This is a genomic window from Streptomyces polygonati, from assembly GCF_042650325.1.
In the GTDB taxonomy this organism is placed as follows: domain Bacteria; phylum Actinomycetota; class Actinomycetes; order Streptomycetales; family Streptomycetaceae; genus Actinacidiphila; species Actinacidiphila polygonati.
This window is the reverse complement of record NZ_JBHSBB010000026.1, coordinates 1-85,252: the sequence shown is the minus strand read 5'-3', so window position 1 is coordinate 85,252 and position 85,252 is coordinate 1. Positions and strand designations below refer to the sequence as shown.

The window sequence follows — 85,252 nt, the reverse complement described above, 5'->3', positions numbered from 1 at the left end:
GCCGTACCTTCAGCACGACCTGTTCGACCTCGATATGGGCCGGCGGGTTCGGGGCCGGGCCGCCCGCCGGTTCGTTCAGCTTCGTGTGGTGAAGCCGTCGAGGGTGCTGTACTGGCCGGAGAGCTTGGTCACCGTGATGGTGTGCGCGCCGGAGGAGAGCTGGCCGGAGGTGTAGACCGCGACGTTCGCGTGCCGGGCGCCGTCGCTCGGCAGGGTGCTGACGGTCTGCTGGGATCCGCCGTCGATGCTGATGCCGATGTTCCCCTGGTCGGTGTACTGCTCGCCGTAGACCTGGATCCCGGTCCCGGTGAAGCCGAGGGTCGCCGTCGACCCGTTGGCCGTCGCGTAGTGGACGTCGTTCTGGTAGTCGCCGTAGGTGCGGCCGCTCGCGTACGTGAAGCCGCTGTAGGTGATTCTGCTGTCGTCGTCGTTGAGCCGGGTCGCGCCGGGGGCCTGCGGGGTGACGGAGATCTGCGCCGCGGTGGTGCCGGCCGGAATCGGTACGACCATGAATCCGCTGGACAGATGGGTCACGTTGCTCACCTGGGTGGTGCCGATGTAGACCGGCGTCGCCGGGCCGAACCCCTCACCGGCGAGCAGGACCTGGGTCGCGTTCGCGGTGGGCGAGACGTAGAAGATGCTCGGAGTGACGTTGAGGACCGGCGAGAAGGAGCCGGACCCCGCGCCCGCGGCGCTCAGCAGGGCGCTGGGGAGGTCCGCCGGCTTGGGCGCCGCGGGGATGGAGGTGTTTCCGCTCGCGTGCGTGTCGACCGGCTGGGCGCAGGGGTAGGACTGGGTGCCCGCGGAGAAGTAGTTGCCCGTGATCCAGAAGTGGCCGGTCGGGCTGCAGCCGCCCTGTGAGCTGGCGCCGGCGCTGAAGGCGACATTCCCCTGCCAGTTGACCCATTCCGAGCCGGCGTCGTCGTAGTAGGTGAAGTTGGTGGTCGGACCGGCATAGGCGACATTGCCCGTGACCTGAAGGCCCTTGGCCAGTGTCTGCGCCGCGTCGATCGTGGTTCCGTCCGACTGGTAGACGTATTGCGCCTGGTGTCCCTCGACGTACACGGCGCCGCCGTCGCTGCGGACCGACAGGTAGTTGTGGAAGATGTTGTCGCTGATGGCGTTCGAGCTGTTGATGTTCGTGCTGTTCTGCGGGCTGCTCGCCTGGTCGACGTGGCCCTGGACGACGCCGGCGGTGATACCGGTGTAGGGCAGGTCGTAGAGGTTGTTGCGGGTGATGTTCGTGTGCTGCGAGAACAGCAGCGTGATGCCGCTGGCCGACGAGTAGTCGGTGCCGATGTGATGGATGACGTTGTCCGCCACGGTGGTACCGGTCAGGATCTCGTTGGTCCCGATCGTGTCGCCGCTGACCGCCGAGGCGTCGGGGGTGCAGTTCTGCTTGATTCCGGCGGCTTCGGACTGGTCGGTCGGCAGCGGGTCGTAGGTGCAGCCGAGCAGGATCGCGGTGGAGGCGGTGTCGGTGAACTCATTGCCCTGGACGAGGGTGTTGGCCGATCCGTACATCACGCTCAGGCCCGCGCCGCCGAGTTCGGCGAACCGGTTGCCGGTGAGGGTGACGTTCCTGGCGGCGGTGAACGCGACGTTCGCCAGCGGCTGGGTCAGCGAGCCCCAGGGGCAGCTGCCCGCGGGGGTGGAGAAGGTGCACATGCTCTGGTTGTTCGCGCCGGTCATCCGCAGATTGCTCTGCACGTCGGCGAACCCGGAGCTGGTGGACGGGGCGTTCCAGGTCGCGTACGAGAACTGAAGGCCGCTGAAGGTGATGTCGTGCAGCGGCGCGGCGAGCGTACCGGCGCCCCGGACCAGCGACTCCAGGCGCGGCAGTTCCACGTCCAGGCCGGTCATCTGCTGGCCCGGCGAAGGCTTGTAGTAGAGCGTGCCGCCGGCGCCGTCCAGGAACCACTGCCCTGATCCGAGCAGTGGCTGCGCGTTCTCGACGAGCGCGGGCATCGTGCTGTTCGCCATGGACGGCAGGCCGCCGCTGCCGTGGGCGAAGGACGCCCGGGCGGTCACGTCGGTCCAGCAGGGCTGGCTCATCTTCAGCGTCCCGGCCGAGGCCGAGAAGCTCGCGACGCGGCATCTCGACTCGGTCCACGGCCCGTTGCCGCCCGGGTAGTCGAACTCGACTCCCGCCACCTGGCTCGCGGTCAGCGACCCGAACCACGCCATCGCCGCCTGGTCGGCGGAGATCGTGTAGCCCGTCGACGATCCGGTCCACGAGCCCCGGAAACCCAGGCTCGCCGGGGACGCCTGCGCGACCGGCGCCTCGTGACCGCCGACGTACAGCTGGCGGCTGGCGCTCGTGACGGGTACCGGCGCCGACCACACTCCGCTCGATCCGAGCTGCGTCCATCCGGTGATCTGCGCGGCCCCGGAGATCACCGGATGCGCCCCGGGCGCGGACTTCCACACCACGGGATGACCCGGGGTGCCGGAGTCCGCCGCGCCCAGGCTCCAGGTGCTCGACAGCCGGTACGTACCGTCGGCCAGCAGCACGCTGACGTCCGCGGAGCCGTTCGCGGCGAGCTGCGCCCGTACCGCGCTCTGGGCCCCCGGCAGAGAACACGGGGACGAGGACGAGCAGGCCGAACCCGTACCGGACGGCGAGGCGTAGAGCGTCACGGACGAAACGGCGGTGGCGGACTGGACGCCGGGCGCCACCAGCGCCAGACCGAGTATCGCCCCGACGGGGCCGAAGCGGCGCAGCGCCCTCGGCATGATCGAGCCACGTGATGACACGGGTGGTTCCTTCCCTGGCACGGATGAGCGGCCCGTGGACGGCCGAAGGCTGGTCCGGCCGGCGCACCCACGCGGGTGCCGGGGCCGGCGCGCATGTTCATCGAGGCGGTGCATGTCGGGGGACCCGGGGCCGGAGGACGACCGGGCGTCGGCGAGCGGGGCAGGGGCCTGCACCAGCAGGCCCCTGCCCTCACTTACATCCGATGTTTGGTGAATATTCGGCCCGCGCGTATCCCCTGTCAAGGACTTGCGCACAGCGGCCACGCGGCCGTCCGAGTCTCCTGCCGGGACTCCGAGCCGGCCGCACACCAGCGGCCAACTTCCCGGCCGGTATGGACAGTCGCCCAGGCCGGCAGCTTCCTCGGATGACCCGCCCAGGTCTGGGCCTGCGGCGATGCCTGATGTATCGGCGTCCTCGTCCGGTCCGGGCGGCCCGCCGATCTCGCCGCCGCGCCCGATCGGGAATGTCGGCGAAGCGGGACGGACCGCGCCGACACCCGGCAGGCACCGCCGATTTACCTGCTGGTCTTCGGCGACCGGGATGGCCCTAACATCGGATATCACCGCGTCCGCCTCGACGTCATCCCGTGAGGCAGCGCTTTTCGAATATTCGCTGCTGGGTCCCTGGTCCATCAACTAGGCTGATTCGAACTGCACGGGGGCGGGGAAATGAGACATGAGCATCTCCATGTCGGCCATCGGGAACTGGCGGAGGAATCGGAGCCGAGTCCTTCCGGTCGCCGGACGAAGAGTGAGCGGTCGACCGTCACCGCTGATCCGGCGGCGGTGCGGCTCGGGGAGACGGATCCGGACAGTGCCGAAGCGGTGATCGCCAGCGCCGTCAAGCGGGCCTGTCTGCGGACCGTCCAGGTTCAGTCGATGTACGAGACGCCCTTCCAGGAGCGCGGCGCGGTGCTGTTACGGCGACTGCACCTGAAGCTGCTGGACCGGGGCGGGCGGGTCCGGATGATCTTTCCCTGCGGGCTGCTCACCGACGCTTCGGCGGTCGCCCAGCTGGTCGAGTTGTCCCGGAGCGGTGCCGAGATCCGGCTGCTGCCGTACCCGCTTCCGGCCGCCGCCGTCGTCGACGCCGAACTGGCCGTCATGGGCGGCGCGGGAGCCGGGGACGCCGAGCTGGTGGCGAGCCGGCACCGGGACGTGGCGCGGGCACTCTCCGAGATGCACCGCGCGGTGTGGGACGGCGCCGTCGACCTGGCGACGGCGCGGCAGACCTGGCTCTACGACCAGGACGCCTTCCATGTGCTGCGGATGCTGTGCGACGGCTACACCGATGAACACGCGGCCCGTTCGCTGGGACTCTCGCTGCGCACCTACCGGCGGCGGGTCGCCGCGCTCATGTGCCGGATGGGTGCGAACTCGCGCTTCGCCGCCGGGGTGCGCGCCGCGCATCTGGGGATGGTGGCTCCGGGCACGCCCCCCGGAGCGGTATCCGATCCACCGCCGTAGCCGCGTCGGCCGGGCCGGCCGGGTGCGGGCGTCAGTCCGTCAGCACCCGGTCGATCCGGGCCATCGCCCAGCGCAGGCTCAGCAGGCCGAGGGCGGCCAGATACACGGTCGGCAGCAGCAGCCCGGCGCCGAACTGGCCGAGTGACGGCTGACGGACCAGCTCGATGCTCTGGTACAGCGGCAGGCATTCGACGACGATCTGCAGCCAGCGCGGATAGACCCCGAGCGGGTAGAAGGTCGTGGCGAAAAGGAACATCGGCAGCATCGCCAGCTGGATGAACTGGAAGTCCTGCCAGCTGCGGAGGTGGGTGACCACGACCAGGCCGACGCAGGCGAAGGCGAAGCCGATCAGCGCCGCCCCGGGCAGCACCAGGAGTATCCCCGGCGAGTGCGCCATGCCCAGCACGGACACCACCACCAGGAAACCGGTGGTGATCAGGGTGCCGCGCAGCACCGCCCATAGCGCTTCCCCGAGGGCGATGTCCCGGGCGGTCATCGGTGTGGCCCGGATCGACTGGTAGGTGCGGTTCAGCTTGAGCTTGGCGAACATATTGAAGGTGGTCTCGTTCATCGCGCCGTTCATCGCCGCGGTGGCCAGCAGCGCGGGCGCGACAAAGGCGGAGTAGCCGACCGTGGAATCCCCCAGCCCCGGAACTCGGCCGACGAGTTCGCCGATACCGACGCCGATGGACAGCAGATAGAGGACCGGCTCGAAGACCTCGGCCAGCAGCAGATACCAGGTGTGGCGGTAGATCAGGAGATTGCGTTCCACCATGGTCCCCGCCCCGCTGAAGCGGCGGACGGGCACGGTGTCGTGGGGGAGGCGGAGTTCGGTCACGGGCGTACGGGCCTGCCTTCCGGATCGCGGGCGGACGGTGGAGCGGGCACCTGAAGGTCGGGTGCGGTCAGCTGTGCAGATAGCGGGTGTACGTGCGCCGTCCCAGCAGGAAGCCGGCCGTGGTCATCGCGACGAGGTAGCCGATGTGCACGCCGGTGGCGGCCGGCGTCGCGGTGCCGAGCGCGAGTTCCCGGCACAGCTGTATGCCGTGGTAGAGGGGCGTGCACTCGATGACGGAGCGCAGCCATCCGGGCAGCTGCTCGGTCGAGTAGAAGGTGCCGGAGAACATGTAGAGCGGCATCAGCACGAAGCGGAAGACACCGTTGATCCGGGCGAACTGCGTGACGGTGATGGCCCAGGCGGCGATCGGTGCCGCGAACGCCAGACCGGTCAGCAGCGCCGCCGGGAGCAGCAGCGGCGAGTGCCGCCAGGGGACGGCGCCGGTGGCGACGATCACGATCACGAAGGCCAGCGCGCTGATCGCGATCCGGAACGCCATGAAGAGCAGATGACCGGCGAAGACATCGGCGGGACGCATCGGCGTCGCGGCGGCGGCCCGGTAGTTGCCGCGTTTGCGGGCCGACTGGAAGGCCGGGCCCGCCGAGTCCACGAAGGCGTTCTGCATGGCGGCGGCGGCCAGCAGCCCGGGGGCGAAGAACGTCAGGTAGGAGGCCCCGTGCAGATAGCCGCTGCCACCGTGGTCCACCAGCTTTCCCAGGCCGACCCCCATCGCGGCGAGGAACAGCAGCGGGTTGACGACACTGACGACCACGGTGCCGCGCCAGACCCTGCGGTAGCGGTGCATCCAGTAGCCGAACTCCCGCAGCGCGGGAGGCGGTGCCGAGGGGAAGGTCAGGGCCATTGCGGGCCTTTCGGGGAATCGATGGTCGGCGTGGGTCGGTCAGTCGACAAGGGTGCGGCCGGTCAGGGTCAGGAACACGTCCTCCAGGCCGGCCCGGCGGACGAGGGCCGTGACAGGGGTGATCTGCGCCGCGTGCACCGCGGCCAGGGTCGCCTCGCCGTCCTCGCAGTACAGCAGCACCCGGTCCGGCAGGACCTCGACGCGCTTGGCCAGCGGCTCCAGCTTCTCCGCCCCGGCCTGCTGCTCGTTCGGAGGGAAGCGCAGCTCCAGGACCTCACGGGTGGCATGGGTCCCGATCAGTTCGCGCGGCGTCCCGTGGGCGACGATGCGGCCGGCGTCCATGACCACCAGCCGGTCGCACAACTGCTCCGCCTCGTCCATGTAGTGGGTGGTGAGGATCAGGGTCACCCCCTCCGACTTGAGCTGGTAGAGGCGTTCCCAGAGCAGGTGCCGGGCCTGCGGGTCCAAGCCGGTGGTCGGTTCGTCCAGCAGCAGGATCTCCGGGTCGTTGATCAGCGCGCGGGCGATGGTGAGCCGCCGCCGCATTCCTCCCGACAGCGCTTCGACCTGGTCGTCCGCCTTGTCGGTCAGCCGGGCGAACTCCAGCAGCCGGCCGGCCCGCTCCCGGATCACCGGCTTGGCCAGCCCGAAGTAGCGGCCGTAGATCAACAGGTTCTCGCGCACGGTGAGTTCGGTGTCCAGGGTGTCGTCCTGCGGCACCACGCCGATCCGGGCGCGGATCGCGGAGCCCTGCTCCGCCGCGTCGAGGCCGAGGATGCGCAGGCTGCCGCCGCTCAGCGGCGACACACAGCCGAGCATCCGCATGGTCGAGGACTTGCCCGCGCCGTTGGGCCCGAGGAATCCGAAGGCCTCACCCTTGCGGAGCTGGAAGTCGATCCCGTCCACGGCGGTGAATCCCGAGCCGTACACCTTGCGCAGGCCCTCTGCCTGGACCAGGAGTTCGTCCGCGGCCTGTGTCACGTGATGTCCTCTTCCTTGTCGTGCCCTGTCGTCGCCGACAGTGCGGGGCTGATCGACCGGCGCACCTCGGCGACCGACGCGTCGGGATCGATGGCGGACCGCACCAGCAGCCGTTCGAGGTCGGCCAGCAGGTCGACACCGCGGTAGGAGCCGAGGAACGCCGGGTCCAGGCACAAGGTGATCCGGCAGGTCCGCTGGAGTTCCTGCAGGTAGACGAAGAGCTTGGCGCCCTTCTGCCGCTCGTCCTTGTGCAGCCGCTCCAGCCGGGTCCGCCCCAGGGCCGCGGTGACGGCCTCCGGCGCGGGGCCCGTCCGGTCGCCCTGCGCGCGGGCGGACCGGTCGGCGCCGGTGAAGCGGACGTCGTTGAAGAAGCAGTAGCCGTCCGGGGTGAAGCCCCGCTCCCGCGCGATGTCGGCGACGAGCTGCTCGACCTTGCGCGGATCGGCCTCGCAGCGACGGTAGGCGGCGAACGCCGAGGCCGCCGCTCTGCGCAGATACTGCTGCGCCGACTCCTCGCGCAACCGCAGGTGCAGCAGCGCGTTCTGATTGAAGGCACCGACGAAGTCCCGGTCCTCGGCGGTGAAACGGGTGGTGACGATCAGTCGCATCGCCGCCTCGGGCTCGTCCACCCGGAAGGCCAGCAGCAGCGCCAGCATCGCCATCAGGACGGTCCCCGGATTCGTACCGGCCCGGGTGGCGAGTGCCTCGGCCGCCAGCGCCGTCGCGGGGGAGTCGATCCTGGCCCAGTCGCCCGAGACGGCCTCCGGTCCGGCCGGCTTCTCCAGCATCGTCGGCGACATCGACCGCAGCCTGCTCGACCAGTGCTCCAGCGTGGCCGCCTCCAGGCGTTCGCCGCCGGCCGACAGTTCGAAGGCGGCCCGCTCGACGGGCTGCCGGGCTCGCGGCGGCAGGGCGTCCACCGTCGGAACGGGCGCACCGAGCAGCGTGCGCAGATCCCGGGTGACCACCTGGAAACTCCAGCCGTCCACCGCCATATGACTGATGACCAGCACGATCGCCGCGGGGGATCCGTCCCGGAGCAGCACGGCCGCACGGATCGGAAGGTCATGGGCGTTGTCGAAGGCGCCCCGCCGGAGCCGGTCGCCGAGCGCCCGGGCCGCCTCGCCGAGGTCCGCGGCGGTCGCCGCGCTCAGCTCCAGCGCGAGTTCCCCCGCGGCCAGCACCCGCTGGACCGGCCGGCCGTCCTCCTCGGCGTAGGTGGTGCGCAGTGACTGGTGGCGTTCGACGACGATCCGGAGCGCGGCGGTCACCTGGTCGAGCCGGGTGCCGTCCGGGACGGGCAGCCAGTCGAGCTGGTTGAGCGAGTCGTCGTCCGCGGGCAGCCAGCGCAGGACGTCCCAGATGGCCAGCTGGCCCCAGGTCATCGGCGCCGGCGCCGGGGCGTCCGCCCCGAAGCGGACCGGGACGGCCGAGGGGGAGCTCATACGTGGTCTCCTTCCAGGCGCTGCCCGACGTAGCTGTGCGCGAATTCGGCCGTGGCCAGGGGCGATGACACCAGCTGGTCCAGGGCGGCGAGCTGCAGCCGGGTGTCGAAGGGGGACTGGTCCGGGGCCAGGTGCATGGTCCGGGTCATGAACCAGGAGAAGTGCTCGGCCTGCCAGGCCCGGCGCAGACTGCTGTCGGAGTACGCGTCGAGCAGGGCGGGCCGGCCGTGTCGCAGCAGGTCGATCAGCGCGCGGCTGAGGACCAGCACGTCGGCCACCGCCAGATTCAGCCCCTTGGCCCCGGTCGGCGGCATCACATGGGCGGCGTCCCCGGCCAGGAACAGCCGGCCGGAGCGCATCGGTTCGACGACCTCGCTGCGCATGGGGATCACCGACTTCGCGGTGATCGGCCCGCGCCGCAGTTTCCAGTCCCCGTCCACCTCGAACCTGGCGTAGAGCGCGTCCCAGATCTGCTCGTCCGCCAGGTCCTCGGCCCGGGTGCCGTTGGGGACCTGGAGGTACAGCCGGCTGACGGTGGGCGAGCGCATGCTGTGCAGGGCGAAGCCGCTGGGGGAGTGGGCGTAGAGCAGGGTGTCGCAGGAGGGCGCGACATCGGCCAGGACGCCGAACCACGAATAGGGGTAGCCGCGGCCGAACAGCCGGCCGCCGTGGTCGAGGACCGTCTGACGGCCCACTCCCATGGAGCCGTCGCAGGCCGCCACGTAGTCGCAGCGCACGGTGCGCTCCTCGCCCTGGTACGTGTAGTGGATCACCGGGCGGTCCGCGTCGGTCCCGGTCACCCGGTGCACCCGGGCTTCGAACAGCAGCGGCGGCCCGTCGGCCAGCTGGAGGCCGACCAGGTCCTGGACCACCTTGGTCTGCGGGTACACCGCCACGCCGCGCCCCCCGGCGAGGGACGCGAAGTCGATGGAGTGCGCACGGCCGCCGAAGCGCAGTTCGATGCCGTCCAGGAACAGCCCCTCGCGGTCCAGCCGCTCACCGGCGCCGCAGTCGCGCAGCGCGTCGACGGTGGTCTGCTCCAGGGTCCCCGCGCGCTGCCGGCGTTCCACGTAGTCGCGGTCCCGGTGCTCCAGCACCACGCAGTCGACGCCGGCCCGGTGCAGCAGCCGGGCGAGCAGCAGTCCGGCCGGCCCCGCGCCGATGATCCCCACCGTGGTCCGCGGCGTGGCCGCGGTCATGCGGGGCCCTCCTTCGCGGACAGGGGGACCAGCTGGGGACTGAAGGTCTCGTGCACGTAGATCATGGCTCCGTCCGCACAGTGGATCAGGTACTCCTTGAAGGCGCAGGGCCGGCCGTCGGCCGGCCAGGTGGACAGCCCGCGGCTCAGCGAATCGCGTCGCTGGAGCGATCCCCGGTCCTGCAGCTGGTGCCCCAGCGGGGTCCGTCCGACCGATACGGCGAGCCAGGGGGCGCCGTCGGCCCGGAAAGCCACCCGGTTGACGCTGACCGTCTCGCCGGCGGCGGTGCGCAGCTCCGATTCGCGCAGCACCACCTCGTCGGCCGCGCCGACGCCCAGCGCGCCGCGGATCCGGGGCGGCAGTCCGGCTCCGGTCATGGGGCGGTTCGCCTGCACATGGACGCTGACGACGACCCCGGCCAGCGACTCCAGCAGGACCGTGGTCGAACCCTCCGAGCCCAGCAGCATCCGGGTGGGCGCCGGCAGCCGTGCGAGGTCCGCCGGCAGCAGGGTCGCCGAACGCCCCGGGACAGGCCGGCCGGTCATGTCGCCAGCCCCTTGATCCGCTTACCGGTCGCCGAGCGGGGCAGCTCGTCCAGGAAGTCGATGCGGCGCGGGAGCTGGTGCGGGGCCAGGTGCTGACGGCACCAGCGCAGCACGTCCTCCTCGGCGAGCGCGCCGGAGGCGACCACCCGGGCGACCGGGATCTGTCCGCGGGTGGCGTCGGGGGAGGCGAACACCTGGGCCTCGCGGACCAGCGGGTGTTCGAGCAGGACGCGTTCGATCTCGATCGGACGTACTTTCTCCCCGGCCACGTTGATGACGTCGCTGACCCGGCCGAGCAGGCGCAGCTGTCCGTCCCGGACGTCGGCGAGGTCCCCGGTGCGGTACCACTCGCCCTCGACCGCCAGCGGGAGCAGTCCGTTGGGTCCCAGATAGCCCGAGGCCAGCGAGTCCGTGCTGAGCAGCAGTTCGCCGCCGCCGGCGTCCCGCTCGGGGTCCGCGGCGACCGCGGTGATCGCGGTGTCGAGGCGCACACCGATGCGCGGGAGCGGACGCCCCACGTCGCCGTGCCGGGGTTCGCCGTGGATACGGGCCAGCGAGACGGCACCGGTCTCCGAGGAGCCGTAGGCGTTGTGCAGCGCGAACGCGTGCGAGGCGGCCACAGCCGCGGCGACGTCCGGGGGGAGCGGGGCGCCGGAGGAGACCGCCTGCCGAAGGCCGGGGAAGTCGTCCCGGTCGGCCTTGGCGATCAGCTGGAAGGTGAAGGGCAGCCCGATCAGCGTCCTGGGCGCCAGCTGCGCCGCGGTGCGGGCGAGTTGGGAGGGCAGCGAGCGGGGGGACCGGTGCACCGAGGCGGCGCCGCGCAGCATGGCGGCCAGCAGTCCGTAGGTGAACCCGTAGGAGTGGAAGGCCGGAGTGCTGACCAGGACCGGTCGCCCGTCCTCGTAGCCGAGGAAGTCCGCGATCCGGTGGCAGTCCACCAGCACCTTGGCGGCGGGCCGGACCACGCCGAGCGGCGTGCCGGAGGAGCCGGAGGTCAGGAAGATCTGCGAGCGGGGCGCCACGCTGGCCAGGCTGACCGGCGCGCCCTGCAGGTGCGTCCACAGCGCGGGGCTGCGGTCGCTCCCCCAGCGGGCGGCTTGGTCCTCGGGCTGGTGGGTGTGCGCGTCGCGCACGATCAGGCCGTCCATGACGACCGGGGCGGCCGGGTCGCTGTGCACCACCGGCACCTCGGCGAGGTCGCAGGCCAGCGCGACGATCGCGGTGGCCGCCGCGTCCGACACCTGGGCGACGACCAGCAGGCCGGAGGTGCGCTGGCGGGCGATGTGGTCGGCGAACCGCTCGGCGGCCGCGAGGATCTCGGCGAAGCTCCACTGGCCGCTGGCGGTCGCCAGGATCATCGCGTCGACGCGGGGGGCGGCCTTCGACACGGCGTCGAAGAGGCTGTCCTGGCTCCCCGTCCCTTCCCTGGCCGGCGTCATGCGGGCAGCCGACCGGGCCGGACGGAACTCTCCAGTACATAGTCGACGATCTTGCCGATGGAGCTGAAGTTCTCCAGCAGCAGTTCCTCGTCGGGTATGGCGATTCCCTGCACGGTCTCCAGCCAGACGAGCAGTTCCATGAAGGCGAGGGAGTCGAAGGAGGCGAGATCGCGAAGATCGCCGTCCTCGTGTATCGCGTGTTCGGATTCGTTCGGGACGATCACCCGGACCTGGCTGGTGACGGATTCGAGGAGCTGCCCTCTCTCGTTCATTTCCGACTTCCTTTCATGGGCGCGGCACACGGGACGCGTCATCGGTGTCGACGTGATGGCCGGAATCAGAGGCATTCAGTTCACGGCGTTCGGGCGCGCCGGTGAGCGTGGAGAGCACGCGGTGGTAGAGGTTCAGGCCGACCTCGCTGAGCAGGGCGCCGTGGATGAGGTAGGCCCGGTCCGGTCCGACCGCCTCGACGTAGTCGGCGACTTCGGCGAGCTTCACCCAGGGCGCCGCCACCGGCACCAGCAGCTCGGTCACCGGCGCGTCGGGGACGGTCAGCGCGTCGCCGGGATGGAACAGGTGCCCCTCGAAGAGGAAGCCGATGTTGTCGACCTGTCCGAGGGAGGGGTGCACCCGTGCGTGCGTGTCGCCGAACACGGCGACCGCCACGCCGGCCGCGCTGAACTCCTGCCCGTGGGTGACGGCATGGACGCGCTTGCCCAGGTCGCCGAGCTTGTCCGCGGTGTCGTGCGTGGTCCAGACCTCCAGGTGGGGACGGTCGGCCGCGAAGGCGCGCAGCCGCGTCTCGTCCAGGTGGTCGTCGTGCTGATGGGTGATCAGGACCGCGTCCGCGCCGTCCAGCGCGGCAGGGTCGCTGAAGCACCCGGGATCGACGACGAGTGTGGCCCCCGCGTGCTCGACGCGAACACAGGAGTGGCCCAACAAGGTCATGCGCATGGCTTCCGCAACCCTTTCTCCGCCCTCGCACACCGCCGCGGTCCGATCCACGACCAGCTCTGGCGTCACTATTTGCAATATTGTGCAAGTAATTTGCAGCGGTCCGGAGTTTATCGACGGGTGCCCGTCGCAGCAAGGCCTGGCCGTCGGGAAACCCGGTGGAATGCGCCGACGCCCCTCGCGCATAAGGGATCGGCCATCAAAAAGAGCGATCGGAAACGCAACTTGGCCGGTTGCTGCCACCTGGCCGCCATTGCAGGAAATCTCCGGCAAACCGGGCACTGCTGGCCGATGTGCGCAATTGAGAGTGCTCTCTCCGGTCAATCGGCGAAAGAATATCTGCTTTCTGTCAATTACTTGCGCGACGCCTGCCGTCCACCTACAGTTTCTGCCCACAGCACCTCATGGCTGCCTGACGACGCGGCAGCAGGGTCCGATGCCGGTCCGTTTCCCCGTCTGAGTGCGCTCCACCGCCAGGCAGTACAGACACTGATCTGCCCTTAGAAGGAGTCGTCCGTGTCCTCACCCCGATATGCGTGCTTCCGGTCCGTCCTGAAGGCCGGCGGCCCCGTCCGAGTCGCCGGCGCGCACAACGCACTGGGTGCTGTTCTCGCTCAGCAGGCCGGCTTCCAGGCGGTGTGGTCATCGAGCCTGGAGGTCTCCGCCGCACGCTGCCTCCCCGACGCCAGCATCCTCACCATGACCGAATACCTCGAGTGCGCCGCCCACATGCAGAAGGCCCTCGGCATCCCGGTCGTCGCCGACTGCGACACCGGATACGGCGGCAACATGAACGTCGCCCACATGGTCCGCGAGTTCGAGGACGCCGGCATCACCGCGGTCTGCATGGAGGACAAGCTCTTCCCCAAGATGAACAGCTTCGTCGGTGACCGGCAGCAGCTGCTCAGCACCGAGGACTTCGCCGCGAAGATCGAGACGGCCAAGTCCGTACAGAGCAGCGAGGACTTCTTCGTCATCGCCCGCACCGAGGCCCTGATCAGCGGCATGAGCGTCGAGGAGGCGCTGCGGCGCTGCCACGCCTACTGCGCGGCCGGGGCCGACGCGGTACTGATCCACTCCAAGAGCCGCACCAACGCCCAGGTCCTGGAGTTCCTGGCGCAGTGGGACGGCCGGCGCCCCGTCGTCATCGTGCCCACCACATACCCGGACTGGCACATCGACGAGGTGGTGGCCGCGGGCGTGTCCGTGGTCATCTACGCCAACCAGGGGCTGCGGGCCGTGGTCGCCTCGCTGCGGCACACCTTCGAGGAGATCTACCGCTCCGGGGACACCACCTCGGTGGAGGACTCGATCGCCGACATCGGCGACGTCTTCGAATTGCAGCGGCTGTCCGAGTGGCAGAAGCTCGATGCCTGAGCGCGACGCGGACGCCCCGTCCGCCGCCCACCCGCCGTCCGCCGGGGGACTGCCCGGCTACGCCCGCCTGCTGCTGGCGCTGAGCCGGCTGCGGCTGACGCCGCAGCAGGTGACCGAGGTCCGCGAACTCGCCTCCCGGCAGGATCTGGACTGGGGCGCGTTCCTCGACGCCGCCGCCCGGCACAAGGTGCTGCCCCTGGTCGGCCGTCATGTCCACCGCTACCGGCTGGACCGGCGCGAGGAGTCGACGGACGGCTTCCCGTACCCCTGGCTGTTCGCCTCCGCCTATCTGGGGAACCGGCAGCGCAACCAGGCGCTGTCGGACGAGTTCGGCCGGCTCTTCGACGACCTGGCCGCGGCCGGCATCCGCTACGCCGTCCGCAAGGGCTTCGCGCTGGCGGAGCACCTCCACCACGATCCGGCCGCCCGGCGGATCAACGACCTCGACCTGCTGCTGGACCGCGCCGACGCCGCCCGGGCCGACGACCTGCTCAAGCGCCACGGCTACAGCCAGGGCCAACTGGCGGCTGACGGCGACCGGATAGAGCCGTTCTCGCAGGCCACCCACATGTTCTGGCGGATGAAGCTGAGCAATCAGCTCCCCTACCGCAAACCGGGCAACCGCCAGGACATCCCCGACTTCAACGTCGACCTCTGCCACAGCATCTTCCAGCGGAACGCCGACATCGACGCCCCCGTCGGCGACCTGCTCTCCCGGGCGGTGCCCGCCGTCATCTGCGGGGCCGACAGCTGGATGCTCGACCCGGAGGACTGCCTGCTGGACCTGTGCTCCCACCTGTACAAGGAGGCCACCAGCACGACGTTCATCCGCGAGGGCATGGACCTGCAACTGAGCAAGTTCCTCGACGTCGCGCTGCTGGCCGAATCCTTCGGGCCCGACACCTGGCAGGCGTTCGCGGCCCGGGTGGAGCGCAGCCGGGCGAGCGCCATCGCCTACTACACCCTGCACTTCACCGCGCTGCTCCACCCGGAAGCCGTGCCGGCCGGCATCCTCGCCCGGCTGCGGCCCGCCGACATCGGCTATCTGGAGCAGTTCGGCGCGCTGGAGGGCACGACGGCGGAATGGTCGCAGGACTTCATCGGCCGGCTGTTCGACACCGGCCGCAGCAGCAGTGGCGGCGCCGCCGGGCACACCGGCCCGGGCCAGGCTGTGCTGTCCGCCAGTTACCACGCCTGAGCGCCCGGCCGAACGCCCGCCCACCACTCGCAGGACGGAACGAATCGATGGCCATGTACCGCATTCCGGCGCCCCCGCGCGGTCCAGGGGGTGGACGGTGATCGTCTCCCTGGTAGGCACCGACGGGGCCGGCAAGTCCTCGGTCTCCCGCGAGGTGAGCGCGAGGCTGGCCGCGGCCGGCCTCACGGTCGAGCATGTCGACCGCTGGGACATCGTGGACAACCCCGCGTACCCGTCGGCCCGTTTCATGAGGCCGGATGTCCCCGACACCCGGCTGTGCGTGGCCGAGATGCCCAATCCGGTCCGCTTCCTCTTCCTGATGTGGTCGATCGCGGCCGCCCTGCTGGCGCGGATCCCGGCCGCGGCCGGTCCGGGGACGCTCACCCTGCTCGACGGCTACTGGATGAAGCACGCGGCCAGTGAGATCGTCTACGGCCTCGACCGCTCCTGGGCGGAGTCGGTGACCGCGGGACTGCCCCGCTCCGAGCTGGTCGTCCAGCTGCGCGTGGAGCCGGAGCAGGCCTGGGAGCGCAAGGTCGGACGCGATGTCGTGCCCTATGAGTGCGGTATGGATCCGAGCTGCTCCCGCGGCAGCTTCCTCGACCACCAGCGGCGGATCCTCGCCCTGATGGACGACTGGGCCCGGCAGCACGACTGGGTGGTGCTGGACGCGGGCGCCGACCTCGCCACCGTCGTCGACCAGGTGACGGAACTGGTCCGGTCGGCCGCACCGGCCGGACGCCGGGCGTCGGAGGCCATCGCGTGACCACCGCCGCGGTTTCGGCCCGTCCGCTCGCCGAGGGCCTGCGACCGGGGGAACCCGGGCTCCTCGTCCTCAAGATCGGCGGCAGCCTGGTCTCGGACAAGGGCCGGGACGGCGACCTGGACACCGCCGCGGTCGCCGACTTCGCCGCCCAGGTCGCCGACCTGGCGGCGGCCTTCCCCGGCCGGCTCGTCCTGGTGGCGGGCGGCGGATCCCTCGGCCACGGCGCCACCCGCGGCCTGGACGAGGACGATCCGCATGCCGTACTCGGCCTGACCCGGGCGACCTTCGCGGTCAAGTGGGCCTGGACGACGGCGCTGCGCGCCTGCGGGGTCCCGGCCCTGCCGGTACAGGTCGCCGCACTGTGCGCGGAGTACGAGCACGGTGTCGAGGCCGAGACGGCGACGGTGGGCCGGCTGCTGGAGAAGCGCGTCCTCCCGGTGCTGTCCGGCGACTGCCTGCTCACCCCCAGCGGCGGACTGCGGATCTTCGGCAGCGACCATGTCCCGGGGATCCTGGTCCGGGAGGCGTGGGCCCCGGTGCGCATCGTCACCTTGACCGATGTGCCCGGGGTGCTCGCGGACCGCCCCGGCGGCGCCGCCGTACTGGACCGGGTCGACCCGGACGACCCCGGCCCCGCCTACGCGCTGGTGTGGGAGACCGCACCCTGGGACACCAGCGACGCGATGCGCGGCAAACTCGACGCGCTGGTCGCCCACGCGCGCCGCGGCGCCGAATGCGTGATCGCCCGCGGCGACCGCGCGGCCCGGGATCTGCGCCACCTGTTCTCGCCCATGGACGAGTGGCCGCCGGACCTGCCGCGCACCCTGATCTCCCCACCCGCCGGCTCCCGCCCGGCGCAGCACTCCGGCTGACCCGCGCCGGCTTCCCCTTACCGCAGTCACTCCCGTGGAGGTGCCACCTTGTCCTCGGCAACCATGCCCCCGTCGCTCTCCTCGTCCGGCCGCCTGATCCTGCTCAACCCGGGTCCGGTCAACGTGCACGAGGACGTGCGGGCCGCGATGGCGTCCCCCGACCAGTGCCACCGCGAACCGGAGGCGGCGGCCCTGATGGACCGCGTCCGGGCGAAGGCGACCGCGGTCTGCGGCGGCGCCGACACCGACACGTCCGTCCTGCTGGCAGGCTCGGGTACCGCCGCGCTGGAGGCCGCGCTGTCCTCGGTGGTGCCCCAGGACGGCAGGATCCTGATCCTGGACAACGGGCACTACGGCGAACGGATGTTCCGGATCGTCTCGCTGCACGGCGTCCCGTACCAGCGCCTGGAGTTCGGCTGGACCCGCCCGATGGACCCGGCGGAGGTGGACCGGGCGCTCGAACTCGACCCGGGCATCACCCACGTCGGCATGGTCCACCACGAGACCAGCACCGGCATGCTCAACCCGCTGCGCGAGATCGGCGCGGTGGTCGCGGCCCGCGGGCGCTCGCTGATCGTCGACGCCATCAGCAGCCTCGGCTCCGAACAGCTGGACATGCGGGCCGACCACATCGACTGGTGCGTGGGCACCGCGAACAAGTGCCTGGAAGGGCTGCCGGGCGTCAGTTTCGTCTGCGCCTCGCACGAGAATCTGGAGCGGCTGTCGTCGGTGCCCCCGCGCACCTTCTACCTGGACCTGCACGGCCACTACATGTCCCAGGACCGCAAGCACGCCCCGATGTTCACCCCCGCGGTCCAGGTGATGACCGCCTTCGAGGTGGCCCTCGATCTGGCGATCGACGAGGGCGTCCCGGCCCGGGGCGCGCGCTACGCCGCCCACGCCGAGGCGATCCGGGCGGCCTTCACCGAGCGGGAAGCGCGCTTCCTGCTCCCCCCGGAGCACCGGGCCAACTCCGTGACCACGGTGGCGGTTCCGCCGCACCTGACGTACGACCAGCTGCACGACGGCCTCAAGGCGGAGGGCTATGTCGTCTACGCCACCCAGGACCAGCTGGCCGGCTGGTTCCGGGTGGCCAACATGGGCCAGCTCGGCGCCGCCGACGTGGCGGAGTTCTTCCCCGCCTACGACCGCGTCGTCGCCAAGTACGCCGACCAGGCCCGGTGAACCCGTCCCCCGCCCCGGCGACCGGAAAGGAAATCCCTGTGACAGGAATCGACACCAACGCCCCGACCTGTGTGGCCATCGTCGGCGGGGGTCCGAGCTGCACCTACGTACTGGACCGGCTGGCCGCCACCGTCGCCGCCCGTGAGAGGCCGCCGGCCCTGGAGGTGCACGTCTACGACCGCTCGGGGAACTTCGGGGCCGGGCAGGTGCACAGTCCCGGCCAGCCGGAGACAAGCTTCCTCAACCGTATCGTCGGCCAGGTGGCGTTCGCCGCGGACGAGAGCGTGCTGGGGGCCGGCCCGCTGCTGGACCCGGCGGACCGGCCGACACTGCTGGAGTGGTGCCGCGCCCGGTTCGAGCAGACCGGCGACCCGGTCTTCGACCTGAAGGCGGAGGACTGGCCCAAGCGCTATGTGCACGGACTGGCCCTGCGCGACCAGTTCGAGCGCTACGTCGGGCTGCTGCGGTCGGTCCCCGGTGTGAGCGTGCACCTGCACCCCGCCGAGGTGGTCGACCTGGCGGAGCGGGAGGCGGGACGCCTGGCCGTGATCACCTCGCGGGGCGGGGAACCGGTTGTCGCCGATCACGTCCTCATGCTGACCGGCCACTCCTCCAACGACCCCCGGCACTACCCGCTCCAGGCGGCCTGGTCGGACTTCGCCCGGCGCAACGGCGTCGGCTTCATCCCCAGCGCCTATCCGCTGGAGACCTCGATCGAGGAGTCCGCCGCGACCCCGGAGCAGGTGGTGGGCTGTGTGGGCATGGGGCTCACCGCCATCGACGTGATCCTCCACCTCACCGAGGGACGCGGTGGGGTGTTCGAGCGGCAGCCGGACGGGAGCACGGTCTACCGGCCCTCCGGCCGGGAGCCGGCCTCGATCGTGGTCTTCAGCCGGAGCGGGCTGTTCACCTTCGCGCGCCCGTTCAACGCCAAGGAGAAGAACCCCCAGGAGCTGGAGCACACCGGGGTGTTCCTGACCGAACCGGCGATCGACCGGCTGCGGGTCTCGGCCGGGCGCCCGGTCCGGATCGGCCAGCGGGAGCAGTACCAGCTGGACTTCCGGCGGCACGTCCTGCCGCTGATCGTCCTGGAGATGGCCCAGCTCTACTACACCACCCTGTTCGGGGCGGAGTTCGGCTCCCACCTGCGCGCCCGGGCGCTCCCCGGCTGGGAGGAGTTCCTGGCGGACGGCGGCGCGGAGCGGAGCGCCGAGGAGTCGACGGACCGGCTGCTCGCACCCGTCGAGGCCGCCGTCGACCAGGCGGTCGGCTACGTGGACGGCGTGCTGACGGGCGCGGTGCCGCCGCGTACCGAACTGCCGTGGGACAGGGAGCGGCTGCTGCGCCGGTATCTGGCCGTGGTGTTCGGCCGGGCCCGGGGAGCCGAACTGGCCGGGCTGCTGGACGACCCGCTGGCGCTCGCCTCGGCGCTGGCGTCGGAGGTCTCGCCCTGGCGCCACCCCACCCGGGCCGCCGACAACCGCTTCTCCTGGCAGCGCACGCTGGAACCGGTGCCGCGCGGCTCCTACGCCACCGGCGAGGAGTACCGGGACGCGGTACTGGACTTCCTCGACCTGGACCACCGCTGGGCCGCGCAGGACAACCTGTGGAACCCGGCGAAGGCGGCGGCCGACGGCGTGTGGCGCGATCTGCGCGACGTGCTCGCCCACGCCGTCGACTTCGGCGGCCTGCACGCCGCCTCGCACCGTGATTTCCTCGACGTCTTCATGCGCCACCACAACCGCCTGTGCAACGGGGCGGCGCTGGAGGTGATGGAGAAGGTCCGGGCCGCGATCCGGCACGGACTGGTCGACGTCTCGGTCGGACCGGACGCGACGCTGTCCGGCGACGAGGAGTCCGGACGGTTCCTCGTCACCGGGCCGGCCACCGGGGTGACCCGCCGGCTGGACCTGCTGGTCGACTCCCGCGTGCACCCGTTCAACGCCAGGAACGACGTGCTGCCGCTCTACCCCAGCATGCTGCGCAAGGGGCTGGTACGGATCTGGAGCAACCCCGGCCAGGGGGAGCCGGACTTCACACCGGGCGGTCTCGACCTCACCGAGGACTTCCACCCGGTGCGCGAGGACGGCACCGTCGACCGGCGGCTCACCCTGCTCGGACCGCCGAGCGAAGGGGTGATGTTCTTCCAGCTGGGGGCGCTCCGGCCGAATCAGAACCACCATGTGATGCAGGACATCCTCTGCTGGATCAACGAGTTCTGGCACAGCCAGGACCGCGGCCGGGACGACGACCCCGGCCGGGAGCCGTCCGTCCTGCTGACGGCGGGGCACGGGTGACCGGACGGCCGGCCCGGCCGGGCGAGCGCGGCGGATCCCCGTCTCCCGGCGACCGCGCGGCCGGGTGGATGATCTGACGGATGATCGGATTCATCCGGAGACCGCGCCGCGGCACCGGACCGGGGCCACCCCGTCCCGGCCGTGAGTCCGGGTCCCCGCACCGCCACCACCATGCTCAAGGAGAGACAGCGACATGCCCCACCCCACCAATACCCTCAGCGGGGACACCTCCCTGGTGCTCCCGGAGTTCGACACGCCCCCGGCGGACCCGATCGGCCTGCTGCGCAGCTGGCTGGACAGCGCCGTGGAACGGGCCGTGCGCGAGTCCCACGCGGTGGTGCTGGCCACGGCGGACGCGGAAGGACAGCCGTCCACCCGGGTGCTGCTGGTGAAGGAACTCGACGCGCGGGGACTGGTGTTCACCAGTTTCACCGGCAGCCGCAAGGGTCGTGACCTCGCGGTCAGGCCGAGCGCCTCGATGACCTTCTACTGGCGCGAGACACTCCAGCAGATCACCGTCGCCGGACCGGTCGAGACGCTCTCGGCGGCCGACTCGGACCGGCTGTTCGCCGAGCGCCCGCTGGCGGCCCGCGCCACCACCGCCGTCTCACGGCAGAGCAGGCCGCTGGAGTCCGAGGCCGACCTCAAGGACCGGGCCGGCGCGCTGGTCGCGGCCGGCGGACCGGTGGACCGCCCGGGGGAGTGGTCCGGATACCGGCTCGTCCCCGAGGTCGTCGAGTTCTGGTACGGCAGTCCCGACCGGCTGCACCGCCGGCTGCGCTACGAACTGTCCGCCGACGAGCCGGCCGGCTGGCGGTGGGCCAGGCTGCAACCCTGATCAAGGACGCCACCCGGAGCATCCGCTGAACCGAGCCGAGAAACGGAACCTCACCCATGCAGCGACGCGCGCACATCGTGGTGCTCGACCCCGTCCACGATGAGGCCCTGAACTCCCTTCGCCGCGACCACGACGTGTCGGTCCGGCTGAAGCTTGATCAACCTGCCGTGCCCGCTGCCGCCGCGGACGCCGATGTCCTCGTCGTCCGCAGCGGAGTGAAGATCACCGCCGAGGTGATCCGCGCCGCCCCCCGGCTGAAGCTCATCGCCCGCGCCGGGAGCGGCACGGACAACATCGACCTGGACGCCTGCCGGGAGGCCGGCGTCCGGGTCTTCACCCTCCCCGGGATGTCCGCCGGGGCGGTCGCGGAACTGGCGCTCGGCCTGATGCTCGCGGTCTGCCGGCACATCCCGCTGGCGGACCGCCAGATCCGCGCCGGGATCTGGGACAAACCGCGGCTGGCGGGCCCCGAACTGGAGGGACGGACGCTGGGCATGATCGGGCTCGGAGCCATCGGCAGCCGGATCGTACGACTGGCGCACGCCTTCGGCATGACCGTGACCGCCTCCGTGCAGCGCCCGACGCCCGAGCGGACCGACACCCTGGCCGAACGGGACATCGCGCTGGCCCCGCTGGACGAACTGCTCACCGGCGCCGACGTCGTCTGCCTCGCGGTGCCGCTGACCCCCGGGACCACCGGCCTGATCGGCGCCGCCGAACTCGGCCTGATGCGCCCCGACGCGTATCTGGTGAATGTCTCGCGCGGCGGGGTCGTCAACGAACACGCCCTCTTCCAGGCCCTGAGCGACCGCACCATCGCCGGCGCGGCCCTCGACGTGCACGCGGTCGAGAGCGGGGTCCCGGAGCTGGCGGCGCTGGACAACGTGGTGCTGACACCTCATATCGGGGCGACCACCAACGGCGCCCAGCAGCGGCTCGGCCGCGCCCTGGTGGACCGGCTCACGCTCGCGCTGGCCGGCATGCCCGTCCCCACGGAGGTGCGCTGAACCGATGACGGACCGACACATGCGGGCGGCCCGGCTGACCGGCGTCCGGCGGATACAGTGCACCGAGATACCGGTACCCGAGCCCGGGCCGGACGAAATGCTGGTCAGAGTGCTCGCGACCGGCGTCTGCGGTTCCGACCTGGCCGCCTACCGCGGCACCCACCCCTACAAGCGGGCCCCCGTCGTACTCGGCCACGAGCTGAGCGCGGTCGTCGAACGGCTCGGCTCCCGCGTCGCCGGCTTCGCCCCCGGCGACATGGTCTGCGCCGCCGCCTTCTCGCACTGCGGAAGCTGCGTCCACTGCCGGGCGGGCGCGGTGAACCTCTGCGGCGACAAGCGCAGCATCAGCCATCTGGACTGGTCGGGCTCCTTCGCCGAACGGGCCGTCCTGCACCAGAACATGGCCTATCGGCTGCCCGCCCGGCTCGATCCCTTTCTCGGGGCGCTGGTGGAACCGCTGTCCATCGGACTGCACGCCATGCGCCTGGCCGGCGCCGCACGGCGCCGCTCGGTGGCGGTCCTCGGCGGCGGCACCATCGGACTGGCCTGCGTCATCGCCGCCCGGGTGCTCGGCTTCGGACGGACGGTCTGCGTGGACCGCGGATCCGTCAAGGGCGAACTGGCGCTGAAGGCAGGGGCGGACGCCTTCGTCGACGCCGGGACGGCCGAACCCGCCGCCGCGGCGCTGCGCGAGCTGGGCGGCCCGGCCGAGCTGGTGGTGGTCGCGGCGGGCTACCCCGGTGTGGTCGAGCAGGCCCAGCGGCTCGTCGCCGCCGGGGGGAGCATCCTCGTGGTGAGCTACTTCGACACCCCCGTCCCCGTCGACCTCAACGCGCTGGTGGGCCGGGAGGTCGCGGTGCTGGGCTCTGCCCTGTCCACCGCCGGCGACTTCGCCGAGGTCATCGACTGGCTCGACCGCGGACTCGTCGCCCCCGGCTTCCTGATCAGCCACTCCTTCGCGCTGGACGAGGTCTCCGCGGCCATGGAGCTGATGGACACCCAGGGCACGCGCACCGGAAAGATCATGATCCGCGCCGACACCGTCGACACCGCTGACGCCGACACCACCGAGCGAACCGAGCACACCGACCTCACCGATCTCACCCACCTCACCGACCTGGAGGCCCGCCGATGACCCCGCCGATCCACGCCCTCGTCCTCGGCGCCGGCGGTCACACGGGCGGGGAGATATGCCGGCTGCTGCTCGGCCACCCCCAGCTGGGACGGATCACGCCGGCCACCCGGGCCGAGCAGGACTTCGAACGCACCCACCCGAACCTGCTCGGCAGCGGCCTCCGGTTCACCCCGGTGGAACAGGCCCGCGCCGACCTGTCGGCGTACGACGTGGCCTTCCTCTGCACCCCGACCGGCGAGGCCATGCGGCTGGCCCCCGACCTGCTCGCGGCGGGCGTCCGCGTGATCGACCTCAGCGCCGACTTCCGGTTCGCCGATCCCCGGCGCTTCGAGGCGGTCCACGGCGTCGGACACAGCGCGCCGGAACTCATCGGCCAAGCCGTCTACGGGGCCACCGAGCTGGACCGGGAGCGGATCCGCACGGCGCGCCTGATCGCGAACCCCGGCTGCTACGCGATCACCGCCCTGCTCGCCCTCGAACCGCTGCTGAGCGCGGGACTGGTGGACGACAGCTCGGTCCTGCACATCGCAGCCGTGAACGGCACCACCGGTTCCGGCTCCACCCCGCGGCGCGAGGTCTCCCACGCCGAGGCGGCCTCCTCGATGCTGCCCTACAGCCTGAGCGGGCACCGCCACGCCCCCGAGATCGAGGAGCGGCTGCACCACGCCTCCTCCCGTACCGTCACCGTGGACCTGAGCACCGCGCACGGCAATTTCGCCCGCGGCATCCACCTCCAGGCCGGCGTCCGCATCGGCGCCGAACACCGGGAGCACACCACCCGGGACACCCTGCTCGGCCTCTACACCGACCGCTACGGCCACGGCGCGGACGGCGAGTTCTTCGTACGGGTCAACAGCCATCCCCCGCAGGGCGGGCTGACGGACAAGGACTACGGCCGCTACCCGACCCTGGCCGGGGTCGTCGGATCGAACTTCTGCCACCTCGGGGTCGACTACGACGCCCGGATCGGCCTGGCCAGGTTGGTCGCGGTGACCGACAACCTCATCAAGGGAGCCGCCGGTTCGGCGATCCAGAACATGAATGTGATGTTCGGGCTCGACGAGACGGCGGGACTGCGCAGCTATGCGCTCTGACGACCCGCTGGCGGGAGTGCCCCTGCTCGACGAGGCGGCCGTCGCCCCGGACAGCCGCTGGATCTTCTCGGCCGGCTTCAACACCGGACCGGACCTCGGCGACACCGGACGGGTCGACGCGGAACTCGCCGACCTGCGCCGGCTGTCCGACGCCGGGGCGCGGGTGGCCCTGCTCTCCCATCAGGGCAGTTCCCGCGACGGAACCGCGATCGAGCTGGACCATGTGGCGCGCTATCTCTCCCGGCGGCTGGGCCGACCGGTCGGCTACCACCCCGGCGCCGTCGGCGGGAGCGCGCTGCGCGCCGCCGGGCTGATGCGCGCGGGGGACATCGTGCTGTTCGGCAACACCCGGCTGCTCCCCGGCGAGGAGGACGGCGACCTGGCTCTCGCCCGCCAGCTCGCCCGGCTCGGCGACCAGGTGGCCGTCGGCGGCTTCTCCAAGGCCCATCGCGCCCACGCGTCCAACTGCGGGCTGCTCCGGCACCTGCCGGGCCACGCCGCCGACAGCCTGGTCCGCGAGATCCGGTTCCTCGCGCCCTGGGCCGGCCGGCCGCCGGGCGGCTTCTCCGCCGCCGTGCTCGGCGGCAGCAAACCCGAGAAGACCCTGATCGGCCTGCGGCACTTCAGCCGCGCCTACGACCTGGTGATCCCGGGGGGAGTCGTCCTCAACACGGTGCTGCGTGCCCTGGGCCACGGCATCGGCCGTTCCGCCCTCGGCTCGCGCCCCGACGCCTGCGCCCGGGCCGCCGAAGCGGTGCTCGCCGCCGAGGGCGGCGCGACGCTCCATGTGCCCGGCACCGTGCTGGTCGTTCGTGCCGGGGAACGCCGTGCTTTCCCGGTGCGCGTCACCGACGGAGTACCGGCCGACTGCGCGATCGTCGACTTCGTCATCCGGCCCTGGGCGGTGGACCTCCTGCGCGGCGCCGCTCGCGCGGTCGTCGCCGGGCCGCCCTCGCTGTGCCGGGACGGCCACACCGAGGCGTCGTACACCGTCCTTTCCGCCCTGGAGGGCGGAAACGGGAGCGCGCTGCTGCTGGGCGGGGACACCGTGCGGGAATTGCCCTGGTCGGGGCTTTCCTCGACCGGCGGCGGATCAGCGCTGGAGTTCCTGTCCGAGAACACCTGCGCCGTCCTCGACGAGCTGCGCGCCAACCGCCTCACGACCGCCCACCGCACCGGCGGCGCCCGGCCCAGCCTGTACCCGCCCACAGACCGGAGTACGGAATGATCCTCGACCTGCCCGTCCCCACCCAGGTGCTGTTCGGCGACGGCTCACTCGACCGGCTCGGCACCTCGGTCCGGCCGCACGGCCGGTCGGCGCTGCTGGTCACCGGCAGGACGGCGGCCCGCAGGACCGGCGTCCTCCAGCGCGCCCGGGCGGCCCTGGAGTCGGCCGGGGTCTCGGTGACGCACTTCGACCAGGTGTCGGCCAACCCCCGCGCCCTAGAGGTGGACGGGGCCGCCGCCCTGGCCCGCGACCGCGGCTGCGATGTCGTGGTGGGACTGGGCGGAGGAAGCGCACTGGACGCGGCCAAGGCCGTCGCCGTCGCCGCCGGCCTGGCCGGCAGCGTCCGCGACGTGATCGGTACGACCCTGGAGCCGGACGTACGAGTGCTCCCGGTCATCGCCGTGCCGACCACCTCGGGCAGCGGCTCCGAGGTCACCAAGGGGGCGATCATCACCGACACCGAGCGGGGCTTCCGCTCGGGCATACGCGGGGAAGCCCTCTTCCCCAAGGTGGCGATCGTCGATCCCGGCCTGACGGCCTCATTGCCCGTCGAGGTGCTGCTCGACTCGGTCTTCGACGCCTTCGCGCACGCTGTGGAGGGCCATGTCGCGGTCGCGGCGACCGGGGACAGCCGGGAGCGCTCGCGCCGGGCGATCGCCCTCATCACCTCGCGGCTGCCCGAGGCGGTCCAGGGGACGAGCAGCCCGGAACTCCGCCGCGACCTCAGTCTGGCGGCGCTGCTCGGCGGTGTGAACGTCGCCACCGTCAGCACCTGCCTGCCGCACCGGCTGCAGCAGGCCATGGGCTCCGTGCCCGGCCTCGGCATCTCCCACGGGCGGGGACTGGCCCTGGTGTACCCGAGCTGGCTCCACCACACCGAAGCCGCGGCGCCGGCGCTCTTCGCGGAGATCGCCGAACTGCTCCACGCGCCCAGCGCGAAGCAGGGCGTGCGGAGCCTGCTGGCCGGGGCGGGACTCGGCACCAGGTTCCGCGACTGGGGGGTGGCCCGCAGCGAACTCCCCCGGCTGGTGAAGGGGGTGAGCGGCAACCTGGGGAACGACCCGGCCCCGCTCATCGACGCGGACTATCTGCACGCCATCTGCGCGGAGGCCTACTGAGGCGGGCGCGGGCGGCGCGTCAGCGGCTGTCCTCGGCGGCCGGCTCGCCGTATCCGGCAAGGGACGGCCAGCGCACGGTCAGGACCACCGACTCCTCCTCGGCCTGCCAGGAGTGGTCGACCCCCTGCCGCCAGACGACGTAGTCGCCCTGCTCCGCGAGCACCACGCTCTGTCCGGGCAGGTCCACCCGGAAGCGGCCGCTGATCAGCACCAGCAGCGCCGAGCGGCGTTCGCCGACCACCCAACGGTCCCGCGTCTCACCCTTGGGGTGCACACCCCACTTGATCTCGACGTCCTCGCTGTGCCGGGCGTCGCCCGCCGGCCTGAAGTGACCGAGCAGCCACCCCCGGTCCATCGTCGCGTCACGTCCGGCGTTGCCTGTGTACACGTCCTCCGTCACGCGTCGGGACGCTAGCACGGACCCGGCGGAGCGAGGGCCACGACTCTTGAGCGGCCGGACAACGCGACCTAGGCTCACCGGACATGGACTCCTGTCTGCCTCCTGTGACCCCCCGGCCCACCGCGACCGGAGGAGCCCACTACGAGGGCATCAGCTTCTCCCTGCCGACCGGATACCGGCCGCTGCAGCTGGATCTGCACGTCCCCGGGGGAGCGGGCGGTCCGGTACCGGTGGTCGTCTGGATCCACGGCGGGGCCTTCTGGTCCGGGGACCGGCGGTACCTCCCCGACACGATGGCCGCCGGCTCGGTCTTCGAGGCGCTGCTCGACGCCGGACTCGCGGTGGCGACCATCGACTACCGTCTCTCCGGGGAGATCCTGTTTCCCGGCCAACTCGACGACGTGCTCGCCGCGTTGCGATACCTCCGGACCTTCGCCGGAACACTGGGCCTCGACCCCGGGCGGATCGGCGTATGGGGCGAGTCGGCGGGCGGCACGCTGGCGGCCCTCGCGGCGCTCACCACCCAGGACATCTCGGCCGCCGTGCTCTGGTATCCGCTCACCGACCTGTCCACCGTCGATCCGGACAGCACCGACAGCCCCGAGGCGCGGCTGATCGGCGGCGCGCCCGCCCGGCTGCCCGAGCAGGCCGCTCGGGCGAGTCCCGTCAGCCATGTGTCGCCGTCGGCGCCCCCGTTCCTGCTGGTCCATGGCACCGCCGACACGCTGCTCCCGGCCGAACAGAGCGAGCGCCTGCACCATTCGCTGCTGCGGGCCGGAGCCCGCTCGGAGTTCGTGCCGGTCGAAGGAGCAGGACACTGCTTCGCCGACTGCGACGACATCACGGCCCTGATCACCCGGTCCGTCGACTTCCTCCGCGGCGAGCTGGCGCCGCGGGCGCGGACCGCCACCGACACATGACCAGTTGCCCGGGCCGCTAGCCGCCGGCCCGGGCCTCCCGAACCGGCTCCCCCCACGATCCGTCAAAGGACTCCCCCCATGCGCATACGGACCTTCCGCTTCGCCACGGCCGCCTTGGGCACCGCTCTCGGCGCCGTCGCCGCCTCGCTCTTCGCACTGCCGCAGCCCGCGGCGCTCGCCGCGATCCCCGGCGAGTCCAACGGCGGGGTGCGCGTCATGCCGCTCGGCGACTCCATCACCGACGGCTACACCCCCTACCCCGGGGGCTACCGGGTGAATCTTTGGCAGCGGCTGGCGGCCGGCGGCTACAAGGTCGACTTCGTCGGCTCGCAGACCAACGGCCCGGCCGCACTCGGCGACCACGACCACGAGGGCCACCCGGGCTGGCGCATCGACCAACTCGACGCGAACATCGTCAGCTGGCTGAACAGCACCGACCCGCGCACGATCCTGCTCCACATCGGCACCAACGACATCAACCAGGACTACGACGTCGCGAACGCCCCCGCGCGCCTGAGCAAGCTCATCGACGACATCCTGCGGACCAAGCCGAATGTGCAGCTGTTCGTGGCCCAGATCATCACCGAGCAGGGCGAGCCGCACGCGACGATGGTGAACACCTACAACGCCGCCATCCCCGGCATCGTCGCGGCCAAGGGGTCGCACGTCCACCTGGTGAACATGCACGCCGCCCTGACCGAGGCGGACCTCGCCGACGGGGTCCATCCCTTGCAGGAGGGATACGACAAGATGGCCCCGGTCTGGTACAACGCCCTCGCGTCGGTCCCCGCCAGCCTCCAGCCCCTGCCCGCCGGCGGAACCACCGTCGTCAGCCTGCGGGCGCACGCCGACAACCAGTACGTGACGGCGGAGAACGCCGGCGCCGCCGCGCTGATCGCCAACCGTGCCGCGATCGGCCTCTGGGAGACCTTCGACGAGATCGACCTCGGCGGCGGCCAGGTGGCGCTGCGCGCGCACGCCAACAACAAGTACGTGACCGCGCCGAACAACGGGACGGGATCCCTCGTGGCGAGCAGCACCGGCATCGGGCCGGCCGAGACCTTCGACCTGATCCACGACCCCGACGGCGCGGTCAGCCTGCGCGCGCACGCCGACAACCAGTACGTCACCGCCGAGAACGCCGGCGCCGCCGCCCTGATCGCCAACCGTGCCGCGATCGGCCCCTGGGAGGAGTTCGACCAGATCAACGACTGACCGCCGCCGCCGACGGGGTGGCGTCGAGGAGATCGTCGCCGGTGACATACGGTTCTGCGGCCGGCCGCGTGCGCTGTCCAACGAACGCGCGGCGGGCGCGACGCCTCAGGGCGGGATCGGAGCGAGTGATGAAGGCGGTCCGCTACAGCCGGTTCGGGGGTCCCGAGGTCCTTGAGATCGTGGACCTTCCCGATCCGAGTCCTGGCCACGGCCAGGTCCGGATCGCGGTGCGCGCGGCCGGGGTGAACGCGAGCGACTGGAAGAAGCGTGCCGGCCTGATGGATCAGGAGCTCCCGCAGACCCTGGGCTACGAGGCGGCGGGAGTCGTCGACGAACTCGGCGAGGGCGTGACGGATGTGAGCGTCGGTCAGCGTGTGTTCGGCTTCTCCACCGAGGGCGCGGCCCAGGCGGAGCTGGCGGTGCTGTCCTCCTACGCGCCGGTCCCGCCCTCGCTCGACTTCGCCGGCGCCGCCGCGCTGCCGGCCGCGATCGAGACGGCGACGCGTGCGCTCGACCGGCTCGGTGTCGGGGGCGGCGGCACGCTGCTCGTCAATGGCGCCTCCGGCAGCGTGGGCAGCGCCGCGGTCCAGCTCGCCGCGGTGCGCGGCGCGCGCGTGATCGGCACGGCCGGTCCGGCCAACCACGAGTACCTCCGCTCGCTGGGGGCCGAGCCCGTCGGCTACGGCGCGGGCCTGGTCGAGCGGGTCCGCGCGCTCGTGCCCGGCGGCGTCGACGTCGCGCTCGACGTCGCCGGGAGCGGCGTGCTTCCCGAGCTCGTCGAGCTGGCCGGCGGCGCCGAGCACGTCGTCACCGTCGCCGACTTCGGCGGAGCCCAGGAGCAGGGAGTGGTGTTCAGCCGCGGGGACGACGGCCGCGCGCTGCACGCGCTCGGCGGAATCGGCGAGCTGATCGAGTCCGGGCGCTTCACGGTCCGGGTGGCGCGGACCTTCCCGCTCGCCGAGGTCGCCGAGGCCCACCGGGTGGGTGAGCGGGGCGGTGTGCGCGGCAAGCTCGTGCTGCTCGTCGGCTGATACGGCCGCCCGTGGAATCGGCCGGCACCGACCCGGCGAATGTGACGGAGCCGCCCACTCCGGCAACAGCCTCGTCACAACTCCCCTCGTCCGCCCGCCCGCTGATGCGCTGGTGACGCGCGGCGGCGCACTCTTCCTTCATGGATCCGCGGATCTCGCGGATCTCACGGGCCGGCCCGGCCGCGGTGTCGAACACGGCGGCGCGCAGGGCTCGTTCAACAGGGGGAGAGGGCACCATGAGGGTCGGACGCAGGATCGCCATGACATTGGCGGCGGCCGGGGCGATCACGATGGCGGTGAGCGGGCTCGCCGTGGCCGAGCCGGTCGGCGGCGGGCCGTGGGTGGAGACATCGACGGGTCAGGTCTCGGTGATGAGCGTGGCGCAGGCGGGACCGTCCGTCACCTGGGCCGGCGGCGCCGAGGTCGCGGCCGGCGACGACGGCACCATCCGCTTCACGCCGACCATGTACCGGCGCGACCTCGCCGCGGGCGGGACCTGGCGGCCGGTACCGCTGCGCGGCGCCGACACGTGGAACAGCAGGATCAACGACATCGCCGTCAACGCCGACGGCTCGGCGTTCTTCGTCGGCGATCAGGGGTCGGACGGTCTCGGCGGCGTCCTGGTCGGGCGCTTCGCGGCCGGCGGCTGGCAACTGACGGACGACACGGGCCTGCCCGCCGGGACCGTCGAGGCCAGTCTGCTGTCGGTGAGTTCGCTGGCGCGGCAGGACGCCTGGGCGGTGGGCCAGGGCTACGTGGCGGACACCTTCGCCCCGATCCCTGTCGTACAGCACTGGAACGGCCGGCAGTGGCGGTCGGTCGAGATCCCCGGGTCGGCGGACTGGAGTCTGAACCAGGTCGACGAGGTCGCGCCGAACGACGTGTGGGTGGTCGGCGTGGACAACGACAGCGGCCAGTCCGTCGCGGTCCACTGGGACGGACATCACTGGCAGCGGACCGCGACTCCGGCGTTCGCCGACTCGGCGATCCTCTTCGATGTCGCCGCCCGCGGCCCGAGCGACGTGTGGGCCGTGGGCTGGTCCCGCGACACCGACAAGCAGATCCCGGCAGGGCTCGCCCTGCACTGGGACGGCAGGTCCTGGACCCAGGTCCCGCTGCCCAGAGGCACCTTCTCGCTGCAGGCCGTGGCCCTCCGGCCGCAGGGCGGCCTCGCCGTAGTGGGCGGCAACGACGACGGGGCGGTCGGCCTCAGCTGGACGCCCGCGGTCGGCTGGGGATCCCTCGGCCTGCCCGGCAGCGACCCTCAAAACGCCCTGGGCGTGAGCTCCGTGGCGTCGTCCGGTTCGCACCTGACGATCGGCGGCTGGCACCACACCACCAGCGACTCCGGCGATGTCTTCGTCGGCGGAACCCTCCTGACCAGGTAGGGCGGCTGCCGAACGCGGGATCCCGCATATCTCCCGGGTAGGCGGGATCCCGCGTTCGGCCGGAGAACCGCCGCCATCGTGGCCGGGGCCGCTCAGGACAGTTTCAGGCTTTTCATCTCGCGTGCGTCGAGGATGCCGGCGCGACGGCGGAAGGCCGACAGGGGCACGCGCCGGAGCTCGTGGGTCTCCAGGTAGCTCTGGCGGCCGGCCGCGTCGTCCACGGCTCCGGGCCGGAGGGCCACGACGCCGGGAAGTTCGAGGTGGTGCTGGGAGGTGATCTTGGCGACCCGCGCGTTGCGGCCCCGTACCGAAACGACCAGGCAGGGCCGGTCCTTGGAGCCGGGCCCGTCCTCGAAGGGGACATCCGCCCACCAGATCTCGCCCCGCCGAGGCGCGGCCGCTCCGGTGGCGGCCGGCCCGGCGGAGGTGCCGGACTCCGGCCGGCGAGGACGCCGCTGCCGGGCCCTGCCCTCGACCAGCGTCGCGATCAAGGCCAGCAGTGCGACCGCGGCGGCCACGATCCACATCTGTCCACTCATCGACTGCTCCACCTCACGCTACCGCGCCCGGCCGGACCGGGACGTCTGCTCTCTCGTGCCCCCGACGAGCCGATCCACCGTCTCGCACTCGACACCGCGACAGCCTCGCACAGGGCGGGGCGCAGCGAGTGCCGTGCCGAGCCGGTCCGCGGGCGGACAGGCGGCGGAAGGATCAGCGCCAGCCGAGTTCCGGCGCCACCTGGGTGAGGATGCTCTCCAGCACATGGGCGTTGTACTCGACCCCGAGCTGGTTCGGGATGGTCAGCAGCAAGGTGTCCGCGGCCTGGATGGCCTCGTCCTCCCGGAGCTGCTTCACCAGCACGTCCGGCTCGGCGGCGTACGAGCGTCCGAAGATCGCCCTGGTCGTCTCGTCGATCATGCCGACCTGGTCCTGCGAGTCGCGGTCGTGGCCGAAGTAGGCCCGGTCCAGGTCGCTGGTCAGGGCGAAGATGCTGCGGCTGACCGAAACCCGGGCCTCCCGGGTATGGCCGGCGTCCTTGTACGCCCGGCGGTAGGCCTCGATCTGCTTGCGCTGCTGGACGTGCAGCGGCTCGCCCGTCTCGTCGTCCTTCAGCGTGGAGCTCTGCAGGTTCATCCCCAGCTTCCCGGCCCAGACCGCGGTCGCGTTCGAGCCGGAGCCCCACCAGATCCGCTCGCGCAGCCCCTCGGAGTGCGGCTCGACGCGCAGCAGTCCCGGCGGGTTGGCGAACATCGGCCGCGGGTTCGGCTGCGCGAAGCCGTCGCCCTCGATCACCTTGAGGAAGGTCTCGGTGTGCCGGCGGGCCATGTCCGCGCCGGTCTCGCCCTCGGCGGGGGCGTAGCCGAAGTAGCGCCAGCCGTCGACCACCTGCTCCGGTGATCCTCGGCTGATGCCGAGCTGCAGCCGGCCGCCGGAGATGAGGTCGGCGGCGCCGGCGTCCTCGGCCATGTACAGCGGGTTCTCGTAGCGCATGTCGATCACGCCGGTGCCGATCTCGATCGTCGAGGTCCGGGCACCGATGGCCGAGAGCAGCGGAAACGGGCTGCCGGCCTGCCGCGCGAAGTGGTGCACGCGGAAGTACGCACCGTCCACGCCGATCTCCTCGGCGGCGACCGCCAGGTCGATGGACTGGTGCAGGAAGTCGGCGGCGGACCGCGTCCGGGAGTGCGTGTTCGCCGACCAGTGTCCGAACGAGAGGAATCCAATCTTCTTCACGCGAGCTGAGAGCGTCCGGCGGCCGCGTTTGATTCCCGTGCGTCCGGAAAGCCGCTGGCCGGGCGGCTGCGGCACACCAGCCCGCGCTGGCGCGGCACGTCCGTCGAGCCCGCGGCTCAGCGGGAGGCCGGCGCCCAGGGGCCGACGCCGCCGACGCGCTCGACGGCGTACCGCACGATGTACCCGGGGCCCTTGGGCGCCGGGAATTCGGTGTCGGGGGAGACGTAGACCTTCGTCAAGTCGTTGAGCAAGTCCCATACGCCGTCGCTCGGTTGAACGGTGGCCCGCGCCTTCAGCACGGCGTATTCGTTCATCAGGACGCCGGGCACCCGGGGCGCGTCGAAGGACAGCACGACGCGCGGGTCCCGCTCGATGTTGCGCAGTTTGGCATACCAGGACATATGGCCGCTGACCAGCTCATCGCCGTCCAGCCCGACCCAGACGACGGTGACCTGCGGGCTCCCGTCGGCGTTGATGGTGGTCAGATGCGCCATCGGGCCGGCCTCGATCAGGTCTCGCAATTCCTTCGGGAGACCGCTCATGTCAAGATCGTCTCTGTCACGATTTCATCGTAGCAATCAGCCGGGAATGATCAGGCGCACGAAGACGGCAGGACCAGCCTGCGGCACCGTGTTCCGGGGGACTTCCGACGACATTAGTCAGAAATATCCCCGCAGATCGTGGCTGAGGCCGATGCGGAGGGCCGTAGCGGTGATCGATGGCCACATTCAGTCATATTGAACCTCTCGCTCAGCTGCCCGGGCCGACCACGGCCAATGGGCGAATCTCCCAGTCAGGGCAGCGATCTGACGGTTCGTACGGGTCTGCCGGACGCCCGATGGAAGGAGTCTTGACTTTTGCTCATAGCAAGCTAAACAGTGGGTGAGCGAGCTTCATCAGTTCGATGGGCAGCCGCGGTGCGCGGTGCTTCGTACGCGAAGGAGACAACGTTGTCGCGTTCCAGTCGGCATGCCCTCGGCCAGTGCGCCGACGCGGTCCCCGGCCGCGATCGTGGACATCGGGCCGCCCTCCGCATCGCTCCCGGCTCCCCGCTGATCGTGCCTCCCCGCAGGCCGCCATTACCGGTGCCGGCGTGCTCCCCATGAATCTGTGCCCCAGCGGCGCATGACGTGAAGGAGACAACTTTGCACTCCCAGAGACTCAGATCATCAGTCGGGCAACTGCTGGCCGCCGCCCTGGCGGTGAGCGTGGTCGCCGGGTTGCCGGCGGTGGCGCAGGCGAGCCCCGCGGACGCGGCGCGGTCCGCCGCCGCCACATCGCCGGTCTATCTGAACACGCACTACTCCTTCGCTCAGCGGGCGGCCGATCTGGTGTCGCGGATGACACTGGCCGAGAAGGTGGCGCAGCTGCAGACCAACAACGCGCTGGCCATCCCGCGGCTCGGGGTCCAGCAGTACACGTACTGGAGTGAGGGCCAGCACGGCGTCAACCGGCTCGGCGCCGACACCGCGGCGGGGAGTCAGGGCGAGCTCGATGTCACGGCGACCAGCTTCCCGGTGAACTTCGCGTCCACGATGTCCTGGGACCCGGCGCTCACCTACCAGGAGACCACGGCGATCTCGGACGAGGCCCGCGGCTTCCTCGACAAGTCGCTCTGGGGGACGGGGCAGAACAACATCGGCCCGTCCGCCGCGGACTACGGCGATCTCACCTACTGGGCCCCGACCGTCAACATGGACCGCGATCCACGCTGGGGGCGGACCAACGAGTCGTTCGGCGAGGACACCTACCTGGCGTCCGCGATGGCCGACGCGTTCGTCGACGGATACCAGGGGGAGACGATCACCGGCCGGCCGACGAGCCCGTATCTGAAGGTCGCGGCGACCGCCAAGCACTACGCGCTGAACAACGACGAGAACAGCCGGCACACGCAGAGCGCGAACACCACCGACGCGAACGTCCGGGACTACTACACCAAGCAGTTCGCCAGCCTGGTGGAGAACGCGCATGTGTCCGGCGTGATGACGTCCTACAACGCGGTGAACGGTACGCCCGCGCCCGCGGACACCTACACGGTGAACGAACTGCTGCAGGCCACCTACGGGTTCGGCGGATACACCACCTCGGACTGCGGTGCGATCGGCGACATCTACTCCTCCGGCGGCCACAACTGGGCGCCACCGGGCTGGACGACCAACGGCACGACCTGGACGAACACCGCCACCGGCGAGCAGATAGCCGCCGCGGCGGGCGGGCAGGCGTTCGCGCTGCGGGCCGGCACCCAACTGAACTGCGCCGGCGGTGAGCTGACCACGCAGAACATCGACGCGGCCATCTCGCTTGGCCTGTTGACGCAGGGGGTGATCGACAGCGGTCTGACGAAGCTGTTCACGATCCGGATGCAGACCGGTGAGTTCGACCCCGCGAGCAAGGTGGCCTACACCAGGATCACCAAGGCGCAGATCGAGTCGCCCGCGCACCAGGCGCTGGCCGAGAAGGTCGCGGCGCAGGATCTGGTGCTGCTGCAGAACAACAAGGTGTCGGGCACGTCGACCCCGCTGCTGCCGGCCAACCCCGCCGAGCTGAACAACGTCGTCATCGTCGGCAACCTGGCGAACACGACGACGCTCGGCGGCTACTCGGGCAATCCGACGCTCAAGGTCAACGCCGTGCAGGGAATCACCACGGCGGTCAAGGCGGCCAACCCCGCGGCGACCGTCACCTTCGACGCCTGCGGCACCTCGACGACCGCCGCGACGCCCGCGACGTGCTCGGCCGCGACGCAGACCGCGGTCAAGGCGGCGGACCTGGTGATCGTGGTCGTCGGCTCCGACCTCGGCGTGGCCGACGAGGGCACCGACCGCTCGGCGCTGACCCTGCCGGGCAATTACGACTCGCTGATCAGCCAGATCGCGGCGCTCGGCAACCCGCGTACGGCGCTGGTCATGCAGGCCGACGGCCCGTACGACATCCAGCAGGCCCAGCAGGACTTCCCCGCGATCGTGTTCAGCGGCTACAACGGCGAAAGCCAGGGCGCGGCGCTCGCCCAGGTCCTCTTCGGCCGGCAGAACCCCTCCGGCCACTTGGACTTCACCTGGTTCGCCGACGACTCGCAGCTCCCGGCGATCGACAACTACGGGCTCACGCCGTCCCAGACCGGCGGGCTCGGCCGTACGTACATGTACTCCACCGGGAAGCCCACCTACCCGTTCGGCTACGGCCTGTCCTACTCCGACTTCAGGTACTCCCACATAAAGGTGGGACCTGGTTCCGTCTCCGCCGACGGCACGGTGCAGGTCGGCTTCGACATCACCAACACCGGCAGGGCGGCCGGCGCGACGGTCGCCCAGCTCTACGTGGCACCGGAGTTCACCGTGCCCGGCACGGAACTGCCGAAGGAGCAGCTGGCGGGCTTCAAGAAGACGGCGGTGCTCGCGCCGGGGCACACCCAGCACATCAGCCTGTCCGTCAAGGCCGCCGACCTCAGCCAGTGGGACGAGAGCGCCCTCAAGCAGGTCGTCCACCCGGGCGCCTACCAGTTCCGCCTCGGACCCGACTCCGCGACCGTGGCCGGCTCCGGCACGGTGCGGGTGCACGGCGCCATCACCCCGCGGGTGCGGTCGGTCACCGTCCAGCCGGGCCAGGTGGTCTTCCAGCCCGGCGAGACGCTGAACCTCACCCGTAGCAACCCGTGGATCGCGCCGGACACCGACTCCTCGCTCGAACAGGAGCACGCGCCCGCGGACCACATCATCGAAGCGGCCGACAACGACCAGTCGTTCGCCGACCTGTCCCACGCCCACGTCACCTACCGCAGCACCGACCCGCGCGTCGCCACGGTCAGCCGCGCGGGCGTGGTCACCATGCGGGCACCCGGCGCCGCGACGATCGAGGTGACGGTCGACGGCGTGACCGGCACGGCTCCGATCGTGGTGCGGAACCCGTTCAGCCTGAAGGCGGCCGGCATCGTCAAGCCGAACACCACCGTCACCGCGACCGCGGCGTTCACCAACACCAGCGCGGTCGCCGTCCGGGGTCTTTCGATGAGCCTGAAGGCGCCGGACGGCTGGACGGCGACGGCGACCTCACCGGTGTCGCTGTCCCGTGTCGCTCCGGGCCAGCAGGTCACGGCCACCTGGAGCGTCACCATCCCGGGCACCGCGAGTCCGGGCACCAAGGCGGAGCTGGACGCGACGGCGGCGTTCACCGGCGGGGCCGGTGCCTACACCGAAGCCGCGGTCAGCCCGCTCACCGTGACCTCCGGTGCCACCCCCGAACAGGTCACCCCGGTGGTGACCGGGATGAGCCCGCCGGCCGGTTCGCTCCAGGTGGTCGTGCACAACCCGTCGGACACCCCCACCACGGTGACGGGGGTCAACTGGCGGCTCGGCGCCCAGTCGGGCACCCAGCCGGTCAGCGCGACCATCGCTCCCCAGGCGTCGGCCACGGTGGACGTGCCGGTGACGGGCGTCGTCTTCGCCAAGCCCTACCCCTTCACGGTGACGAGTGTCATCTCCGGCGACCTGTCCTCGGAAGCCTTCTCCGGGCATGTCACCTTCCTGCCGGTGGTCAACAAGAGCCTGGGCACTTCGTGGACGCTCGCCCAGGTCCAGGACGGCCCGGCGGTGGATCTGGCCACCACCGCGGACGGGACCTGGGAATCGCTGGACGGCTCGCAGCCTTACGGCGGTCCGTCCGATCTGTCGGGCAAGGTGTGGCTCGACTGGGACGCCGCGAACCTCTACGTCACCGCCGACCTCACCGACGACGTCCAGTCCGAACCCGCGACCGGGGCCGACATCTGGCAGGGCGACTGCCTGCAACTGGCGGCCACCTCCGGTGTGCCGGGCGCGTCGGCCACGGAAAGCAGCGCCTCGGTCAACGGACACTACGAGTACGGAGCCGCGCTCACCTCGGTCGGCGCCCAGTTGTACCGATGGATCGCTCCGACCGAGGGCAGCGGACAGGTCACGGACGCGACCGTCAAGGTGACCAGGGACGAGGCGACCCACACCACCCTGTACCAGCTGGCGCTGCCGTGGAGCGACCTCACCTCGGTCCAGCCCGCGGCGAACACCGTGTTCTCCTTCGCGCTGGACGTCAACGACAAGGACAACGGCGTTCGCAAGGGGTACACGCAGTGGGGCGACGGCATCGGTTCCAGCAAGGACGTCGGCGGCTTCAACATGGCCCAGCTGATGCCCGCGAGCGCGTCGTAGCGTCGTAGCCTCGTCGTCGTGGCGTGAGCCGCGCAGGACGGCGCCGTGCCGGGATCACGGTCACGCCTGACACGCGGCGCGGCCACCGGGCGCTCTTCAGGATCTTCGAAGGTCCTGAAGAGCGCCCGGTGGCAGTACGCGACGGCTGCGCGGGGGTCGATTCAGCTCCGGTCCCGCGGCCGGAGGGCGAGGGTGCGGGCGAGCAGGAGGGCGATGTCGTCCTCGGGCTGCTCGTCGGCCAGCATGGTGTCGATGACCGAGGTGGAGAACTCCTCCAGCGTATTGGCCGGACGAGCGAGGGCCGCGCGCAGCCGGTCGAGTCCGTGGTCGATGTCGGCCCTGCGGGTCTCGACCAGGCCGTCGGTGTAGAGCGCGATCACGCTTCCCTCGTCGAGTCCCGTCTCGACCGACCGGAATTCTCCCAGGCCGACCCCGATCGGTGCCCCGGGCGGCAGGTCGACGAACGTGACGCCGCCGTCGGGGGAGACGACGGCCGGCGGGGGATGCCCGGCGCTGGCCATGGTGCAGCGCCGGGTGGCCGGGTCGTAGACGACGTAGACACAGGTGGCTCCCACGCTCGGCGAGGCGAGCTCCGACTCGGGCCGGTCCCGGGCCAGGCCGACCACGAGTTCGTCCAGACGGGTGAGCACCTGGTCGGGGGGCAGTTCCAGGTTGGTGAGGGTGTTCAGCACCATACGGAGGCGGCCCATGGTCGCCGCCGCGTTGATGCCGTGGCCGACGACGTCGCCGACCATCAGCGCGACCCGGTCGTGCCGCATCGGGATCACGTCGAACCAGTCGCCGCCGACACCGCCGTAGGTGTCCGCCGGCAGATAGCGGGAGGCCACCTCAACGGCCTTGCCCGGGCGCAGGTGGTGCGGCAGCAGGTCGCGCTGCAGGGCCAGGGCCGCGGTGCGCTCGCGGCTGTAGCGGCGCGCGTTGTCCAGGCTCAGTGACGCCCGGGCCGCCAGTCCCTCGGCCAGGACCAGATCGGCCCTGCTGAAGGGGGCCGGGTTCCTGGTGCGGAGGAAGGAGACGATGCCGAGCAGCTGCCCGCGGGCCTGGAGCGCCACGATCATCAGCGAGTGCATGCCGAACCGCTTGACGATCCTGGCCCGGTCCGGGTCGTTGTCGCGCCAGGTTCCCGGGGACCGGTCCATCACCGGCTCGAAGTGGGATTTCCTCGAAGCCATGACGGCGGTGTAGGGCGAGGCCGGAGGGACGAACACCGCCGCCCCGCGCTGCCACAGCGCCTCGGGGACGTCGGGGTGGATCGAGGCCATCCCGCCGCGGTAGAAGGCGGGGATGCTGACCTCCGTGGAGCCGAGGCGCCCCAGGGGCTCCTGATCGGGCATGACGGAATCGGTGAGTTCGACCGCGGCGAAGTCGGCGAGCGCCGGCACCGCGGTGTCCGCGAGTTCCTGCGCGGTGCTCATGACGTCCAGCGTCGTACCGATGCTGGTCCCGGCGTCGACCAGGAGTCCCCACCGCTGCCGCGAACGGCTCCTGCCGATCTCCAGGGCCATCAGACACACCCCCGCCGCCCGGCCGTCCGGGTCGTCCAGGCGGAAGACGGACAGCGAGAGGGCGGACTCCTCGTTCCCCGATGCCGCGGGAGGCATCCATTCCGGGTCCAGGAACGGTGCTCCGCTGTCAAGGACGCGGCGCATGACGGCGGCGAGCTCCTCCGAGCGCTCCGGGGGCAGCAGCTCAGTGATCAGGCGTCCCACGTGCGGACCGCCCGGGATGAGGTCCAGGCGAGTGATCGCCTGGTTGTGCCACGTACAGCGCAGCTCGGGATCACAGCACATCACGCCCATCGGCGAGTGCTCGAAGAGCTTCTCCAGCGACGCGGTGTCCGGGCCGTACCCGGGCGCCGGCCCGGCCGTCCCGGCCTCCCACACGACCCAGTCGTGGCCCGCTCCACCGACGGGAAGCGGGGACACCCGCAGATCGGCGGACCGTCCCCGGCCGTCGCGGTGCCGGAGTTCCACCCGCTCCACCGGCCCGGACCGCGTCCCGGCGGCGTCCGCGGGAGCGGTGGGGCCGCGGACGCCACCGGGCACCAACAGCCGGTCGGCCGGACGGTCCAGCACCTCGTCGGCCCGGTAACCCCACAAGCGCTCAGCGGCCTGCGTCCAGCTGACCACAAGGCCGGCCGGACTGATGACGGCGACCAGCTCCAGTGTGCCGCTCACCGTCGGTCCTCATGCGATCCCGCAGGGCCATGGAGTGACATACGAAAACCTGTTCGTAGGATTTCCCTCCTGGTCTCCAGGGTTCCACAACCTTCGGCACACCACAGGTCCGCCCGCGCTCCTGCTCCCGTCCGGCGTCCGTCCAGGTCGCCGCGGACCTGTCGGCGGAAGCGCGCGCGAGCGCCCGGACCGTACTCCGCGCGCCCGGGCGGGGGCGCGCTCGATCGGCCGGGCCGCTACGGACCGGCCGGGGCCTTCCGGTGGTCCGCGGCCCAGCGGTCCATCCGGGCGGTGATGTCGGCGAAGTGCTCGGCGATCGAGGCGGCGGCGGCGTCCGCGTCGTGCGAGCGGAGGGCGTCCAGGACCTGCCGGTGCTGGCGCACCACGTGCTGGTGGTCGGTGCGCGGCTTGCCGACCTCCGCCTCCAGCTGGCGGTAGACGCCCCAGAAGAGGGCGATCAGCTGGAGCACGAGGGCGTTGCCGAGCGGTTCGTAGAGCAGTTCGTGGAAGCGCCGGTCGTGCCCGGCCCGGCCGGTGTCGCCGTCGGCCTCCAGCGCGTCCAGCTCCTCCTGGAGCCGGTCCAGGTCCGCGGGCGACAGGTCGAGCGCCGAGCGGCGGATGAGGCCGCTCTCCAGCAGCGCGCGCACCTCCACGATGTCGCGCAGCGCGCGCGGGTTCTCCCGGCGGACCGCGAGCCGGGTGTGGAAGAGCAGCCCGGGGGCCATCGGGAGCACCTGGGGTGTCCCCACATAGGTGCCGTAGCCGTGCCGGATGTCCACGATGCCGAGCGCCTGGAGGCCCTTCAGCGCTTCGCGGACCGAATTCCGGCTGACGCCGAGAGCCCGCATCAGCTCGGGTTCCGCGGGCAGCGCCTCGCCCGGATCGAGGTCCAGTTCCACGATCAGGTCGATGACCCGGTCCTGCACGGTCGGCCGCCGATGAGGGCTGGAAACCGCGCCCTTCGGGGCGGCGGGCTTGTGCTGCGCTGGCATGGCGCCTAGGTTACCGCCATGCGTAGGACGTCCTACGTCCTACGTCCCACCTTCGCCCGTCCGCCGCTCCCGAGGATGCGAGCCGCATGACCGACACCGCCGCACCACCGCTGCGCTGGCGGGCCGAGCTGTCCGGACGGGACTGGAAGGCCTTCTCGGCCGCCTGGCTCGGCTACGCCATGGACGGCTTCGACTTCGTCCTGATCACCCTGGTACTGACCGAGATCACCAGGGATTTCCATCTTTCCACCGTGACCGCGGCGACCCTGGTCTCCGCGGCCTTCGTGTCGCGCTGGTTCGGCGGCCTGGCGATCGGGGCGCTCGGCGACCGGCTGGGGCGCCGCCCCGCCATGGTGCTGAGCATCGCGCTCTACGCGGTCGGCTCGATGCTCTGCGGATTCTCGTGGGACTACTGGTCGCTCTTCGCGTTCCGCATGGTCGTCGGGCTCGGCATGGCGGGCGAGTACAGCGCCGGCGCCATGTATGTCATCGAGAGCTGGCCGCGCCGGATGCGGAACACCGCGAGCGGCATGCTGCTCTCCGGCTACCCGCTCGGCGGTGTGCTGGCCGCCAAGACCTACGCGTGGGTGGTGCCGCACACCAGCTGGCGGGTGCTCTTCTGGATCGGCCTCCTGCCGGTCCTGCTCGCGGTCCACCTGCGCCGGCGGCTGCCGGAGTCGGCCGACTGGCAGCGGTCCCGCGCGGCGGGCGGGGAGCCGGTCAGCGCCACCCGGCTGCTCTTCGGCGGCCGCCGCAAGGCGTGGAACGTGCCGGTCTGCCTGATCACGGCGGTCGCCCTGCTCGTCGTGCTCCGGGGCGAACCGACGGCGGTCACGCTGCCGCTGATCGCCTTGATCGCGGCCTGCTTCGTCAACCTGACCGTGCAGTTCGCCGGCCGGCTCTGGCCGGTGGTGATCGCCCTGATGATCACCGTCTTCAGCGCGTTCTGCTACTCCTGGCCGCTGCAGGCGCTGCTGCCGACCTACCTCAAGACGGATCTGCACTACGACCCGGCCCAGGTCTCCGACGCGCTGCTCTACGCGGGTATCGGCTACGCGGCCGGCTCGGTGCTCACCGGCTACCTCGGTGACCGCTTCGGCACCCGGCAGGCGTACATCGGCATGCTGACCGCGTCGCTCGCGTTCGTCTACCCGGTCTTCGCACTGGGCGAGGGGCACCGGGTGCGGCTGTGGGTGCTGCTCTTCATGCTGCTGGCCACCAGCCAGGGCGCCTCCGGGATTCTTCCGAAGTACGTCTCGCAGTTCTATCCGATCCGCCTGCGGGCCGCCGCGCTCGGCTTCAGTTACAACGTCGGCGCGCTGGGCGGCGCGGCGGCGCCGGTGCTGGGCGCGAAGCTGGCGAAGCCGCTCGGCCTGGGGACGTCGATCGCGGTACTGGGCTTCGCGCTCACCGCGGTCGTCGTCCTGCTGGTCGGCTTCGACCTGCCCGGGCGGATACGGCGGCGGGTGGACGCGCGGCATCCCGAGCCGGCCGAGGCGTACGCGCCCGTGGAACAGGACGGCCCGGCCGGATTTGGCAGCACTGATCCCGAGAGTGAGAAGGTCTGATGTTCCACGGAGTGGTCCCTCCCCTGTGCACTCCGCTGACCGAGGACGGGGAGGTGGACACCCGCTCGCTGGAGCGCCTCACCGCGTTCCAGCTCGACGCGGGCGTGCACGGCCTGTTCGTCGGCGGCTCCACCGGGGAGACCGCCCAACTGACCGACGGCGACCGCGACATCGCGCTGCGCACCGTCATCGCCACCGCGGCGGGGCAGGTCCCGGTGCTGGCCGGCGCGATCGACACCGGCACCCGCCGGGTGCTGGAGCACGCCCGGCGGGCCCGGGCGCTGGGCGCCGCCGCGGTCGTGGTGACCGCGCCCTTCTATGTGAACGTGGGCGCGGCGGAGGTCCGCGCGCACTACGAACTCCTGCACGCGGCCGTCGACTTGCCGCTGGTCGCGTACGACATCCCGTCCAACGTCGGCTACAAGCTGCCGCCGGACCTGGTCACGGACCTGGCCCGGCGCGGGGTCATCGTCGCGATCAAGGACTCCTCCGGCGACCTGGCGGGCTTCCAGCGGGTGCTCGACGGCGCCGCCGCCGGCGGCCTGGACTGCCTGACCGGCTCCGAGACCCTCGCCGACCTGGCGATGGCCCGCGGCGCCGACGGCATCGTCCCCGGCCTCGGCAACGTCGACCCCCACGGATACGTCCGCCTCTACGAGGCCGCCCGCGCCGGGGACTTCACCACCGCCCTCGCCGAACAGCGGCGCCTGACCGCCCTCTTCGCCATCGTCGACATCGCCGACCGGTCCCGCGTGGGCCGTATCTCCGCCGCCCTGGGCGCCTTCAAGGCCGCGCTCGTCGCCCGCGGCGTCATCGCCCATCCCCGTACGCAGTCCCCGCTGCTCCCCCTCACCGAGGAGGAGACCCGGGCGGTGGCCGACCGGCTGACGGCGGCTGGCCTGGGCAGGATCGGCTGAGGCGGCTCCGCGCGGTCGCGGGGGCGCGCCCGCGCCGCCGCCAAGTCGTCGGACGCACCGGATCGTTCAACGGGAGGTCTCCGTCATGCCGCTCCAACGACGTCAGCTCATGGTGTTGCCGCTCGCGGCCGGGGTGGTGGGCGCGGGTGGCCGGTCGGCGCGAGCTTCCGCGGCTTCCGGTCCCGGCGGGGTGGTGGAATCCGTGCCGTTCACCGCGGGGGCCGACGGCTACCCCGTCTACCGGGTGCCCGCGGTGGTGCGGACCGGGCGCGGCACCCTGGTGGCCTTCGCCGAGGCCCGCGCCGGGAGTTCGGACACCGGCAGCATCGTGGTGGTCGCCAAGCGGTCGACGGACGGGGGCCGCAGTTGGGAGCCGCTGGCCGTCGTGGCCGGCGACGGCAGCGACACCCATGGCAACCCGGCGCCCGTAGTGCACCCGGACACCGGCCGGATCACCCTGCTGACCTGCACCAACGCCGCCGACGCCACCGAGGCCGCGATCATGTCCGGCGCGGTCCCGGCCGCCTCGGGCCGCCGGGTGTGGGTGCGGCACAGCGATGACGACGGGCGTGTCTTCGGCGCGCCCCGCGAGATCACCGCCGAGGCCAAGGACCCCGGCTGGCGCTGGTACGCCACCGGACCCGGCCATGGCATCGCCCTGTCGTCCGGGCCGTACCGGGGCCGGCTCGTGGTGCCGGCCAACCACTCCACCCCGCCGCCGGCCGGCTCCGCCGACACCGGCACCGAGGCCAAGTACTACGGCGGTCACTGCCTGCTCAGCGACGACGGCGGCGCCCACTGGCGGATCGGCTTCGTCGACGACACCCCGGACGGCGTGGTCAACGCCAATGAGTCCGCCGTGGCCGAACTTCCGGGCGGCACGCTCTACTTCAACGCCCGCGATCAGAACGGCACCGCCCCCGGGGTCCGGGTGGACGCCTGGAGCGACGACGGCGGTGAGACGCTGCGCCGCCCCTACGCACCCCGACCCGACCTCCTCGGACCGGTGGTGGAGGGCAGCGTCCTGCAACCGGACGGTGGCCCGCTGCTCTTCGCCGGTCCCAGCGATCCCGGCGCACGGGCCACGATGGCCGTCCGCGCGTCCTCCGACGGGGGCCGCGGCTGGACGTCCGTCCTGACCCTCTCCCGACTGCCCTGCGGCTACAGCGACTTGGTGGAGACGACCGCCGGGGAAGTGGGTCTGCTGTACGAGAGCGGCACCAGCTCCCCTTACGAGCGGATCGTCTTCAGCCGCATCCCGCTGCGGGACCTGCGGCCGTAACCGACGTGGCGGCGGCGCCCGTTGGCGGCCGCCCGGGGCAGAACGCGGCCTCGACCGACGCGGGGCCCGGGTACGCACCTTCCGTACCCGGGCCCCGCCCCCATGTCCCCCCCGCTGACCGGGACGGTCAGCTCACTGGCTCAGCAGCTTCGTCGCCAGCGTGGCGGCGTTGTAGGAGCCCCACCCCGTCGCGAAGTCCCAGCCCGCGGCGGCGGAGTAGGCGCCGTTGCTGCCACTGGTGATGTCGTGGAAGCCGGTGCCGTTCGCCGTGTAGAGGACGGGGTTGGCGAAGCCGAGCCGGGACTTGCCGGCCGCGGCGGCCTGCTGGTTGTAGAGGGTGGCGAAACCGGCCCACTCGGGGGCCGCCGCGCTGGTGCCGCCGACCTGGCCCCAGCGTCCCTGCGAGTAGATGGAGACTCCCGGCGAGGGGTTGGCCAGCGCCGAGACGTCGGGGACCTGGCGCTTGCCGCCGCCCTGGGACTTCTGGACGGGCGTCTGCCAGCTGGGGATGGCGAACACGGCGGACTTGCCACCGCCGCCGCCGGACCACGCGGTCTCGCGGCTCCAGGCGTTGGCCGATGTGACGGTCAGCGTGGTGCCGCCGACGCCGGTGACATACGGGTCGCTGGCGGGGTAGTCGACGGAGGTGCCGCCGGTCCCGGCGTCGTCGGAGCCGCTGTCGCCCGAGGCCGCGAAGAAGCTCAGCCCCTCGGCGGCGCCCTGCTTGAAGACGGCGTCGACCGCGTTGATGTTGGAGCTGGTGCGCTGTGTCTCGGCGGCGCCCCAGCTGATGGACGTCACGGGGATACCGCTGTCCACGATGGCCTGGTAGGTGTCGACCTCGCCCGCGTCGGAGTTGGGGCCCTCGAAGACGGTGATCTTCGCGGCCGGGGCGATGGCGTTGAGCACCTCGATGTCCAGCTCGACCTCGACCTGGCCGTCGCCCAGCGAGCCGGAACCGCCGTCCACCTTGTGCACGGTGGGAGCCGGCGAGGTCAGCCCGTAGTGGCTGTCGTACGAGGTGATGTTGGACTGCTGGAAGCCGTCGAACTCCAGCAGGGCGATCTGCTGGCCGCTGCCGGTGTAGCTGCCCGAGACGTTGTAGCCGCCCTTGATCTGCGCCGGGGTGTAGCCGCCACCGGGGCCGTTGTGCGGGGTGACGGTGTCGGGCGCCTGGTGGCGCAGCTGCACCCGGTTGTTGAGGCCGGAGACGTCGCTGACGAGCGAGGCGACGGAGCCGGGCAGCGAGGGCGCGCCGTCGTTGGCGTAGAAGGAACGGCCGGAGGCACTGTCCTTCCACGTCGACAGCTTGGTGCCGAAGGCCTTCTCCAACTGGGCGGCGGTGCCGGTGGCGTCGATCACCAGATTGCCGGAGTGCACGGCGCCGACCGTGAGCCCCTGCGAGCGCAGGTAGTCGGTGACCTTCCTGACGTCGGCGTCGCTGCGGCCGAAGCGCGCGGCGAACCCGCTCTTGGTCAGGTAATGGCCGTAGGAGCCCGACGCCGGGTCGCTGACCTGCGCGACGAAGGCGTCCAGCGCCTTGTCGTCGCGGGACGTCAGGCTCACCGCGACGGATATGCGGTCGGTGGAGGTGACGGCGCCGGTACGTACGGCGTGCGCGCTCAGGCCGGTGAGCACATCGCCGGACAGCGCGGTACGGGCGGTGTCCGGGTGGGCGGTGGCGGCGTACGCGGCGGGGACGGCTGCGAGCAGCAGGGCCGGGGTGGCGGCAGCGGCAAGCAGTTTCAGACGTAGGGTCACGAAGGTCCTCCATGCGGGGTGCGGTCCCCTGGTCCGGGGCCGCTTCCACGCTAGAAACCGGTGTGACGGCGCGTAAGCGTGGGAACCCTTGCCACTGTTGTTAAGGATGTGTTTCGTGGGGCATCCGGGGCATGGAGGCCATCGCGTACGCCAGGGCGGTGCGCGAGCGGACCCCGAACCTCCGGTACAGCCGCGAAAGCGTGCCCTCGACCGTCTTGACACTGATGAACAGCTGCGCGGCGACCTCCCGGTTGGTGGCGCCGCCCCGCACGAGTTCGGCGATCCTCGCCTCGGCCGGTGTCAGCGCGGTGCTTCCAGCGCCGCCCACCGTCCCGTCCACCCGCGCGAGTTCGGCTTCCGCGCGTTCGGCGAGTGGCAACGCACCTGCTTGCTCGGCGAGTTGGAGCGCCTCGGTGAGCAACGCCCGGGCGGTGGTCCGGTGCCGGGCCCGGCGCTCGACCGTGCCCAGCGCGGTCAGCGTCCGGACCAGGTCGACCGGGAGGTTGAGCGGGCGCAGCCTCTCCGCGGAGGCCCGCAGCAGCGCCGCGCCCTCCTTGAGCCGGCCTTCCGCCGCCTCCCGCAGCCCCTCCGCGCGCTCCAGCGAGGCCAGCACGCTGCCGGGCATCCGTCCGGCCCGCCGGTAGGCCTCGCGCAGCGTCTGGTCGGCGGCCCCGGTCTCGCCGAGCGCCACCAGCGCCTCGGCCAGGTCGGCGTACCAGCCCAGCAGCGGGGGGTCGCCCGCTCCCATCGAGACCCCGATCCTGGTCACCTGGCGCAGTGACTCGACCGCCTCCGCCACCTGTGTCCGCTCGCCGGTGAACAGGCCGGCCTGGCCGAGCGCCGCCAGTGCCCGCAGCAGGAAGAGCTGGTCGCCGTCCTGCTCGCAGGCGCGCACGGCCCGGACGGCCAGCCGCCGCGCCTCGGCCGCCGACCCGCCGAAGGTCTGTGCCAGTGCGGCCGCGTACAGCGCGGGCGCGGACTCCATGCCCGCCTCGGCCGCGACCTGCTCGCAGCGGGCGGCGATGCGCAGCGCCTCGCGGCAGGCTCCGGCGCGTACGTGCGCGCGGGTCAGCGCCACCAGCGAGGCGACCGTCGACTCCACGCCGTCCGACTCCCCGGTGTGCCGCAGGAGTTCGACCAGTTCGCGGCGGGCGTGGTCCACCCGGTCGGAGTCCAGGGCCAGCACCGCGCGCATCCGGATCAGGTCCCGGCTCTGCCGGCCGCTGTCCGCGAGTTCCACGGCCTGCGCCAACGCGGCCTCGGCGGCGTCGGTCCGGCCGGCCAGTGACCGCACCCGGGCCAGCGTGGACAGCGCGGCGATCCGCGCTCCGCTGTCCCCGGCCCGCTCGGCGCACCGGGCCGACCGCCGAGCGTGCCAGGCCGCTTCGTCCAGTTGGCCGGTCAACAGGCCGCGCACCGCCGCCCAGTGGTAGAGATCCGCCTCCAACTCCGGGGCGCCGGCCGCCTCGCGCAACCCGCCCTCGATGAGTTCGGCCTGATCGCGCAGGGCCTGCCCGGCGCTGCGCAGGAGCACCAGCCGCGCCCGCACCCGGCGGTGGGCGGAATCGGACCCGGCGAGCACCGCGCGGGCGGCCCGCTCGGACTCGTCCCATCGCCCCGCGTCACAGGCGAAACCGGCGGCGTCCAGGAGGCGTTGGTCGCGGACCGCCGGATGGGTCACGGGTGTCCTCCGGACAGCGAGTCCGGCGAGTTCGGCGGCTGCCGCCGGTTCGCCGCGCTCGCGGGCCGCGTGCGCCGCGTCCATCAGGGCCGCCGAGGTGCCCGCGTCCTCCTCGGGGCGAGCCAGCGCCAGGTGCCGGGCGGCCTCGACGGGTCCGGCCACCACCCCGGCCAACCGCTCGTGCGCGGCGCGGCGCTGGGCCTCGGTGGCCTCGTCCCACAGCGCCACGGGCAGCAGCGGATGGTGGAAGCGGACCGCCTGGTCGCCGTCCGTGCCGACCAGGCCGGCCCGCTCCGCCTCACCCAGCGCGGCGGCCACGTCGGGAACACCGGCGGCCCGCAGCAGCGGTGCGGTGGACCGGGCCGCTGCGCAGACCAGGAGCAGGGCCCGGCGGGCCGGCGCCGACAGGCCGCTCGCCCGCTCCCGGACGAGGTCGCGCAGTACGGCCGGCACCGGAAGGAAGCCGCCGCTTTCCGCGGGCAGGCCTTCGCGCGGCGCGCACCGGGCCAACTCCAGGGCGTAATGAGGGTTTCCGGCCGCCGTGCGCAGCACGGCCCGCAGGACGGCCGGCGGCAGGGCGATCCCGGCGGCGAGCAGCAGGCGGGCCACCTCGTCGTCGGGCAGCGGGGGTACGGCGAGGTCCGCGGTGTCCGGCGGGCACACGGGGGTGCCCGCCGGTCCCCGCCCTTCGGGCAGCCGCTGCCCGACGGCGATCCGGATGCCGGCGCCGTCGACGCGCCGGGCCACGAAGGCCAGCACGTCGGCGGTCGGCCGGTCGAGCCACTGGACGCTGTCGACGACCAGCAGCACCGGCGCGGTGCCCGCCAGCCGGCGCAGCGCGTCGAGTACGGCGACGCGCACCGCGAGGCCGTCGGGACGGCGGCCCGGGCCGGGGCGGTGCAGCAGCGCGGTCAGCAGCGCCGCGCGGGGCTCGGGCGGCAGTTCGGCGATGATGCCGGCCGGCATCCGGGCGAAGAGGTCGATCAGGCCGAGATAGGGCAGGCCCGAGTCCCCGGGGCCGGGCGAGCAGCGCAGGACGGCGGTTCCCCGGATCTCCGAGGCGCTCGCGACGGCGCCCAGCAGCGTCGACTTGCCGATGCCGGCCGGCCCGTGGACCAGCAGTCCCGTCCGCTCCCGCAGCAGCCGGAGCGCCTCCTCGGTGAGATCCCCCCGCCCGGCACCCGCCCCCCGCGGGTCCGGCCGGTCCGGCCGGCTCGGCGGAACATCGGCGAAGACTCGGTCGGGCACGGTGCGGCCTCTCCTTCTGGTCCGGAACCGCGTCGACTCCGGCGGCTGATCACCGACCATTTCATGTGCTCATGACAACCATCGGAATGCCGTGTGTCAATGCCGCCGGGCGCCGCGCGGGACGGCCCGGTCCGGCCGGGGTTCCCCGACAGGCCGGGACCTCAGGCGGATCGGTACCCGGCGCCGGCGGTGTCGCCCCCGGCCGGCGGCGGGCCGGGCCGGTCGCCGGCCCGCTGACCAGCGCGGCGATCCCCCGTCGTCGGCAACGCCGCCCGCGAGGCCCACCGATGCCCGACGGACGCCGCCGGGCCCGGCCGGCACCGCTTCGACCGCGCCACGCGGCCTCCAGGGCGCCGTCCTTCGACTCGGCCGCGGGCGGGGTCAGTTGCCGGCGCCGAGGGCGGACATGAAGGCGGACGGGTACCGGTCGCCGCGCGCGGCGCCCCGCGGCACCGCCTTCTCGATCTCGGCGAGGTCGTCCGCGCCGAGGTCCAGCTCCATCGCGGGCAGCGCCTCGGCCAGCCGCTCGCGGGTGCGCGCGCCGACCAGCGGCACGATGTCCTCGCCCTGCGCGGCCACCCACGCGATGGCCAGCTGGGCGACGGTGCACCCCTTCGCGCCGGCGACCCGGCGCAGCGCCTCCACGAGGGCGAGGTTGTGCTCCACGTTCCCGCCGGAGAAGCGCGGACTGAAGCCGCGGACGTCACCGGGCCCCGAGGTGTGCCCGGCGGACCAGTGCCCGGAGATGAGGCCGCGGCTCAGGACGCCGTACGCGGTCAGGCCGATGCCGAGCTCCCGCAGCGTGGGCAGGATCTCGGCCTCCACCGCGCGGGACACCAGCGAGTACTCGATCTGCAGGTCGGCGATCGGGTGGACCGCGTGCGCCCGGCGGATCGTCGCCGCGTCGACCTCCGACAGGCCGACGTGCCGTACGTACCCGGCGTCGACCATCTCCTTGATCGCGCCCACCGTCTCCTCGATCGGCACCGCGGGGTCCAGCCGGGCGGGGCGGTAGACGTCGATGTGGTCGGTGCCCAGCCGGGTCAGCGAGTAGGCCAGGAAGTTCTTCACCGCCTCGGGACGGCCGTCGATCCCGCCGAACCCGGGGCCCGGCTCCCGCAGCATGCCGAACTTGACGCTCAGCCGGTAGCCGTCCCGGTCCCGGCCGCGCAGCGCCTCGGCGAGCAGCAGCTCGTTGTGGCCCATGGCGTAGAAGTCGCCGGTGTCGATCAGTGTGACGCCCGCCTCCAGCGCGGCGTGCACGGTGGCGATACTCTCCGCGCGGTCGGCCGCGCCATAGGCGCCCGACATGCCCATCGCACCCAGGCCCAGCGCGGAAACGGCCGGGCCGGTGCTGCCCAGGGTTCGTATCTGCATTGTGTTCTCCCTTGTCGTGGATCCGCCGCCCACCTTGCGCCCGCGCCGCGGCGTACGGGAGCGGAGCGCTCATCATGGGAGAGCCGCTCCCTGGCTCGGCCTTCCTCCGCGAGGGAGCATGGAGTCATGGAACGTGACCAGCTCGCCGACTTCCTGCGCCGCCGCCGCGAGGCGATCCGTCCGGGCGAGGTCGGTATCGCCGACGGCCCCCGCCGCCGCACCACCGGCCTGCGCCGGGAAGAGGTGGCCCTGCTCGCCGGGATGTCGGTGGACTACGTCGTACGCCTTGAGCAGGGGCGCAGCAGTCAGCCCTCGGCCCAGCTGCTCGGCGCGCTGGCCCGGGCACTGCGCCTGTCCGACGACGAGCGCGACCACCTCTTCCACCTGGCCGGCCACCGGCCCCCGCCCGCCGACGGGGTGGCCCGCCTGGCCCGGGCCGGCCTGATCCGGATGCTCGACCTGCTCGGCGACACCCCGGCCGTGGTGCTGTCCGACCTGGGCGAGGTCCTCGCCCAGAACCGGGCCGCCGTCCTGCTGATGGGCGATCACACCGGCTTCTCCGGCGACCGGCGCTACGCCGCGTACCGCTGGTTCACCGACCCGGCGGCCCGCGCCGCCGGGGTCCCCGAGGAGCGGGAGCACCACGCCCGCCGGCTCGTGGCCGACCTGCGGGCGGTCGTCGGCCGGCGATCCGGCGACCCCGCGGTCACCGGACTCGTCGACCGGTTGCGGGCCGCGAGCCCCGACTTCGGCCGGCTCTGGGCCGAACACGAGGTGGCGGTCCGGCGCGCCGACCGCAAGACCTTCGTGCACCCCGGGGTGGGTCCCCTGCTGATGGACTGCGAGACCCTGGTCACCCCCGACCAGGGCCAGCAGCTGCTGGTGCTCACCCCGGCGGACGCCGAGGCCCGCGAGCGGCTGGAGCTGCTGCGGGTCCTCGGCGTCCAGGAGTTCTCCACGGGGGCGGCGGGCACGCCCGCACGGTGAGGACTCCCGGGTGTTCCCCCGCACGCGCGTTCCCGGTCCGGCGCCGGTGCCGGCGGCGGTCAGGGACGGCTCAGCAGATCGCGACCCACGGGTCGTACGGAATGCCGGTGCCGGTGGAGGCGAGGATCTGCCCGGAGGCGTCCCTCACGACGCTCGACGCGAAGACGCAGGTGCTCCCCGGCGCGTACACCTGCATCCCGAAGGACGACCCGACAGCGGGATCGGTCTCGTAGTCCTCGTAGAAGCCGAGCCACCCGCCGTGCCCGTCGGGCTGGCTGGAAAGGCGCCGGATGCCCTTGGTGACGGTGTTGGTGGCGACCGGCACGCTGATGACCGCCCGTACCCAGTTGGTGCCGCACGACGGGGAGTAGCGCACCTCCATCGTTCCGAACGTCGCCTGCTGGCTGTTGATCGGCCGCGTGGCGATGGTGATCGCGTCCGCCTGGCAGCCGGTGGTCGCCGGATTGCTGCCGGTGTAGGGGTCGTACGGGGCGGCCGCGGCGGGCACCGCCGCCAGGGCGACGGCGCTCGCGACCGTCGCCAGCAGGGTCAGGGTCCGTTTTCCGGTGACGCGCATGTGATGCTCCCTGTTGGTGTGGCTGGTGGGAAACGCCGTGGCGGGGATGCTCCGGAGCGGTGGCGCAGCCGAGAGCCGCTCAGCCGGAGCCCGGGGCGGTGGAAATCAGCGCCGCCGGGCGGTGATCCGCCGCTGGATGTGCTCGATGGCAGGTCTACCGGGGGGCGCCGGGGGCCGGACAGCGGTCGCCGGGGGCTCGTACGGCTTCGTACAGGCCGGGTTCCGGGCTCGCGGAGACCTCGTACGGACTCGTACGGAGGGAGCCCTCGCGCTACCCGCAGGGCGCGGTGTAGGGCAGGTCGGGCAGGAAGCGGGCCCACTCCGCCGGTGTGATGGGGTCACCGACGGTCGCGCAGATCCAGCGGGCGACCGAGCGCGGGTCGGTGTTCCACAGGTGCACGGCGTCGCCCCGCCCGCCGGCCGCCAGGGTCCGGCCGTCAGGACTGAAGCCGACGGTGAGCAGGCCGTCGTCGGACGACTTGAGCGTGGCGAGCAGGGCGGGCCGGCGGGGGCGGCGCAGGTCCCACAGCCAGACGGTGTGGTCGATGCTGCTGACGGCGAGCCGGTCGTCGCCGGGGGCGAAGGCCAGCTCGTAGATCTCGCCCACCGGTCCGACGAGGGGCGAGCCGAGGAGCACCGGGCGGCCGGGCCGGGAGAGGTCGACGAGCCGGACGGAGTAGTCGGCGCCGCCGAAGGCGAGGAGACGGCCGTCGTGGCTGAAGGCGGTGGCGTAGACGGCCCCGCCGAGTCCGCGGACGGTCGTCAGCAGCCGGGGGTGCCGGCGGTCGCGGACGTCCCACAGATAGCCGCGGGCGTCCTCCCCCGCGACGGCGAGCAGCTTCCCGTCCGGGCTGAAACGCACCCCGAAGGCGATGCCCGCCGGCCCGGTCAGTGCCGCCAGGACGGCGGGGCGGGCCGGATCGGCGAGGTCGAGCAGGTGGACCGAGCCGTCGTCGCTGGAGACCGCGGCGGTCGACCCGTCGGCGCTCAGCGCGATGGCCTCGATCGTCGCGCGGGCGACGCGCACCGGCCGGCCGAGGGCCGCGGGGTGGGCGGGGTCGGCCAGGCCGAACACGCTGACCGTTCCGTCGGTGGCGCCCGCGAGGGCCGCTTTCGCGTCCGGGGCCAGCACGGAGGCACCCGCCAGGGGCGCCAGGGCGGGAGCGTTGCCCGTCGGCCCGGCGACGGCGGCCGGGCGCTGCGGATCGGTGACGTCGAACAGATGGAGCGTGCCGGCGCCGTCGCCGGCCAGCAGGCGGCGGCCGGTGGCGTCGAAGGAGACGGAGAAGACCTGGCTCGTACCCGTGGTGAGGACCGGGCCCGGCACGCTCCAGGAGCGCAGCACGCCGTCACCGGCCAGGGTGTCCAGGGTGCCGGTGTCCTCGTAGGCGGCGGACAGGACCGGCGCGGGCTGCGGCAGCGTACCGAGCGGCTGCCGGGAGCGGGGGTCCCACAGCCACAGCTGGGTGTCGGCGCTGCCGGCCGCGAGGGTGCGGCCGTCCGGACTGAAGGCCACCGTGTTGATCCAGCTGGCCGGTCCCGTCAGCGGCCTGCCCAGCGGCGCCGGGCGCGCCGGGTCGCTGATGTCCCAGGTCCGGACGTTGTGTTCGCCCGCCGTACCCGCCGCCAGTGTGCGCCCGTCGGGCGAGACGGCGATCGCGTAGATCTTGCTGCCGGCGCCGGTGAGGGCGGGCAGCCCGCGCGGCCGGCCGCTGGCGGGGACATCCCACAGCCGTACCCGTCGGTCGTCGCCGCCCGCGGCCAGGACACGGCCGTCCTGGGTGAACGCCACGGCTCTGACCGCCTCGTGGGACCCGGTCAGGACGGTGGGCGCGGCGGCTTCGCCGCCCACCCGCCACAGCCGGACCGCGCCGTCGTCGCCGCCTGCGGCCAGCAGCCGGCCGTTCGCGCCGAAGGCCAGGCCCAGGACGCTACGGGACACCCCGGACACCAGCGGCAGCGGCGCCGGGTGCGAGGGGTCGGCCACGTCCCACAGCGCGACCCGGCCGGTTTTGTCGGCCACGGCCAGCGTCGCGGCGCCCGGGCTGAGGGCGAGGGCGGCCGGGACGCGGCCGAGCCTCAGGGCGGGCCGGACCGGGACCGGCGCGCCGCCCGCCCGGGTCCGCCACAACTGCACCTGTCCGGCGGAGGTGCCCACAGCGATCAGTGCGGAGGTGGAGGCGCTCACCACGCCGGTACCGGGACCGGCCCGCAGCCGGCGCGCGGTGGGCCGCGCGGACGAGTCGAGCAGCGACGCCCGGGCCTCCGGAGTGGCGGCCGTCCGGTAGGCCGCCAGCGCCAACTGCGCCGCCAGCCCGGGGTCCTTGTCGCGCAGCCGGTCGGCGCGCTCAGCGGTCTGCCGTGACAGCGCCATGCGCGTCTCGCGGTGGGCGGTGTCGCTGACGCGGCGCGCGTAGCCGGCCGCCCCGGCCGCGAGCAGCACGAGCACCATCAGCAGGCTCGATATCTGGTAGCGGCGCCGGACGCTCCGCCGAGCCGCCGCCTCCCTGGCCGCGGCGGCCTCGGACGAGGCGGCGAGGAAGCTCCGCTCCAGCGGGTTGAGCGCCTGCCCGGAATCGGGCCCGGCCGCCCACTCCAGAGCCGCCGCGAGCGTCCCGCCCCGGTGCAGGCCCTCCGCCGGGTACTGCTCGTCGCGCCACGCGCGGGCGGCCGCGGTGAGCCGGCCGTGGACGCGGTGGCCCTCCCGGTCCTCCTCCAGCCAGTCCCGCAGCCGCGGCCACGCCGCCAGCAGGGCCTCGTGGGCGATCTCCACGGTCCGCTCTCCCGCGGTGAGCAGACGATGGGTGACGAAGACGTCGAGGACCTCGGCCATGTCGTCGGCGGGGGAGTGCGGAGCGGTGGGCGGCCGCGCGGCGGCGGTGCCCGGGCGCGGGTCCGGGTCCGGGTCCGGGGGCATACGGGCATCGAGGAGTTCGTCGAAGGCGACGCGGCGCCGGGTGTCCGCGGTGCTGTCGTCGGTCTTCACCAGACGGAGGAACAGCTGCCGTGCCACCGGCCGCTGCCCGACCGGTAAGGACAGGAAGGCGACCTCCGCCGTCTGCGCGATGGCGCCCCGCACCCCGCCGGCGGCCCGGTAGTGGCGCAGCCCGACCGTGGTGGCGCGCGGGTTCTCCGCCCGGGCCAGCTCCACGATGGCCTGCAGCGTGTACGAAAGGAGCGGCAGCAGGCCCACTTCACGTGTCGCGTCGGCGAGCAGCAGCTCGACCAGCCCGTCCTCCAGCTCCAGCCCGGCCAGCCGGGCGGGTTCGACGATCACCTCCCGCAGCTGGGCCGGCGCCATCGGCCCGACCGGGACCTGCCCCTGCTGCAGCGCCACCGCCAGTCGCGGATAGCGCAGCGCGCGGCTGTAGAAGTCGGCGCGCAGACCGAGCACCACCGGACCGGGGTGGTCCAGCACCACGGCCATGAAGGCGAGGCGTTCACTCTCCTCGGCGCACAGGGTGAAGAGCTCCTCGAACTGGTCGACCAGCACCACCGCGCCCTCGGCGATCTCGGCGGTGTGCCGGGCCCACTGGCGCAGCGGCGCCGAGCCGGGCGTCATCACCACCGACGCTCCCACCCGCGGCAGCAGCCCCGCCCGCAGCAGGGACGACTTGCCCGACCCCGATGGTCCCACCACGACCAGCGGCACACCCCGCCGGCGGCAGGCGGCGAGTTCCGCCACCAGTTGCTCGCTGAGGGCCTCCCGGCCGAAGAACACCCCGGCGTCGTCCGCGCCGAACGCCTCCAGACCGCGGTAGGGGTTCCACGTCGGCGCGGCGCCCCGGCGGGCCCGGGCCGGCAGCGAGCGCAGCGCCTCCAGCCACGCCTTTCGCGGCTCCCCGGCCGGGACCCCCAACGCGGCCAGCAGCGCGGCGAATTCGGCGTGCACGGCGAGCTGCGGCAGATGGCGGCCGGAGCAGTAGCCCGCGATGGTGTTGAACCCCAGCCCGCACTCGTCGGCCAACGCGCGGTACGACTTCCCCGACGCCCGGCGCAGCGCGTCCAGGGCCCGCGCGAACTCCTCCGCTGTCTCGATGGCTGATCCCTCCGTGGCGGTGTCGGCGCGGCCACGGTACCGGCGGGGCCGGACACCCGAGGGCACTGCGGTCAGGTCGGCCGAAACGTGACCGGTGGCCGGCGCCGACCTCGCCGACGGCAGGCGGGGCCCGCGCCACCGTGGTGACTCCGCCGGGGTGCCCCCGGCTGCGGGGGATCGATGCCGGCCGGGCGAATTGGCCCATGGATCCGCGGCGGAAATGGGCCACACACCTCAGCCACCCGGCGCGTAGCGTCGTACTCATGACGACGTACGACACGCAGGAAACCGAAGAACGCGTCCCCGAGCACGCGGCACGCCTGGACCTGGCGAAGCTCGCCCCCGAGGCCTACAAGGCCATGATCCGCCTCGACGCGGCCGCCGGGCAGGGTGTCGAGCCGGCCCTGCTCCACCTGGTGAAGGTCCGCGCGTCGCAGATCAACCACTGCGCCTTCTGCCTGGACATGCACAGCAAGGACGCACTGGCGGCGGGCGAGTCGGCGGAGCGGGTCATCCAGCTCAGCGCCTGGACGGAATCGCGGCACTTCTACACGGCCAAGGAGATCGCCGCGCTCGAACTGACCGAGGCGATCACCGTGCTCACGGACGGATTCGTCCCGGACGAGGTCTACGCGAGGGCCGCGAAAGAGTTCGACGAGGCCGAGCTGGCCGGTCTGATCATCGCGATCACGACGATCAACGCGTGGAACCGCTTCGGGGTGTCCACCCGGATGGTCCCGGGCCACTACACGCCCAGAGCGTGACCCCCCGGCCGAACGGCCCGCGCGCCCGCCCCGCCGGCTCACCCTCCGCACCCCTCGGGACGAGTGAAAAGATGACCGCCGCCACCTTCCGCGCTCTGCACCACGGCCGACCCGCGGGCGACCCCCTTGTGCTGCCCGGGCCGTGGGACGCCGGCAGCGCCCGGGTCTTCGCCGACGCCGGCTTCCCGGCGCTGGCCACCCCCAGCGCCGGGATCGCGGCCTCACTGGGTTACGAGGACGGCTCGACCCCGGCCGGCGAGATGTTCGCGGCGGTGGCGCGGATCGTGCGGGCCGTCTCCGTGCCCGTGTCCGCCGACGTCGAGGGCGGTTACGGCCTCACCCCCGGCGAGCTGGTCGGCCGGCTCCTGGAGACGGGCGCGGTCGGCTGCAATCTGGAGGACTCCGAGGGGCACAGCACGCTCAAGGACCCCCAGCGGCAGGCGGACTGGCTGGCCGAGGTACGGGCGGAGGCGGGCGACGCCCTCTTCATCAACGCGCGGGTCGACACCTTCCTGTTCGGGACGGGCGACCCGGCCGACGCCGTGGCACGCGCCCGGCTGTACACAGCGGCCGGCGCCGACTGCGTCTACCCCCTCCTGGCACCGACCGAGGTGTTCCCGACGCTGCGGGCCGGCATCGAGGGCCCGGTCAACATGGCCGCCGGACCGGACCGGGAATCCGTGGCCGAGCTGGCACGGCTGGGCGCGTCGCGGATCACCTTCGGGCCGGGGATGCAGCGGTACGCGATGGGCGCGACCGGCGAACTCGCGGCGCGGCTGCGCGGCTGACGCCCGATGACACGATGCGCGGGTCCGGGGGAGGAGGGGGGCTAGGGCAGCACCCCGCAGAGCGCGTCCAGGGTGCCCGTCCAGGCGCTGTCCAGGGGACCCGCGTAGTTGACCACCAGCGCGTCCAGCACGGGCAACTGCCAGCCGGAGTCGGCGACTTCGTAGCGGAACCGTGAGATCCCGCTGACTGCCAGACCCTGCCGGGCCGCCGCGCGGACAACCGACTGCTCGGTCCCGCGCGGGAGTTCGAGCACCGCCTGGAGCCCGGCGGCCATGCCGGTCAGGCGGGTATCGGGGGCCCTGCGCGCCAGGGCGGTGACCAGCTGGTCGCGGCGGCGCCGGTAGCCCAGTCGCATCGAGCGGACATGGCGGTCGTAGGCGCCCGACGTGATGAACTCCGCGAGCGTCAGCTGTTCCGGCGCGCTCGACATCCAGTCGAGATACCCCTTGGCCGCCACGATCTCCGGGACCAGCTCCTCGGGCAGCACCATCCAGGCGAGCCGCAGCCCCGGCGCCAGCGACTTGCTCACCGTGCCGAAGTACACCACCCGCTCCGGGTCGAGGCCCTGCAGGGCGCCCACCGGCTGGCGGTCGTAGCGGAACTCGCCGTCGTAGTCGTCCTCCAGGATCAGCCCGCCGCCGGCACGTGCCCAGTCGACAGCGGCCGCGCGCCGGTCCGGGCTCAGCGCGACCCCGGTGGGGAACTGATGCGCCGGTGTCATCAGCACCGCGCCGACTCCGGGCAGGCGCGCCAGATCCCGGGTGCGCGCCCCGGACTCGTCGACGTAGAGCGGCGGGGTGCGCAGACCGGCGCCGGTCAGCACCCCGCGATGGATGTCCAGGCCGTACGACTCGACCGCGACCGCCTTCACCCGCCGCGCCCTGAGCGCCCGCGCGATCAGCGTCAGCCCGTGATGGAAACCGGAGCAGACGACCACCCGCCCCGGCTCGGCGTGTACGCCGCGGGCCCGGGCCAGATAGTCCGCGAGGGCGGTGCGCAGCTCCACCCGGCCGAGGGCGTCGCCCAGCCCGAAGGCTTCGTGCGGCGCCACGGTCAGGGCCCGGCGGGCCGCGGTGAGCCACTGCTTGCGGGGGAACTCCGCGAGGTTCGGCGAGCCCAGCAACAGGCTGTACGTGGGGCGGCGCCCGGCCGGCTCCACCGGGGGCGCGGCGGGCGCGGCCCTGGCCGGCTCGGCGCGCCCGGCCACGCGGGTGCCGGAGCCCTGCCGGGCGACGAGCCAGCCCTCGGCCACCAGTTCGGTGTAGGAGTCGGCCACGGTGTTGCGGGCGATGCCCAGATCGGCGGCGAGCGAACGGGACGACGGCAGCCGGGTGCCGGGCACCAGACGCCCCGAGCGCACGGCCTCCCGCAGGGCGTCGGTGAGCCCGGCGCGCAGCCGGGGTCCCCGCACTTCCAGATGAAGGTCGGCGCCGAAGGCCGAGGGCGGGTCGGCCGCGGAAGTGGCCCGGGAATCCGTCATGGAAACGGACCCTACTCCCTGGCCATTTGAACCGGAGTGTCCGGCGGCCCGTCCCGCGCGGTGTGCCGCGGCTCCGGGAGCCGGAACGGCGGGGACCCGCCCCCGCGGGTTCGCGGGGGCGGGCCGTGGAGCCGTGGTGGGGCGGGGGAGCGAGCCGGTCAGGCGTCGCGGGTCAGGCGTTGAAGAGCAACGCGTACGCCCCCATCGCCATCGCGATGTCCGCCTGCGCCCAGAAGCGGTGGTAGGTGAAGGACGGCGCCGTGCCTCCGTTCAGATACGCCTGGACCTTCGACCAGTTGGGGTCGTTCTTGTAGAAGGAGCGGAGCTCGGCGAAGGTGGACGCGGAGCTGATCTTGTCGCCGTTGGGCATGGTGCCGGTCCACCCGGACGGGACGTAGACCGGGTCGTTGAACCGGCTGTAGTCCGTACGGGTCTCGGGCGTGGCGATGCCCAGCGGGTCCTGGTAGTTGTTCCACATGCCGTCGAGCAGCGCCTTGGCCGTGCTCTTCGCCTGGGCGTTGCCGGACTTGGCGGCGTAGTAGGACAGCGTCTTGGCGTAGGCCGCCGCGACGCCCAGGTCATTGCCGTAGGCGGAGACGGTCACGTGCAGACTCGCGTTGGCACCCGGGCTGCTGGGGTTCCAGGTGTCGGGCGCGCCGGTCCACTGGAGGTCGGACGGGATCAGGAAGGTGCCGTCCGCGTTGATGGTGGTCTTCGAGATCGCCCAGGAGACCCACTTGTCCAGGATCGTCTTGGCCTTGGCGTCGCCGGTCTGCTGGTAGTACTCCGCGACCCGCTCCATCGACCACGCCTGCATGCCGAACCACTGGTTCGACGGCGGGTCGTGGTAGACCGGCTCCCAGTCGTACGCCATCCCGTAGAAGGTCGGCGTGCCGGCCGGCGGCTGCTCATAGGCCCCGTTCCAGCTGTTGGTGGCACCGCCGGCGATCGCGCCGTCGCTCGACTGGAGCCAGCGGTAGAACTCCAGCTGCCGGCTCAGACTGGTGGTCCAGTCCGCCTTGCCGGTGGCCGACTTGGGCGCCATGGCCGGGTCGGTGGTCAGCGCGTAGGCGGCCAGCGGGTTCTGGTAGCCGAAGTGCGACGCGCCGTCACCGATCCGCCAGGACCATCCGGCCGAGGTGTCGCTCGCGCCGCCCCAGGCGTAGTACCAGGACAGCAGATAGTGCTCGCTGTCCTTGCCGGTGCCCGCCGGGCAGGACGGACTGGTGCAGTTCCCGATCTTCTTGAAGTACTTGTCGAAGAAGGAGTACCGCAGATAGTCGCCCATCTCGCCGGCCTTGGCCACGGTGGCCGCCACGTCCGCGCCCTTGCCCTGCGCCTTGGCCCAGGTGTCGGCCCAGTACGCGGCCTGCACGGCCCGCGCGTCGGCGTCGGGAGCGTCGGTGTACTTCCACTGCTTGGCGTAGCTCGTGTCACCGGTGAACAGGTCGAGGTAACCGTTCTTGCCGCCGTAGGTGAAGGCGTCGCAGGTCGGCTGCGGCACGGTCTCCCACACCGACTCCTGCGCCCCGCGCTGGAAGGTGTTGATGAAGGACGGGCCGGCCGCGGTCGGCCCGGTCTCGCAGCCGCCGCCGGGGGTGTCGCCGTAGCCGTAGATGTTGTCGACGTCCTCCAGCCAGTGCATGCCGTAGATGTCGGACGTCCCGTAGGCCGACTTCAGCTCGCCCGCGATCGGGTCGACACCGACCGACACGCCGCTGTTCAGCTGCGACGGGTAGTCCGACGGCAGCGGGTGCTCCGGAGCGTAGGTGGCCGGCTTGCTCGGGTCGTAGAAGCTGGTCGTCGGCTGGTCGGCGTGCTGGGGGATCATGTATTTCTCCATGGTCGCCCAGGCCGCGTTGAACTTCGACCAGTCGCTGGAGACCTGGCCGTACATCGCCTGCAGCCAGATCATGTACGAGTACGCCTCCGAGGTGGTCTCGTGACCGTAGTCGGGGGCCTCCACGATGAGCGTCTCCACCGAGTGGTACGGAATGCCCTTGGGGGAGAAGTACCCGCTGGCCGGGTCGGTGATCTTCCCGTAGAGCGACAGGAACCGGGCGTTGTAGTCACTGGTCGCGGCGATCTCGGTGACCGTGACGTTCGCCGCGGCGTAGCCGGTGGCGGTCGCCGAGAAGGTGGCCGCCCCGGTGCCGGTGGCCGCGGCCGCGACAGTGACGTTCTGCGCGGTGCTCCAGTTGGCCGGGGTGAAGGTCAGGCTCGCGCCGGACTGCACGGACAGCGAGCTGTTGCCCGCCGAACGCGCCACCGCGACCGTCACGTTCGAGGCCGGCGCGCTGGACAGCTTGACCCCGAAGGTCCCGGTCTTTCCCTGCTGCACCGCGACCGACGCGGGACTGGCCACGATCGAGGGTCCGGCGGCCACGTGCAGGCCCACCGGGGTCGACTCGGCCGAGGCGCCGAGGCTGTCATACGCCTTCGCGTAGACCGAGTAGTCCCCGGCCGGGACCGCCGACCAGTTGAAGGTGTACGGCGCGGTGGTGTCGGTGGCCAGCAGGGTGGTGTCGCTGTAGAACTCCACCTTGGTGATCGTGGCGCTGTCCGCGGCGACCGCGGTCGCGGCCAGCGGGACGGTGGCGCCCGCGCTGTAGCTGGCCCCGGCCGCCGGGCTGGTCAGCACCGGCAGCGGCGGCTGGTGCGCGCCGCCGCAGACGGTGCCGTTCACCGCGAAGGATGTGGGCGCGGTGTTGGTGCCGCTGTAGCCGAAGTTGGCGCTGGCGGTGACGTTCGCGCCCGCCGCGACGGTCTTGTTCCAGTCGGCGGCGACGACGGTGACATTATGGCCCGACTGCGACCACGTGCCGTTCCAGCCGTTCTGCAGCGTCTGGTTGCCGGCGTAGGTGTAGGTCAGCGTCCAGCCGCTGATGGCGGCCGTGCCGAGGTTGGTGATCTTGGCGTTGGCGGTGAAGCCGGAGCCCCAGTCCGAGGTCGTGTAGTCGACGCTGCACTGGACGGCGGCGGCGTGCGCCACCGGACCGCCTCCCGCGGCCGTCATGGCCACGGGCAGGGCGAGTGCGGCGGCGAAGGCTGTGGCGAGCCTTCGTATCCGCTTTCTGAACGGTCTTCCTCCGAGCATGCGAGAGGTCCTCCTCGCGGTTCGTTGTGGGGGGATGTGGGGGGATGGCAGAGCTGAACCAGTGGGAGCGCTCCCACAATCGAGGTGCGCGGTCAAGCTGTCAAGGCATCAGATGAGCCGCTTTTTATGCCCAGTTGGCGCCCTGTTGGCTTGGACAAACCTGTGCGCCACCCTTACCGGCCGGGTGGGCTGGCCGCTAGGGTTCCGGGCGGACCAGTGGGAGCGCGTCCACACATTGATCCCCCCACTCCTGAGGAGTCGCACATGCGACGACCAACGCGCACCGCAGCCCTGGCGATCAGCGCCGTGACCACCGCCGCGGCCGCGGCCGCCCTGCTGCCGGCCCTGAGCACCGCCGCCTCGGGCGCGGCGCCGGCCTGCGCGGTGTCCTATTCCGTGGTCAACCAATGGGACTCGGGCTTCCAGGGCGACGTCACCATCAGCAACAACGCCTCGGCCACCACCAGTTGGAACCTGACCTTCGACTTCCCCGGCAACCAGCACGTCACCCAGGGCTGGAACGGCACCTGGACCCAGTCCGGCACCAAGGTGACGGTGGCGAGCCTGTCCTACAACGGGGCGATCGCCTCCGGCGGCACGGTGAGCACGGGCTTCCTGGCGAACTGGTCCGGGAGCAACGCCGCGCCGACCGCGTTCAGGCTCAACGGGACGCTGTGCAACGTCGACGGGACCACCCCGCCGACCACGCCACCGACTTCTCCGCCCACCACGCCCCCCACCACGCCGCCCACGACACCCCCCACCACGCCGCCGACCACGCCGCCGGGCGACAAAGCCCCGCCCCAACTCCACGTCTCCGGAAACAAGTTGCTCGACTCGACCGGTAAGCAGGTCGTGCTGCACGGCGTCAACCGCTCGGGCACCGAGTTCATGTGCGCGCAAGGGAGGGGCATCTTCGACGGCCCGGCGGACGACGCCTCGATCGACGCCATCAAGAGCTGGCAGGGCGTCACCGCGGTCCGGGTGCCGCTCAACGAGGACTGCTGGCAAGGGCTGTCCTATGTGCCGGCCGCCGACGCGGGCGCCAACTACATCGCCGCGATCACCGGCTGGGTCGACCGCCTGGTCGCGCACGGCATCACGCCGATCCTCGAACTCCACTGGACGCACGGCACCTACACCGGGAACTCGGCGGGCTGCTCGGACGTGAACGCCACCTGCCAGAAGCCGATGCCGGACGCGCAGTACGCGATCCCGTTCTGGACCAGCGTGGCCGACACCTTCAAGTCCGACCGCTCGGTGGTCTTCGAGATGTTCAACGAGCCGTACCCGGACCGGGCCACCTCCACCGCTGAGCAGGCCTGGACCTGCTGGCGGGACGGCGGCACCTGCCCCGGCATCGGTTACCAGGTGGCCGGTATGCAGTCGCTGGTCAACGCGGTGCGCGGTACGGGTGCGCAGAACGTGATCCTGCTCGGCGGCGTGGCCTACTCCAACGACCTGACCGGCTGGCTGACCCACAAGCCGGTCGACCCCACCGGCAACCTGGGCGCGGTCGTGCACGTCTACAACTTCAACTCCTGCTCGTCCAGTTCCTGCTGGGACTCGCAACTGGCACCGGTCGCGGCGCAGGTGCCGCTGGCGGCCACCGAGATCGGTGAGAACACCTGCTCGCACGGCTTCACCGACCAGTTCATGAACTGGCTCGACGCACATCAACTGTCCTACCTCGGCTGGACCTGGAACACCTGGGACTGCTCTTCCGGCCCCTCGCTGATCTCGTCCTACGACGGCACACCGACGGCGTACGGGATCGGGCTGCGTGACCATCTCAGGGCGCTGAGCTGACCCTTCCGTCCCAACCGGGCGGCGATGGTCTCCGGTGGCGCGGTGGAGTGGGGTCCACCGCGCCACCGGTCGCTCAGTCGTTCAGGTCGGTTGGTCAGCGGGGCTGGCAGGTGAGCGCCAGGGTGGTGGGCGCAGGGCCGCCGTTGGCCACATAACCGAAGGTGGTGGACGCACCGACCGCCAACTGCCCGTTGTAGGACTCGTTCACCGCCGTCGCCCCGCTACCCGAGACCGTCAGCACGGCGTTCCAGGAGTTCGCCACCGAATGACCGGAAGGCTGACTCCACCCCACCGACCACCCCGACAACGGCGAAGAACCCGAATCCACCACCGACACCTCGACCTGATAACCCCCCGACCACGAACCCACCAACCGGAACACCGCGGAACACCCCGCACCACCGGAACCACCCGACGAACCCGCCGACGAACCGGAAGAAGTACCCGAAGACGTACCAGCAGACGTACCAGCAGACGTACCGGAGGAGGTACCCGCCGACGTACCGGAAGACGTTCCTGCGGAGGTGCCGGCGGATGTTCCTGCGGAGGTGCCCGCGGTGGTTCCTCCGGAGGTGTTGTCGAGGCCGAAGAAGGTGATGGCGCGGGCGGCCATGCCGGTGGTGGGCAGAGCGTGTCCGACGCCTTGGATGCTGATGGCTTCGACGGGAGGTTGGTTGGTGTTGGTGCCGTAGCGGGTGCGGGTCCAGCCGGACTGGGGGCTGTCGGTCAGCACGGGGGTCTGGCTTACGCCGAGGACGTTGGTCCACTGTTTGATCTCTTCGCCGAAGTTGGCGTAGTAGAGGGTGGTGTCGGCGGTGCCGTGCCACAGCTGCATACGCGGCCGAGGGCCGGTGTAGCCGGGGTCGCCGGTGCGCGCGAGGTCACCCCAGGCTTGTGGGGTCTTGCTGATCTGGCCGTTGGCGCAGGCGCTGTTCCAGGAGGAGCCGTCGGTGGTGGCGAAGCAGCCGAAGGGGACGCCCATGAACGCGGCACCGGCTTTGAAGACGTCGGGGTAGTCTCCGAGCAGGACGTTGGTCATCATCGCGCCGGATGAGGCGCCGGTGACGTAGACGCGGCTGGGGTCGCCGCCGTAGTGCTGCTCGGCGTAGGTGACCATGGACATGATACCGACCGGGTCGCTGCCGCCGCCCCGCTTGAGGGCCTGCGGCGAGGAGACGTCGAAGCAGCTGCCGCTGCGGGTGGCGGACGGGTAGATGACGATGAAGCCGTACTGGTCGGCGAGGGAGGCGAATTCGGTGCCGGAGTAGAAGCCCGGGCCGGAGCCCGTGCACTGGTGTACCGCGACGAGGATCGCCGGGTTGGCCGGGTGACTGTTCGGCACGTAGGCGTACATCCGCAGATTGCTCGGGTTGCTGCCGAAACCGGTCACCTCGGTCAGCGAGGCGGCCGAGGCGGACTGGGTGGAGAGGCCGAAGCTGGCCAGCAGGGCGACGATCGCCCCGAGCACGGTCAGCAGCAGACCGGGGCGGTGCTTTTTCGGGGGCATGACGGTGTCCTTTCCGGTGCCGCCGACCGGGGGAGACTCCCTCTCCCGCCGGCCGGCGGCAGGCGAACGGCAGATGCTCGCCGGTTACGAAAAGTTTCGGCCCTTACGCGAATGTTTCGGGAAACATAGGGCTGCCTTCTGGGGTCGTCAAGAGATGGAGCAGTGTTCGCCGTGGCGATGGTGGCGGATCGATCGGCCCGAAGTTCGCCCGGCTTTCCCCGAAAGATGGTTGCCCAGCTGGGGAGGGGGACGCCGCAGGTTCGGCGAACTGACGGCCCGGCCTTTCGAAATGTTTCGAGAATGAGGCCTTGACGTTTCGGCGGCCCGGGCTCATTCTTGTCAGCGATCCACCTCCTGGCCAGCCACGCCGCGCCCGCGGCACCCCCTCCCGTGGCTGCCAAGGCCCTCGCGAATGGCCCCCCACCTGTCCGGTGGTGCGTACCGCGCCCGCCGGACTGCCAGAGGAAGAGGTCGGAAGTTGATCGAGTCATCCCCCCACGGCCGCACACACGCCGCCCGACGTCGACGGCGTGGCGTACGGTTCGTCCTCGCCACCGCCGTGACCGGCGCGCTGGCCGCCGTCAGCCTGATCGGGCTGTCCGGCACCGCCCACGCGGCGAGCACGCTGGGCGCGTCCGCGGCTGCCGACGGCCGCTACTTCGGTACCGCGGTCGCGGCGAACCACCTCAGCGAGGCGCCCTACGCGACCACGCTGGACACCGAGTTCAACGCCGTCACCCCGGAGAACGAGATGAAGTGGGACGCCGTGGAGGCGACCCGCAACACCTTCACCTTCGGCTCCGCCGACCAGATCGTCAGCCACGCCCAGGGGCAGGGCATGAAGATCCGCGGCCACACACTGGTGTGGTACTCCCAACTGCCGGGCTGGGTCAGCGGCTTGAACGCCACTGACCTCAAGTCCGCGATGGACAACCACATCACCCAGGTCGTGCAGCACTACAAGGGCAAGATCTACGCCTGGGACGTGGTCAACGAGGCCTTCCAGGACGGCGGTAGCGGCGCCCGGCGCAGCTCCCCGTTCCAGGACAAGCTCGGCGACGGCTACATCGAGGAGGCCTTCCGCACCGCTCGCGCCGCCGACCCCGACGCCAAGCTCTGCTACAACGACTACAACATCGACGGTGTCAACGCGAAGAGCACAGCCGTCTACAACATGGTCAAGGACTTCAAGGCCCGTGGTGTGCCGATCGACTGCGTCGGTCTGCAAGGCCACTTCAACAGCCAGTCGCCGGTGCCCGGCGACTACCAGGCCAACCTCCAGCGGTTCGCCGACCTCGGCGTGGACGTGCAGATCACCGAGATGGACGTCGCCGGTTCCGGCACGGCCCAGGCCAACAGCTACACGGCGGTGGTCAACGCCTGCCTGGCCGTCTCCCGTTGCGCGGGGATCACGGTCTGGGGGATCACCGACAAGTACTCGTGGCGCAGCGGTGACACCCCGCTGCTCTTCGACGGCAACTACGCGAAGAAGCCGGCCTATACGGCGGTGCTCGCCGCACTGAACGCGTCGTCGCCGGGGACATCGGCGGGTACGTCTTCCGGGACCTCTTCGGGTACGTCCGCTGGTACGTCGGCGGGTACGTCTTCGGGCACCTCCTCCGGCACCTCCTCCGGTACGTCTGCTGGTACGTCTTCGGGTACGTCTTCCGGTTCGTCGGCGGGTTCATCGGGTGGTTCCGGTGGTGCGGGGTGTTCCGCGGTGTTCCGGTTGGTGGGTTCGTGGTCGGGGGGTTATCAGGTCGAGGTGTCGGTGGTGGATTCGGGTTCTTCGCCGTTGTCGGGGTGGTCGGTGGGGTGGAGTCAGCCTTCCGGTCATTCGGTGGCGAACTCCTGGAACGCCGTGCTGACGATCTCGGGTGGCCGGGCGACGGCGGTGAACGAGTCCTACAACGGGCAGTTGGCGGTCGGTGCGTCCACCACCTTCGGTTATGTGGCCAACGGCGGCCCTGCGCCCACCACCCTGGCGCTCACCTGCCAGCCCCGCTGACCGACTGAGCTGCTCAACAGCTGACCGACCGGTGGCGCGGTGGACCCCACTCCACCGCGCCACCGGACACCACCCCGGCCTAAGCGGAAAGGTACGGGCGGTCGCGCCGGGCGTCGTGCAGCACCGCGGCCCACCAGTGGAGTTGGGTCAGCAGCGCCCGCGCCGCCGCGGCCGGGCCGGACGGCTCCTTCAGGGCGCCGTCCGGCCCGAACAGTTCGTAGTAGCGGGGAAAGCTGACGTACTCGCGGACCGTGTGGGCGTGCAACTCGTTGAAGACCTGGCGCAGTTGCTCGATGGCCAGCAGACCGCCGCTGGCGCCGCTGTAGCCGACGAACCCGATCGCCTTGCCCTGCCACTGGGTGTAGTGCCAGTCGATGACCGCCTTCAGCGAGGCGGGAAAGCTGCGGTTGTAGTCCGGCGTCACCACCACGATCGCGTCGGCGGCCGCCAGCCGCCGGGTCAGGCTCGCCATCCCCGCCGGGCGCACCGGTTCCGGGTCGAGCGCGGGGGAGACGGCGGGCAGGGCGAGCGGCAGCGGGATGTCCGCGAGGTCGACCAGGTCCACGGTGAATCCGCCGTGGAGCGCGGCCTGTCCGGCGAACCAGTTGGTGACCACCGGACCGAACCGGCCCTCCCTGACGCTGCCGGTGATCACGGCGAGGGTGAGGATCTCGCTGGGCATGGCTGTGCTCCTTGGACGGATGTCGTGGAGTGACCGTCGAGGCCACGTCCTCAATCTGTCGCGCCGGCCGGAGGACAGGGAGACCGGGCCGAGACTGGTAGCGAGAGGGCCACGATCCGGCCCCGCCTCCCCTGTTACGTTCGAAGCGTGAGCGACAACGAGCTGGGACTGTTCCTCCGTAGCCGCCGGGAATCCCTGACGCCCGGGGAAGTCGGCCTGCCGGCCGGGTCCCGTCGCCGTACACCGGGCCTGCGCCGGGCCGAGGTGGCCACGCTGGCCGGGGTGAGTGTCGAGTACGTGACCCGGCTCGAACAGGGCCGCGACCGCCGCCCGTCACCGGAGGTGCTCTCGGCGCTGGCCACGGTCCTTCAGCTGTCCTCCGCCGAGCGCATCCACCTGCACCGCCTCAGCAAGGGCGCCGCGGGCGGTTTCTCCTGCATGGGCGGCGCCTCACCCGTCCGCACGGTGCGGCCGACCGTGCGGGCGCTGCTCGACAGCCTGGAGCCCGCCCCCGCCGTGGTACTCAACCGGCTCAGCGAGATCCTGGCTCGTACCGCGCGCTACGAGCGGCTGGCCGGCCCGCCCGGGCTGCTGGACGGCGACCCGCCGAACCTCCTCCGCTTCGTGTTCGCCGACGACCGTGCCCCCGCCGTCTTCCCCGACTGGGCGCTGGTCGCCGACGAACAGGTGGCCGCGCTCAAGGAGGGCCCCTTCCTGGAGGACCCCCATATCGCGGCGTTCGCGGACGAGTTGACCCTGACAGCGGGGACCGCCTTCAGCGAACGGGCGAGGTCCCTTCCCGGCTTTTCCCGCGTCAGCGGGGTCACCCGGCTGGTCCACCCCGAGGCCGGTGAACTCCGCCTGGCCTACGAGACCCTCGTCCTGCCGGCCGACGACGACCAGCGCCTCGTCGTCCACCTCCCCGCCGACGAGTCCACCTCCGCCGCCCTCGACCGCCTCACCGGCCGCCGCCCCGGCGCCCTGCGCGCGGTCTCCGGCTGATCCGCGGCCCCGGCGGCCGCGGATCACCGAAGCCACTTCCCGGCACCGGGAGGGAAGAATTCCGCCACTCTTCCGCACTTGCATGCAGGCAAATGACGTTGTCATGTGCATCATTCAAGCCAGCCTTGCCGGGCCCTATGGTAATGGTGCTGAACGTATTGCATGCTCGTCTCCGGGACCGACGATTGTCGTCTTCGGCCCGTTCGCGCAGCTCAACGCCGCTTTCTCCTCGAAGATCGCCAATGCTGTCGCTTTCGAGGAACTCCAGCGATTCATCCCCGCATCGGTCCGTACGGTCGAGTCCGGCACTGGGCCCGACCGGGTTGCCGGGCTGCGCACGAGCTCCGGATACCGGCCGCCGCGCGCATCCGAGCCGCGCCATCGCGACTGACTGAGCTGGAGATCCACCTTTCCTCATTCTCCGGCTGACGAGGTGTCGATGTGATGCGCTCCCACTTCGATTCGGAAGCAGACCGCGTCGCGGTTGTCGGAATGGCGGGCCGGCTCCCGCAGGCGCCGAATCCGGAGGCGTTCTGGCGGCTGCTGCGCGACGGCGTCGACGCGATCACCGCGCCGCCCGCCGGCCGGCCGGGTTCACGCCATGGCGGCTTTCTGGAGCGGGTGGACGGATTCGACCCCGGATTCTTCGGTATCTCGCCGCGCGAGGCCGCCGCGATGGACCCGCAGCAGCGGCTCATGCTCGAACTCGCCTGGGAAGCCCTGGAGGACGCCCGGATCCTGCCGGGGACACTGGCCGGCGGCCGGACCGGTGTGTTCATCGGTGCGACATGGGACGACTACGCGTCCCTGGTCTACCCCCGCCATGTCACGCCGCACACGCTGACCGGCACCAACCGGGGTGTCGTCGCCAACCGCGTCTCGCATTTCCTGGGCGTGCGTGGCCCGAGCCTGACGGTCGACACCGCTCAGTCGTCGGCGCTGGTCGCGGTGCACCTGGCGGTCGAGAGCCTGCGTCGTGGCGAGTCGGCACTCGCCCTGGCCGGCGCGGTGAACCTGAACCTGGCCGCGTCCCGCGAGGTGGGCGCCGTCGAGTTCGGCGGCCTGTCGCCGGACGACCGGTGCTTCACCTTCGACGCCCGGGCCAACGGATTCGTCCGCGGCGAGGGCGGCGCCTTCGTCGTGCTGAAGCCGTTGTCACGGGCCCTGGCCGACGGCGACCGGGTGTACGGCGTGATCCGGGGGAGCGCGGTCAACAACGACGGCGCGACGCAGAGCCTCACCGTCCCCAGCGCGGACGCCCAGCGGGAGGTGATCCGCGAAGCGCTGACCGACGCCGGGGTGCGTCCGGCGGACGTGCAGTACGTAGAGCTGCACGGCACCGGCACCGCCGTGGGCGACCCGATCGAGGCCGCCGCCCTGGCCGCCGCCTACCGCGACCCGGCCGAGGCCGGTGATCCCGGGTCCGGCCCGGCCGGTGCGCTGCGGGTCGGATCGGCCAAGACCAACGTCGGTCACCTGGAAGGCGCCGCGGGCATCGTCGGCCTGCTCAAAACCGTGCTGAGCGTGCACCACCGCGCGCTGCCGCCGAGCCTCAACTTCGCCGCCCCCAACCCCGACATCCCCCTCGACGCCCTGAAGTTGGAGGTGCAGACCGCGCTCACCGACTGGCCCCGGCACGACGCGCCGCTGATCGCCGGGGTCTCGTCGTTCGGCATGGGCGGCACCAACGCGCATGTGATCGTCGAGCAGGCGCCGGACCCGATCGGGCAGCCGGCCCGGCCGTCCGTCCGGCGGTCCGCGCCGCTGCCCTGGGTCGTCACGGCCAAGACCGAGCCGGCCCTGCGCGCGCAGATCGAGGGGCTGCACGAGCACCTCCGCGGCCACCCGGAGACGACCGGGGCCCAGGTCGCCCACGCGCTCGTCACCACCCGCACGCACTTCGCCCACCGCGCGGTCCTGGTCGGCTCCGCGCAGATCGCCGCCGGGCGGGCCGGCCGTCCCGGAGGGACCGTTTTCGTCTTCCCCGGTCAGGGTGCGCAGTGGATCGGCATGGGCCGCGAGCTGTACGCCGAGTACCCCGCCTTCCGGGCCGCCATGGACGAGTGCGCCGAAGCCCTGGCCCCGCACACCGACTGGTCGCTGATCGATGTCGTCAACGGCGACTCCCTCGACCGGGTGGACGTCGTACAGCCGGCGCTGTTCGCGGTGATGGTGTCCCTGGCGAAGCTGTGGCGCGCCTTCGGCGTCGAACCCGACGCGGTGGTCGGGCATTCGCAGGGAGAGATCGCCGCGGCGCACATCGCGGGCGCGCTGTCCCTGGCCGACGCGGCCCGGGTGGTGGCACTGCGCAGCCGCGCGCTCGTCGCGCTGGCCGGCGAGGGCGGCATGGTGTCCCTGGCGCTGTCCGTCGCCCGAGCGGAGGACTACGTGTCACGCTGGGGCGGCGCGTTGACGGTGGCCGTGGTGAACGCCGCCGACTCCGTCGTGGTGTCCGGCGATCCGGACGCCCTGACCGAACTGCTCGAATCGTGTACGGCGGACGGTATCCGGGCCCGCGCCCTCCCGGTGGACTACGCCGCCCATTCGGCCCAGGTCGAGACGATTCGCGACCGGCTGTCCGCCGAACTGGACGGCGTGCGGCCGCGGCGGGGGAGCATCCCCTTCTACTCCGCGGTCACCGGCGCGCTCGTGGACACGGCGGAATTGGACGCCGACTACTGGTACCGCAATCTGCGCGAGCCGGTCCGGTTCGATCTGGCCGCCGCGACGCTGCTGGCGGACGGGCACGAAGTCGTGGTCGAGGTGAGTCCGCACCCGGTGCTGCTGCCCGCCCTCGAACACACCCGTGAGCAGGCCGGCCTGACCGGTGTCGGCACCGGCACGCTGCTCCGCGACCAGGGCGGACCGATCACGTTCCTGTCCGCGCTGGCCCGGCTGTTCGTGGCGGGCGTACCGGTCGACTGGTCCCCGGCCGTCCCCGAGGCCGAACCGGTCGACCTGCCCACGTACCCCTTCCAGCGCCGTTCCTACTGGCTGTCGACCACGGAGACCGCGGAGGCCCTGGAGTCCCTGGAGACCGGGGCGCGCGCCGGGTCGGGGGGCGCCGGCGACGCCAGCGACACCGGCAACCTGGTCACCGCGCAGATCGCCTCCGTGCTGGGGCACGGCGACTCCGCCGACATCGACCCCGGACTCACCTTCAAGGATCTCGGTTTCGACTCGATCACCGGGCTCGAACTGCGCAATCGGCTGACCGCCGCACTGGACCGGCAACTCCCCTCGGGTCTCATCTTCGACCACCCGACGCCCGCGGAGCTGATCGACTACCTGCGGAACGGCGCGGCCGACCTGCCCCCGGCGCCGACGGTCGTGGACGACGACCAGATCGTCATCGTCGGGATGGGCTGCCGTTTCCCCGGCGGGGTGGCCTCGCCGGACGACCTGTGGCAGCTCGTCACCGCCGAGGTCGACGCGATCGGCGACTTCCCCGACGACCGCGGCTGGGACCTGGCCCACCTCTACGATCCGCAGCTGCGCAGCGCGGGCACGACGTACATCTCCAAGGGCGGATTCCTCGACGGGGCCGCCGACTTCGACGCGCCCTTCTTCGGGATCTCGCCCCGCGAGGGACTCGCCATGGACCCCCAGCAGCGCCTGGTGCTGGAGACCGCCTGGGAGACCTTCGAACACGCCGGCATCGACCCGACCGCGCTGCGCGGCACGCAGACCGGTGTGTTCACCGGCGTCTGGTCGTCCGGCTACGCCACCGGGCCCGGCCTGCCGGAGGACCTGGAGGGCTATCTCATCACCGGCGCGGCGACCAGCGTCACCTCCGGGCGGGTCGCCTACCATCTCGGCCTGCGCGGTCCCGCGCTGTCCGTGGACACCGCGTGTTCGTCGTCGCTGGTGGCGATCCATCTGGCCGCGCAGGCGCTCCGCTCCGGCGAGTGCTCGCTGGCGCTGGCCGGCGGGGTCACGGTCATGGCGACGCCGGTCAGTTTCACCGAGTTCTCCCGCCAGCACGGCCTCGCGGCGGACGGCCGCAGCAAGCCGTTCTCGGCCGCCGCCGACGGTACGAGCTGGAGCGAGGGCGCGGGGCTCGTCCTGCTGGAGCGGCTCTCCGACGCGCGCCGCAACGGCCATCGGGTGCTGGCGGTGGTCGCGGGCAGCGCGGTCAACCAGGACGGCGCGTCCAACGGCCTGACGGCGCCGAACGGTCCCTCCCAGGAGCGGGTGATCCGGCAGGCCCTGGCGAACGCCGGTCTCGACCCGTCGGACGTGGACGCTGTCGAGGCGCACGGCACCGGCACCACCCTGGGCGACCCCATCGAGGCCGAGGCCCTGCTGGCCACCTACGGTCAGGGCCGGACCGAGCCGCTGCGGCTGGGGTCGGTGAAGTCGAACATCGGTCACACCCAGGCGGCGGCCGGTGTGGCGGGCCTGATCAAGATGGTCATGGCCATCCGGCATGGGCGGCTGCCGCGCTCGCTGCACATCGACGCCCCGACCCCGCACGTCGACTGGGCCTCCGGCGACATCCGGCTGCTCAGCGAGGCCGTCCCGTGGCCGGACACCGCCCGTCCCCGCCGTGCCGCGGTGTCGGCCTTCGGCATCAGCGGCACCAACGCCCATCTGATCCTCCAGCAGTCCCCCGACCCGCTTTCCGGGCCGGTCTCCGACTCCGTTCCCGGCCACGCCCCCGACGCGGCCCGCCCGGTCGCCTGGCTGCTGTCCGCGAAGACGGACGCCGCGCTGAGCGCGCAGGCGGAGCGGCTGCGCGACTTCGTGACCGCCCATCCCGAGGTCCCGGTCGACGCGATCGGCCACGAACTCGCCACCCGCGCCAGATTCACCCACCGGGCCGCCGTGACCGGCGCCGACCGGGACGAACTGCTGTCCGGCCTGGCCGCGCTCCCGCCGGCCCGGCCGGCCGGTTCGGGCCGGACGGTGTTCGTGTTCCCGGGTCAGGGGGCGCAGTGGGTGGGGATGGGCCGGGAGCTGTACGGGGAGTCGGAGGTTTTCCGTACCGCCATTGATGCGTGTGCCGCCGCTCTGGCGCCGTACACGGACTGGTCGTTGGTCGAGGCGCTGTCCGGTGGGTCGCTGGAGCGCGTGGACGTGGTGCAGCCCGCCCTGTTCGCGGTGATGGTGGCGCTGGCCGAACTGTGGCGGTCCTACGGCGTCGAGCCCGACGCGGTGGTCGGCCACTCCCAGGCGGAGATCGCCGCCGCGTACGTCGCCGGGGCGCTCTCGCTCGACGACGCGGCCAAAGTGGTGGCGGTACGGTCCAAGGCCCTGGCGCTGATCGCGGACCAGGGCGGCATGGTCTCCGTGGGACTGTCCGCCGAGCAGGCCGCCGGCTATCTGCTCCGCTGGGACGAGCGGCTGACCGTCGCCGCGGTGAACGGCCCCGGAGCGGTGGTGGTCTCCGGCGGTCTCGACGCGCTGGACGAACTCCTCCGGTCGTGCGAGGCCGACGGCATCAGGACCCGCACCCTGCCGGTGAACTACGCGGCGCACTCCGCGCAGGTGGAGGCGATCCGTGAACGGCTGCTCGCCGACCTGGCCGACATCACGCCGCGCGCGGCGGAGGTCCCGTTCTGTTCCACCGTGACCGGTGAGCCGGTCGGCGTCGTGGACGCCGAGTACTGGTACCGCAACCTGCGCGAGCCGGTGCGCTTCGACCTCGCCACCCGCAAGCTCACCGACGACGGCCATGACCTGTTCCTGGAGGTCAGCCCGCACCCGGTGCTGGTGCCGACGCTGGACGCCATGGCCACCGGAACTCTGCGCCGCGACCACGGCGGTCTGGCCGAGTTCCTCTCCGCGGCGGGACGGCTGTTCGCCGCCGGGGCGGATGTCGACTGGTCGCCCGCGCTGCCCGGCAGGACGCCGCGGGTGGACCTGCCCACGTACGCCTTCCAGCGCGAGCCCTACTGGCTGAGCGCGACTCCGGCGGCACCTCGGGACACCTGGCGCTACGAGGTGAAGTGGGTCCCGGTGACGGGCGACCCGGAGCCGGTGGACCCGGCCCGGTGGCTGGTGCTGGCCGCGTCGGAGGACCCCTGGGCGCGGGCGCTGCGCGAGCGGGGCTTCCCGGTGACCGACACCCTGGACGGCCGGCCCGAGGTGGACGGCGTGCTGTCGCTGCTCGCCCTGGACGAGGAACCGCACCCCGAGCACCCGGCCGTCCCGATGGGCCTGGCCCGCACGCTGGACCTGGTGCGGACGCTGGACATCCCGCTGTGGTGCGCGACGCGCGGCGCCGTGAGCACGTCGGGCACCGACCCGCTCACCAGCCCGGCGCAGGCGCTGGTGTGGGGCACCGGCGCGTCCGCGGCGCTGGAGTTCCCGGACCGCTGGGGCGGCCTGGTCGACCTCCCGGCCGAGCCCGACGAGACGAGCGTGGAGCGCTTGCTCGGCGTGCTCGCCGGCACGGGCGAGGACCAGGTGGCGATCCGGACCACCGGACGGTTCGCCAAACGCCTGCGCCGCAAGCGCCCCGGGGGTGTCGCACAGCCTTGGCGGCCCGAGGGGACGGTGCTGGTCACCGGCGGCACCGGGGCGCTCGGCGGACACCTGGCCCGTCGACTGGCCCGGCAGGGCGCCGAACACATCGTCCTGGTCAGCCGGGGCGGCCCCGCCGCGCCCGGCGCGAGCGACCTGCGGGACGAACTGGCGGCCAGCGGCGCCCGGGTGACCGTGGCGGCGTGCGACGTCGCCGACCGGGAGGCCCTGCGGGACCTGATCGACGGTATCGGCGACATCCGCGCGGTCTTCCACACCGCCGGGGCGATCAGGGCGACCCGACTGGCCGACATGACGGTGGCGGAGTTCGCCGAGGTCGTCACCGCCAAGGTGGCTGGCGCCGCGAACCTGGCGGAACTGCTGCCGGAACTCGACACCTTCGTGCTGTTCTCCTCCACGGCCGGGGTGTGGGGCGACGGCCACGGCGCGGCGTACGCCGCCGGAAACGCGTTCCTGGACGCGCTGGCCGCCCAGCACCGCGCGCAGGGCCGGGCCACGACATCCGTGGCCTGGGGAATCTGGGCCGAAGGCGGCATGGCGGCCCTGGAATCCGTGCAGCGGCAGCGCACCCTGCTCGGTCTCGGCGAGCTGAGCCCGCAGCGGGCACTCGACGAACTCCAGGACGTCCTCGACCACGACGACGCCCTCGCGATCGTCACCGAGGTCGAGTGGGCCGAGTTCGCCCGTGCCTACACCCACGCCCGGCCGAGCCGGCTGCTCCACGACCTCCCCGAAGCACGGACGCAGCTCCGGACGCGGCCCCGGGCACCCGAACTCCAGGCGGGCGGCGGGACCGACGTACTGGAGGTGATCACCACCCATGTGGCCGCCGTACTGGGCCACGCCGTCCCGGAGCGGCTCGACCCCAAGCAGGCTTTCAAGGACCTCGGCTTCGACTCGCTGACGGCGGTGGAGCTGCGCAACCGCCTCACCGCCGCGCTGGGCGTGAAGCTGCCCCCGACCCTCATCTTCGACCACCCCACACCCGCCCGGCTCGCCGCGCATCTGTCCGGCGAGCGGGCCGCACCGGACCTCGCGGTCGCGACCGCCACGGACGAGCCGATTGCGATCATCGGCATGGGCTGCCGCCTTCCCGGCGGTGTCGCCTCCCCCGAGGACCTGTGGCGGCTGGTCGCCGGCGGTGTCGACGCGATCGGCGACTTCCCGGCCGACCGGGGATGGGACATCGACCACCTGTACGACCCGACCGCGAGCCGCCCGCACACCTCACGCACCTCCAAGGGGGGATTCCTCGACAGCGCCGGAGACTTCGACGCGGCCTTCTTCGGCATCTCCCCGCGAGAAGCGCTCGCGATGGACCCGCAGCAGCGCATCCTGCTGGAAACGGCCTGGGAGACCATCGAGTACGCCGGTATCGACCCGACCTCGCTGGAGGACACGTCGACCGGCGTGTTCACCGGAATCTGGTCGACGGGCTACGCGGCCGGACCGATCCCGGACGACCTGGAGGGATATCAGGTCACCGGCACGGCCACGAGCGCCGGGTCCGGCCGGCTGTCCTACCAACTGGGCCTGCTCGGCCCGGCGCTGTCCCTGGACACCGGCTGCTCGTCGTCCCTGGTGGCCCTGCACCTGGCCGCTCAGGCGCTGCACTCCGGAGAGTGCTCACTGGCCCTGGCCGGCGGTGTCACCGTCAACGCGACACCCACGCTGTTCACCGAGATGTCCCGGCAGGGGGCGAGCGCGCCGGACGGCCGGAGCAAGTCCTTCGCCGCCGCGGCCGACGGCGCCGGCTGGTCCGAGGGCGCCGGTCTGGTCCTGCTGGAGCGGCTGTCCGACGCGCGCCGCAACGGTCACGAGGTACTGGCGGTGGTGCGGGGCACGGCCACCAACCAGGACGGCGCCTCCAACGGCCTGACCGCGCCGAACGGCCCTTCCCAGGAACGCGTCATCCGGGAGGCGCTGGCGAAGGCCGGCCTCGAACCGTCCGAGGTGGACGCCATCGAGGCCCATGGCACCGGCACCACGCTCGGCGACCCCATCGAAGCCCAGGCGCTGCTGGCCACCTACGGCGGCGCCGGGCGGGCCGAACCGGCCTGGCTCGGGTCGGTCAAGTCCAACATCGGGCACACCCAGGCCGCCGCGGGCGCCGCCGGCCTGATCAAGATGGTCATGGCGATGCGCCACGGCCGGCTGCCCAAGACCCTGCACGTCGACGAGCCCACCCGCCACGTCGACTGGGAGTCCGGCGCGGTCCGGCTGCTGACCGAACCGGTCGCCTGGCCGCGCACCGAGCGGCCGCGCCGCGCCGCCGTCTCCGCCTTCGGCATCAGCGGCACCAACGCCCATGTGATCATCGAACAGCCCGCCGAACCGCGCCCGGTCGCCGAACCCCCCGCCCCGGGCCTCACGGACGATCAGGTCATGTGGCCGCTGTCCGCGAAGTCGGACTCCGCGCTGCGCGCCCAGGCCGGCCGGCTGCGCGCCTTCGTCGCCGAGCATCCCGGGCTGAGCCCGGCGGCGATCGGCGCCGCGCTGGCCGCGCGGACCCGGTTCGATCACCGCGCGGTGGTGGTCGGCGGCCGCACCGGCCTCGACGCCCTGGCCGACGGGGAGGCGGCGCCGGGCCTGGTCACCGGGACCGCCGGCCCGCTGGGCAAGACCGTCTTCGTCTTCCCCGGGCAGGGGTCGCAGTGGGTCGGCATGGGACGCCGGCTGTACGGGACCGAACCGGTGTTCCGCGCGGCCGTCGACGCCTGCGACGCGGCACTGGCGCCGTACACCGACTGGTCGCTGGTCGAGGCGCTCACCGGCGGCCCGCTGGACCGGGTCGACGTGGTGCAGCCCGCCCTGTTCGCCATGATGGTCGCGCTGGCGGAACTGTGGCGCCACCACGGCGTCGAGCCGGACGCCGTGGTCGGGCACTCGCAGGGCGAGATCCCGGCGGCCTACCTCGCCGGGGCCCTGTCGCTGGACGACGCCGCCCGGGTCGTCGCCCTGCGCAGCAGGGCCCTGGTCGAACTGGCCGGGCACGGCGGCATGGTCTCGGTCATGCTGTCCGCCGAGCGGGCCGCCGACTACCTGCGTCCCTGGGGCGACCGGGTCACCGTCGCGGTGGTCAACTCCGCCAGCACCGTCGTCGTGTCCGGCGAACCGCGGGCCCTGGACGAACTGCTGGAATCCTGCGCCGGGGACGGCATCCGCGCCCGCGCCATCCCCGTCGACTACGCGGCCCACTCGGCGCAGGTCGAGGCCATCCGCGAGCGGCTGCTCACCGACCTCGCCGGCATCCGGCCGCGGCCGGCGACGATCCCCTTCTACTCCACCGTCACCGGAGAGCCGGTCGACACCGTGGACGCCGAGTACTGGTACCGGAACCTGCGGGAACCGGTGCGCTTCGACCTGGCCACCGCCCAACTGGCCGAGGACGGCTATCAGGTGTTCGTCGAGGTCAGCCCGCACCCGGTGCTGCTGCCCGACCTGGACGGCGTAGCCACCGGGACGCTGCGCCGCGACCAGGGCGACACCGACGACTTCCGCGTCTCCCTGGCCCGCCTGCACGTCCAGGGGGTCGCGGTCACCTGGCCGCAGGGCGACGCGCACCGGGTACGGCTGCCCAGCTACGCCTTCGACCACGGCAGTTACTGGCTGACGCCCACCACCGATGTCCGCGGCAGCGGGCATCCGCTGCTGGGCACCTCCGTCGAACTGCCGGACCAGGGCGTCGTGCGCGGCGGCCGGATCTCCACCCGCACCCATCCATGGCTGGCCGACCACGCCGTCAACGGCACCGTGCTGCTGCCGGGCACCGCCTTCCTGGAACTGGCCACCTCGGACGGCGGGACACTCGACGACCTCGTCCTGCACATTCCGCTGCCGCTGTCGGACACGCCGACGGACATCCAGGTCGCGGTCGGCGCGCCGGACCACACCGGGCACCGCCCGGTCACCGTGCACTCCAAGGGCGACGAAGGCTGGGTCCACCACGCCTCCGGGACCCTCGGCGGCCAGGTGACGGCCAGCGGCCATGTCCCCTGGCCGCCACGGAACGCCGAACCCGTGGACCCCGAGGGCTTCTACGCCCTCCTCGCCGGCCTCGGCTACGAGTACGGACCGGCCTTCCGAGGCGTACGGGCACTGTGGCGGGGCGACGACGAGCTGTTCGCCGAGGTCTCCGTCCCCGACGGCGCCCGGTTCGGCATCCATCCGGCACTGCTGGACGCGGCACTCCAGCCGCTCATCCTGCTCAGCCCGGACGACCGGGTCCGGCTGCCGTTCTCCTTCTCGGGTGTGGCCGTGCACGCCACCGGTGTGTCCTCCGCGCGGGTCCACCTGTCCCGCCAAGGCACCGACCGCTACCGCGCGACGCTGACCGATCTGTCCGGCAATCCGGTCGCGGACATCGGCACGCTGACCGTCCGTCCGGCGGCCGAGCCCCGGGCCGCGGTGCTGCACACCCAGTGGGTGCCCCTCACCGCGAGCCCGCCGACCGACGTGGTGGCGAGTCCGGTGCTCAGCGCGGCCGAGGACGCGGACGCCGTGCACGCGCTCACCCAGCAGGCCCGCGAACTGGTCCAGGGATTCCTTGCGAGCCAGCCCGAGCAGCCGGGGCAGCCGGAGCAGGCCGCGTCCCGTCTCGCGGTCCTGACCCGCGGCGTGGCGGGCGCGGCGGTGCGCGGGCTGGTCCGCAGTGCCGCGGCCGAGCACCCGGGCCGGTTCGTGCTGGTCGATGTCGGTGACGGCTCCGAGGAACAGGCCGTCCAGGCCGCCATGGTGGCCGGTGACGAGATCGAGCTGGCCGTCCGGGACAACGCGATCCTGGTGCCGAGGCGGGCGAAGTACACCCCGGAGCTGATCGCCCCCGACGGCCCCTACCGGCTGAGCGAGTCCGGCACCGGACAGCTGGACGACCTGGCCCTGGTCACCTGCGCGGAGACCCCGCTGGAGCCGGGGCAGGTGCGCGTCGCGGTGCGCGCGGCCGGCCTGAATTTCCGGGACGTGCTGGTCGCGCTGGGCATGTACCCGGACCCGGCGCTGCTCGGCGGCGAGGGCGCGGGCACGATCCTCGAAGTCGGCCCCGGTGTGACGGCCTTGCAGCCGGGCGACCGGGTCATGGGAGTCATCCCGGGCGCGCTGGGGCCGCGCGCGGTGACCGACCACCGGCTGCTGGTGCCCGTCCCGGACGGCTGGAGCTTCACCAGGGCCGCGTCGGTGCCCATCGCGTTCATGACCGCCTGGTACGGGCTCTTCGACCTGGGGGAGCTGCGCCCGGGCCAGCGGGTCCTGATCCACTCCGGCGCGGGTGGCGTCGGGATGGCGGCGATCCAGCTCGCCCTCAGCAGGGGCGCGGAGGTGTTCGCCACCGCGAGCCCGGCGAAGTGGGACGCGCTGCGGCGGCTCGGTCTGACCGACGACCGTATCGCCTCCTCCCGCACCACGCAGTTCGCCGACACCTTCCCCGCCATGGACGTGATCCTCAACTCGCTGGCGGGAGAGCTGACCGACGCCTCCCTGCGGCTGCTCGCCGACGGCGGCCGGTTCGTGGAGATGGGCAAGACGGACGTCCGCTCGCCCGAAGGCGTCACCTACCGGGCGTTCGACCTCAACGCGGTTGATCCCGTACGGCTGGGGGAGATCCTCACCGAGGTCGTGGCGATGCACGCCGATGGGGCGCTCGCTCCGCTGCCGGTCACCGCCGCCGACCTCCGCCAGGCGGTCGGCTCGTTCCGGCTGATGAGCCAGGCCGGTCACACCGGCAAGATCGTGCTCACCGTCCCCCGGCCGATCGACCCGGACGGCACCGTGCTGATCACCGGCGGCACCGGCACCCTCGGACGGGAGGTCGCCCGGCATCTGGTGTCCCGCTACGGCGTACGGAATCTGCTGCTCGTCAGCCGCGGCGGCGGTACGGCGCCGGAGCTGGACGCCCAGGTGACGGTCGCGGCCTGCGACATCGCCGACCGCGCAGCCGTGGCGGCGCTGCTCGCCGGTATCCCGGCGGCCCACCCGCTGACCGCCGTGATCCACGCGGCCGGCGTGCTGGACGACACGGTGGTGGAACGGCTGACGGCCGGGCAACTCGACCACGTACTGCGCCCCAAGGCTGACGGCGCCTGGCATCTGCACGAGCTGACCCGGGAGCACGACCTCGCCGCGTTCGTGCTGTTCTCCGCCGCCGCGGGTGTGCTCGGCAACGCGGGCCAGGCCGGCTACGCCGCCGCGAACTCCTACCTCGACGCCCTCGCGGAGTTCCGCTGGTCCCTCGGTCTGCCGGCGGTCTCGATGGCCTGGGGCTACTGGGCGCAGGAGAGCGGCATGACCGCCCACCTCACCGCGACCGACCGGGAACGCCTGGCGCGCAAGGGCATCCGACCGCTCAGCACGGACCGGGCGCTGGCCATGTTCGACACCGCGCTGGCCAGCGGACGTCCGGCCCTGATCACCGCCGACCTCGCGGCACCGCGCGCCCTGCCGGCCCCGAAGGCTCCCGCGTCGGACCTGGTCGGGCTGATCACCACCCACACCGCCGCCGTGCTCGGCCACGCCGAAGCCGTCGCCATCACACCGCGGCAGACCTTCCGCGACCTCGGCTTCGACTCGCTGACCGCCGTGGAGCTGCGCAACCGCTTGGCGGCCGCCGTCGAACTGCGGCTGCCCGCCACGCTGGTCTTCGACTATCCGACTCCGGCCGAACTGGCCGAGCACCTGACAGCCGAACTCTCCGGCGCACGCAAGGATGTCGCCGCCGTCACACCGACCGTGGCCACCACCGACGATCCGATCGTCATCGTGGGGATGGGGTGCCGGCTGCCCGGCGGGGTGGCGTCGCCGGACGACCTGTGGCGGCTGGTGTCCGACGGAGTCGACGCGATCACGGACTTTCCGGCCGACCGGGGCTGGGATGTGGAGCGTCTCTACCATCCGGACGCCGATCATCCGCGGACGTCGTACACCCGGTCCGGTGGCTTCCTGACCGACGCCGCCGGGTTCGACGCGGACTTCTTCGGGATCTCGCCGCGCGAGGCGCTGGCGATGGACCCGCAGCAGCGGGTACTGCTGGAGACCGCGTGGGAGACCTTCGAGCACGCCGGCATCGACCCGACCTCGCTGCGCGGCAGCCAGACCGGCGTCTTCACCGGCATCTGGTCCTCCGGCTACGTCGGCAGCCCGGAGCAGGCGCCCCCCGACGCCGAGGGCTATCTGGCCACCGGCATCTCGCCCAGTGTGACCTCCGGCCGGGTCTCCTACGTGCTGGGCCTTCAGGGCCAGGCGGTGTCCATCGACTCGGCGTGCTCGTCGTCGCTGATGGCGATCCACCTGGCCGCGCAGGCGCTGCGGACCGGGGAGTGCTCGCTGGCGCTGGCCGGCGGGGTCACGGTGATCGTGACCCCGTTGGGCTTCACGGAGTTCTCCCGGCAGCACGCCCTGGCCGCCGACGGCCGGTGCAAACCCTTCTCCGCCGCTGCCGACGGGACCAGTTGGGGTGAGGGCGCGGGTCTGGTGCTGCTGGAGCGGCTTTCCGACGCGCGGCGGAACGGCCACCAGGTGCTGGCGGTGGTCGCGGGCAGCGCGGTCAACCAGGACGGTGCGACCAACGGTCTGACCGCCCCGAACGGCCTGTCGCAGGAGCGGGTCATCCGGCAGGCGCTGGCGAACGCCCGTCTTGAGCCGTCGGACGTGGACGCGGTGGAGGCGCACGGCACCGGTACGACGCTCGGTGATCCGATCGAGGCCCAGGCTTTGCTGGCGACCTACGGTCAGGGCCGGACGGAGCCGTTGTGGCTGGGTTCGGTGAAGTCCAACATCGGTCATACGCAGGCGGCGGCGGGTGTCGCGGGCGTGATCAAGATGGTGATGGCGATGCGGCGCGGCGAACTGCCGCGGACGCTGCACGTCGAGGAACCCTCCCCGTATGTCGCCTGGGACACCGGCGACATCCGGCTCCTCACCGACACCATTCCGTGGCCGGACACCGGCCGCCCCCGCCGCGCCGGGATCTCGGCCTTCGGGGCGAGCGGCACCAACGCCCATCTGATCATCGAACATGTCTCCGAAGCCGTCGCGGGCGAATCCCCTTCGAGCGACTCGGCCGAACCGATCGCGTGGCTGCTGTCCGGCACAACGGATGACGCCCTGCGCGCCCAGGCCCGCCGACTCGCGGACCACCTCACCGCCGAGCCTGGCCTCCACCCGGCCGCGGTCGGCCGGGCACTGGCCACCACGCGCACGACGCTCGATCACCGGGCGGTGCTGCTGGGCCGGACGCGGGCCGAGCTCGTGGGGGAGTTGACGGCGCTGGCCGAGGGGGATCCCCGGGTGGTCAGTGGTGTGGTGGGTGGGTCGGGCCGGACGGTGTTTGTGTTCCCGGGTCAGGGGGCGCAGTGGGTGGGGATGGGCCGGGAGCTGTACGGGGAGTCGGCGGTTTTCCGGGCGGCGATTGATGACTGTGCCGCCGCTCTGGCGCCGTATACGGACTGGTCGTTGGTGGAGGTGCTGTCCGGGGGTTCGCTGGACCGGGTGGATGTGGTGCAGCCGGCGTTGTTCGCGGTGATGGTGGGTTTGGCGGA

54 protein-coding genes are annotated in these 85,252 nt (G+C 72.3%); 29 read left to right on the top strand and 25 right to left on the bottom strand.

What is annotated here, in order from left to right; all coding sequences use genetic code 11:
* Positions 1 to 75: 75 nt before the first annotated feature.
* A complete protein-coding gene (locus tag ACFO3J_RS28520; protein ID WP_386435257.1) occupies positions 76 to 2,757 on the bottom strand; it encodes a hypothetical protein in 2,682 nt (893 codons plus the stop codon).
* A gap of 669 nt (positions 2,758 to 3,426) precedes the next feature.
* Between ACFO3J_RS28520 and ACFO3J_RS28515 the strand changes: the two genes are divergently transcribed.
* Entirely contained in the window at positions 3,427 to 4,224 is a 798-nt protein-coding gene (locus tag ACFO3J_RS28515; RefSeq protein WP_386435254.1) for a hypothetical protein, read from the top strand.
* A 31-nt stretch (positions 4,225 to 4,255) separates the two neighbouring features.
* On the opposite strand, the gene ACFO3J_RS28510 is transcribed toward ACFO3J_RS28515, so the two are convergent.
* From ACFO3J_RS28510 to ACFO3J_RS28470, 9 genes are all read right to left on the bottom strand, one after another.
* The gene (locus ACFO3J_RS28510) at positions 4,256 to 5,062 is read right to left on the bottom strand and encodes an ABC transporter permease (protein WP_386435251.1); all 807 of its coding nucleotides are present in this window, start codon (positions 5,060 to 5,062) and stop codon (positions 4,256 to 4,258) included.
* 67 nt (positions 5,063 to 5,129) lie between these two features.
* Positions 5,130 to 5,924, bottom strand: a complete 795-nt coding sequence (locus tag ACFO3J_RS28505) for an ABC transporter permease (RefSeq protein ID WP_386435249.1) — start codon at positions 5,922 to 5,924, stop codon at positions 5,130 to 5,132.
* 39 nt (positions 5,925 to 5,963) lie between these two features.
* Positions 5,964 to 6,905 (bottom strand): ABC transporter ATP-binding protein, encoded by a 942-nt coding sequence (locus ACFO3J_RS28500; RefSeq protein WP_386435246.1) that lies wholly within the window; start codon positions 6,903 to 6,905, stop codon positions 5,964 to 5,966.
* Positions 6,902 to 8,350, bottom strand: coding sequence for a condensation domain-containing protein (locus ACFO3J_RS28495; RefSeq protein ID WP_386435243.1), 1,449 nt, complete (start codon positions 8,348 to 8,350; stop codon positions 6,902 to 6,904). The genes ACFO3J_RS28500 and ACFO3J_RS28495 overlap by 4 nt, the downstream gene beginning before the upstream one ends.
* Positions 8,347 to 9,549, bottom strand: coding sequence for a 4-hydroxybenzoate 3-monooxygenase (locus tag ACFO3J_RS28490; RefSeq protein WP_386435240.1), 1,203 nt, complete (start codon positions 9,547 to 9,549; stop codon positions 8,347 to 8,349). The genes ACFO3J_RS28495 and ACFO3J_RS28490 overlap by 4 nt, the downstream gene beginning before the upstream one ends.
* Positions 9,546 to 10,094, bottom strand: a complete 549-nt coding sequence (locus tag ACFO3J_RS28485) for a hypothetical protein (protein ID WP_386435237.1) — start codon at positions 10,092 to 10,094, stop codon at positions 9,546 to 9,548. The genes ACFO3J_RS28490 and ACFO3J_RS28485 overlap by 4 nt, the downstream gene beginning before the upstream one ends.
* A complete protein-coding gene (locus ACFO3J_RS28480) occupies positions 10,091 to 11,533 on the bottom strand; it encodes an ANL family adenylate-forming protein (RefSeq protein ID WP_386435235.1) in 1,443 nt (480 codons plus the stop codon). Before ACFO3J_RS28480 ends, ACFO3J_RS28485 begins: the two co-directional genes overlap by 4 nt.
* Positions 11,530 to 11,805, bottom strand: coding sequence for a phosphopantetheine-binding protein (locus tag ACFO3J_RS28475; RefSeq protein WP_386435232.1), 276 nt, complete (start codon positions 11,803 to 11,805; stop codon positions 11,530 to 11,532). The genes ACFO3J_RS28480 and ACFO3J_RS28475 overlap by 4 nt, the downstream gene beginning before the upstream one ends.
* Positions 11,806 to 11,818: 13 nt before the next feature.
* Entirely contained in the window at positions 11,819 to 12,481 is a 663-nt protein-coding gene (locus ACFO3J_RS28470; RefSeq protein WP_386435229.1) for an MBL fold metallo-hydrolase, read from the bottom strand.
* 522 nt (positions 12,482 to 13,003) lie between these two features.
* Here ACFO3J_RS28470 and ACFO3J_RS28465 point away from each other — a divergent pair.
* The 12 genes from ACFO3J_RS28465 (at position 13,004) to ACFO3J_RS28410 (ending at position 26,602) form a co-directional block, all read left to right on the top strand.
* The gene (locus ACFO3J_RS28465; protein ID WP_386435226.1) at positions 13,004 to 13,864 is read left to right on the top strand and encodes an isocitrate lyase/phosphoenolpyruvate mutase family protein; all 861 of its coding nucleotides are present in this window, start codon (positions 13,004 to 13,006) and stop codon (positions 13,862 to 13,864) included.
* Positions 13,857 to 15,062 carry a nucleotidyltransferase family protein gene (locus ACFO3J_RS28460; RefSeq protein WP_386435224.1) on the top strand — a complete coding sequence of 402 codons (1,206 nt, stop codon included), beginning with the start codon at positions 13,857 to 13,859 and terminating at the stop codon, positions 15,060 to 15,062. The genes ACFO3J_RS28465 and ACFO3J_RS28460 overlap by 8 nt, the downstream gene beginning before the upstream one ends.
* Positions 15,063 to 15,159: 97 nt before the next feature.
* A complete protein-coding gene (locus ACFO3J_RS28455) occupies positions 15,160 to 15,828 on the top strand; it encodes a thymidylate kinase (protein ID WP_386435221.1) in 669 nt (222 codons plus the stop codon).
* Entirely contained in the window at positions 15,825 to 16,700 is an 876-nt protein-coding gene (locus tag ACFO3J_RS28450; RefSeq protein ID WP_386435218.1) for an amino acid kinase family protein, read from the top strand. The genes ACFO3J_RS28455 and ACFO3J_RS28450 overlap by 4 nt, the downstream gene beginning before the upstream one ends.
* 48 nt (positions 16,701 to 16,748) lie before the next feature.
* Positions 16,749 to 17,885, top strand: a complete 1,137-nt coding sequence (locus ACFO3J_RS28445) for a pyridoxal-phosphate-dependent aminotransferase family protein (RefSeq protein ID WP_386435215.1) — start codon at positions 16,749 to 16,751, stop codon at positions 17,883 to 17,885.
* 38 nt (positions 17,886 to 17,923) lie between these two features.
* On the top strand, positions 17,924 to 20,182 hold the full coding sequence (locus tag ACFO3J_RS28440; RefSeq protein WP_386435213.1) for an FAD/NAD(P)-binding protein: 2,259 nt from the start codon (positions 17,924 to 17,926) through the stop codon (positions 20,180 to 20,182).
* A gap of 193 nt (positions 20,183 to 20,375) precedes the next feature.
* Positions 20,376 to 21,020: a phenazine biosynthesis FMN-dependent oxidase PhzG gene (phzG, locus tag ACFO3J_RS28435; protein ID WP_386435210.1), complete on the top strand. Its 645-nt coding sequence runs from the start codon at positions 20,376 to 20,378 to the stop codon at positions 21,018 to 21,020.
* A 56-nt stretch (positions 21,021 to 21,076) separates the two neighbouring features.
* Positions 21,077 to 22,027, top strand: a complete 951-nt coding sequence (locus ACFO3J_RS28430; RefSeq protein WP_386435207.1) for an NAD(P)-dependent oxidoreductase — start codon at positions 21,077 to 21,079, stop codon at positions 22,025 to 22,027.
* A gap of 4 nt (positions 22,028 to 22,031) precedes the next feature.
* Entirely contained in the window at positions 22,032 to 23,162 is a 1,131-nt protein-coding gene (locus ACFO3J_RS28425; RefSeq protein WP_386435204.1) for a zinc-dependent alcohol dehydrogenase, read from the top strand.
* A complete protein-coding gene (gene argC / locus ACFO3J_RS28420; RefSeq protein ID WP_386435201.1) occupies positions 23,159 to 24,256 on the top strand; it encodes an N-acetyl-gamma-glutamyl-phosphate reductase in 1,098 nt (365 codons plus the stop codon). The genes ACFO3J_RS28425 and argC overlap by 4 nt, the downstream gene beginning before the upstream one ends.
* Positions 24,246 to 25,484: a phosphoglycerate kinase gene (gene pgk / locus ACFO3J_RS28415; protein WP_386435200.1), complete on the top strand. Its 1,239-nt coding sequence runs from the start codon at positions 24,246 to 24,248 to the stop codon at positions 25,482 to 25,484. The genes argC and pgk overlap by 11 nt, the downstream gene beginning before the upstream one ends.
* Positions 25,481 to 26,602: an iron-containing alcohol dehydrogenase gene (locus ACFO3J_RS28410; RefSeq protein WP_386435198.1), complete on the top strand. Its 1,122-nt coding sequence runs from the start codon at positions 25,481 to 25,483 to the stop codon at positions 26,600 to 26,602. Before pgk ends, ACFO3J_RS28410 begins: the two co-directional genes overlap by 4 nt.
* Positions 26,603 to 26,621: 19 nt before the next feature.
* On the opposite strand, the gene ACFO3J_RS28405 is transcribed toward ACFO3J_RS28410, so the two are convergent.
* Complete coding sequence (locus ACFO3J_RS28405; protein WP_386435196.1) at positions 26,622 to 27,002, bottom strand: signal peptidase I; 381 nt, start codon at positions 27,000 to 27,002, stop codon at positions 26,622 to 26,624.
* Between the two features lie 104 nt (positions 27,003 to 27,106).
* Here ACFO3J_RS28405 and ACFO3J_RS28400 point away from each other — a divergent pair, with 104 nt between their 5' ends.
* The 4 genes from ACFO3J_RS28400 (at position 27,107) to ACFO3J_RS28385 (ending at position 31,556) form a co-directional block, all read left to right on the top strand.
* A complete protein-coding gene (locus ACFO3J_RS28400; RefSeq protein ID WP_386435193.1) occupies positions 27,107 to 27,922 on the top strand; it encodes an alpha/beta hydrolase fold domain-containing protein in 816 nt (271 codons plus the stop codon).
* A 78-nt stretch (positions 27,923 to 28,000) separates the two neighbouring features.
* On the top strand, positions 28,001 to 29,137 hold the full coding sequence (locus ACFO3J_RS28395; RefSeq protein ID WP_386435190.1) for a GDSL-type esterase/lipase family protein: 1,137 nt from the start codon (positions 28,001 to 28,003) through the stop codon (positions 29,135 to 29,137).
* 128 nt (positions 29,138 to 29,265) lie between these two features.
* Complete coding sequence (locus ACFO3J_RS28390; protein WP_386435187.1) at positions 29,266 to 30,168, top strand: NADP-dependent oxidoreductase; 903 nt, start codon at positions 29,266 to 29,268, stop codon at positions 30,166 to 30,168.
* 236 nt (positions 30,169 to 30,404) lie between these two features.
* Positions 30,405 to 31,556 carry a hypothetical protein gene (locus ACFO3J_RS28385; RefSeq protein WP_386435184.1) on the top strand — a complete coding sequence of 384 codons (1,152 nt, stop codon included), beginning with the start codon at positions 30,405 to 30,407 and terminating at the stop codon, positions 31,554 to 31,556.
* A gap of 92 nt (positions 31,557 to 31,648) precedes the next feature.
* Here the strand turns inward: ACFO3J_RS28385 and ACFO3J_RS28380 are convergent, their stop codons facing one another.
* The 3 genes from ACFO3J_RS28380 to ACFO3J_RS28370 all read right to left on the bottom strand — a co-directional run bounded on the left by ACFO3J_RS28380 (position 31,649) and on the right by ACFO3J_RS28370 (position 33,832).
* Positions 31,649 to 32,095, bottom strand: coding sequence for a type II toxin-antitoxin system PemK/MazF family toxin (locus ACFO3J_RS28380; protein ID WP_386435182.1), 447 nt, complete (start codon positions 32,093 to 32,095; stop codon positions 31,649 to 31,651).
* Between the two features lie 172 nt (positions 32,096 to 32,267).
* On the bottom strand, positions 32,268 to 33,290 hold the full coding sequence (locus ACFO3J_RS28375; protein WP_386435180.1) for an LLM class flavin-dependent oxidoreductase: 1,023 nt from the start codon (positions 33,288 to 33,290) through the stop codon (positions 32,268 to 32,270).
* Between the two features lie 116 nt (positions 33,291 to 33,406).
* Positions 33,407 to 33,832, bottom strand: coding sequence for a PPOX class F420-dependent oxidoreductase (locus ACFO3J_RS28370; RefSeq protein WP_386435177.1), 426 nt, complete (start codon positions 33,830 to 33,832; stop codon positions 33,407 to 33,409).
* A 603-nt stretch (positions 33,833 to 34,435) separates the two neighbouring features.
* Here ACFO3J_RS28370 and ACFO3J_RS28365 point away from each other — a divergent pair.
* On the top strand, positions 34,436 to 38,470 hold the full coding sequence (locus tag ACFO3J_RS28365) for a glycoside hydrolase family 3 C-terminal domain-containing protein (protein ID WP_386435175.1): 4,035 nt from the start codon (positions 34,436 to 34,438) through the stop codon (positions 38,468 to 38,470).
* 161 nt (positions 38,471 to 38,631) lie between these two features.
* Here the strand turns inward: ACFO3J_RS28365 and ACFO3J_RS28360 are convergent, their stop codons facing one another.
* On the bottom strand, positions 38,632 to 40,668 hold the full coding sequence (locus tag ACFO3J_RS28360) for a SpoIIE family protein phosphatase (protein ID WP_386435172.1): 2,037 nt from the start codon (positions 40,666 to 40,668) through the stop codon (positions 38,632 to 38,634).
* A 236-nt stretch (positions 40,669 to 40,904) separates the two neighbouring features.
* The gene (locus ACFO3J_RS28355; protein ID WP_386435169.1) at positions 40,905 to 41,660 is read right to left on the bottom strand and encodes a FadR/GntR family transcriptional regulator; all 756 of its coding nucleotides are present in this window, start codon (positions 41,658 to 41,660) and stop codon (positions 40,905 to 40,907) included.
* Positions 41,661 to 41,746: 86 nt separating this feature from the next.
* Here ACFO3J_RS28355 and ACFO3J_RS28350 point away from each other — a divergent pair, with 86 nt between their 5' ends.
* The 3 genes from ACFO3J_RS28350 to ACFO3J_RS28340 all read left to right on the top strand — a co-directional run bounded on the left by ACFO3J_RS28350 (position 41,747) and on the right by ACFO3J_RS28340 (position 45,427).
* Positions 41,747 to 43,228, top strand: coding sequence for a sialate:H+ symport family MFS transporter (locus tag ACFO3J_RS28350; protein ID WP_386435166.1), 1,482 nt, complete (start codon positions 41,747 to 41,749; stop codon positions 43,226 to 43,228).
* A complete protein-coding gene (locus tag ACFO3J_RS28345) occupies positions 43,228 to 44,145 on the top strand; it encodes a dihydrodipicolinate synthase family protein (protein ID WP_386435164.1) in 918 nt (305 codons plus the stop codon). The genes ACFO3J_RS28350 and ACFO3J_RS28345 overlap by 1 nt, the downstream gene beginning before the upstream one ends.
* Positions 44,146 to 44,230: 85 nt before the next feature.
* On the top strand, positions 44,231 to 45,427 hold the full coding sequence (locus tag ACFO3J_RS28340) for a sialidase family protein (RefSeq protein ID WP_386435161.1): 1,197 nt from the start codon (positions 44,231 to 44,233) through the stop codon (positions 45,425 to 45,427).
* Positions 45,428 to 45,559: 132 nt separating this feature from the next.
* On the opposite strand, the gene ACFO3J_RS28335 is transcribed toward ACFO3J_RS28340, so the two are convergent.
* The 3 genes from ACFO3J_RS28335 to ACFO3J_RS28325 all read right to left on the bottom strand — a co-directional run bounded on the left by ACFO3J_RS28335 (position 45,560) and on the right by ACFO3J_RS28325 (position 51,494).
* Positions 45,560 to 47,188, bottom strand: a complete 1,629-nt coding sequence (locus tag ACFO3J_RS28335; protein WP_386435158.1) for a S53 family peptidase — start codon at positions 47,186 to 47,188, stop codon at positions 45,560 to 45,562.
* 100 nt (positions 47,189 to 47,288) lie between these two features.
* Complete coding sequence (locus tag ACFO3J_RS28330) at positions 47,289 to 50,117, bottom strand: AAA family ATPase (RefSeq protein ID WP_386435155.1); 2,829 nt, start codon at positions 50,115 to 50,117, stop codon at positions 47,289 to 47,291.
* Positions 50,118 to 50,498: 381 nt separating this feature from the next.
* Positions 50,499 to 51,494 carry an aldo/keto reductase gene (locus tag ACFO3J_RS28325; protein ID WP_386435152.1) on the bottom strand — a complete coding sequence of 332 codons (996 nt, stop codon included), beginning with the start codon at positions 51,492 to 51,494 and terminating at the stop codon, positions 50,499 to 50,501.
* A gap of 126 nt (positions 51,495 to 51,620) precedes the next feature.
* Here ACFO3J_RS28325 and ACFO3J_RS28320 point away from each other — a divergent pair, with 126 nt between their 5' ends.
* On the top strand, positions 51,621 to 52,481 hold the full coding sequence (locus tag ACFO3J_RS28320; RefSeq protein ID WP_386435149.1) for a helix-turn-helix transcriptional regulator: 861 nt from the start codon (positions 51,621 to 51,623) through the stop codon (positions 52,479 to 52,481).
* A 70-nt stretch (positions 52,482 to 52,551) separates the two neighbouring features.
* On the opposite strand, the gene ACFO3J_RS28315 is transcribed toward ACFO3J_RS28320, so the two are convergent.
* The gene (locus ACFO3J_RS28315) at positions 52,552 to 53,058 is read right to left on the bottom strand and encodes a DUF2690 domain-containing protein (RefSeq protein WP_386435146.1); all 507 of its coding nucleotides are present in this window, start codon (positions 53,056 to 53,058) and stop codon (positions 52,552 to 52,554) included.
* A gap of 271 nt (positions 53,059 to 53,329) precedes the next feature.
* The gene (locus ACFO3J_RS28310) at positions 53,330 to 57,163 is read right to left on the bottom strand and encodes an NACHT and WD repeat domain-containing protein (RefSeq protein WP_386435143.1); all 3,834 of its coding nucleotides are present in this window, start codon (positions 57,161 to 57,163) and stop codon (positions 53,330 to 53,332) included.
* A 197-nt stretch (positions 57,164 to 57,360) separates the two neighbouring features.
* On the opposite strand from ACFO3J_RS28310, the gene ACFO3J_RS28305 reads away from it, so the two are divergent.
* Positions 57,361 to 57,861: a carboxymuconolactone decarboxylase family protein gene (locus tag ACFO3J_RS28305; RefSeq protein ID WP_386435140.1), complete on the top strand. Its 501-nt coding sequence runs from the start codon at positions 57,361 to 57,363 to the stop codon at positions 57,859 to 57,861.
* 71 nt (positions 57,862 to 57,932) lie between these two features.
* On the top strand, positions 57,933 to 58,649 hold the full coding sequence (locus ACFO3J_RS28300) for an isocitrate lyase/PEP mutase family protein (RefSeq protein ID WP_386435137.1): 717 nt from the start codon (positions 57,933 to 57,935) through the stop codon (positions 58,647 to 58,649).
* 41 nt (positions 58,650 to 58,690) lie between these two features.
* On the opposite strand, the gene pdxR is transcribed toward ACFO3J_RS28300, so the two are convergent.
* Positions 58,691 to 60,130, bottom strand: a complete 1,440-nt coding sequence (gene pdxR, locus ACFO3J_RS28295) for a MocR-like pyridoxine biosynthesis transcription factor PdxR (protein ID WP_386435136.1) — start codon at positions 60,128 to 60,130, stop codon at positions 58,691 to 58,693.
* A 172-nt stretch (positions 60,131 to 60,302) separates the two neighbouring features.
* On the bottom strand, positions 60,303 to 63,227 hold the full coding sequence (locus ACFO3J_RS28290; RefSeq protein ID WP_386435133.1) for a glycoside hydrolase family 48 protein: 2,925 nt from the start codon (positions 63,225 to 63,227) through the stop codon (positions 60,303 to 60,305).
* A gap of 264 nt (positions 63,228 to 63,491) precedes the next feature.
* Between ACFO3J_RS28290 and ACFO3J_RS28285 the strand changes: the two genes are divergently transcribed.
* Positions 63,492 to 65,036 carry a cellulose binding domain-containing protein gene (locus ACFO3J_RS28285; RefSeq protein WP_386435131.1) on the top strand — a complete coding sequence of 515 codons (1,545 nt, stop codon included), beginning with the start codon at positions 63,492 to 63,494 and terminating at the stop codon, positions 65,034 to 65,036.
* 94 nt (positions 65,037 to 65,130) lie between these two features.
* On the opposite strand, the gene ACFO3J_RS28280 is transcribed toward ACFO3J_RS28285, so the two are convergent.
* Entirely contained in the window at positions 65,131 to 66,543 is a 1,413-nt protein-coding gene (locus ACFO3J_RS28280; RefSeq protein ID WP_386435128.1) for an extracellular catalytic domain type 1 short-chain-length polyhydroxyalkanoate depolymerase, read from the bottom strand.
* Positions 66,544 to 67,102: 559 nt separating this feature from the next.
* Here ACFO3J_RS28280 and ACFO3J_RS28275 point away from each other — a divergent pair.
* Entirely contained in the window at positions 67,103 to 68,551 is a 1,449-nt protein-coding gene (locus tag ACFO3J_RS28275; RefSeq protein ID WP_386435278.1) for an endo-1,4-beta-xylanase, read from the top strand.
* A gap of 79 nt (positions 68,552 to 68,630) precedes the next feature.
* Here ACFO3J_RS28275 and ACFO3J_RS28270 read toward each other — a convergent pair whose 3' ends face one another.
* Complete coding sequence (locus ACFO3J_RS28270) at positions 68,631 to 69,233, bottom strand: NADPH-dependent FMN reductase (RefSeq protein ID WP_386435125.1); 603 nt, start codon at positions 69,231 to 69,233, stop codon at positions 68,631 to 68,633.
* Positions 69,234 to 69,380: 147 nt separating this feature from the next.
* On the opposite strand from ACFO3J_RS28270, the gene ACFO3J_RS28265 reads away from it, so the two are divergent.
* The 3 genes from ACFO3J_RS28265 to ACFO3J_RS28255 all read left to right on the top strand — a co-directional run.
* A complete protein-coding gene (locus ACFO3J_RS28265; RefSeq protein ID WP_386435122.1) occupies positions 69,381 to 70,235 on the top strand; it encodes a helix-turn-helix domain-containing protein in 855 nt (284 codons plus the stop codon).
* A gap of 103 nt (positions 70,236 to 70,338) precedes the next feature.
* Positions 70,339 to 70,626, top strand: a complete 288-nt coding sequence (locus ACFO3J_RS28260; protein WP_386435119.1) for a hypothetical protein — start codon at positions 70,339 to 70,341, stop codon at positions 70,624 to 70,626.
* A 53-nt stretch (positions 70,627 to 70,679) separates the two neighbouring features.
* On the top strand, positions 70,680 to 85,252 hold a 14,573-nt coding region (locus ACFO3J_RS28255; protein WP_449343657.1), incomplete at its 3' end, for an SDR family NAD(P)-dependent oxidoreductase.

Bases quoted from the DNA above. Each gene is read 5' to 3' on its own strand.
- ACFO3J_RS28515 (WP_386435254.1), top strand. From the start codon at position 3,427: ATGAGACATGAGCATCTCCATGTCGGCCATCGGGAACTGGCGGAGGAA.
- ACFO3J_RS28505 (WP_386435249.1), bottom strand. From the start codon at position 5,924: ATGGCCCTGACCTTCCCCTCGGCACCGCCTCCCGCGCTGCGGGAGTTC.
- ACFO3J_RS28495 (WP_386435243.1), bottom strand. From the start codon at position 8,350: ATGAGCTCCCCCTCGGCCGTCCCGGTCCGCTTCGGGGCGGACGCCCCG.
- ACFO3J_RS28490 (WP_386435240.1), bottom strand. From the start codon at position 9,549: ATGACCGCGGCCACGCCGCGGACCACGGTGGGGATCATCGGCGCGGGG.
- ACFO3J_RS28485 (WP_386435237.1), bottom strand. From the start codon at position 10,094: ATGACCGGCCGGCCTGTCCCGGGGCGTTCGGCGACCCTGCTGCCGGCG.
- ACFO3J_RS28480 (WP_386435235.1), bottom strand. From the start codon at position 11,533: ATGACGCCGGCCAGGGAAGGGACGGGGAGCCAGGACAGCCTCTTCGAC.
- ACFO3J_RS28475 (WP_386435232.1), bottom strand. From the start codon at position 11,805: ATGAACGAGAGAGGGCAGCTCCTCGAATCCGTCACCAGCCAGGTCCGG.
- ACFO3J_RS28470 (WP_386435229.1), bottom strand. From the start codon at position 12,481: ATGACCTTGTTGGGCCACTCCTGTGTTCGCGTCGAGCACGCGGGGGCC.
- ACFO3J_RS28460 (WP_386435224.1), top strand. From the start codon at position 13,857: ATGCCTGAGCGCGACGCGGACGCCCCGTCCGCCGCCCACCCGCCGTCC.
- phzG (WP_386435210.1), top strand. From the start codon at position 20,376: ATGCCCCACCCCACCAATACCCTCAGCGGGGACACCTCCCTGGTGCTC.
- ACFO3J_RS28430 (WP_386435207.1), top strand. From the start codon at position 21,077: ATGCAGCGACGCGCGCACATCGTGGTGCTCGACCCCGTCCACGATGAG.
- ACFO3J_RS28425 (WP_386435204.1), top strand. From the start codon at position 22,032: ATGACGGACCGACACATGCGGGCGGCCCGGCTGACCGGCGTCCGGCGG.
- argC (WP_386435201.1), top strand. From the start codon at position 23,159: ATGACCCCGCCGATCCACGCCCTCGTCCTCGGCGCCGGCGGTCACACG.
- pgk (WP_386435200.1), top strand. From the start codon at position 24,246: ATGCGCTCTGACGACCCGCTGGCGGGAGTGCCCCTGCTCGACGAGGCG.
- ACFO3J_RS28410 (WP_386435198.1), top strand. From the start codon at position 25,481: ATGATCCTCGACCTGCCCGTCCCCACCCAGGTGCTGTTCGGCGACGGC.
- ACFO3J_RS28395 (WP_386435190.1), top strand. From the start codon at position 28,001: ATGCGCATACGGACCTTCCGCTTCGCCACGGCCGCCTTGGGCACCGCT.
- ACFO3J_RS28390 (WP_386435187.1), top strand. From the start codon at position 29,266: ATGAAGGCGGTCCGCTACAGCCGGTTCGGGGGTCCCGAGGTCCTTGAG.
- ACFO3J_RS28385 (WP_386435184.1), top strand. From the start codon at position 30,405: ATGAGGGTCGGACGCAGGATCGCCATGACATTGGCGGCGGCCGGGGCG.
- ACFO3J_RS28380 (WP_386435182.1), bottom strand. From the start codon at position 32,095: ATGAGTGGACAGATGTGGATCGTGGCCGCCGCGGTCGCACTGCTGGCC.
- ACFO3J_RS28370 (WP_386435177.1), bottom strand. From the start codon at position 33,832: ATGAGCGGTCTCCCGAAGGAATTGCGAGACCTGATCGAGGCCGGCCCG.
- ACFO3J_RS28355 (WP_386435169.1), bottom strand. From the start codon at position 41,660: ATGCCAGCGCAGCACAAGCCCGCCGCCCCGAAGGGCGCGGTTTCCAGC.
- ACFO3J_RS28350 (WP_386435166.1), top strand. From the start codon at position 41,747: ATGACCGACACCGCCGCACCACCGCTGCGCTGGCGGGCCGAGCTGTCC.
- ACFO3J_RS28345 (WP_386435164.1), top strand. From the start codon at position 43,228: ATGTTCCACGGAGTGGTCCCTCCCCTGTGCACTCCGCTGACCGAGGAC.
- ACFO3J_RS28340 (WP_386435161.1), top strand. From the start codon at position 44,231: ATGCCGCTCCAACGACGTCAGCTCATGGTGTTGCCGCTCGCGGCCGGG.
- ACFO3J_RS28325 (WP_386435152.1), bottom strand. From the start codon at position 51,494: ATGCAGATACGAACCCTGGGCAGCACCGGCCCGGCCGTTTCCGCGCTG.
- ACFO3J_RS28320 (WP_386435149.1), top strand. From the start codon at position 51,621: ATGGAACGTGACCAGCTCGCCGACTTCCTGCGCCGCCGCCGCGAGGCG.
- ACFO3J_RS28315 (WP_386435146.1), bottom strand. From the start codon at position 53,058: ATGCGCGTCACCGGAAAACGGACCCTGACCCTGCTGGCGACGGTCGCG.
- ACFO3J_RS28305 (WP_386435140.1), top strand. From the start codon at position 57,361: ATGACGACGTACGACACGCAGGAAACCGAAGAACGCGTCCCCGAGCAC.
- ACFO3J_RS28300 (WP_386435137.1), top strand. From the start codon at position 57,933: ATGACCGCCGCCACCTTCCGCGCTCTGCACCACGGCCGACCCGCGGGC.
- pdxR (WP_386435136.1), bottom strand. From the start codon at position 60,130: ATGACGGATTCCCGGGCCACTTCCGCGGCCGACCCGCCCTCGGCCTTC.
- ACFO3J_RS28290 (WP_386435133.1), bottom strand. From the start codon at position 63,227: ATGCTCGGAGGAAGACCGTTCAGAAAGCGGATACGAAGGCTCGCCACA.
- ACFO3J_RS28285 (WP_386435131.1), top strand. From the start codon at position 63,492: ATGCGACGACCAACGCGCACCGCAGCCCTGGCGATCAGCGCCGTGACC.
- ACFO3J_RS28280 (WP_386435128.1), bottom strand. From the start codon at position 66,543: ATGCCCCCGAAAAAGCACCGCCCCGGTCTGCTGCTGACCGTGCTCGGG.
- ACFO3J_RS28270 (WP_386435125.1), bottom strand. From the start codon at position 69,233: ATGCCCAGCGAGATCCTCACCCTCGCCGTGATCACCGGCAGCGTCAGG.
- ACFO3J_RS28260 (WP_386435119.1), top strand. From the start codon at position 70,339: ATGTGCATCATTCAAGCCAGCCTTGCCGGGCCCTATGGTAATGGTGCT.